The organism is Burkholderia sp. YIM B11467 (assembly GCF_052952715.1).
Window position 1 is genome coordinate 461,374 of record NZ_JBQVSQ010000004.1, and the last position, 114,960, is coordinate 576,333.

Annotated in this window: 101 protein-coding genes and 3 pseudogenes (2 of these 104 cut by a window edge); 58 read left to right on the top strand and 46 right to left on the bottom strand. The window is 65.9% G+C overall.

Annotated features, from left to right (window positions below):
- A protein-coding gene (locus tag ACTRWB_RS17230; RefSeq protein WP_446902618.1) for an ATP-grasp domain-containing protein crosses the window boundary here: on the top strand, positions 1-388 show its end. The gene continues 881 nt to the left of window position 1, outside the view; only the last 388 of its 1,269 coding nucleotides appear in the window; its start codon lies off the left edge, out of view; it ends in the stop codon at positions 386-388.
- Between the two features lie 27 nt (positions 389-415).
- Here ACTRWB_RS17230 and ACTRWB_RS17235 read toward each other — a convergent pair whose 3' ends face one another.
- Complete coding sequence (locus ACTRWB_RS17235; RefSeq protein ID WP_446902619.1) at positions 416-1,291, bottom strand: LysR family transcriptional regulator; 876 nt, start codon at positions 1,289-1,291, stop codon at positions 416-418.
- 167 nt (positions 1,292-1,458) lie between these two features.
- Here ACTRWB_RS17235 and ACTRWB_RS17240 point away from each other — a divergent pair, with 167 nt between their 5' ends.
- The 7 genes from ACTRWB_RS17240 (at position 1,459) to ACTRWB_RS17270 (ending at position 11,132) form a co-directional block, all read left to right on the top strand.
- Positions 1,459-2,403, top strand: a complete 945-nt coding sequence (locus ACTRWB_RS17240) for a hypothetical protein (protein ID WP_446902620.1) — start codon at positions 1,459-1,461, stop codon at positions 2,401-2,403.
- Between the two features lie 49 nt (positions 2,404-2,452).
- Positions 2,453-3,670, top strand: a complete 1,218-nt coding sequence (locus ACTRWB_RS17245) for an ATP-grasp domain-containing protein (protein ID WP_446902621.1) — start codon at positions 2,453-2,455, stop codon at positions 3,668-3,670.
- A gap of 78 nt (positions 3,671-3,748) precedes the next feature.
- Positions 3,749-5,452, top strand: coding sequence for a hypothetical protein (locus ACTRWB_RS17250; RefSeq protein WP_446902622.1), 1,704 nt, complete (start codon positions 3,749-3,751; stop codon positions 5,450-5,452).
- A 36-nt stretch (positions 5,453-5,488) separates the two neighbouring features.
- Complete coding sequence (locus ACTRWB_RS17255) at positions 5,489-6,697, top strand: aminotransferase class I/II-fold pyridoxal phosphate-dependent enzyme (protein WP_446902623.1); 1,209 nt, start codon at positions 5,489-5,491, stop codon at positions 6,695-6,697.
- Between the two features lie 12 nt (positions 6,698-6,709).
- A complete protein-coding gene (locus ACTRWB_RS17260) occupies positions 6,710-8,068 on the top strand; it encodes an NtaA/DmoA family FMN-dependent monooxygenase (protein ID WP_446902624.1) in 1,359 nt (452 codons plus the stop codon).
- A gap of 153 nt (positions 8,069-8,221) precedes the next feature.
- Positions 8,222-9,424: an AAA family ATPase gene (locus tag ACTRWB_RS17265; protein ID WP_446902625.1), complete on the top strand. Its 1,203-nt coding sequence runs from the start codon at positions 8,222-8,224 to the stop codon at positions 9,422-9,424.
- A 4-nt stretch (positions 9,425-9,428) separates the two neighbouring features.
- The gene (locus ACTRWB_RS17270; protein WP_446902626.1) at positions 9,429-11,132 is read left to right on the top strand and encodes a cobaltochelatase CobT-related protein; all 1,704 of its coding nucleotides are present in this window, start codon (positions 9,429-9,431) and stop codon (positions 11,130-11,132) included.
- A 10-nt stretch (positions 11,133-11,142) separates the two neighbouring features.
- On the opposite strand, the gene ACTRWB_RS17275 is transcribed toward ACTRWB_RS17270, so the two are convergent.
- From ACTRWB_RS17275 to ACTRWB_RS17295, 5 genes are all read right to left on the bottom strand, one after another.
- A complete protein-coding gene (locus tag ACTRWB_RS17275; RefSeq protein WP_446902627.1) occupies positions 11,143-12,912 on the bottom strand; it encodes a histidine kinase in 1,770 nt (589 codons plus the stop codon).
- A gap of 82 nt (positions 12,913-12,994) precedes the next feature.
- Positions 12,995-14,515: an HD domain-containing phosphohydrolase gene (locus ACTRWB_RS17280; RefSeq protein ID WP_446902628.1), complete on the bottom strand. Its 1,521-nt coding sequence runs from the start codon at positions 14,513-14,515 to the stop codon at positions 12,995-12,997.
- A 94-nt stretch (positions 14,516-14,609) separates the two neighbouring features.
- On the bottom strand, positions 14,610-15,047 hold the full coding sequence (locus tag ACTRWB_RS17285; protein WP_446902629.1) for a tetratricopeptide repeat protein: 438 nt from the start codon (positions 15,045-15,047) through the stop codon (positions 14,610-14,612).
- Positions 15,048-15,496: 449 nt separating this feature from the next.
- Positions 15,497-16,576, bottom strand: coding sequence for a methylamine utilization protein MauJ (gene mauJ, locus ACTRWB_RS17290; protein WP_446902630.1), 1,080 nt, complete (start codon positions 16,574-16,576; stop codon positions 15,497-15,499).
- A 363-nt stretch (positions 16,577-16,939) separates the two neighbouring features.
- Complete coding sequence (locus tag ACTRWB_RS17295; RefSeq protein WP_446902631.1) at positions 16,940-17,347, bottom strand: hypothetical protein; 408 nt, start codon at positions 17,345-17,347, stop codon at positions 16,940-16,942.
- A 341-nt stretch (positions 17,348-17,688) separates the two neighbouring features.
- Here ACTRWB_RS17295 and ACTRWB_RS17300 point away from each other — a divergent pair.
- A pseudogene (locus ACTRWB_RS17300) lies at positions 17,689-17,901 on the top strand (hypothetical protein); the annotation flags it as partial.
- On the opposite strand, the gene ACTRWB_RS17305 reads toward ACTRWB_RS17300, so the two are convergent.
- Entirely contained in the window at positions 17,841-19,175 is a 1,335-nt protein-coding gene (locus tag ACTRWB_RS17305; RefSeq protein WP_446902632.1) for a hypothetical protein, read from the bottom strand. The pseudogene ACTRWB_RS17300 and the gene ACTRWB_RS17305 sit on opposite strands and share 61 nt — an antisense overlap.
- Before the next feature lie 605 nt (positions 19,176-19,780).
- Here ACTRWB_RS17305 and ACTRWB_RS17310 point away from each other — a divergent pair.
- Positions 19,781-20,128: pseudogene (locus tag ACTRWB_RS17310) on the top strand (restriction endonuclease); the annotation flags it as partial.
- Positions 20,129-20,203: 75 nt separating this feature from the next.
- Positions 20,204-22,093 carry an ATP-dependent nuclease gene (locus ACTRWB_RS17315; protein WP_446902633.1) on the top strand — a complete coding sequence of 630 codons (1,890 nt, stop codon included), beginning with the start codon at positions 20,204-20,206 and terminating at the stop codon, positions 22,091-22,093.
- Positions 22,094-22,383: 290 nt separating this feature from the next.
- Here the strand turns inward: ACTRWB_RS17315 and ACTRWB_RS17320 are convergent, their stop codons facing one another.
- A complete protein-coding gene (locus ACTRWB_RS17320; protein ID WP_446902634.1) occupies positions 22,384-23,829 on the bottom strand; it encodes a DEAD/DEAH box helicase in 1,446 nt (481 codons plus the stop codon).
- Between the two features lie 186 nt (positions 23,830-24,015).
- Positions 24,016-24,987 carry a LysR family transcriptional regulator gene (locus ACTRWB_RS17325; protein WP_419690488.1) on the bottom strand — a complete coding sequence of 324 codons (972 nt, stop codon included), beginning with the start codon at positions 24,985-24,987 and terminating at the stop codon, positions 24,016-24,018.
- A 197-nt stretch (positions 24,988-25,184) separates the two neighbouring features.
- Here ACTRWB_RS17325 and ACTRWB_RS17330 point away from each other — a divergent pair, with 197 nt between their 5' ends.
- On the top strand, positions 25,185-26,036 hold the full coding sequence (locus tag ACTRWB_RS17330; RefSeq protein WP_446902765.1) for an aldo/keto reductase: 852 nt from the start codon (positions 25,185-25,187) through the stop codon (positions 26,034-26,036).
- Between the two features lie 92 nt (positions 26,037-26,128).
- Here ACTRWB_RS17330 and ACTRWB_RS17335 read toward each other — a convergent pair whose 3' ends face one another.
- Together ACTRWB_RS17335 and ACTRWB_RS17340 are read right to left on the bottom strand one after the other, a co-directional pair.
- A complete protein-coding gene (locus ACTRWB_RS17335) occupies positions 26,129-26,692 on the bottom strand; it encodes a cupin domain-containing protein (protein ID WP_446902635.1) in 564 nt (187 codons plus the stop codon).
- Between the two features lie 481 nt (positions 26,693-27,173).
- Positions 27,174-27,488: a hypothetical protein gene (locus ACTRWB_RS17340; RefSeq protein WP_129518262.1), complete on the bottom strand. Its 315-nt coding sequence runs from the start codon at positions 27,486-27,488 to the stop codon at positions 27,174-27,176.
- A gap of 201 nt (positions 27,489-27,689) precedes the next feature.
- On the opposite strand from ACTRWB_RS17340, the gene ACTRWB_RS17345 reads away from it, so the two are divergent.
- From ACTRWB_RS17345 to ACTRWB_RS17360, 4 genes are all read left to right on the top strand, one after another.
- Entirely contained in the window at positions 27,690-27,905 is a 216-nt protein-coding gene (locus ACTRWB_RS17345) for a hypothetical protein (protein ID WP_193102614.1), read from the top strand.
- Between the two features lie 368 nt (positions 27,906-28,273).
- Complete coding sequence (pstS, locus tag ACTRWB_RS17350; protein WP_446902636.1) at positions 28,274-29,299, top strand: phosphate ABC transporter substrate-binding protein PstS; 1,026 nt, start codon at positions 28,274-28,276, stop codon at positions 29,297-29,299.
- A 307-nt stretch (positions 29,300-29,606) separates the two neighbouring features.
- Positions 29,607-30,452, top strand: a complete 846-nt coding sequence (locus ACTRWB_RS17355; protein WP_446902637.1) for a GNAT family N-acetyltransferase — start codon at positions 29,607-29,609, stop codon at positions 30,450-30,452.
- 139 nt (positions 30,453-30,591) lie between these two features.
- Positions 30,592-30,948: a SpoIIAA family protein gene (locus ACTRWB_RS17360; protein WP_129518265.1), complete on the top strand. Its 357-nt coding sequence runs from the start codon at positions 30,592-30,594 to the stop codon at positions 30,946-30,948.
- 58 nt (positions 30,949-31,006) lie between these two features.
- Here ACTRWB_RS17360 and ACTRWB_RS17365 read toward each other — a convergent pair whose 3' ends face one another.
- Positions 31,007-31,705, bottom strand: coding sequence for a hypothetical protein (locus tag ACTRWB_RS17365; RefSeq protein WP_446902638.1), 699 nt, complete (start codon positions 31,703-31,705; stop codon positions 31,007-31,009).
- Between the two features lie 285 nt (positions 31,706-31,990).
- Between ACTRWB_RS17365 and ACTRWB_RS17370 the strand changes: the two are divergent.
- Positions 31,991-32,208, top strand: a pseudogene (locus tag ACTRWB_RS17370) (transposase); the annotation flags it as partial.
- A gap of 32 nt (positions 32,209-32,240) precedes the next feature.
- Here ACTRWB_RS17370 and ACTRWB_RS17375 read toward each other — a convergent pair.
- The gene (locus ACTRWB_RS17375; protein ID WP_446902639.1) at positions 32,241-33,695 is read right to left on the bottom strand and encodes an alginate lyase family protein; all 1,455 of its coding nucleotides are present in this window, start codon (positions 33,693-33,695) and stop codon (positions 32,241-32,243) included.
- A gap of 233 nt (positions 33,696-33,928) precedes the next feature.
- Between ACTRWB_RS17375 and ACTRWB_RS17380 the strand changes: the two genes are divergently transcribed.
- The 3 genes from ACTRWB_RS17380 to ACTRWB_RS17390 all read left to right on the top strand — a co-directional run bounded on the left by ACTRWB_RS17380 (position 33,929) and on the right by ACTRWB_RS17390 (position 35,950).
- On the top strand, positions 33,929-34,522 hold the full coding sequence (locus ACTRWB_RS17380) for a sigma-70 family RNA polymerase sigma factor (protein ID WP_446902640.1): 594 nt from the start codon (positions 33,929-33,931) through the stop codon (positions 34,520-34,522).
- Positions 34,519-35,241, top strand: coding sequence for an anti-sigma factor (locus tag ACTRWB_RS17385; RefSeq protein ID WP_446902641.1), 723 nt, complete (start codon positions 34,519-34,521; stop codon positions 35,239-35,241). The genes ACTRWB_RS17380 and ACTRWB_RS17385 overlap by 4 nt, the downstream gene beginning before the upstream one ends.
- Before the next feature lie 124 nt (positions 35,242-35,365).
- Positions 35,366-35,950, top strand: coding sequence for a fasciclin domain-containing protein (locus ACTRWB_RS17390; RefSeq protein ID WP_446902642.1), 585 nt, complete (start codon positions 35,366-35,368; stop codon positions 35,948-35,950).
- Positions 35,951-36,066: 116 nt separating this feature from the next.
- On the opposite strand, the gene ACTRWB_RS17395 is transcribed toward ACTRWB_RS17390, so the two are convergent.
- Together ACTRWB_RS17395 and ACTRWB_RS17400 are read right to left on the bottom strand one after the other, a co-directional pair.
- Positions 36,067-36,531, bottom strand: coding sequence for a GNAT family N-acetyltransferase (locus ACTRWB_RS17395; RefSeq protein WP_446902643.1), 465 nt, complete (start codon positions 36,529-36,531; stop codon positions 36,067-36,069).
- Between the two features lie 211 nt (positions 36,532-36,742).
- The gene (locus tag ACTRWB_RS17400) at positions 36,743-37,090 is read right to left on the bottom strand and encodes an energy transducer TonB (RefSeq protein ID WP_193102607.1); all 348 of its coding nucleotides are present in this window, start codon (positions 37,088-37,090) and stop codon (positions 36,743-36,745) included.
- Between the two features lie 499 nt (positions 37,091-37,589).
- Here ACTRWB_RS17400 and ACTRWB_RS17405 point away from each other — a divergent pair, with 499 nt between their 5' ends.
- Together ACTRWB_RS17405 and ACTRWB_RS17410 are read left to right on the top strand one after the other, a co-directional pair.
- Positions 37,590-38,012, top strand: a complete 423-nt coding sequence (locus ACTRWB_RS17405) for a GNAT family N-acetyltransferase (RefSeq protein WP_446902644.1) — start codon at positions 37,590-37,592, stop codon at positions 38,010-38,012.
- 35 nt (positions 38,013-38,047) lie between these two features.
- Positions 38,048-38,437 carry a hypothetical protein gene (locus tag ACTRWB_RS17410; protein ID WP_446902645.1) on the top strand — a complete coding sequence of 130 codons (390 nt, stop codon included), beginning with the start codon at positions 38,048-38,050 and terminating at the stop codon, positions 38,435-38,437.
- A 119-nt stretch (positions 38,438-38,556) separates the two neighbouring features.
- Here the strand turns inward: ACTRWB_RS17410 and ACTRWB_RS17415 are convergent, their stop codons facing one another.
- Positions 38,557-38,883: an EthD family reductase gene (locus ACTRWB_RS17415; protein WP_446902646.1), complete on the bottom strand. Its 327-nt coding sequence runs from the start codon at positions 38,881-38,883 to the stop codon at positions 38,557-38,559.
- 65 nt (positions 38,884-38,948) lie between these two features.
- Positions 38,949-39,752, bottom strand: coding sequence for a hypothetical protein (locus ACTRWB_RS17420; RefSeq protein WP_446902647.1), 804 nt, complete (start codon positions 39,750-39,752; stop codon positions 38,949-38,951).
- 263 nt (positions 39,753-40,015) lie between these two features.
- On the opposite strand from ACTRWB_RS17420, the gene ACTRWB_RS17425 reads away from it, so the two are divergent.
- The gene (locus ACTRWB_RS17425; RefSeq protein WP_446902648.1) at positions 40,016-40,165 is read left to right on the top strand and encodes a helix-turn-helix transcriptional regulator; all 150 of its coding nucleotides are present in this window, start codon (positions 40,016-40,018) and stop codon (positions 40,163-40,165) included.
- A 454-nt stretch (positions 40,166-40,619) separates the two neighbouring features.
- Here ACTRWB_RS17425 and ACTRWB_RS17430 read toward each other — a convergent pair whose 3' ends face one another.
- Complete coding sequence (locus ACTRWB_RS17430) at positions 40,620-40,979, bottom strand: aegerolysin family protein (protein ID WP_446902649.1); 360 nt, start codon at positions 40,977-40,979, stop codon at positions 40,620-40,622.
- A 715-nt stretch (positions 40,980-41,694) separates the two neighbouring features.
- Here ACTRWB_RS17430 and ACTRWB_RS17435 point away from each other — a divergent pair.
- Complete coding sequence (locus tag ACTRWB_RS17435; protein WP_446902650.1) at positions 41,695-42,429, top strand: ABC transporter substrate-binding protein; 735 nt, start codon at positions 41,695-41,697, stop codon at positions 42,427-42,429.
- 78 nt (positions 42,430-42,507) lie between these two features.
- Here ACTRWB_RS17435 and uvrA read toward each other — a convergent pair whose 3' ends face one another.
- Together uvrA and ACTRWB_RS17445 are read right to left on the bottom strand one after the other, a co-directional pair.
- Positions 42,508-48,411, bottom strand: coding sequence for an excinuclease ABC subunit UvrA (gene uvrA / locus ACTRWB_RS17440; protein ID WP_446902651.1), 5,904 nt, complete (start codon positions 48,409-48,411; stop codon positions 42,508-42,510).
- A 469-nt stretch (positions 48,412-48,880) separates the two neighbouring features.
- Positions 48,881-49,039 carry a hypothetical protein gene (locus ACTRWB_RS17445; protein ID WP_446902652.1) on the bottom strand — a complete coding sequence of 53 codons (159 nt, stop codon included), beginning with the start codon at positions 49,037-49,039 and terminating at the stop codon, positions 48,881-48,883.
- Positions 49,040-49,594: 555 nt separating this feature from the next.
- On the opposite strand from ACTRWB_RS17445, the gene ACTRWB_RS17450 reads away from it, so the two are divergent.
- Genes ACTRWB_RS17450 through ACTRWB_RS17460 form a run of 3 tightly spaced genes read left to right on the top strand, consistent with a single transcriptional unit; the run spans position 49,595 to position 50,741 of the window.
- Complete coding sequence (locus ACTRWB_RS17450) at positions 49,595-49,921, top strand: sulfur reduction protein DsrE (RefSeq protein WP_419690504.1); 327 nt, start codon at positions 49,595-49,597, stop codon at positions 49,919-49,921.
- Positions 49,922-49,936: 15 nt separating this feature from the next.
- Positions 49,937-50,350, top strand: coding sequence for a DsrE/DsrF/TusD sulfur relay family protein (locus ACTRWB_RS17455; RefSeq protein ID WP_193102591.1), 414 nt, complete (start codon positions 49,937-49,939; stop codon positions 50,348-50,350).
- A gap of 10 nt (positions 50,351-50,360) precedes the next feature.
- The gene (locus tag ACTRWB_RS17460) at positions 50,361-50,741 is read left to right on the top strand and encodes a DsrE family protein (RefSeq protein ID WP_193102590.1); all 381 of its coding nucleotides are present in this window, start codon (positions 50,361-50,363) and stop codon (positions 50,739-50,741) included.
- A 278-nt stretch (positions 50,742-51,019) separates the two neighbouring features.
- Here ACTRWB_RS17460 and ACTRWB_RS17465 read toward each other — a convergent pair whose 3' ends face one another.
- The 9 genes from ACTRWB_RS17465 to ACTRWB_RS17505 form a co-directional block, all read right to left on the bottom strand.
- Positions 51,020-51,340, bottom strand: coding sequence for a high-potential iron-sulfur protein (locus ACTRWB_RS17465; RefSeq protein WP_048248399.1), 321 nt, complete (start codon positions 51,338-51,340; stop codon positions 51,020-51,022).
- 286 nt (positions 51,341-51,626) lie between these two features.
- The gene (locus ACTRWB_RS17470; RefSeq protein WP_412026210.1) at positions 51,627-51,968 is read right to left on the bottom strand and encodes a cytochrome C oxidase subunit IV family protein; all 342 of its coding nucleotides are present in this window, start codon (positions 51,966-51,968) and stop codon (positions 51,627-51,629) included.
- Positions 51,969-51,976: 8 nt separating this feature from the next.
- On the bottom strand, positions 51,977-52,696 hold the full coding sequence (locus tag ACTRWB_RS17475; protein WP_446902653.1) for a heme-copper oxidase subunit III family protein: 720 nt from the start codon (positions 52,694-52,696) through the stop codon (positions 51,977-51,979).
- Positions 52,693-53,304, bottom strand: a complete 612-nt coding sequence (locus ACTRWB_RS17480) for a cytochrome c oxidase subunit 3 (protein ID WP_446902654.1) — start codon at positions 53,302-53,304, stop codon at positions 52,693-52,695. The genes ACTRWB_RS17475 and ACTRWB_RS17480 overlap by 4 nt, the downstream gene beginning before the upstream one ends.
- Positions 53,301-55,055, bottom strand: a complete 1,755-nt coding sequence (gene ctaD / locus ACTRWB_RS17485; protein WP_446902655.1) for a cytochrome c oxidase subunit I — start codon at positions 55,053-55,055, stop codon at positions 53,301-53,303. Before ctaD ends, ACTRWB_RS17480 begins: the two co-directional genes overlap by 4 nt.
- An 11-nt stretch (positions 55,056-55,066) precedes the next feature.
- The gene (locus ACTRWB_RS17490) at positions 55,067-56,215 is read right to left on the bottom strand and encodes a c-type cytochrome (RefSeq protein WP_446902656.1); all 1,149 of its coding nucleotides are present in this window, start codon (positions 56,213-56,215) and stop codon (positions 55,067-55,069) included.
- Between the two features lie 339 nt (positions 56,216-56,554).
- Positions 56,555-57,067, bottom strand: coding sequence for a hypothetical protein (locus tag ACTRWB_RS17495; RefSeq protein ID WP_446902657.1), 513 nt, complete (start codon positions 57,065-57,067; stop codon positions 56,555-56,557).
- A 331-nt stretch (positions 57,068-57,398) separates the two neighbouring features.
- A complete protein-coding gene (locus tag ACTRWB_RS17500; protein ID WP_193102585.1) occupies positions 57,399-57,908 on the bottom strand; it encodes a DUF1269 domain-containing protein in 510 nt (169 codons plus the stop codon).
- 266 nt (positions 57,909-58,174) lie between these two features.
- A complete protein-coding gene (locus ACTRWB_RS17505) occupies positions 58,175-58,390 on the bottom strand; it encodes a DUF3820 family protein (RefSeq protein ID WP_129518290.1) in 216 nt (71 codons plus the stop codon).
- A 215-nt stretch (positions 58,391-58,605) separates the two neighbouring features.
- Here ACTRWB_RS17505 and ACTRWB_RS17510 point away from each other — a divergent pair, with 215 nt between their 5' ends.
- Complete coding sequence (locus ACTRWB_RS17510) at positions 58,606-58,794, top strand: hypothetical protein (RefSeq protein WP_048248396.1); 189 nt, start codon at positions 58,606-58,608, stop codon at positions 58,792-58,794.
- A gap of 447 nt (positions 58,795-59,241) precedes the next feature.
- Here ACTRWB_RS17510 and ACTRWB_RS17515 read toward each other — a convergent pair whose 3' ends face one another.
- Together ACTRWB_RS17515 and ACTRWB_RS17520 are read right to left on the bottom strand one after the other, a co-directional pair.
- Positions 59,242-59,904: an OmpA family protein gene (locus tag ACTRWB_RS17515; RefSeq protein WP_446902766.1), complete on the bottom strand. Its 663-nt coding sequence runs from the start codon at positions 59,902-59,904 to the stop codon at positions 59,242-59,244.
- A gap of 90 nt (positions 59,905-59,994) precedes the next feature.
- Complete coding sequence (locus tag ACTRWB_RS17520) at positions 59,995-64,794, bottom strand: YadA-like family protein (protein WP_446902767.1); 4,800 nt, start codon at positions 64,792-64,794, stop codon at positions 59,995-59,997.
- On the opposite strand from ACTRWB_RS17520, the gene ACTRWB_RS17525 reads away from it, so the two are divergent.
- The 4 genes from ACTRWB_RS17525 (at position 64,682) to ACTRWB_RS17540 (ending at position 69,938) form a co-directional block, all read left to right on the top strand.
- On the top strand, positions 64,682-64,924 hold the full coding sequence (locus ACTRWB_RS17525) for a hypothetical protein (RefSeq protein WP_446902772.1): 243 nt from the start codon (positions 64,682-64,684) through the stop codon (positions 64,922-64,924). The two genes, ACTRWB_RS17520 and ACTRWB_RS17525, sit on opposite strands and share 113 nt — an antisense overlap.
- A gap of 1,378 nt (positions 64,925-66,302) precedes the next feature.
- Positions 66,303-67,136, top strand: coding sequence for a response regulator transcription factor (locus ACTRWB_RS17530; protein ID WP_193102583.1), 834 nt, complete (start codon positions 66,303-66,305; stop codon positions 67,134-67,136).
- Complete coding sequence (locus ACTRWB_RS17535) at positions 67,129-69,483, top strand: sensor histidine kinase (RefSeq protein WP_446902768.1); 2,355 nt, start codon at positions 67,129-67,131, stop codon at positions 69,481-69,483. Before ACTRWB_RS17530 ends, ACTRWB_RS17535 begins: the two co-directional genes overlap by 8 nt.
- A gap of 62 nt (positions 69,484-69,545) precedes the next feature.
- Positions 69,546-69,938, top strand: coding sequence for a cupin domain-containing protein (locus ACTRWB_RS17540; RefSeq protein ID WP_446902658.1), 393 nt, complete (start codon positions 69,546-69,548; stop codon positions 69,936-69,938).
- A gap of 24 nt (positions 69,939-69,962) precedes the next feature.
- On the opposite strand, the gene ACTRWB_RS17545 is transcribed toward ACTRWB_RS17540, so the two are convergent.
- The 3 genes from ACTRWB_RS17545 to ACTRWB_RS17555 all read right to left on the bottom strand — a co-directional run bounded on the left by ACTRWB_RS17545 (position 69,963) and on the right by ACTRWB_RS17555 (position 73,377).
- Complete coding sequence (locus ACTRWB_RS17545; protein ID WP_129518294.1) at positions 69,963-70,955, bottom strand: LysR substrate-binding domain-containing protein; 993 nt, start codon at positions 70,953-70,955, stop codon at positions 69,963-69,965.
- 582 nt (positions 70,956-71,537) lie between these two features.
- Positions 71,538-72,398 carry a ferritin-like domain-containing protein gene (locus ACTRWB_RS17550; protein ID WP_446902659.1) on the bottom strand — a complete coding sequence of 287 codons (861 nt, stop codon included), beginning with the start codon at positions 72,396-72,398 and terminating at the stop codon, positions 71,538-71,540.
- A gap of 31 nt (positions 72,399-72,429) precedes the next feature.
- Complete coding sequence (locus ACTRWB_RS17555; protein WP_446902660.1) at positions 72,430-73,377, bottom strand: fatty acid desaturase family protein; 948 nt, start codon at positions 73,375-73,377, stop codon at positions 72,430-72,432.
- Between the two features lie 671 nt (positions 73,378-74,048).
- Here ACTRWB_RS17555 and ACTRWB_RS17560 point away from each other — a divergent pair.
- Genes ACTRWB_RS17560 through ACTRWB_RS17670 form a run of 23 tightly spaced genes read left to right on the top strand, consistent with a single transcriptional unit; the run spans position 74,049 to position 97,746 of the window.
- Positions 74,049-75,809, top strand: a complete 1,761-nt coding sequence (locus tag ACTRWB_RS17560; protein WP_446902661.1) for a fatty acyl-AMP ligase — start codon at positions 74,049-74,051, stop codon at positions 75,807-75,809.
- Positions 75,806-76,516 carry an ABC transporter ATP-binding protein gene (locus tag ACTRWB_RS17565; protein ID WP_446902662.1) on the top strand — a complete coding sequence of 237 codons (711 nt, stop codon included), beginning with the start codon at positions 75,806-75,808 and terminating at the stop codon, positions 76,514-76,516. Before ACTRWB_RS17560 ends, ACTRWB_RS17565 begins: the two co-directional genes overlap by 4 nt.
- Positions 76,488-77,705: an ABC transporter permease gene (locus ACTRWB_RS17570; RefSeq protein ID WP_446902663.1), complete on the top strand. Its 1,218-nt coding sequence runs from the start codon at positions 76,488-76,490 to the stop codon at positions 77,703-77,705. The genes ACTRWB_RS17565 and ACTRWB_RS17570 overlap by 29 nt, the downstream gene beginning before the upstream one ends.
- Entirely contained in the window at positions 77,702-78,451 is a 750-nt protein-coding gene (locus ACTRWB_RS17575) for an outer membrane lipoprotein-sorting protein (protein ID WP_446902664.1), read from the top strand. The genes ACTRWB_RS17570 and ACTRWB_RS17575 overlap by 4 nt, the downstream gene beginning before the upstream one ends.
- On the top strand, positions 78,441-79,769 hold the full coding sequence (locus ACTRWB_RS17580; protein ID WP_446902665.1) for a hypothetical protein: 1,329 nt from the start codon (positions 78,441-78,443) through the stop codon (positions 79,767-79,769). The genes ACTRWB_RS17575 and ACTRWB_RS17580 overlap by 11 nt, the downstream gene beginning before the upstream one ends.
- Before the next feature lie 13 nt (positions 79,770-79,782).
- Complete coding sequence (locus tag ACTRWB_RS17585; protein WP_446902666.1) at positions 79,783-80,880, top strand: hypothetical protein; 1,098 nt, start codon at positions 79,783-79,785, stop codon at positions 80,878-80,880.
- 59 nt (positions 80,881-80,939) lie between these two features.
- On the top strand, positions 80,940-81,194 hold the full coding sequence (locus tag ACTRWB_RS17590; protein ID WP_048248936.1) for an acyl carrier protein: 255 nt from the start codon (positions 80,940-80,942) through the stop codon (positions 81,192-81,194).
- A 7-nt stretch (positions 81,195-81,201) separates the two neighbouring features.
- Positions 81,202-82,077: a hypothetical protein gene (locus ACTRWB_RS17595; protein WP_446902667.1), complete on the top strand. Its 876-nt coding sequence runs from the start codon at positions 81,202-81,204 to the stop codon at positions 82,075-82,077.
- Position 82,078: 1 nt separating this feature from the next.
- The gene (locus ACTRWB_RS17600; protein ID WP_446902668.1) at positions 82,079-82,699 is read left to right on the top strand and encodes a hypothetical protein; all 621 of its coding nucleotides are present in this window, start codon (positions 82,079-82,081) and stop codon (positions 82,697-82,699) included.
- 1 nt (position 82,700) lies between these two features.
- Positions 82,701-83,684, top strand: a complete 984-nt coding sequence (locus tag ACTRWB_RS17605) for a ferritin-like domain-containing protein (protein WP_164992170.1) — start codon at positions 82,701-82,703, stop codon at positions 83,682-83,684.
- Between the two features lies 1 nt (position 83,685).
- On the top strand, positions 83,686-84,675 hold the full coding sequence (locus ACTRWB_RS17610) for a 3-oxoacyl-ACP synthase (protein ID WP_446902669.1): 990 nt from the start codon (positions 83,686-83,688) through the stop codon (positions 84,673-84,675).
- A complete protein-coding gene (locus ACTRWB_RS17615; protein ID WP_446902670.1) occupies positions 84,665-85,840 on the top strand; it encodes a PLP-dependent decarboxylase in 1,176 nt (391 codons plus the stop codon). Before ACTRWB_RS17610 ends, ACTRWB_RS17615 begins: the two co-directional genes overlap by 11 nt.
- A gap of 20 nt (positions 85,841-85,860) precedes the next feature.
- The gene (locus tag ACTRWB_RS17620) at positions 85,861-87,435 is read left to right on the top strand and encodes an acyl-CoA ligase (AMP-forming), exosortase A system-associated (protein ID WP_446902671.1); all 1,575 of its coding nucleotides are present in this window, start codon (positions 85,861-85,863) and stop codon (positions 87,433-87,435) included.
- The gene (locus ACTRWB_RS17625; protein ID WP_446902672.1) at positions 87,432-88,523 is read left to right on the top strand and encodes a hypothetical protein; all 1,092 of its coding nucleotides are present in this window, start codon (positions 87,432-87,434) and stop codon (positions 88,521-88,523) included. Before ACTRWB_RS17620 ends, ACTRWB_RS17625 begins: the two co-directional genes overlap by 4 nt.
- Positions 88,523-90,370 (top strand): acyl-CoA dehydrogenase, encoded by a 1,848-nt coding sequence (locus ACTRWB_RS17630; protein WP_446902673.1) that lies wholly within the window; start codon positions 88,523-88,525, stop codon positions 90,368-90,370. The genes ACTRWB_RS17625 and ACTRWB_RS17630 overlap by 1 nt, the downstream gene beginning before the upstream one ends.
- A gap of 1 nt (position 90,371) precedes the next feature.
- Complete coding sequence (locus ACTRWB_RS17635; RefSeq protein ID WP_446902674.1) at positions 90,372-91,601, top strand: citrate/2-methylcitrate synthase; 1,230 nt, start codon at positions 90,372-90,374, stop codon at positions 91,599-91,601.
- A gap of 29 nt (positions 91,602-91,630) precedes the next feature.
- Positions 91,631-92,293, top strand: a complete 663-nt coding sequence (locus tag ACTRWB_RS17640) for a class I SAM-dependent methyltransferase (protein WP_048248947.1) — start codon at positions 91,631-91,633, stop codon at positions 92,291-92,293.
- A gap of 3 nt (positions 92,294-92,296) precedes the next feature.
- Positions 92,297-93,370, top strand: coding sequence for a TauD/TfdA family dioxygenase (locus ACTRWB_RS17645; RefSeq protein ID WP_048248948.1), 1,074 nt, complete (start codon positions 92,297-92,299; stop codon positions 93,368-93,370).
- Between the two features lie 13 nt (positions 93,371-93,383).
- Positions 93,384-94,397 (top strand): ATP-binding cassette domain-containing protein, encoded by a 1,014-nt coding sequence (locus tag ACTRWB_RS17650; protein WP_048248949.1) that lies wholly within the window; start codon positions 93,384-93,386, stop codon positions 94,395-94,397.
- On the top strand, positions 94,390-95,469 hold the full coding sequence (locus ACTRWB_RS17655; protein ID WP_129518313.1) for an ABC transporter permease: 1,080 nt from the start codon (positions 94,390-94,392) through the stop codon (positions 95,467-95,469). The genes ACTRWB_RS17650 and ACTRWB_RS17655 overlap by 8 nt, the downstream gene beginning before the upstream one ends.
- Before the next feature lie 37 nt (positions 95,470-95,506).
- Complete coding sequence (locus tag ACTRWB_RS17660; protein WP_446902675.1) at positions 95,507-96,049, top strand: permease; 543 nt, start codon at positions 95,507-95,509, stop codon at positions 96,047-96,049.
- A gap of 2 nt (positions 96,050-96,051) precedes the next feature.
- Complete coding sequence (locus ACTRWB_RS17665) at positions 96,052-97,461, top strand: FAD-binding oxidoreductase (protein ID WP_446902676.1); 1,410 nt, start codon at positions 96,052-96,054, stop codon at positions 97,459-97,461.
- Positions 97,462-97,491: 30 nt separating this feature from the next.
- Complete coding sequence (locus ACTRWB_RS17670; protein WP_446902677.1) at positions 97,492-97,746, top strand: hypothetical protein; 255 nt, start codon at positions 97,492-97,494, stop codon at positions 97,744-97,746.
- 58 nt (positions 97,747-97,804) lie between these two features.
- Here ACTRWB_RS17670 and ACTRWB_RS17675 read toward each other — a convergent pair whose 3' ends face one another.
- From ACTRWB_RS17675 to ACTRWB_RS17720, 10 genes are all read right to left on the bottom strand, one after another.
- Positions 97,805-98,260, bottom strand: a complete 456-nt coding sequence (locus tag ACTRWB_RS17675) for a helix-turn-helix domain-containing protein (RefSeq protein ID WP_446902678.1) — start codon at positions 98,258-98,260, stop codon at positions 97,805-97,807.
- A gap of 11 nt (positions 98,261-98,271) precedes the next feature.
- On the bottom strand, positions 98,272-99,426 hold the full coding sequence (locus ACTRWB_RS17680; RefSeq protein ID WP_446902679.1) for an NAD(P)/FAD-dependent oxidoreductase: 1,155 nt from the start codon (positions 99,424-99,426) through the stop codon (positions 98,272-98,274).
- Entirely contained in the window at positions 99,423-100,844 is a 1,422-nt protein-coding gene (locus ACTRWB_RS17685) for an FAD-dependent oxidoreductase (protein ID WP_446902680.1), read from the bottom strand. The genes ACTRWB_RS17680 and ACTRWB_RS17685 overlap by 4 nt, the downstream gene beginning before the upstream one ends.
- Positions 100,826-101,134: a (2Fe-2S)-binding protein gene (locus ACTRWB_RS17690; protein ID WP_343491760.1), complete on the bottom strand. Its 309-nt coding sequence runs from the start codon at positions 101,132-101,134 to the stop codon at positions 100,826-100,828. The genes ACTRWB_RS17685 and ACTRWB_RS17690 overlap by 19 nt, the downstream gene beginning before the upstream one ends.
- A 65-nt stretch (positions 101,135-101,199) precedes the next feature.
- Positions 101,200-102,477 carry an NAD(P)/FAD-dependent oxidoreductase gene (locus tag ACTRWB_RS17695; protein WP_446902681.1) on the bottom strand — a complete coding sequence of 426 codons (1,278 nt, stop codon included), beginning with the start codon at positions 102,475-102,477 and terminating at the stop codon, positions 101,200-101,202.
- Between the two features lie 168 nt (positions 102,478-102,645).
- On the bottom strand, positions 102,646-104,127 hold the full coding sequence (locus ACTRWB_RS17700) for an aldehyde dehydrogenase family protein (RefSeq protein ID WP_446902682.1): 1,482 nt from the start codon (positions 104,125-104,127) through the stop codon (positions 102,646-102,648).
- An 86-nt stretch (positions 104,128-104,213) separates the two neighbouring features.
- Complete coding sequence (locus ACTRWB_RS17705) at positions 104,214-106,088, bottom strand: ABC transporter ATP-binding protein (protein ID WP_446902683.1); 1,875 nt, start codon at positions 106,086-106,088, stop codon at positions 104,214-104,216.
- Complete coding sequence (locus ACTRWB_RS17710) at positions 106,088-107,044, bottom strand: ABC transporter permease (protein ID WP_446902684.1); 957 nt, start codon at positions 107,042-107,044, stop codon at positions 106,088-106,090. Before ACTRWB_RS17710 ends, ACTRWB_RS17705 begins: the two co-directional genes overlap by 1 nt.
- A gap of 30 nt (positions 107,045-107,074) precedes the next feature.
- Positions 107,075-108,028, bottom strand: coding sequence for an ABC transporter permease (locus tag ACTRWB_RS17715; RefSeq protein WP_419690536.1), 954 nt, complete (start codon positions 108,026-108,028; stop codon positions 107,075-107,077).
- A gap of 79 nt (positions 108,029-108,107) precedes the next feature.
- Complete coding sequence (locus tag ACTRWB_RS17720; RefSeq protein WP_343492882.1) at positions 108,108-109,694, bottom strand: ABC transporter substrate-binding protein; 1,587 nt, start codon at positions 109,692-109,694, stop codon at positions 108,108-108,110.
- Between the two features lie 483 nt (positions 109,695-110,177).
- Between ACTRWB_RS17720 and ACTRWB_RS17725 the strand changes: the two genes are divergently transcribed.
- Positions 110,178-110,522, top strand: coding sequence for a cupin domain-containing protein (locus tag ACTRWB_RS17725; protein ID WP_446902685.1), 345 nt, complete (start codon positions 110,178-110,180; stop codon positions 110,520-110,522).
- A gap of 50 nt (positions 110,523-110,572) precedes the next feature.
- Here the strand turns inward: ACTRWB_RS17725 and ACTRWB_RS17730 are convergent, their stop codons facing one another.
- Both ACTRWB_RS17730 and ACTRWB_RS17735 read right to left on the bottom strand, forming a co-directional pair.
- Positions 110,573-112,111 (bottom strand): methyl-accepting chemotaxis protein, encoded by a 1,539-nt coding sequence (locus ACTRWB_RS17730; RefSeq protein ID WP_446902769.1) that lies wholly within the window; start codon positions 112,109-112,111, stop codon positions 110,573-110,575.
- Positions 112,112-112,268: 157 nt separating this feature from the next.
- On the bottom strand, positions 112,269-112,937 hold the full coding sequence (locus ACTRWB_RS17735) for a haloacid dehalogenase type II (RefSeq protein WP_343492881.1): 669 nt from the start codon (positions 112,935-112,937) through the stop codon (positions 112,269-112,271).
- Positions 112,938-113,347: 410 nt separating this feature from the next.
- On the opposite strand from ACTRWB_RS17735, the gene ACTRWB_RS17740 reads away from it, so the two are divergent.
- Both ACTRWB_RS17740 and ACTRWB_RS17745 read left to right on the top strand, forming a co-directional pair.
- Positions 113,348-114,208 carry a GNAT family N-acetyltransferase gene (locus tag ACTRWB_RS17740; protein ID WP_412026169.1) on the top strand — a complete coding sequence of 287 codons (861 nt, stop codon included), beginning with the start codon at positions 113,348-113,350 and terminating at the stop codon, positions 114,206-114,208.
- A 12-nt stretch (positions 114,209-114,220) separates the two neighbouring features.
- Positions 114,221-114,960, top strand: partial view of a 2-hydroxyacid dehydrogenase gene (locus tag ACTRWB_RS17745; protein WP_446902686.1) — the 5' portion only. The gene runs 187 nt beyond the window's last position; 740 of the gene's 927 nt are visible here — the first part of the coding sequence; its start codon is at positions 114,221-114,223; its stop codon lies off the right edge, out of view.

Genomic DNA, 114,960 nt, shown 5'->3' on the forward strand with positions numbered 1-114,960 from the left:
TCCGCGGCTGACCAGCGCGGTCAGCGGCGAGAATCACGTGTCGGCCGCCGTCGAAGCCGTGCTGCATCCGGAGCGGCTGTTCGGCGAAACCGCCACGCCGACGGATTTTCGCGGCTACTGCGGGCACGTGCTGCTGCTGTCGTCGCGCAACGGCGTGCTCGCGCAGGACTTCACGTGGCAGGCGATCCAGGCGCTGCCGTCGTTCGTCGGGCTCAAGCAATGGATCAAGGTGGGCGACACGCTGCGCGTGACCACCGACCTGAAGACGGCGCTCGGCACGGTCGGCCTCTACAGCCCGACGTTCGAGCGGCTGCTCGAGGATTGCCGGCGCATCCGCGAAATCGAGGCCGATTTCTTCGCGGATGAACGCGCGGTCGCGCCGGCGTAGCGTAGCGGGCGTTGCCGGCGCGGTTGACTATCGCGCGAGCACCGCCCCCGCCTGCCGGCCCAGCACCGCGCGCAATGCGTCGAGTTCGGGCAGCGCGGGCGCTTCTTCGGGCGTGACGAGATAGGTCGTCACGCTGTCGAGATCGTCGAACGCGTGCGCGCGCAGCTCCTTGCGCGCCACGTGCTCGGTCGTGATCCGCTTCGGCAGGATCGCGACGCCCATGCCGGCCGCCACGCATCCGAGGATCGCGCCGAAGGTGCCGAACGACGCCACCGATTCGATCGCGAAACCGCGCGCCTTCAGCCAGTGCTCGGCGACCGCGCGATACGGGCAGCCGTCGTGAAACGCCAGCAGCCGCACCGTGTTGTCGGCCAGCACTTGCCGGCGCGTGACCGTGGCCGCGCTCACCAGCACCATCTCCTCGGCGAACGCGGGTTCGTAGCGCAGCCCGGGCCGGACGACCGCGCGCGCGGTGAGCGCCGCGTCGATCCGGCCGCGCAGCAGCGCATCGGCCAGTTCCGGCTCGCTGCCGATCTGCACCACGAGGCCGAGCGCCGGATCACGTTCCTTCAAAGCGGCGGCAAGCGCCGGCAACCGCGTGGCCGCCGTGCTTTCCATCGACCCGAGCCGGAAGCTGCGCGCGACCGGCGTCTCGCGCACCACCTGCGTCGCTTCGTCGACGAGACGCAGGATGCGGTCGCAATACGGGATCAGCCGGCGCCCGGCATCGTTCAGCACCAGCCGCTTGCCGTGCCGGTCGAACAGCGGCGCGTCGAGCGACTCTTCGAGCTGGCGCAGCCGCGCGGTCACGTTCGACTGCGTGCAGCCCAGCCGTTCGGCTGCGCGCAACGCGCTGCCTTCCTGCACGACGGCCCGGAAGGTTTCGAGCAGAGGTATGTTCATATCACTTTCTCTTGTTACCGATTCAGTTTATATCATTTTACTTCGCACATCATCAGGACTAGCCTAGGCAACATTCGATGCTGGCCGGCCCTATTCCGAGGAATCCGCATGCCATCCGTTGTCTGCACTGGTTTCACGTCCGCTTGCCGCCATCCCGAGGCTCGCCCGTGCGCGCGCTGATCGCCGCGACGGTGCGGCGCGGCCCGACCGTGCTCGCATGCGGCGTCGGCCTCGGGCTGCTGGTTCCACCGCTCGCGGCTCTCGCGCGGCCGCTGATGCCCGTCACCGTGTTCCTGTTCGTGCTCGGCACGCTGCTGCGCGTCGAGCCCAGCGCCGTGCGCGCGGTCGCGCGGCGGCCGGCCGTGTCGCTGCTGCTGCCCGCCGCGACGATGATCGCGTGCCCGGTCGCGCTCGGCATCGCCGCGCGGCTCGCCGGCCTGCCGTACGACTGGGTCGTCGCGCTGGTGATCGCGTATTGCGCGCCGCCGTCGAGCGGCACGTCGACGATCGCGCGGATGCTGTCGCTCGACGCGAGCGTCGCGCTCGTCGCGACCCTTGCGTCGATGGTGTTCGTCCCGCTCACCGCGCCGCTGCTGACGGCCTGGTTCAGCCACGATGCGGCCGTGGCGATCTCGCCTGTGAGCCTCGCATTGCGGCTCGCGCTGCTGATCGGCAGCGCCGAGGGCGTCGCGCTACTTGTACGGCGGTTTGCGGGTGCCCGGCTCGATCGTTATGCAACGCCCATCGACGCGATCGTCGTCGTCGCGCTGCTGGTGTTCGCGCTCGGCACGATGGCCGGCATGCAGCAATCGATCATCGATGCGCCGCACCGCGCATTGACCGCGATCGCGCTGGCGTTCACCGTCAACGCGGGTTTCCAGATCATCGCGTACGGGCTCACGCCCGGCGACGTCCGCACGCGGCTCAATGTCGCGCTGATCGTCGCCAATCGCAACGTCGGCCTGATGTGGGCCGCGCTCGGGCTCGCCGCGACACCGACCATGGCGCTCGTGTTCACGTGCGCGCAGTTGCCGATCTATACGCTGCCGCGCGTGGTGCAACACCTGCTGCCGCGCCTCGAAGCGCAACGCCTGCGCCGGCGTGCGCGTTAGCCGGCGCGTGAAGCGGCGCCATTCTTCCGTCCTCGATCAAGGATCCAGCATGAAGCGACTCATCGTGATCGGCGCCCGCGCCACCGGCAGCAGCGTAGCCCTCGTGCGCGCCGCGCTCGCGCGGCAGGTGGCCGTGACTGTCATCACCGCGCCCGGCCATCGTCTCGACGGCGTGTTTCCCGACGGCGTCGAGACCGTCAACCTCGCGCCCGACGCCGGCCAGCTTGCCGGCTGGCTGCGTACGCGCTTCGCCGGCGAGCTCGACACGCTGCGCGTGACGACCGCGCACGACACCTATGCGCGCACCGCCGCGTGGGTCGCCGACGCGCTCGGCCTGCCCGGCCCCGATGCGCGGCACGTCGCGCACGCCGTGTCGAAGTCGAACCAGAAAGCGTTGCTCGCCGCGCACGGCATCCCGGCCGCGCAATTCGTCTCGGGCACGCTGGCCGCGCCGGCGGCACTCGCGGCCGCGGCCGACCCGTTGCGCTTTCCGGTCGTCGTCAAGCCGTCGGAAGGCTCGGCGAGCGACGGCGTGCGGCGCTGCGAGGATATCGACGAAGTCCGCGCGCAACTCGACGCGCTCGCCGCCGCGCAAGCCGATACGCCGTCGCTCGCGACCGAGCGTGTCGTCATCGAGGAATTCCTGAGCGGCAGCGAATACTGCGTCGAGTTTTTCGACGGTCGTTATGTCGGTGCGCTGCGCAAGCTGAAGCGCCATGGCGCGGGCTTTCTCGAACGCGGTTATACGTCCGAACTCGATCTCGACGCCGACACGCTGCGCGCGCTGATCGACGTCGGCACGCGCGCGACCGCGGCCGCCGGGCTCACGTGGGGGCCCGTGCACCTGGACTGCATCGTGCACGACGGCGTGCCGCATGTGATCGAACTGAATCCGCGCATCGCGGGCAGCTTCATCTGCGACATCGTGCGCGACGGTTATGGCTTCAACGTGGTCGACGCGTTGCTCGACAAGCTCGCCGGCCACCCGGTGGCGATCCCCGATCTGTTCGAGCCGCACGCGTATGCCCGCGCCGAATTCCTGCTCGACAGCGATCCCGGCGCATGGCGTTTCGCGCAGTCCGGCGAGATCAACGACGGCGCGGTCACGATCAGCTACGGGCCGCAAGTGCTGCCCGATCGCGAACGGCGCGCATTTCTGTATGTGCGTGTCGCGCTGCCGGCCGCGCATCGTGTGCACGGGACACCCGCGCATCCTGGTGCGTCGACCCATGGCGACCCCGTCGCGCGGCCGACCGTTTCCGGCTGACGTCGCAACCCACCTTCGACACGACCGGCGCCGCCGCGCGCCGATCGATTTCCCGACCCGTCCCCGCCTTCCTTCACCATGACGACGCTTTTTACTGCCGTGTATCCGCGCACGCTGCGCACGTTGACCGACCGCTTCACGGCCGGCACCGCGACCCGCATCGAGGCCTGGCTGTTCGAAGACGAAGCAGCGCGCCGCGATGCCGAACGCACGCTCGCCGCGCGCGGCATCGACGCGGTGTTGCGCAGCGCGTACAAGCCGCTGCTGCATTTCTTCATCGAGGAATTCGCGCCGCCGCGCACCGGCCGGATCGTGGTCCGCACGCCCGCGGGCGCACACCAGCGGTTCCGGCTCGAAGCGTATCCGCTCGCGGGCTGGCTCGCGCCGCTCGAATTCGCGTTCGAGCCCGGCGACGATCCCGCGCACTATGTCGTCGAAACCGACGGGGCAACGCATCGCATCTTCGCGCCCAATGACACGACCGCGTCGCCGTGCGGCTGGTTGCGCGCGTGGCACGGCGACACGCTGATCGAGGACGCGCCGCTCGTCACCGAATTCGAGGCCGCCGCCACCGCGACGCTGGACGCGCTGCGCGCGCATCCGTGGCCGGACAACGCGCCGTTCTTCGACATCCTGCGGATCGCGATCGCCACGGCGGGTATCGAGCGTACGCTGCCGTATGGCGAGGAACTCGTCAGCACGCTCGAAGCCTGGACCGAGGACGCCTATTACGGCGCGGCCGAATTCTTCCACGCGCACGCGGGCCGCGACGCGTCCGACCGTACGCTGCAGTCCGGCCAGATCGTGCCCGAGATCGTTCGCACGCAAGGCGATACGACGCTGCGCATCACGCTTGAAACACATGTCCGCGCGGATACGGCGGAAACCGAAGCCGCCTCGCGCGACACGCTCGCGTCGCCAGCTGCACTCGCGGCAGTCGACCGGCCGCTGTCGCCACCCGACGTCGCCCGCGCGCTCGACGCGCTGCCGGGCGAGCGGTTCGCCGTCACCTCTCACCAGGGCCGCGGCGTAAACGGCATATACGTGCGGGGCGCAATGCCCGGGCTCGTCGTCACCGCCGGCCAGCATGCGAATGAACCGTCGGGCGTCGTCGGCGCGCTGCGGGCCGCCCACGCGCTCAACACACGCGCGGATGCGCACTACGCGCTCGTGCCGCTCGAGAATCCGGACGGCGCCGCGCTGCATCATCACCTGCGCGCCACGCATCCGACGCACCTGTCCCATGCCGCGCGTTTCACCGCGCTCGGCGACGACCTCGAAGCCCGCACGCAACCGCCGTTCGGCGAGAAAGCCGCCCGCCTCGACGCGATCGAACGCACCGGCGCGCGGCTGCACCTGAGCCTGCACGGCTACCCCGCGCACGAATGGACGCGGCCGCGCAGCGGCTACATCCCGCGCGGCAGCGAACTCTGGTCGATTCCGAAGGGTTTCTTCCTGATCCTGCGGCACCACGCGGGCCACGACGGGCGGCCGTTCCTCGATGCGCTGACCCACGCGCTGTCGCAATCGGACGAACTCGTGGCGTTCAACGAACGGCAACTCCATGCATGGCACGCGCACGCGGGCGACCTGCCGTTCCCGCGCATCAACGGCATTCCGTGTCACGTGCTCGAGGATCACCGCTCGACCGTGCCGTTCACGCTCATCACCGAGTTTCCCGACGAAACCATCGAGGGCGACGCGTTCCGGCTGGCCCATACGACGCAAACGCGCGCGGTCGAGCTGGCCGCCGGCCTGTACTGGGCCGGCCTGCTCGGCTGACGCGCACGCGCCCCTTCATCACACCGGAGACCCGGCATGGAACAGCGGAATCGCCACACCAATCTGCAGAAGGTCGTCGCGCGCTCGCACGGCGAATGGGACGATGCGCAGCGCATCGGTCTCGCCGGCATCAACGCGACCGTGTCCGGCCGCAATCGGTTGCACGACGCGCACGGCCGGCAGTTCGCGCATTTCTGCACGACCTCCTATCTGGGCCTCGACTACGACGAGCGCATCCTCGAAGGCGCGATGAGCGCGTTGCGCGCGACGCGCACGCTGCGGATCGCCAACTCGCGCAACCGCTGCAAGCTCGCGATCCTCGACCGTTACGAGCAGGCGCTCGGCGCGCACTTCGGCGCGACGGCCAGCGTGGCGCTGTCGTGCAGCGCCGCGAGCACCGGCATGCTGCCGCTGATGGCGGCCGGCCTGCTGAGCGACGGCGTGCGGCCGGTGATGGCCTTCGACCGTTTCGCGCATTACTCGATGAACCACGCGAAACCCGCGTGCGCCGACGAAACCGACGTGCTGACCATCGCGCACAACGACCTCGATCATCTGGAGTCGCTGTGCCGCCAGCACCGGCAGGTCGCCTACATCGCCGATTCGTTCTACAGCATGGGCGGCGTGTCGCCGGTCGCCGACGTGATCGCGTTGCAGCAGAAGTACGGGATGCTGGTGTATTACGACGATTCCCACGCGCTGAGTGCGATCGGCCCGCTCGGCCGCGGGCTGGTGCATGCAGTGCTGGGCGACTTGCCCGAACGCGTGTTCGTCGTCGCGTCGCTCGCCAAGGCATTCGGTGCGAGCGGCGGCGTGCTGCTGTATCGCGACGCCGGCACGCGCAACCTGATCGATCGTTACGGCGGCCCCGCCAACTGGTCGCAGAGCCTGAATGCGGCCGCGATCGGCGCCGGCCTCGCGTCGCTCGACATCCATCAGTCACCGGAGCTGCCCGCGTTGCAGGCGCGGCTGCAGCACAACCTGCGCCGCTTCGACGCCGCGCTCGCGACCGCTCAGCACGGCAGCGCGTCACCGATCCGGCTGCTCCGCTGCGGCGATGCCGAATTCGCGAACCGGATGGCCGCCACGCTGCTCGAGCGCGGTTTTCTCACGTCGCCGGTGTTCTTTCCCGTGGTGCCGCAGGACAGCCCGGCCGTACGCGTCACGCTCCGCGCGGACATGACCGACGACGAGCTCGACGCATTCTGCGCGAGCGTCGACGCGCTCACGCCGATCTGCGCGTGACGGACGGCACGGATGCGCAAGCCGATCCGCTTCAACGCGTTCCTGCTGAACAGCCCGACCCACCTCGCGCCCGGGATGTGGACGCATCGCGACGACCGCTCGCGCGACTATCTCGACATGGCGCACTGGCTCGCGCTCGGCCGCCTGCTGGAAGCTGCCCGCTTCGACGCGATTTTCTTCGCCGACGTGCTCGGCCCCCACGCGGCGCACGGCGACGGCCTCGCGCGATCGATCGAATCGGCCGCGCAACTGCCCGTCAACGATCCGCTCCCGGTGATCGCCGGCCTCTCCACCGTTACCGAGAACCTGTGCTTCGGCTTCACGTCGTCGGTGTTTGCCGAGCATCCGTACGTGTTCGCGCGCCGCATCTCGACGCTGGACCACCTGACGCGCGGCCGCGTGGCCTGGAACATCGTCACGTCCTACCTGCCCGGCGCGCTCGACAGCCTCGGCCGCCCCGAGCTGGCCGATCACGACCTGCGCTACGACTACGCCGACGAATACCTGTCGGTCTGCTACCAGTTATGGGAAGGCAGCTGGCGCGACGACGCGGTGCTGCGCGACGCGGCCGCCGGTCGTTATGCCGATGCCGCCCGCGTGCGGGCCGTCGCGCATGCGGGCCGGCACTTCAACGTGTCCGGCATCCACCTGAGCGAACCGTCGCCGCAACGCACGCCGCTGCTGTTCCAGGCCGGTGCGTCGCCGCGCGGCATCCGCTTTTGCGCGCAGCACGCCGAATGCGCGTTCGTGGTGGCCCATTCACCGGAACGGCTCGCGCAGCTCGTCGACGCGATCCGCGACCGCACCGAACAGGCGGGCCGGCCGCGCGATGCGGTCCGCATCTATGCGCAGGCGGCGATCGTCGTTGCCGAAACCGACGCGCTCGCCGCCGCGACGCTCGCCGATTACCGCCGGCACGTCGATCGCGACGCCGTGCGGGCGCTGCTGTCCGGCTGGCTCGGCATCGACTTCGCCGCACTCGATGGCGCGGCGCCGTTGACGACGTTCGACAACCGCGCGATCCAGTCGCTCGCGACCCAGTTCGCGCAGGCCGACGGGTCCGGCTGGACCGTCGATCGCGTGATCGACTGGGCCGGCCTCGGCGGTCTCGGCCCGGTGCTGTCCGGCAGTCCGCGCACGGTCGCCGATGCGCTCGAACACTGGTTCGACGCGACCGGCATCGACGGGCTCAATGTCCCGTACCTGACGCTGCCGGATTCCTACCGGCAGATCGCCAGCCTGCTCGTTCCCGAACTGACGCGCCGCCAGCGCTACCCGGCCGCCTATGCGCCGGGGTCGTTCCGGGAAAAGCTGTTCGGTGCCGCCGCGCGGGTGCCGGACAATCATGCTGCAGCGCGTTACAGATGGTGATCGCCTGATCCGGCGGGCTGGCTGGCCGCCCGTTCCGCGCTGAAGCGTAGCGAGCCAATACCGGCGCGAATGTCGCCTTGCGCGGCAAAAATATACAATCGACGCGATGCCTCGACGGCATACCGCGTCGGCCGCCCACTCTCGCTTGCCACCATGAACGCACCCGCTGACAACCACCCTTCCGCCCCATCGGTACTCGGCGTCTATCGGCAACTCGCGGATCCGTCCGCCGGGCAATGGATCGTCAGCCGCTCCGAACGCGCGCACATGTACCGCATCCAGCATCACCGGCCCGACGGCAGCACGTCGGTCGATACGGTCGTCGATGCGGACAACCTCGACGCGAAACTGCACAAGTGGCTTCAGGAAGGTTTCGTCCGGCGCGAAGCCAGCGAGCGCGCGGCCCCCGCCCATCGCGGCGGTTTCATGCAGGACCTGCGCCGTGCGCAGGTGGCGCGGCCGTCGGCCGCCGGCGAGACAACGCATACCGTGCTCGTGGGCGGCGTGCCGATGCCACGCGGCCCCGGCGGGCCGCTCGTGCCGCCGCCGAACCCGGCCTACCTGTTCACCGCGCGTGCGACGAGCGTGCTGGAAGACATCGTCGAGAACCGGCGCATCCTGCTGATCGGGCACACCGGAACCGGCAAGACGAGCCTCATCGAGCAGGCGGCCGCGCAGGCCGGCCACGGCGTGCTGCGCTCGAACATGAACGGGCAGACGACGGTCGGCGACTTCGTCGGCTTCTGGACCGTCAAGGGCGGCGAGACGATCTGGGTCGACGGCGTGCTGCCGACCGCGATGCGCGAAGGGCTGTGGCTCATCGTCGACGAGATCGACTTCGCGGAACCGGCCATCCTCGCGGTGCTGACCGCCGTGCTCGAACCGGCCGGGCGCCTGCTGCTGAAGGAAAAAGGCAACGAGATCGTCGTGCCGCATCCGTCGTTCCGGCTGTTCGCGACCGCCAATGCGGTGGGCGCGATGGGCCAGTTCCGCCACCTGTACCAGGGCGCGAACGTGATGAACGAGGCGTTCCTCGACCGCTGGCGCGTGTACCACCTCGACTATCTGCCGCCGCCCGACGAGGCGCGCGTGCTGCAGCGGACCTTCGGCGCGGCCATGTCCGACGCGATGGCCGACACGCTCGCGGCGATCGCGGCCGACTGCCGCGCCGCGTTCGTCCGCGAGGATCTGACCAGCGCGTTCTCGACGCGGCGCCTGCTCGACTGGGCCGAGCTGATGCTGCGCACCGGCGACCCCGAATCGGCCGCCGGCCCGACCATCTATGCGAAGGTCAGTGCGGAAGACGCCGACCTGATCCGCAACATCATTCGCCACTACATCGACGTCGTGGCCTAGCGCGATGGACCGGGACGACGATGCGCGCGCGCTTCGCCTGACGCGGCTGGCCCGCACGCTCACGCAACGGCACGACATCGAAGTGCGGTTCGCGAGCCACGGGCCGGTCGTGCAGCGCGACGTGCTGGTGCTGCCCGATACGCTGCTCGCCGGCGATGTCGACGACGACGCGATCACCGGCTTCGTCGACCTCCATGCGGCACGCACACGCTTCGGCGCAATCGACGACGTGGCCGCGCTGACGTCCCCCAGTGTGCGGGCCATCGCGCAGGCGATCGACGATCGGCGCGTGGCCACTCGCCTGGTCGCGATCTATCCCGGCGCGAACACGTTCCTGCGCCGGATGCGCGCTGCGTCGGCCACCGAAACCCTCGGCCGATGGCCCGGGATCGCGTGGCGCGACAAACTGCTGTGGCGCATCGAACGCGCGCTGTGGGACGAACAACCGTCCGCCATCGAGCGCGTGCCGTCGCTCGACGCGACGATGGCCGCATCCGACGATCTCGTCGACGACGCGCGCGCAGTGACATCGACGGCCGACAGCATCCGCGCGGCGCACCGAATTGTCGAACGCGTGCGCGCGCTCGCGTCGGCCGGCGCCAACAACATGATGTTCACGGCCGATCCGGGCAGCACGATCGACAGCGCGAGCATCGCCGCCGAATTCGAATCGGACGGACAAAGCGCATCGGACGACGCGCGCGCGCCGGTCAGCGCCGAGTCCGGCGCCGGTGCGATCGCCGATACCGAGTCGTCGACCGAAGCACCCACGCCGGGCGATGCGGCGCCGGGCTCGATCCGCCTGTCCGCGGACAACCGGCCGCTGTTCTCCGTCCCGCTGACCACCGCGTTCGATACGATCACCGACTTCACGGGAAAGGGCGAACCGGCTCGCTGGCATCGCCTCCGCGGCGCGGCCCGCGCGCAGACGGAGCCGCTCAAGAGTCGACTTGAACGCGCGTTGAAAGTGGACGAGCAAACGCGCTGGAAGCGCGAACAGGAGCGCGGCCAGCTCGACCGGACCTCGCTCGTGCGCCTGGCGACCACGCCCGGCTATCGCACGCCGTTTCGCGTCAAACGCGCGGCGCCGGGGCGCGATGCGGCGGTCAGCCTGCTGATCGATTGCAGCGGCTCGATGGCCGGCAAGAAGATCGAACTCGCGACCCTCTGCGCGGCCGCGCTATGCGACGCGCTGATGCAGCTCGGTTTCGCGTGCGAAGTACTCGGCTACAGCTCCGTCGAGGATGCCGCGATGCGCGCGCATTACCGGCGCTGGATCGACGACGGTAAAGAAACCTTCGGTTATAACCGCTTCGTCGAACGGCTCGACTTACGCGTCTACAAGCGCTTCGATTCCGACAACCCGAGCGGCCTCGCCTGCATCGAATGCGGCCACGAGAATCCCGACGGCGAGGCGTTGAGCTGGGCCGCCGGGCGGCTGCTGTCGAAACGCGCGCGCCGGCGCATCCTGATGGTGCTGTCGGACGGTTTTCCGGCAACCGGCGACGGCAACCCGGCGATCCTGCGCACCGACCTGCGCGCACGCGTCGATGCGCTGCGCGAGCAACGCGTCGAGCTGATCGGCGTCGGGATTCTCGACGATTCGGTCGAAGCGTTCTATCCGGTCAGCAGCGTGGTCGAACACTTGCAGGAGCTGCCGGGCGCTGCGTTCAGCGTGCTGAGCGATACGCTGCTGGATCGGCGGTAGTGGCCGGTTCTTACACCCGTTGCTCCAGCGCCGCCGCGTTCGCGTTGTCGCTGGCCCGCCGGACCGGCAGCCGAATGCAGAACGTCGTGCCGTGCCCGGGCTCGCTCGTCACGTCGATCGCGCCGCGATGGCGCTCGACGATGCCGTGCGAGACCGACAAGCCGAGCCCGGTTCCCTGCCCGACCGGCTTCGTCGTGAAGAACGGATCGAAGATCCGCCGGACCACGTCGGGCGTCATGCCCGTCCCGGTGTCGCTGATCGCGATCGACACCTGCTCGCCGTCGCTCGACGTGCGGATCGTGATCACGCCGCGCTCGGGAATCGCCTGCGCCGCGTTGACCAGCAGGTTCATGAATACCTGGTTCAACTGCGACGGCAGGCATTCGACCTGCGGCAGGTCGCCATAGTCGCGCACGATGTCGGCCTTGTACTTGAGTTCGTTATGCACGACGTTGAGCGTGCTCTCAATGCCTGCATGGAGATCGACCACGCTCCATTCATCGCTGACCGGGCGCGAGAAATCGCGCAGGTCCTGCACGATGCGCCGCACCCGTACCGCGCCGTCGATCGATTCGTCGATCAGCGTCACGATCTCGTCGCGGACATAGTCCAGATCCGCGGCGCGGCCCATCGCCGTCAGCGCGTCGCGGGCGGCGGGGTCGAGCTGCGGCAGCGCCGCTTCATGCGCCGCGACCACGTCGAGCAGACTGCGCACCCAGGTCTTCAACGTATTGAGGTTCGCGCTGACGAAGCCGATCGGATTGTTGATCTCGTGCGCAACGCCCGCCGCGAGCTGGCCGATCGACGCGAGTTTTTCCGACTGCAGCAACTGCACGTGAGATTCCTCCAGCGCATGCAGAAGTCTCCGCTGTTCATCCTTTTCCTGTTCGAGCCGTGCCTGCGCAGCCTTGCGTTCGTCGATCTCGATCGCCATGTTCTCGCGCGTACGCTGCAGCATCTCCGTCGTCTGTTCGTAGCGGCGCAACGCGCGTTCGAGTTCCGCGGTGCGCAGTTGCACGAGCCTCTCCAGCGTGTCGGCCATCCCGCGCAAAAAGGTTGTGCGCGCATCGAAGCGGCTGAGCAGCAGCGTGACGATCAGCGTCGCCATCGTAAACAGCGCGACGGTCGTCGCGAGCCACGGCGCGTCGATCCCGTTCGCGGCGCCGCATCGAGCGTCCGGCGCGAAATGCGCGGCCGCCATCCCCGTATAGTGCATGCCGGTAATCGCGATGCCCATGATGAAGGCCGCGCCGACCCGTTGCGCGGTCGCATGGCGCGCCTGCTGCACGCGCAGCGCCTGCGCAATCCATAGCGCGGCCGTCGACGCGATCACCGCGACGCCGATCGATGCGGCGAACAGCGCAGGATCGTAGCGAATGCCGGGCTGCATGTGCATCGCGGCCATCCCCGTGTAGTGCATGCCGGCAATCCCGCCGCCCATCAGCGCCCCGCCCGCGAGCAGCCGCCGCCAGCCCAGCCGCGCACGCGTAACGACGGTCAGCGCGAAATACGATACGAGCACCGCGAGCGCGAGCGATGCGCCCGTGTCCAGCAGCGCATAACCGAGCGGAATCGGCAGCGAAAACGCGAGCATGCCGACGAAATGCATCGACCAGATCCCGGTGCCCATCGCGGCCGCGCCGCCGCCCAGCCACGCATGCCTGAGCTTCGGGTTGTCGAGCAGCGAAATGAACGCGGCCAGGTCGAGCGTCGTATAGGACGCCAGCGTCGCAATGGCGAGCGACAGCAGGACGAGCAGGAGGTTGTAGGTGCCGTGCATGATCGAGCGCCCGAAGCGATGTGAATGCGTGGCCGCGGCACGTAGTCGAGCGCGCCGCGGCCAGCCCGCCGCGCGTCCTGTGTCAGCCGGGCGGCGCGCTCGCGTTGTGCGTCTGCTTCGAGGCGGCCGAGCCGGCCAGAACGAGGATATCGAACGGCGCCCCTTCCCGCGTCTCGAAGCGGCGTACGAGCTCGATCTGGTGCGCCGACATCACGCTGCCCTTCGTCATCAGCAGCACGCCGCGATGCGTGCGCAGGTCGTCCGCCAGTTGCATCCCTTCGCGCAGCTGCGCGGACTTGATCTCCGCGACGGACGCCGCGATGCCGAGACTCGCCGGGTCACGCATCAGCTCGATGCAACGCTCGACGATCTGCGGGTCGTAACGCACGCCGGCCTGCGACTGCAACGCGTCGAGCGCCTGCTCGAGCGAATGCGGCGCGCCGATTTCGCCATTGCGCAGCCCTTCGAAATCGCGTGCGATCGCAACGATCCGCGAGCCGAGCGGAATCGCGTCGCCGGCCAGCCCGTCCGGCGTGCCGCGCCCGTTGAAGCGCTCGTACTGGTGCAGCACGATCGATGCGACCTTGTGCAATTGCGCGACAGGCGTCAGCACCATCTGCGCGCGCAGCGGATGCTCCTGGAACAGGCGGTGTTCGTCCGTCGTCATCCGCGTGGTCGGTTTGTGCAGCAACTCGTCGGGCAACGACAGCTTGCCGATCCCGTGCAGCAGCCCCGCGTAATAGACGTCCTGCGCGTGCAGACTGCTCATCCCCGACGACAACGCGAGCCGGCGCGCGATCTCGCCGACCCGCATTGCGTGGCCGCTGGCGGTCCCGCACCGCATTTCGATCATGCTCGCGCACACCTGGACCATCGCCGTGAAGCTGCTTTTCAGGTCGCGTTGCGCGGCTTCGAGGAACATCACGGTCTGGCCGAGTTCCTCGGTGCGCGCGCGCACCTGCGTTTCGAGTTCCGTGTTGAAACGGCGCAGCGCTTCGTTCTGGGCCTCCGTCAGCGCGGCCAGCCGGGCGGCTTCGCGGCGCAAGCGCCGCTGCTCCAGCGCCTGGTCGATGGTCATCAGCAGATCGTGATCGTCCCACGGCTTGTTCAGATAGCGATACACGCCGCCTTCGTTGACGGCCTGCACGACCGACGCGATCTCCGCATAACCGGTCAACAGGATGCGCATCGTGTCCGGGTACATGGCCCGTGCGCGGGCCAGAAATTCCGCACCGCTCATGTGCGGCATCCGCATGTCGGACACGATCAGGTCGACTTCGGTCGACGCCAGTATTTCAAGCGCGGCTTCGCCGCTGTCGGCTGTCAGGATGTCGTAACCTGCGGGCCGGAACGCGCGCTTGAGCGCTGACAGCATGCTCGGCTCGTCGTCGACCAGCAGGATCGACGGTGCGCTGCATGCGTCGTCGGATGCCGCTGCCGCGTCGGCCGCCTCAGCCGTTTCAGCCGTTTCAGCCGTTTCAGCCGTTTCAGCCGTTTCAGCCGTTTCAGCCGTTTCAGCCGTTTCAGCCGTTTCAGCCGTTTCAGCCGTTTCAGCCGTTTCAGGCGATGCCGCATTTGGTCCGTTTGTTTCGGATGTCGTCATAATTGGCCTCGGATCAATTATTTACATCTTCTCTCTCTGCAACATCGGCGGCTGCGGCCGTTTCCGCATTGGGGGAAACGCTAATGCATTCGGGTCAGGGCGTCTTGATTCCTTCCGCCCGCGTGGCGAGGAATTGCAGGTACTTGCCGTGCTCGTCCTCGAACAGTTCGGGGCCGCCGCCCATGTAGGCGCGCATCAGTTCGTCAGCCGCGCGATCGAGATTGCCGAGTTCGAGTTGGCACTGCCCGAGCCGCAGGTGCAGAAACGGATTGCCGATCGCGTCGGGGAAATGCATCGCGTGGCCAAGATTATCGCGGCCCGCCGCGTAGTCGCCTTGATGGAAATTCGTGTCGCCGATCGCTGCCAGCAGCCAGGTTCCCGCCTCCCAATCGGTCCTGGGCTCGGGAAGCAGGTCGAATGCTTCCCAGTATTTCGCGAGCGCGCCTTCGTAGTTTTCGTCTTCCGCCAATGCATCGCCGGCTTCGCTCAGCGCTACGATTCGCTCGTGAAGCAGGTTGTCCAGTTCTGGCATGTGCGGCCTCCTTTCCGGGAGATGAATGCGGCGTGGTGCAGCGAATGGTTCGCGATGCGATCAAGCTGTTGCCCGCTCTGTCGGAGCCGCATGCGATTGGTTCGCCGGGCCGATTTTGACGCAGCATACCCGAGCGCAGTGAGGCATGCGCGTCGACTTCAAGAGAGACGGCCGTTCGCGCGCCGAATGATCGTCATGTCCTGTGACGGGTGGCACGTGAACGTGAATGAAGGGCGTCATTGGTGACGGATTTCAGGATCGTCCGTTACCGACCCGAATCTGCCGGTCGAGCCATCATCATCTCAAGGGCAGGAATCCGAGTGAATCTGTCGTTGCGTGCCGTCACTCGAGGACACGTAATCGGCCCTTGCTGACGGTGGGCGCCTCAAACAACCGAAAGGCCCACGGTCGCATTTTTGCGTGATCGTCGCCTTACAGGTTTCGCACACCTATCGGGAATCGTGTTCGTGCAGCTCAGCCACGAGTTTTTCGTGATTCTTGATCACCTCTCTGGCGCATAGCTCGGAAATAATGAGGATGCTGGAGTAGCTCTCAATGTGGGCAGGCGAACTCATATTCAGCACTGCGCCGTCGTCGGTTACGAAGTGCGCAACCGCGTTTCTGAATTCCGGTGTCATTACGGAATCAAAGAAGATCTTGACCGAATTTCCCACATATTCCTTGAATTTTTCAGGAATGTTGTTCGTCTCGGGGACTACGTCCTTGGTCTTCTGAAGCGTGATACCTCTGTCTTTCGCAGCCTTGAACGTGTCGGCGCGAAGGCGTCCAAGAATGCCCTCAAGGATCTTGTAGTAGCAGAGAAACTTGTAGAAGTCACTATGGGAATTCTGGGCTTCTCTGTACATGGCGTACACTGGAGCCATCTCGGGATGTATCGTGGCTGCGTGCGAATTGATATGCACGGTTCGATACGGAGAAATGTAGTCTAAGGTTGTACACTGATTCCCCCGATCTTCGATACGCGTTGCGGCCACGACCACGGGGCAGTTGGCAATGTACGCCAGCCTGTCAAGGAACGGCAGAGCAGCGAGCTGAAATATCCGGCGCGCATCTGAAACGCTGGTCGCCAGACAGACTAACTGCATGAATGAGAGCTCGCCCGAACGGTTCTTTTTCACTTCAAACGTACCGAACGATGTCTGAGCGCGCAGCCCGTCGGCCCCAACGGCCGGCAGAAAATACGACCCCCCATCATTCTCACTGAAGGCACCATCGATGCCGTCGGTTAACGGGGGCGTCTTCGAAAGACGGGCGCTGACAACAAATTCCCGTTCGACGTTATCCTGAAGCCGAGCCATGTCGAGTCGGTGGTCGCCTGGAAACTGCGCTACGACGTGTAATTCGCCTCTGGCGCCAGCTGGTCCAAGCTGCTCGAATGGAATATCTGCACGAGGGTTTTTGGTCACGATATTTGGAACTCGCTGATCCGCATGCTGGCTTTGGTGCTTCGGTTGAGCGGCGCGTTCCTTTCGCTTCTTGGACTGGCTCGAGCGATGCTTTTCCTTCATGGATCGGTTCCTCTTCACCACGACTATCCCCCTTGAATGACAACTCCCACGATCGCGACGGAGCCGCGTGACAACCTGTGCGACCGCAGTGCTGTCTCTGGCTAGCCCGCAATTCACCCCGGATAGTTTGCCACTGTCCGGCTGCCCGACGCCACGACCGCTAGCAAACCTTTAGGTTTCGGACGTAAAGTCCAAGCTGTCGCAATGTAGGCAGCGCCCGACGAAGGGGCATTCGTCGTTGATGGCCGATTGCGGGGGCAAAGCCGACGCCTAAACGGCCGACCGACTACGCATGTGACCGTCCGTAGATAGGCGTCTGCCGATCAAAACGGCAGTAGCCATTCCGAGGCGGCGGTAACCACCTTAATCCTCGTCTTCGACCCAGAGACACCCGGACTGCAAGACACCGATCACGAGGACCCCCGTGTCGAACGTCGCGTCTGTAACCGAATACCCGTTATGGGTGAAGTACCGAGGTTGAGCGCCGAACTGCTCAAGAAATTCTGCTGTCAACTGTTCCGCCTGAGCCACGGTCATTAACTCAGCGCGGTACGCTTGGTCGCGATGTAGCACCTCAGCGATAATCCAATGCGCCTCACTTTCATCGATTTCGCGGTAACAGGCGTCGTCGTCGCGCAACTCGAACGCTTTCGCTACAGCAGCGGGACTCGGCGCCGGAAACGGTAGAACTCCGCAGCGTACAACGCCGCAACCGCGCAAGTCCCAGATGTCTTCGCTTATTCCCAAGGCAAACCTCTTCGGTTCAAACAACTTGTCGATGATCTGCGCTGGCCAGTCGACTGACCGCAACTGGCCGAACGCGGCTGGCCGCCGCCCTACAACGCGCGACCGGCGCAGTTCGACCCGTTGCGGACAGTCGCGATATACCGCTAAAAGGCTGCAATGCAGCGAACAGCGGACATCGGCCCGTCCGCCAGCAGATCAAGGTCCGGTGTTCGCCAGGGCCTCGATCGCTCACGTGACCGTCAGCAGCCGCAGCAAGCGCTCGACGGGCCGGTATTCGAGGGCCGCGACCATGCGCTCCGGGTACCCGTCCCATCTCGGGAATTCGAGCATGATGTTAAACTTGCTGAGTTGGTGTGTAACCCTTTGCGAGAAAGCCGGCATGCGGCGACTGTCCGATTCTAGCGTCGGCGCGAACGGCTAAAGAGATGCTACGCTTCACGAAAAAGAGGACGACGCCAAGGTCGGCAGTTCCGGGCGACACTGAAACCAGACCGAGCAGTACGCCCTCTACGGACCGCTATTGCTGTGCGCCCTTGTTTGCAGGCTTCAGCCGTCGGAAAATCTCGCCAAAATCGTAATCCCGTGGTGCTTCACGCGCTGCGCGCAGAGCGTCGATTTCCTCCCCGTAGACTTCGCGGAACTCGGTCAACAGAATTGTCTGTCCCAAGACGCTCAACCCGTGCTCGACAAGGTCGGGACGGCTCGAAACCCGCCTCGCCAGATAATCCGGTGCCCTTTCTACATCGAACTGAGCTGCCCTATCTTCATCCATGGGTCGGGGCCCGAGGAACGACTCGAACTGTTCCGGATAGACGGTAGGCGAGCCCACCTGCAAGAGTCCGAACAGCGCCGAACGCTCGTCAAGGGTCAAGGCCGCCAAGTCCTTTCCCGATCTCGTCATAGAGACGGAACGCAGGCGTTCAAACGTGTCTTTCCGCAGCTCCGCGATTGGGGCGGGTGCTCCGATGAGATGAGACAACGCGCGCTTCTCCTGGAGCATGTCGCAGGCCCTCTGGAAATCGTTTGACGTCAGCTGGTAGCTGCCCATGATTTCCGCTTTTGCCTCCTTGAACGCAGGAGTGTTCCACAGGGAGCGCGGCGGCAGTCGTTTTGCAATTTCCACGAGCTGCTCACGATTCAGTTTGCTGGTGAAACTGCCCATCGAGTATTCGACTGTTAGTGCGTTCAGATGAAGCTCCAACTCTTCCAGCAGCTTGCACATTTCCGCGTAGTCGTCGGCGAAGTGCTGAAGGTTAATGTGCGAGGTATGGCGCAGATGGAGAGTTGCGTCGTCCGCGTTGGACGCATACCTGAAGGTCTGGCCGGAGCTGTCGATCTCATCGATGCCCTCGGCGAACGGCTCCAGGTCCTTGACAAGGATGCTAAGTCGGTCGTCACCCACCTTGCTGCAGATCGCATCGAGCAAGCTCCATACGTCGAGAACGCTGTGGGTGACTTCGTTCTTGCGCGGCTTCGATAGTCCCTGCGGGTTGTTCGGGGAGCGCATCGTGAAGATTGCCCACGCCTGTGGCAGTGCCCGCTTCAGCGCAAGCTCGACGTGATGTCTGGCGGAGTAGCAGATTGGATAGACGAGCGTATCAAGCAGGAGATCGGCTCCCCAGTTATCGTCGGTTGCTGTCGGCCGCGCAACACCAAGAATCTTGAGCATCAATTCGGCAGCAGTCCTGAACCCCTCAGCGTACCCGTACGAGTTGTCCGAAGACCCTGTATTGGTGCCCACGCAGGCATTCAGGAATGGATTGTCGCCCGGGTTCATGGACGCCCTGATGAACTTTTTACTTCCGGCGCTGTTACGCGCGTTCGCGGAGGAATTGACTGGACTGTTGGTCATCTGTTTATTTTTGAGATATGAAACGTCAGACAATCTAGCCCAGAAAACGCACCCTGTGAACGTAGACCGCATTAAAAACGTCACCGTTGCGACAATCAATTTGTCACAACGCGGCTGACGGCCGGCCTGTGCCGAAGGGCTCGCACCTGCAAGCAGAGACGGCACGGACATTCGCCAACGTCCGAAAGCTTCCGGTGTCGACCTGACTTGCCCGCGAATTGTTGGCGGGAATGACAGCTGTACTCGGTTTGTTGCCGTTGAGCGCACAGCGGGCCGACCGGCTGCTCTGGGTCGCACTGCGTCCGTCCGCGATTCGAACTCATCGCCCGAAAGTGGCCAGTGGAATTCAATCGCCCCCAAAGCGGCCGGTCGGCATTGCGTCCCCTCGCCCCGTTGCAGCCGGCCGACTCAGGGTGACATAGCGAACCGCTCTCATGGTGGAACGGACGTTCGTTTAGTCGCATGCGCTGCGGCAGCCGTGTCCAGAAAACGGGGGCTTTCTCGATATGTCAAAAATTCCTGTCCCGAGCCACCCGATTCCCTATTGTCACGTTAATATTTCCGTTGGTTTTCCAACGTTCTGGTTTGTTAGTGAATCAACGAAGACCCAGAAGTCGATGTATGAGCTCGTGGCATACGGCTCGACCACTGAGCGGGATTTTCCCGATAGGCTAGAGAAGAACGAAGCCATCAAGCTCTACGCCAAGCTGCCAGGCTGGTTTAAAGTGCCTACGCCGCTGGGCACCTACAATCCCGATTGGGTCGTGCTGATGGAAGAAGACGGCGCACAGCGCCTGTACTTTGTGGCGGAAACCAAGAGTAGTTCGTTCACTGACGACCTGCGCGACAAGGAAAGCGCCAAGATCGAATGTGGCAAGGCGTATTTCAGCGCCTTGGCGGTTGGTGAAAACACCCCCCGCTATGTGGTTGCGCGCTCGGTTGATGATCTTTGATCGAGGTGGAAAAGGGATAAGTTCTGTCGCTGTCACGGCGAGAAACGACATAGAACCAAATATCAGAGGCCCGAAATGAAGATCCAATCCGTTCGCATCCGAAACTTTCGCACGTTGAAAGACGTATTGATCCCGTTCGATTCCGTCACGACCTTCATTGGACCGAACGGTGCCGGCAAGTCAACGGTGCTTCGTGCGCTTGATTGGTTCTTCAACGGCAAACCCGGCTCGTTAACGGAGAAGGACTGCTCTTTTGGGGCAATCGACGAAGATATTGAAGTTCAGGTGACATTCGCAGAACTGACGGAAAAGGATCGCGAGGCGCTTGGAAAATATGCACCGGAAGGAGTTGCTACGTTTACCGCATGGAAGCGCCGATCCCATGATGGCGCTGACGTTCTCTCTGCCAATGCGAAGGGGTTTCCGGACTTCAATGCGATCAAGGAGGCAGGCGGTGCAACGGCGAAGAAAGAGCTGTATGCCAATCTCCGACGGGAGCGTCCGGAGCTTGAGCTGCCTGCGGCAAATACTGGCCCAGTTGTCGAACAAGCGATGACGGCGTGGGAGGCGGCTCACATCGATCAACTTATTGATGCGCCCGAAGCTCTGCAAACCAACTTCTTCGGCTTCAACAGCGGCGGCAAGATGAGCGGACTCTTCGACTTCGTCTTGGTCACGGCCGACCTTCGAGCAAGCGAGGAGTCCATCGACGGGAAAGCAAGCATCATTGGGCGAATCCTTGAACGATCGATTGACCGATCAGCTGCCGATGCAGCAATCGCTGAAATCGTTGCGGAGTCGCTGGCAAAGCAGCAAAAAGTGTATGAAGAGAAGTTCAAGGAGCAGCTTGGGACTATCACAACGCAGCTCAACGAAGTCGTCACAACCTATGCGCCTGGCCGGACAATCACGGTTTCTCCGGCTGAAGTAGAGCTCAAGCCCCCCCGCACGACATTTGATGTGGCCGTGCGCGATGGCACCACTGAGACTGCTGTGGAGCGGCAAGGGCACGGTTTTCAGCGCACGCTGCTGATCTCGGCTCTACAACTCTTGGCGCAGTCGGGCGCAGCCTCCACTGAAGGAGTCATCTGCTTGGCAATCGAGGAGCCTGAACTTTTCCAGCATCCGATTCAGGCGCAGACCTTTGCAAAGGTACTCAGATCGCTCGCCGAAGATGCCAGCAAGCGCATTCAGATAACCTATGCGACGCATAGCCCTTATTTCCTTGAGGCGCGCTATTTCCATCAAGTTAGACGATTGACTAGATCAACCGATGAAATCCCGGTGGTGACGGTGCATTTTTCCACGGTTGAGGATGTGAAGGCTCGGCTGATTGGGATAGTGGATGGTGATGTGGTCGACCGCAGACTCGACCATAACGTGGCGGACCAACTCGCCACAGCGCTTTTCGCGAATCGTGCGTTTCTTGTAGAGGGGCCCACCGAATCTGCGGTGTTTTACGGCATTGGGGATAGAACGTCTCCCGGCGCCCTTGAAGCAGCGGGAATTTCGATCGTTTCCGTGGGTAGCAAAACGTCAATCCCCCTTGCGCATGCGATTCTGCAATCTATTGGTGTGCCAGTCTACGCACTGTTCGATGCCGATGGCGGATTTGAAGCACGAGCCAAAGCCAAAAACAAAAAGCAAGACGACATAGACCGGGAACGTAACAATCACGCAGTGGAGAACCGGAAGTTAATGAGGTACTTCGGTTTGCCGGAAGAGGACTTCCCATCCGCAACCATTTCCGACGTGGTGGCTATATTTGATGACAACCTTGAAACATTCCTTTCAGTTAACTGGAGCGAATGGACGGCTGCTTGCGAGAGTGTTGAGACTGAGACGGGGATAAATCTGGCAAAGAACCAACTTGCATACCGGACGGCAACACTCCGATCGGAGGGGGTAGTGCCTGAAATGCTTGCTCAGATTCTCACTAGGGCGCGGGGGTTTGTGCTGGACTGAGCGCTCGTCCCTCACGATAGGATGGCCGGTTATCGCGGAGTAACCGACTATTGAGCGTCCGAACGCTGCCGCGTGCGAACGACCGCTTGTGGCCGAACCTCGCCGATCGGCTACCGATCGACGCTCGCCCCGCGGCCAGCGGCAGAGCGCGCCGCAGAACGGCGGGTCGACCGTAGGAACTCAGGTGATCGGTCGCCGAACTTTACCGGCCATCCTGTCAAGCTCAGAATCGTCGATACCCAATACGCAGGCTTCGGCTCACTGCGATGGCGTCACTCATCCCCCACGAATCAGGGCTGACGTTTGCCGCGCCCACCAGCGGGTTTTCCAGCCGGCTTGCGCGCACCCGCCGCTGTCTTGCCGGCGGGCTTGCTGCGCGGCTTCTGCGCACTGAACGGGTTCCCGCTGGACAAACTTGCGCCTTTGCCTGCGGCCACAGCACGCTGCGCCCCGGGTTTGCGTTTGCTTTCGCCGCCTTGCGGGCGCGGCTTCTTGCCGGTTGCCTGCTTCGCGCCCGGCACAGCCTGCGGCACTTTCGGTTTCTTGGGCTTTTTCGGTTTCTTGATGATCTCGCCCGTTGCACTGGTTTCCGGTACACGGTGATCAGCTTCAAAACCCGGCTCTTCTTCACGGGGCAGCGATTGCCGGATCAGCGCTTCGATCGCGGCCAGTTGCGGCGCTTCATCGGCACACACGAGGGACACCGCCACGCCGCTCGCGCCCGCGCGGCCGGTACGGCCAATACGGTGCACATAGTCTTGCGCGACGATCGGCAGATCAACGTTGATCACCAGCGGCAGGTCGTCGATATCCAGCCCGCGCGCAGCCACGTCGGTGGCGACCAGCATCTGTACTTCGCGTGTCTTGAAACGTTCCAGCGCACGCAGGCGCGCGGGTTGCGGCTTGTCGCCGTGGATGGTGTCGACCGCATAACCCGCTTCATCCAGCATGGCCGCCAGGTAGTCCACGCCTTTGCGGGTCTTGACGAACACCAGCGCGTGCTCCCATTTGTTCTCGGCCACCAGGTGCATGAAAAGGTCGGGCTTGTTCCTTTTGTCCACCGGCACCACCCACTGCTTGATCTTGCTGGCCGTGACATTGGGCGGGCCGACACTGATATTGACCGGGCTGCTCAGAATGCCCGCCGCCATCGCGCGGATATCGTCGGTAAACGTCGCCGAGAACAGCAGCGTCTGGCGCCGAGCGGGCAACGCGGCAAAGACGGCGTTGAGTTCACGCTCAAAGCCCAGATCCAGCATGCGGTCGGCTTCATCCAGCACCAGCGTCTGGACTTGATCGAACTGCACCGCGTTCTGGCGATTCAGATCCAGCAACCGGCCCGGCGTGGCAACGAGCACGTCCACGCCTTTGCGCAACTTCATCATCTGCGGGTTGATGCTCACACCGCCGTAGGCGGCCAGAAACCGCAAGTCGAGGCCTTTGCCGTAAGCGACAAAGCTTTGCAGCACTTGTTCAGCCAGTTCACGCGTGGGCACCAGTACCAGCACACGCGCGCGGTTGCTGGACACCGCCGGGCCGTGCTGCACCAGCCGTTGCAACAGCGGAAGCGCGAAACCCGCCGTTTTGCCGGTGCCGGTCTGTGCCGCAGCCATGACGTCCTTGCCACCGAGCACGGCAGGAATCGCCTTGGCCTGCACCGGCGTAGGTGTCTGGTAATTGAGGTCCTGCACATTACGCAGCAAGGGGTCGATCAGGCCGAGCGAGGCAAAAGACATGGACGTGTTCCGGGCTAAAACCGCAATTCTAGCGGTTACCGCGCCGATTGCAGCGCGTACATCGATGGATTGGCGGCCATGGGCGCGTTGGACGCCAGGGCGTTTCGTGGCCCGCTTTCGCGGCCGCTGTCGATCTCTGGCCGGTAATCGCCCGGAAAGAAAATCACACGTGATGAACCGGCCAACTTACCGCGCGCGGACAGATCGCTTCGACCGCACCTTGAACCGCTCGATCTCTTTATCCGTCAGCATGAAATCGTGGCAGTCATGCAGGCGCTCGAACGCGAGATCCAGAAACGCTCGCACGCGCTTCGGCAGAGCAGTTCGGCTTCCGTAGTAAAGGTGCAGACCGATGTGCGTGCTCATATGCTGCACGAGAACCGGCACCAGTCGTCCCGCCCGGATATGCGGCACGGCCGAGAACCCCGCGAGCTGCCCCATCACCTGCCCGGCGAGCACCGCGTGCACTTCAAGCTCCGAGTCGTTCGTCGCGAACGCAGGAGACATCTGCCGATGTTCGAGCTTGCCGTCGACGTTCAGGTACCAAGGTGCCACCTTGCCTGTGGCAGGATGCCGGAACACGCCACACCGGTGCGCCGCGAGGTCGTCCAGTGTCGATGGCGTGCCATGTGCTTCGAGATAGTCAGGCGCGGCGCACACGATCATCTGGATCGGGAAGAGCTGCCGACCGATTACGCCTTCGCTGGCCGATGCGCCGATCCTGAAACCGACATCGACGCGATCCAGCACCCAGTTGCCGATTCCGTCATCGAGCTGGACGTCCGGCTGTATGCCGGGGTGCGCGCGACAGAACGCGTCGAGCAGCGGCATCAGGACCGCGGCGAACGACGATTTCGGCCCGACGATACGCAAAGGCCCCGCGATCTCGTCCTTCGATTCCCGCGCCAGAACAAGCGCCCTGTCCAGCGCCTCCAGTGCGGGCTGCGTGTTCTCCAGAAACCGCTGCCCTTCCTCGGTCAGCGCGAGGCTGCGCGTGGTTCGATGCAATAGCCGGACGCCGAGGCGCTGCTCCAGCTGCGCGATGGTCTGACTCGCCGCCTGAGGCGTGACGCCTTGGGCCAGCGCAGCCTTCCGGATGCTGCCGAGTTCCACCGCTTTGGCGAAGGTCGCGATGGCCTTGAAGTCGTTGCTGGGCATGGTCGATGCTTGTGTTGAAGCGCGCATGGTCGAATGCGCATCGCACCAGTATCAATCTCAGCTTGATACTGGTGCAACCGGAATTCGACTATTCGATTGAAACCGCACCTTCTAAAGTAGCGCCTCAGGGCCATGAAATCCGGTTCGCTCCGAGCCAGCCTCATGCCGCCATCGACTTTCCGCACCAAGGACCGACCATGCAGGATGTGACACTGAACAACGGGATGACGATGCCGATCGTCGGCTACGGCGTCTTTCAGATTGCCGACGAGGCGGAATGCGAACGCTGCGTCGTCGACGCGGTACAGGCAGGCTATCGCCTGATCGACACCGCGGCGTCCTACAAGAACGAGGAAGCTGTCGGGCGCGGCCTCAAACGGTGCGGGGTGCCGCGCGACCAGCTTTTCGTCACGAGCAAGCTGTGGGTCGAGGATGTCGGATATGAACGGGCTCGGGTGGCCATCGACAAGTCGCTGAAGCGTCTGGGCCTCGACTACCTCGATCTGTTCCTGATCCATCAGCCGTTCTCCGACGTTCACGGCGCGTGGAGAGCGATGGAGGAAGCGCATCGTGCCGGTAAGCTGCGCGCGATCGGACTGAGCAACTTCCACCCGGATCGTCTGATGGATATCGCGTGTTTCAACGAGGTGACGCCGGCGGTCAACCAGATCGAAGTCAACCCCTTCCACCAGCAGGACGAAAGCGTCGATTTCATGCGCGGGCTTGGCATTCAGCCCGAGGCGTGGGCGCCCTTCGCCGAAGGGCGCAACAACCTGTTCGAGAACGCGCAGCTCGCGGCGATTGCGCAGCGCCACGGCAAGACCGTGGGACAGGTCGTGCTGCGATGGGTGGTTCAGCGCGGCATCGTCGCGCTGGCGAAGTCCGTGCGCAAGGAGCGGATGGCGGAAAACCTGGCCGTCTTCGACTTCGAACTGTCCGACGAAGACATGCAGGCCATCGCAACGCTGGAGACCGGCACGAGCAGTTTCTTCTCCCATCGCGATCCGGCGATCGTGAAGTGGATGAGCGAACGGAAACTCGGCCTCTGACGCGCATGCGGCGGGACTGCCGCCGCCGCACGCCAAAGTAACTTTCCGTTCCGCAGACCCAAGATTCGCGAACGCACGCAACGCCTACGCCTTCAATTTTCTGAAGCAGCTCCCGATGAGTTTGCGGCAGCGAGCAATGACTGCGCGAGGTCCAGCACTTTCGGCCGGGCCAATTCGCCATCCATATAGGGCGCCTCGGCCAGCCGGCCGACGGTTTTCAGGCTGCGGACCATGACCTTGCCGCTGTCCGGGTAGGTACAGACCTCGTGCGGATCGTTCATTCCGACCGCAAGGTACACAAGGTCCTCGTCGAACGGATTGGCCAGCTGGTGACCGACGCCGGTGCCCGCGGGGCACGAGATGCAGTCGCCCGTCCGGATTTCCTGCACGGTATCGCCGTAGCGGAAGACCCCTCGGCCGGACAGCACGAAGAACACCTCGTCCTCTCTTGCGTGCGTGTGGAAAGGAAAGGCCGTTCTGCCCGGTGGTATCCGCAACAGGTTCGCACCGAGACGGCCCGGCCTGGCATCAAGGGCCGGCGTCAGAGCCTTCCGTGCGCTTCCCCAATGATCGCCCCCGATGTGCTCGACTTCGTTGACGTCTCCAACGTTGACGACAAGCGATGGCATCGCCGCAGGCTGAGACTCTTGCTCCATTTCTTCTCCGTCGTTGATTATGTGTTTCGAAACGATGGGATCCACTATTTTTCCGTGACCGCGTTCGCTCGAATGACCGCAATCATCGCCCTCACTGAGGCTCGCACGATTTTCCGGGCTGTGTTGTGGGTGCGGGACACGACGGCATTCCTGCCGTGATGAAGGAGTACGTCCAGTGTAGGACGCTGCATGGCCAGATTCTGTCACCATTGAAGCGGAGCGCAATGGTGTCACCGACATGACTGCCCGCCCACGCGTTGCCGATCGGCACCGGGGGAGTCAACGAATTTGCCGGATCGCGGAAAGCGAAAGCCCATCGTCGCGGGCGGCTCGTTCCACGCGGGCAGCAACACTCGAAACGCGTGGCCGGGTCGCGAAAGTGATTGGCGATGCGGACAAGGATCGTGCCGTTATGCGCGAACGAACCGTCATCCTGCACGCGGTCTTCAAGCCGCGAGGCTCGTCGACCGCTCGACGGCACTCATCGTGTCACTGCCCGGGCATCGTGCCCGGCCCACGTCTTGCCCGTTCTGACGAAATCGGAAATCTTCAAGGGGACAGTATCGGCCTTGGCATTCGAACGCGTCTTCCGGGCGGCGCCCAGGATCGGAGTCAAGTGCTCATAAAAGCACTCGAGTTGTCGCGCATCGGTCGCCAACCGCTCGAGATCGAGCGCCTTCTCAAGCACCGTCCGCGCGATATGAAAGCGCTGAAGCCCGCGCCCCACGCGAACCTGAAAGACCACACCATCACTGTTATGCGGCACCCCTGCCCACACAAGCGAACCGCTTTCCATGATGCCTCCGAAAAATCACAATCGTCACATCAATATGCCAGTAAGCTCTCACGGTGCATATGGTGTTTCAAAATTATGACGCTCGGCGACTCGGTATTTTTACCGCAACTCGCATGTTGCGACGCAACAAAAATGCCCGTAGACTGAGTTCGCACCTTCGATGCAGTTGCCCGCAGTCGCCTGATGACGGGAGAGCACGCCATGACGACTTCTTCATCAGCACCGAGCCAGGCGCCCCCCGCCCTCCACGTATTCGAACAGGATGGAGGCTGGCATTGGGGCATCACGGTTCCTCGCTCAATGGGAAGTGGCTTCAAGCTGATCGCATTCAGCGAGCACGTCTTTACCGCCGAAGACACGGCCCAACGCGACGGCGATCGCGCGTTGGCCTCGATAGTGGCAAGCGACGGGAACTGATCCGGGCGGTTCGGGCAGTTGCACGTTCCTTGAGTTTTCGCATCCAGATGCAATACTCCTATCACCCTTCGACGCGGGACCGCTCGAAGGTCACTGTCCAGGTCGACCGACAGTCATTGCCGAACGACAGCCGGCACATCCAGCTCGACATATCAGACTTCCAGATCAGAACCAGCATGCGAGCGACGCATGGATCCTTGCGTGTTGCCTGAGCCGGCAATCCTGGGCGCCCATGTCGAACGGTCTGCCGGTTACGGCGTTGCAAGCGGTTGCAAGCGACTACAACGACATCGCCGCACGTCGTGAATTGGTCACAAGCCGACAGTAGCGTGTAGAACAGCATGCCGACCGAAGACAGGAGGTGTTACATGAACATCCGGATCCTGGTTCCCTGCACCCTGGCCCTCGTTGCCGTCACCACTCATGCTGCCGATATCACCGGCGCGGGCAGCACGTTTGCCGCGCCGATCTACACGAAATGGGCCGATGCGTACAAGAAATCGGGCGGCGGCAAGGTCAACTACCAAGGCATCGGTTCGTCGGGTGGTCTGAAACAGATCAACGCAAAGACGATCGATTTTGCCGGTTCGGACGCGCCGCTGAAGGATGACGAACTCGCGAAGCAAGGCCTGTTCCAGTTCCCGACGGTGGTCGGCGGCGTGGTGCCGGTCGTCAATGTGCCGGGCATGAAGGCCGGCACGCTGACGCTGTCGGGCCCGGTGCTCGGCGACATCTACCTCGGCAAGATCAAGAAGTGGAACGATCCGGCGATCGCCGCACTGAACCCGAAGGTCAAGCTGCCGGATACCGACATCGCGGTCGTTCGTCGTGCTGATGGCTCCGGAACGAGCTTCATCTGGACGAACTACCTGTCGAAGGTCAACGGCGAGTGGAAGTCGAAGATCGGCGAAGGCACGACGGTCAACTGGCCGACGGGCACCGGCGGCAAGGGCAACGACGGTGTCGCGGCGTTCGTGCAGCGCCTGCCGGGTGCGATTGGCTACGTCGAATGGGCATACGCGAAGAAGAACAACATGGTCTACACCGCGCTGAAAAACTCGACGGGCGCGGTGGTCGAACCGAAGACCGAAACGTTCAAGGCGGCAGCCGCAGGCGCGAACTGGTCGAAATCGTTCTACCAGATCCTGACGGACGAGCCGGGCAAGGACGCATGGCCCGTCGTCGGCGCAACCTTCGTGCTGCTGTACGCGAAGCAGGACAAGCCGGATCAGGGCAAGGAAACGCTGAAGTTCTTCGACTGGGCGTTCAAGAACGGCAACCAGGCCGCTACGGAACTCGACTACATCTCGCTTCCCGATCCGGTCGTGTCCGAAATCCGCAAGCAATGGAAGGCGAAAATCAAGGACGCCTCCGGTAAAGCGCTGGCGGACTGAGTGCGTCGGGCGGGACGCGATATCGACCGCATACGTCCGTTGGCGAAGCGGGAGCGTCCCTTCAAAAATCGTTCCAAAACGGCCGTTATGACCAGCAGCCGTCGGTCGTGATCGCCTGAAACCGACCGAAACGCGAACCGCCCGGTTGCGCGTCGAGATCCCTGCAAATTTCGTCCTGCAGCCGTAGCGTTGAGCATGCCTGCACGGTCTATTCTGTCAGTTGATAGGTGCCCGCTTGCCGGCGCCTGCTCGTTGCATTTTCCGTAACACGAAGCGGCAATATTTTGCGCCGCGACCGGGACGAACCATGGATCAAGGCGGAGACTTTGTCGTGCGCACGATGGCGGCCGACGAGGTGGCGATGTCGGTCGAATGGGCGGCTGCCGAAGGGTGGAACCCCGGCCTGCATGACCCGCACTGTTTCAGGGAAGCGGACCCGGCCGGGTTCTTCGTCGGCGTCTGGCGCGGCGAACCGGTCGCGTGCCTCGCCGCTGTCGCCTATGACGATCGCTTTGGCTTCATCGGTCTCTACATCGTGAAACCCGGGTTTCGCGGCAAAGGCTTCGGCATGCGAATCTGGCAGCACGGCATGCGCTACCTGGGAGATCGCAACATCGGTCTCGACGGCGTCGTCGCGCAACAGGCGAACTACAGGAAGTCCGGGTTCCGGCCCGCGTACCGCAACATCCGCTACCAGGGGCGCGTGGACGGCATCGGGTGCGCGCATGTGACGGCAGCGGCCGACGTGCCGTTCGCGCAGTTGCTTGCCTACGATCGCCCGTGTTTTCCGGCGGCACGCGAGCGTTTCGTCTCCGCGTGGATCGCGCAGCCGGATGCCGTTGCGCTCGCAACGGTCGACGCCGGCCGCGTCGCCGGATACGGTGTCGTGCGACGCTGCAAGGCGGGCTGCAAGATCGGTCCGCTCTTCGCGGATGACGCAGGCGTTGCCACCGGGCTGTTTCGCGCGCTGGCGGCGCGCATGCCCGGCGAGGTCATCGTGCTCGACGTGCCGGAAACGAACCCTGCGGCCGTCGCGCTGGCGGAACGGCACGGCATGACGAGCGTCTTCGAAACCGCGCGGATGTACACGCAAGACGCACCCGCGATCGCGATCGATCGCGTATTCGGGGTGACGTCGTTTGAGCTGGGGTGATGGCGCGAACACGTCGGCCTGCCCTGCCCCGTGCCAACCGGGCGATGGGGAAAGGGGTAGCATGAAGCAATCATCGAACGCCAGGCGCATCCACGCCACGCCTGATTGTGTAACGTCTCCCTAGTCAGGAGGTCTTGCCATGATCCTCTATCACACCGAGCCCGATTCCCCTGTCGTCGAAATTTCCGTCGAAGGCAAAATCACCGACCACGATCTGCGCGAAGCCATCGAGCGCATGCGTGGTGATCTCGAACAGAACGGCAAGACCCGCGTGCTCGAACGCATCGAGCATTTCACCGGCATCGAGCCGAAGGCGTTGTGGACCGATATCACGCTCGGCGTGCCGCTGGCGCGCAAGGTCACGCGCGCCGCCGTGGTGGCCGATGCAGGATGGATCCATGCGGCGATGCATCTGGCGCGGTTCTTTACGAAGGCCGAAGTCAAGGCGTTCCACGTCAACGAACTGGAGCAGGCGCGCGACTGGATCAAAGCCTGAGCACCGCGCCGGCGGGCGATCCCGCCGGCGGTCGACGGGTCATTCAAATTCGTAGAACTTATCTTCTGCTGAACATCTGCGACAGCAACCAGGTCATGACCATGTTGAACCATGTCACTGGACCATAGAACGGGAATCCCGCGGCGATCTGACCATTGATCGGGTTAAGCGGGCCCGTCATGGTGAACATACCGAATACGGCGCAGCAGTTCATTAAAACGGCAACCAGCGTGAGGATATTCAGCCAGCCGGGCAGCAGACCGGATTTGATCGAGATGTAAAAGCACGAAAGCCCGAATGGCGCCCAAAGCACCCCAAGCACCGACGCAACCGACCCGAAACCTGCCACGAGCGTATATGGAACCGTCTGAGGCGCGTACTCCTGCACGCCCATGGCGGCCAGGCCGAGTCCAATGGCAGCCCCCCATGCGCCGAGAAAGGCAATATCACTGATCAATGCGATCCAGCTCAACTGATGATATTGGCTGGTGTCCGCATGCCATAGACGGCCTGCCAGCATCCCCGAGATGACGATCATCGGCCCCAGCAGGAACGCGAGCAGGATGGTAGTCGCTTTGAACTGCAATGCATGCGCCGTATAAGCCGAAAGCATCGCGGGAATCGATGTTCCGTCGTGAAAGTTCGCCAGATAAAAATAAAGAACGACGTTCAACAAGACCGAGACGATTGCGCCCTGGATGTAGAAGAAAGCCCTGGGCACGTAAAACGTCGACTTTTCAGCATAAGAAGCGCTCACGATTCGTTCATCCTTGACTTGTCCTGACTGGCCGCGTGGCCCGGAATATCGGGGGGGCTGGCGTGGAACGCGGCAAGAAACCGAAATGACACGTTCTCGATACAACGATTACATTGACGACTGTAATGGTTGCGTTGGCCGAAAGTATTAGGGAAACCCCGCGGGTAGAGGTGAGTGCCGAATCGGGCCGTTGAAGTCAAACGTAAGCGATCCATGATCGGCGTCTACCCAACGGCGCTCTAAGCGACGCGCATAGGTGTCCACCTATTTGGGAGGTGGGCACCTATGGCTGACAAAAACTCAGCGTTGAGACGAGTTCGTCAAAACAGCGACGGCCGTCGCCGCTATGCCGAGAAAGGCAAACGCGCATTGGCCGAGGCTGCGTTACGCCCGGGCGTATCGGTGGCTCGCCTGGCGCAGGAGCACGGGATCAACGCCAACCTGCGACGCAAGGGATTTCAAAATATTTGATGGCGCGTGAGAAAGGCCTCGTGCCGGCGTCGCATCCCGGATAGTCTGCCTGAGTCGCTGGCCGTCATTTAAGGGTATAGGTCAACGTCCCATATCCCAGTTGATCGAAGCCACCGCTGTTGGGACCGTAGTCGCCACCGCCGCCTTCCGGCGCGACCTGGCGGGCATAGGCTTCGACGTCCGGCGCGGAGAGTCCTTTGAGCACGACGTAGTGGTTGTAGACGAGTGCCCAGATCGGACGCCCGTCACCGCGCGAATTCGACGAGATGACGGGCTGCGTGACGTCGCTGTTCGTGTATTGCGTGTAAGGCACGTCCTTCCCGAGGTTGTATCGGGCGGCGTATTCCGCTCCGCGCAGGAACCGGTTGTCGTCATATCCGTAAAGATCGTCCCCCTGGCTCCAGGCCATCTGGCAGAACGCCCCGAGCAGCGCGATATCGAGCATGGTATGCCCCTGGTCGCGCCCGCTTTCCTGCACCTGACCCAGCCCATCCGGATACAGCTTCCACACCACGTGTTCAATTGAACCGTTGCCGGCGCCATGCCTGAAATAGTCGACCGCTTCGGCATAGATGTCGTGACGGTCGGTCAGGACCCCGATTGCCAGCATGGATGCCATGTTTGCGAGATCCCAGTTGGCCCAGTAGTGGTCGATCTTTCCGCCGTTGTGCCGCGCCAGGAAGTCGTGGTTCATGGGATAGAACACGCCCAGCATCATCGACTGGAAGCGCCGGAAATCGTCGGCGCGCCACAGTGGGGACGTGCGCAGGATTTCGCCGGCGTTCGCCAGCTGGTAGCCGTAAATACCGGAAGCCAGGAACTTGTCGGAACTGCCACCGATCATCGTCAGCGTGCGCGACCACGCATTCAGGACTTCTATGGCGTGTTGCGCGTAGGCGTCGTCGCCGGTGATCTTCCACCGAAGTGCAAGCGCGTAGGCCGCAGCGGCATCATTGAAGAGCGTGGCGTAATTCTCCGCGTGATCGGGGTTGCGTCCGCGATAGACGGCCGGCTGCGGATTCGGTTTCCAGTCGAGCGACGCATGCCGGTTGGCAACCAGGCGTTGCCAACCGTCGAACCACGGCTGCCGCCGCGCGGCGACGTTCTCGTGCATGCGCGTGAAATCGCTCTCCGTATGCAGCAGGCCGGGGTGAACAAAAGGTGCGCTGGCCATGCGGGCGCCGGGTGCAGGCTTCGGCTGCGCGTCGGTGCGTGACTGATATGAACCGGTCACGTCGGTATGGTGCTGCGTCGCGGCGATGCACCCGCCAAGCATCACGATGCAAAGAACGGGGATCGTGGCGGCTGCTCGCAAGGACAGACGAAATGCCATATGGCTCCGATAATGGTTGCGCCGGTCTTGCCGAGAAAGAACCAGCATGGATTCGAACAGGAACCGGCATACGATGAACGGGCCGCCGGGAGAAAGCCGCGTTGCAACGTATGAACGGCCTTCGCGACGCTTCGGTTGACGGTAAGCATGCCGTAAAGAATCGTCCGTCGTCCCGGGAAGACTCATTCCGAGTCTGCGCATACCGATCTATCAGGCGTCGCTTACAGACCGCATACGGTCAAACGACCACACACGTGCATCCGGATGCTCGCCTGGAACGTAACTGAGTTGGCAGACTCGGAGATCGCGGGATCGGGGGTACGATGGCAGCTATCGACATTCGCTCTCGCGTCCCGCTTCGTCACGCGTCAGATGCCGCCCCAGATTCTTCAAACCACCCGGTGGAGAATTCAGTGCACATGAGAAGCAACCTGGCTTCCGATAGCGAGCGGTCGATCGGCGAATCCGAAAACCACCGGCGTGAAGAGCTCAACCAGCTTCTTCTCGACGCGGGCGCCGGCGATCAAGGCGCGTTCAGCACGCTCTACCGGCGCACCTCCGCGAAACTGTTCGGGGTGTGCGTGACGATGCTGCGAGATCGCGGTGAAGCCGAGGAGGTCTTGCAAGAGGTCTATGTCACGGTCTGGCATCGGGCCGCGACGTTCGATCCGACACTGGCCAGCGCGATCACCTGGCTTGGCGCCATTGCGCGCAATCGGGCGATCGACCGCCTTCGTCGTCACCGCGAAGTACACGTCGATGAGTCGACGATGGAAGAAGCGGTCGACGAACGGCCGTCGCCCGTCACCGCGGCTGAAAACAGCGAGGAACGGCGACGGCTGGAGCACTGCCTGGAAATACTGCCCGCCACGCAGCGTAGCGTGGTGCGAGAGGCATTCTTTGCGGGCGCAACGTATGCGGAGCTGGCGGAGCGCCTTCGTGTTCCGCTCGGTACGTTGAAAAGCTGGATTCGGCGCAGTTTGCTCCAACTCAAAGCGTGTCTCGAACGATGAACACCCCACTCTCCAGCCCGAACGACATCCGTTGTGCCGAATACGTTTTGGGCGTGCTCGACGGGTCGGAGCGCAGGCGGATCGAACAAGCGATGCAGCGCGATCCTCAACTCGCCGCCAGCGTGGCGCGTTGGCAAAACCACCTGCTGCCGCTGAACGACGATATCGTCGGGATCGAGCCGCCGCCGCACGTGTGGGTACGCATCCGGGCCGACCTCGGATTCGCGCCCGCCAATCCACCTCGCCCGCGCGCCGGGTTCTGGAACAACCTGCAGGGCTGGCGCTGGATCGGCATCGGTTCGAGCATCGCGGCGATCGCGCTCGCTGTCCTGTCGGTTCTGCCAATCCGCCCGTCTACCACCGCAGGGCCCACACATGACGTCTACAAGGTCGCAAGCCTCGTACGCGACGGCGGCACCGCCGGCTGGACCGTGACCGTCGATGTGGAGCGCGCGCGCATGGTGATTGTGCCGGCAAGCGATACGCCCGTCGCGGCCGATCGCTCCACCGAACTGTGGCTGATCGCGCCGGGCGGACGACCCGCTTCCCTCGGCCTGATCGCCGCGGATCGGCCAACTGTCGTGCCGATACCGCGCACGGTGCTCGCCTCGCTGAACGCCAGCGCGATACTGGCCGTGTCGCTTGAACCGCGCGGCGGATCGCCGACCGGGCAGCCGACCGGACCGGTGCTGGCGAAGGGTGCCGTCGGCGGCGCATGAACTTGCCTCACGGTTCGCTCATCGCCGCTTGAAATTCGGCAGTCCCGCATGCATCCGTTGCCGCGTTCGTCTCGTATCTTCGGTAGCTTCCAGCCGGAAGCATCGATCTTTCGGGAGAACCCAGATGGAATCCTGCAGAAAATTGAAAATGGTCGGCACGATGCTCACCCTCGCGATCGCGCTGGGCGTCACCACGCAGGCCTCGACGGCGGGTTCGATGTCCATGGACAAAACCGTGGAGGTGGGCGGCGCTGCAATGTATCCGTCGAAGAACATCGTCGAGAACGCGGTGAACTCCAACGACCACACGACGCTGGTCGCGGCCGTGAAGGCCGGCGGGCTGGTCGATACCTTGTCGAGCAAGGGGCCGTTCACGGTCTTCGCACCGACCAACGAGGCATTCGCCGCCTTGCCGCCCGGCACGGTGCAGACGTTATTGAAGCCGGAAAACAAGGCGACGCTGGTCAAGGTGCTCACGTATCACGTCGTACCCGGACGCCTCACCGCACATGACCTGGCCATGGCGGTCGATCAGGGCGGCGGCAAGGCGACGTTGAAGACGGTCGAGGGCGATCCGCTGATCGTCAGCCGCGATGCAAAGGGGTGGGCCATCACCGACGACAAGGGGGATGTCGCGCATGTGACGATCGGCGACGTCATGCAGTCGAATGGTGTGATTCATGTGGTCGACACGGTACTGTTGCCGTGACACTCAGGCTTGGTTCGGGGGCGGATGTGATACGCGGGAAATCTGTTCGTTATCCTGTGTAGTGCTCCGTTCCCGATATCAGTGGTCCTCGATAAGCGATCAATAAACGACGCCCATCAGACAGGTACCCGAAGGATTGGAAAGAGCCTTCCCGGAATGACGGTCGATTCTTTCTCGCCGATTTTTTCTGCACCGAGCGCCAGATAGAATGGCACCGCATTGGGATCAGCTTCGATCACGAAACTCCTGATTCCTCTGGCGGCCGCTTCTTTCCTGAGTTCCGACCATAACGCACGTGCGACACCCTGCCCCATATGATCAGGGTGAACGAATAGCCAGCCGCGAGTAGGTTCATCGGAATCCATCGAGGCCCTGACCCAGAACCCGATGATCCGCTCTTCAGTTTCGGCTACGAAGGCGATTGAATCTTCGATCATCTCGGGCCTAACCGTAAGGTCGGCTTCCCACAGTTCCAGCCATTCTTTGGGGTAGCCCCAGTGCGCCTTCGAAAGGAATGCGAGCTTCGTCAGTTGGTCTGCATCCGAAGGGCGGCCAGCTCGTATCACAAAGTTGCGGTGCATCTCGTCTCCTGTCCAGCGCGTTCCGGTGAGTCACATCCAGGTGAACCGCGATAAGACACCTGCTCACTACCGTTTGGCGCGGCTGGCCGGCAGCCGGCGGTCGTGATCATCGGCAACTGGCCGAACGACGAACTTCGCGCTGGCAGGTTCGGGCCGCTGGCAAAGTCAGGCTCGCTCCCCAAAACGCGCACGCTTCAGTGTAATTCCCCGATTACATCGAGAAATCGAACACTTGTTTCCCCTGTACGCCCCTGCCTCCCTTGGGTGGCTCACAAGTCATATTCTCGATCGACTTGACTGACACGCTGTCCAGATCTTCATACCCACTCGATGCAAATACGCTGGCATCGGCAATCTCACCGCTTGCCTTTACGGTAAAGCCAACCACAACCCGACCTTTGTGACCGCTCTGGCGAGCCGTCGCCGGGTACGAAGGAATGGGGATTTTGCAAGAAAGACCGTACGCCGATACAGTAAGACCGGCATCGTTAGCCTCGACGCCATATGCACCCAGCGTGAACACCATGCCAAACACCGTCAATGCCATCTTCAAATTCACGATCTCAAGCTCCTCAACGGTTTCTTCGAAGGTGCTTATGGTAAGCGGCAATCATTCAACGGACCAATGCTCGCCAAGAGTGTTGGTCACCTAGGGCCGGTCGTCTCCGGCAACTGGCCAAACGATGAACTTCGCACAGGCAGGTTCGGGCCACTGGTAAACTCGGGCAGCTAAAGCAACCTTCCGGGTCTCATGAGCACCCAACCCACCTCTGTACCTGCATGCAGCAGTACCTGCGGCTCTCCTGACAAGGCTTCAGGCTAGAAGCTACGCCGACTCATTCAACGAACACCTGTTTCCCGAACCGAACATGCACGGTACAAAACTAACGGTAGCGCCGCTGCCGCACCAGTTTTCTGAACCAGCGTTAGTTTTGCTTGATTCTGCGTTCAAGCAAGACCCTACACTTGCCTAGTGCCTGTTCGCCGAAAATCGGGGATTCGACGAACGCCGAACAAATTATCTGAGAAGCTATTTGAGGTATCACCACGATGTACTCATGCCTGCTTTGGGCGCGTGGCGAAACGACGACCTCGTCGCCGTGAGCTACGTTGCGCCGGCCTCTTGCGCCGAATCGCCCGGCAGGCTCGCCGAGCTAGGACACCAGATTGCGAGCGGTTGTGGTGAATTATCGTTGGGAAGAATCGATTTGCTTCGTGAGCGTCCCCCCTCGAAATCCCCTGATGCGAATTCAAGCCGGATCGAGTTCATCGGTGTATCCCCGATGCTGCAAGGCGAAGGGATCGGGTCGACACTCCTGAATGCAACGTTGGCACATCTTCGCGACACCGAACCGTCCGGGACGATTTCCCTGGAAACTGCGGAGCCGCGCAATATTCCGTTTTACGAACGTCATGGATTTGCGGTCAAGGAACGCATCGAACATCCGGGACTGACGCAATACCGCCTATCGACCAACTAGTCGCGCCCCCCGCCGGCTCGGTATGGAACCCCGCTATGCAATTGCTGGAGAACACGTTGACTGATCTCGTTACACTGCAAGCCCCCATCGACTACGAAATCGCGAATTCGTTGATCATTGCGACGCCGGAAACGTGGCGGGCAGCGGAGATGGTCGTCACGCGCACGGTAGAACACGACCGCCTCGAGATATCGATCACGAACCCCGACGGGATGAAAGACGTCGTCCTCCCGACGGAGGAGATCATTTCCGCTCTTTGGCGATTGGTTGGCTTGCATCACGGGCAGAGCCAGATCTGGGTGAAAGCCGTGTACTCCGTGGCTATGATCGAAGCCGATCAATGGCGCTACTCCGTGTCCTTCGAGTACGCAAAGCAAGCTGACCTGGCAGGTGACACCGGGGCAGAACATCAGGGACACTGGTAGACACTCCCGCCGTCACATGGGCACCCAACCCACCGACGTACCTGCAAACGTCACTCCCACGAATTTCTTCTCGCCCACGCCATACGCGGATGCGGTGCTAGGCGATATCCGAACCTTGGTCAGACTTCCGAACGCTCCACTACCACCTCACTGATTTGCAGCACGGGTTGTATATCCGTGTAATTAGCGATGTCGGCCATGATCTCCTGCGCGTGCGGGGCGCGGGCTGCTTGAAAAGCTTCGACAGAAGTGCAGACGAAGTCGCACTTGGCCACGTAGACAGGGTCAGTGCCCGGAGCACCGCCTGCGATGCCCTTGTCCACCGTGTAGTACAGACATGCGGCGCCGAGCAGCTGTTTCATCATTGGCATATGCCTCTCGCGGTAGTAAGCATGATCGAATCGCGCGCCTGCGGCGTACGGGTACATGACACTGACTTTGATCATCGGGTTCTCCTGTAGCTGCACGGTAATCGAGGCGGCGCCGACGATCTGCTTTCCGTCGACTTCGGTCAGGGCTTCACATCCCCTTGCCTGGAGCCCAGGGTCGCAGCAATGCGACCTTGTGCAGCGACAAGTTGGTCATCCGTGGTCGCCACCAGCCACAGACGTGTCTGCTCCTCGATCTGGCGGTTGTGGTCCTTCAACGGGCCCATCGTGGCAGCGGCCTTCCAGACCACTGGGGCGATTCGGCTTTTCCTGCCCGACGGCGCGCCGACCAGCAGGCAGTAAGGTCCCAGCGGAAGCGATACGAACGGCAGTGCCGGACTGGCGCGCACGCGCCAGTCGATGAAGGGCGTGTCGCCGATAAGCAGCGGCATGGGCAAGCCGTGGAGCACACTGAAGTCGTACAGCGCCAGTTGCTCCCGCATGCCGACGTAAATACGCCGGATATCGGCGACAACCGCTGCGCGGATCTCGTCATCGAACATCGGCTCCTGCGCGTAGCGAGCCAATGCCTCTCGAGCCTCCCGTTGATATGCGCTGCACAGGCCGATCTCCACGCAATCCTGGACTGCGCGCTGAACATCCGCTACAGAACCGGCTTCCTCTGGCTTACCCAACTGAGCTGCCCGCAAAAACCGGGCGAGTCCTGCGTCGTGGATCGCAGGACGATCCGCGGATGCATCGTCTTCAGCGCCGTTGCCAAGGGGCACATAGACATATTCCTCCGCTGCGAAATGCGATTTCTTGCCGTCATCGAACTTGATTTCGCCATCAACATAGTCCAGATAGCGAGTCCCGATTCGACCATGCTCCCAAACCCAATTTTTCAGGAGCGGACGGAGTGGATGCAGCCTGTCTTGATCGGTCATTGAATCCTCCAAGCTGCCCAGTATAGTTCCAAGTTGTCGATTGTTCCGTGGAGGACACGGCGATCGATCAAATCAATGGGGCGGCCCTTTTCAATCTGTGAAGCTGAGCCCTGCGAGCTCGGCTCGTTCTCTCGCCACAAAGCCACGCAGGATGCGCACACCTGGGCAGCAACCGCCGGCATCACGCTGGAAACTGGCTTGACGCAGCTCGTGCGCTCAATGCCTGCTGATCGAGAAGGAACATTCCGAGTATGACGGGAGCGATGAAACCAACCTACCTAGATATCAGGTCGGTTTCCGCCGCAATCTCACCGTCGCCCGCAATGATTCACAAGCTAGTGCGCGAGGAGCAATTCCCGAAACCACGCGCGCTTTCTGGTCGACGCGTTGGATGGCTCACGCGCGAAATCTAGCGTAGGCCGAAGCGAGAATCGTGTCGGAATTTTGCCCCTGCCAACTGCCAGACCGGCCGTCGAAGGGCAAGAATCGATGAGGGTCAGGAACTACTCAAGCACTGCAAGCATCTGCACCCAATTCCACCGGCACAGATGCTTCAGCGCAGGATGGCCGACTGAATAATCGAGATGCCGGACACTCAATTTTCGTTCATTATTCTGTTCAGATTGGAATTGAAATCTTCAACGGTTAAGCTCGCGTACATAAAATTATTGAACAAGACATCAAATGGATTTCGCACCTTATCACCGAGGACCGCGCTCATATCGATGGCCGCCTCCAATGTGTTAAACAAATTCTGCAATTCAGGAGTCAGGTCACTGTATTTTTGAGACATAATAATCCATCCTTTTAACAAGAATCACACGCTCGCATCCCGGCATCCGGATCAACGCAAGCAACTCGAACACATCAAGCCTCATTAATGTAGTAATCAACAGTGGCATTACGATCATTACTTCCGTCATGGCCAACTTTGAATCCATCCGCATCACATTCGATCGAATAATGACTTTCAGCAGAAAACGGATCCACCCAATTGACGTAGACGTTGGACGTCGATTGATCGAAAAATTGATACCGAAGATTGCCCTGCGTGCCAGTGTCGTAGCTATCCGACTCGCTCTCCCATTGCCCGACATCACCAGGGAGGATTTGATCGGGAGGTGAGGTCACCCACTGACCGATCTCCAACTGAACCGATGATTTATCCAGCGTCAATACAAATTTCGTGTTGTTGGTAAACTTCGCGGTCACGCTACGTGCAGCCATTTCAGTCACTCCTCGCTCAAAGTAGCACTACCAACCCACCACACCTTTACGCACTCAAATTGCATTGCAACAATACTATTTTAAAAAAATAGGACAAAAAATTGCGCCAAGAAAGCTGTCATTCTTGACAGCCCAAATAAGTCAGAAATGCGACCATGCCTTTCGCCGTAGCCCCCCAAGTGCGACCCATCGAGACATTGGCCCGCACTGGGGCACCGGGTGCGACAGCGACTCAACCGTTCGCGCAGCACCTTTAGCTCCCCAATGGGAACTGCTCTTGCGTACGTTCAAAAGCTGCTGCCAGCAAGACGCCGAGAGCGCGCCTGGCGCAAGGGATTGCGAGTCGAGTACCGCCAATTCTTCCAGCTTCGAACTCGGTTTTGCCAACCAATGCCGACGTTGGTTATCGCATCCGTGCCGGTTGTAAACGACTCCGACGCCGCGAAGCATATGCCCGAGAATTGCTTCACCGATTTCGAACGGACTGCACGGCGAAGGTCATGGGGTGACCAATGCGTAACGGGAAGGCGAGGCCGCGTGTGTGCACGCCTCATTTCACTGTAGGGCATATGATTGCAGCAGTACCTGCGTACCAGCCCTGACGAGAGCCAAAGCTCCTGCGCGATCATGCGTGCCCGGATAGCGTGGTGACGCACTATGGAGCAAGCACGCACCGCAACCCCTGACCGTCAATCTGCCACCCAACGAGCCCCCCATGCCCCTCGCCCCCACCATCCTCTCCGCCTTCACCCCCACCGGCAAGCTGCGTGCGTCGATCAATCTCGGCAACCCGATCCTCGCGAACCGCGACCCGGCAACGGGCGAACCGTTCGGCGTGTCGATCGACCTGGCGCGCGCGTTCGCGGAACGCCTGTCGGCCGAGCTGGAACTCGTCGTGTTCGACGGGGCCGCGAAATCGGTGCAGGCGCTGACCGAGGAGCGCGCCGATTTCGGCTTCTTCGCGGTCGACCCGCTGCGCGGCGAAACGGTCGCGTTCACCGCGCCATATGTGCTGATCGAGGGGTTCTATCTCGTGCGCGACGCGTCGCCGATCCGCACGAACGAGGACGTCGACCAGCCGCACAACCGCGTGACCGTCGGCAAGGGCAGCGCATACGACCTGTTCCTCACCCGCGAACTGAAAGCCGCGCAGATCGTGCGCGCACCGACATCGCAGGCCGTCGTGCAGACGTTCGTCGAACAGCAACTGGAAGTCGCGGCCGGCGTGAAGCAGCAGCTCGAAGCCGACGCCGCGAAGACGACCGGCCTGCGTCTGCTCGACGAGCGGTTCATGGTGATCAGGCAGGCGATGGGCGTGCCGAAGAGCCGTGGCGAGGCCGCTGCGGCGGTACTGACTGAATTCGTCGAGGAAATGAAAGCGTCCGGCTTCGTCGCGGATTCGCTTCGGCGGCATGGCATCACCGGCGCATCCGTCGCGCCGGCAACCTGACCACAAAACCGCATGACGCAATAAAAACGGCCCCGGCGTCTGACCAGACACCGGGGCCGCTCATTCGAAGCGCCGTATTCAACCGACTCGCGCTTCTCCCTCGCGTTCGGCCTCACCTTCATCCGCACCCGTGCGCGCCAGCACCGGCTTGAGCGCCTGCCCCGTGTGGCTCGCGCTCACCCGCACGAGCGCTTCCGGCGGCGCCGCCGCGACGATCGTGCCGCCGCCTACGCCACCCTCCGGCCCGAGATCGATGATCCAGTCGGCTTCCGCGATCACGTCGAGATCGTGTTCGATCACGACGACGCTATGCCCCGCATCGACGAGCCGGTGCAGCACGCGGATCAGCTTCGCGACGTCGGCCATGTGCAGGCCGACCGTCGGTTCGTCGAGCACGTACAGCGTGTGCGGCGCCTTCTGGCCTCGCCGCGTGATGTCGTCGCGCACCTTCGTCAGCTCGGTGACGAGCTTGATGCGCTGCGCCTCGCCGCCTGACAACGTCGGCGATGGCTGGCCGAGCGTCAGATAGCCAAGCCCGACATCCTTCATCAGCTGCAGCGGATGCGCGATGTTCGAGATCGGCGCGAAAAACTCCACCGCCTCGTCGATCTCCATCGTCAGCACGTCGCCGATGTTCCGGCCGCGCCACGTAACGGCGAGCGTCTCCGGGTTGAAGCGCTGCCCATGACACACGTCGCACGGCACCTTCACGTCGGGCAGGAAGCTCATGCCGATCGTGCGCACGCCTTGCCCTTCGCACGCGGGGCACCGCCCGTCGCCGGTATTGAACGAGAAACGCGACGCCGTATAACCGCGCGCACGCGCCTCCAGCGTGTCGGCGAACAGCTTGCGGATCGTGTCCCACAGCCCGATATAGGTGGCCGGGCACGAACGCGGGGTCTTGCCGATCGGCGTCTGATCGACTTCGAGCACGCGATCGATCTGCTCCCAGCCGCTCAACGACTCGCAGCCCTGCCATGCATGCGTGACGTTCAGCGACGGCCGCGGCGCACTGCGCGCGAGCACGCTCGAGCGGCGGTTCGCCGCCGGCGCGTCCTGCTGCACGGCCTTGCGTGCGCGCCGCGTGGCCGGTGACGACAGCACGGAGCGACCGACCGCGTCGAGCAGGTTCGTCATCAGCACGTCGCGCGCGAGCGTCGACTTGCCCGAGCCGCTGACACCCGTCACCGCGACGAGCCGCGCGAGCGGAATGCCGACCGTGACGTCGCGCAGGTTGTGCAGCCTTGCGCCGTGCACGGTCAGCCACGCGTCCGGCACCGCGGCGCCGCCCTTCTTGCCCGGCAGGCTCACGGCACGGCGCGGCTGCAGCGGATGCGTCATCGGCTGCGCGAGCAGGCGCCCCGTCACCGAATCGGACTGCGCGGCCAGATCCGCGACCGCGCCCTGCGCGACCAGCGCGCCGCCGCGCTTGCCTGCGCCCGGGCCGATGTCGATGATGTGATCGGCGCGGCGGATCGTGTCCTCGTCATGCTCGACGACGACGAGCGTATTGCCCTTGTCGCCGAGCTTGCGCAGCGCGTCCAGCAGGATCTGGTTGTCGCGCGGATGCAGGCCGATCGTCGGTTCGTCGAGCACGTAGCAGACACCCTGCAGGTTGCTGCCGAGCTGCGCGGCGAGCCGGATGCGCTGCGCTTCGCCGCCCGACAGGCTCGGCGCCGCGCGATCGAGGCTCAGGTAGCCGAGCCCAACCTCCTCGAGAAACGCGAGGCGGCTGCCGATCTCGCTGACGATGTCGCGCGCGATCTGCGCGTCGCGCCCGGTGAGTTCCAGCGCGTCGATCCAGCGGCGCGTGTCCGACACCGTCCACTGCGCGACCTCGACGATCGGATGCGCGTCGAACGTGACCGCGCGCGCGGACGGGTTCAGCCGCGTGCCGTTGCAATCCGGGCACGGCTCGTTGCCGACGCCTTCCGGCTCCTGCTCGTCCGACGGCAGCGTCTGTTCGCGGCCGCGGCCGTCCTCGGCGAGCAACGTGTCGTCGTACGCCGCGCGCTGTTCGCGCGTGAGCGTGACGCCGGTGCCGACGCAGGTCGTGCACCAGCCGTGCTTGCTGTTGTACGAGAACATCCGCGGGTCCAGCTCCGGGTAGCTCGTGCCGCACACCGGGCATGCGCGCTTGACCGACAGCACCTTGACCGCGCCGACACGCGCGGTCGAATGATCGTTCTGCATCGCATCGTGCAGCCCGTCGAGCGGCGCGAGCAGGTGCATCACGCCCTTGCCGAGTTCGAGCGTCTCGTCGAGCACGCGCCGCAACTCGGCCTCGTTGTCCGGCGACACGACGATATCGGCCACCGGCAGCTCGATCGTGTGCTCGCGGAAGCGGTCGAGCTTCGGCCACGGGTCGACCGTCACGAACTCGCCGTCGACGCGCAGATGCGTGCTGCCGCGCGCCTTCGCCCATTTCGCGAGATCCGTATACACGCCCTTACGGTTGACGACGAGCGGCGCGAGCAGCCCGACGTGTTCGCCGCGATGGTCGCGCAGCAACTGCGCGGCGATCGATTCGACCGATTGCGACGTGACCGGCGTGCCGTCGTGGATGCAATGCTGCAGGCCGAGCTTCACATACAGCAGCCGCAGGAAGTGCCAGACTTCGGACGTGGTCGCGACCGTGCTCTTGCGGCCGCCGCGCGACAGCCGCTGCTCGATCGCGACGGTCGGCGGAATGCCGTACACCGCGTCGACTTCGGGCCGCCCGGCCGGCTGCACGATCGAGCGCGCATACGCGTTCAGCGATTCGAGGTAGCGGCGCTGGCCTTCGTGGAACAGGATGTCGAACGCGAGCGTCGACTTGCCGGAACCCGACACGCCGGTGATCACGTTGAACTTGCCGTGCGGGATGTCGACGTCGAGCGCCTTCAGGTTGTGCTCGCGCGCGTTGACGATCCGCACGACGTCCTCGCCTTCGATCGCGCGCCGCTCGCGTGCGGCGTTCAGCACGGTCTGCAGCGGCACGCCTTCGTCGGCGAACGGGGCGTCGGCATCCATCGCGCGGTCGTACTGCAGCAGTGCGGCACCCGTATGCGATTCGGCGCAGGCCTTCACGTCGTCGGGCGTACCCGCGCACAGCACGAGGCCACCGCCGTCGCCGCCTTCCGGGCCGAGATCGATCAGCCAGTCGGCCGCGCGGATCACGTCGAGGTTGTGCTCGATCACGATCAGCGAATGGCCGGCCGCGAGCAGCTTGCCGAACGCCTGCATCAGCTTCGCGATGTCGTCGAAGTGCAGCCCGGTGGTCGGCTCGTCGAACATGAACAACTTCACACGCGCGACGCGCGCTTCTTCCGTGACGACCCGGCGCCCGTTGACGGCCGCCGCGGATTCGGCGAGGAAGCCGGCCAGCTTCAGGCGCTGCGCCTCGCCGCCCGACAGCGTCGGCACCGGCTGGCCGAGCTTCACGTATTCGAGTCCGACGTCGACGATCGGCTGCAGCACGCGCAGCACCTCGGCGTCGGTCGCGAAGAACGCGGCCGCTTCGCTGACGGTCAGGTCGAGCACGTCGGCGATGTTCAGCGCGCGGTCGTTGCGCTCGATGCGCACTTCGAGAATCTCGGCGCGGTAGCGGCTGCCGTCGCAGTCCGGGCAGCGCAGATAGACGTCGCTCAGGAACTGCATCTCGATGTGTTCGAAGCCCGAGCCGCCGCAGGTCGGGCAGCGGCCGTCGCCCGAGTTGAAGCTGAACGTGCCGGCGCCGTAGCCGCGTTGCAGCGCGAGCGGCGCCTTCGCGAACAGCTTGCGGATTTCGTCGAACGCGCCGACATAGCTTGCCGGGTTCGAACGCGTGGTCTTGCCGATCGGCGACTGGTCGACGAACACGACGTCGCCGACCTGGTCGGCGCCCGTGAGGTTGCGGTACGCGCCTGGCGATTCGGTCGCCTTGCCGTGGTGCCGCGCCATCGCCGGATAAAGCACGTCCTGCAACAGCGTGGATTTGCCGGAACCCGACACGCCGGTCACGCAGACGAGCCGCTGCAGCGGAATCTCGACCGTCACGTCGCGCAGGTTGTGTTCGCTCGCGCCGTCGAGCACGACGCGCGGCGTGTGCGCGTCGACCGGCCGGCGCGCCCAGTTCGACGCGTGCGCGACATGCTTGCGGCCGCCGAGATACTCGCCGGTCAGCGTATGCGCGGAACGGATGTCGCCCGGCGTGCCGTCGTAGACGATCGTGCCGCCGCGCTCGCCCGGGCCCGGCCCCATGTCGATCAGCCGGTCGGCCGCGAGCATCACCGACGGATCGTGCTCGACGACCACCAGCGTATTGCCCGCATCGCGCAGCCGCTGCATCGCCTCGACGATCCGTGTGAGATCGCGCGGATGCAGCCCGATGCTCGGTTCGTCGAGCACGAACAGGGTTTTGGTGAGCGACGTGCCAAGTGCCGTCGTCAGGTTGATCCGCTGCACCTCGCCGCCCGACAGCGTGCGGCTCTGCCGGTCGAGCGTCAGGTAGCCGAGCCCCACGTCGCACAGGTATTTCAGGCGCGTGCGCACTTCGGCGAGCAGCAGCTTCAGCGCATCGTCGAGCAGCGCGCTCGGCAGGCTGACTTCGTCGAAGAAGCGGCGGATGCGCTCGATCGGCAGCAGCATCAGGTCGTGCACGGTCAGGCCCGGCAGCGCTTCGAGCTGCGCGCGGCTCCAGTCGACGCCGCGCGGCATGAAGCGACCGGCCGGCGCGAGCACGCCGTCGGCGTTCGCCTTCGAGCCGAGCCGCCATTGCAGCGATTCCGTCTTCAGGCGCGCGCCGCCGCACACGTCGCACGGCGTGTAGCTGCGGTATTTCGACAGCAGCACGCGGATATGCATCTTGTACGCCTTCGATTCGAGATAACCGAAGAAGCGCTTCACGCCGTACCACTGGCTCTGCCACTTGCCGTTCCAGTCCGGCGAGCCGTTGACGACCCAGTCGCGCTCGGCGTCCGTCAGCTCGGCCCACGGCACGTCGCGCCGGATGTCGGCCTTCGCCGCGTAGCGCATCAGGTCGTCCTGGCACTCCTTCCATGCGGGCGTCTGCATCGGCTTGATCGCGCCGCCGCGCAGCGTCTTGCGCGCGTCGGGGATCACGAGGCCGAGATCGACGCCGATCACGCGGCCGAAGCCGCGGCACGTTTCGCACGCGCCGTAGGCCGAGTTGAACGAGAACATCGCCGCTTGCGGCTCCGCGTAGCGCAGGTCGCTGTCGGGATCATGGAGCCCGGTGGAGAAGCGCCACACCTGCGGCTCGGCGGCCGCGCCGCCGGCGGTTTCCGGCTCCGGCGCGAGCACGTACACGTTCGCGCGCCCGCCGCCGCGCTTCAGCGACGCCTCGATCGCCTCGACGACGCGCACCTTGTCGGCCTGCTGCACGCGGAAGCGGTCGGCCACCACGTCGAGCACCTTGCGCGGCCCGGTGGGCGACGCGACTTCGCGCCGCGCCTGCACGCGTGTGTAGCCGCTCGCCGACAGCCACTGCGTGATTTCGTCGTCGGACGCGGTTTCCGGCAGCTCGACCGGGAACGTGACGACGACGCGCGGATCGTCCGCCTGCGTGCGCGCGACGAGTTCCGCGTAGATCGTCTCCGGCGTGTCGTGGCGCACCTGCTGTGCGGTCTTGCGGTCGAACAGTTCGGCCGCGCGTGCGTACAGCAGCTTCAGGTGGTCGTTCAGCTCGGTCATCGTGCCGACCGTCGAGCGCGAGCTGCGGACCGGGTTGGTCTGGTCGATCGCGATCGCGGGCGGCACGCCGTCGACGCGCTCGACCTGCGGCCGGTCCATCCGGTCGAGGAACTGCCGCGCGTACGCGCTGAAGGTTTCGACATAGCGCCGCTGGCCTTCCGCGTACAGCGTGTCGAACACCAGACTCGACTTGCCGGAGCCCGACGGGCCGGTGACCACCGTCATTTCGCCGGTGCGCAGGTCGAGATCGATATTCTTGAGGTTGTGCTGACGTGCTCCGCGAATGCGGATCAGATTGCTGGATGACAATTTGCCTGCCCGTCTGAGTGAGTTAGCCAGAGTTCACGGTGCCGGAACGCTGCGGCGGATACCCGCAGGCGCGGCGCACGGGCCGCGGGGTTGCACCGGTGCGGCTCGATTTCGACGGACACTATACTGTATATTCATACAGTTTTCCATGACGACCCTGAAGCCGTCATGGGCAGGCGGCTGGCGTGTCGAGATTCGCGTAACGCCGAACTCGGCGCAGCGCCCACTGGCGGCCGAAAGTCATCAGGCGCAGGCGTTGCAACCAAAGCCATCGAGCACGGGGCTGGGCCTGCGACAGGAAGCGACGCGGACGTCAGGTCATCCGACTCGATCGACCCTCTCCAGCCATTCGCTCGCGCGCCGTGATGGGCATTCGAACGTCGGTTCGCCCCGGACACCGGACCAGCGCTGCGCCTGGTCCGCCGCTTTTGCCCCACTCGGGGGCGCTGACGCGCGCTCCGTACTTGGGTCAGGGCGGATTGCCGCCACCGTCCTGCGGATACCCACGGCCACCGCACGGCTCAGCATGAGCCGACCGTGCGGAGAGGATCGCATAGGTGCCGACGGTGCCGCCAACCACGGTCAGTAGGGCAACGGCAAGCAGGAAACCCTTCATCAGGTGTTTCATGGTTTCTCCCCGGGGAGGCAGGCATATTCGCCCTAAGTCTAGTTCGCCTGATGACCGGGACAAGTACCCTCTGCGACTGGCTGGTCTGAGGCGAAGAGCGAGCATACCGACGTTGCAGTGTGCATGACCACGCAGGCCGATAGTCTGTCCGTGGACTTTACCCGACGAAGGCCTGCTTCGCTTTTCGAAGCGCTATTCACGCTTCGGGATGCTAAAAGACCGTTCGGGGTCGGCTACGGCCGACCGCGTGGGTCAGAGGCCGGCCAGGAAGAGACGTTCGCGCCTGCCGGGGAATGTCCGCTCCGCGGCCCGCATCGGCCGTAACACTCCGGAGAAGCTGCCTGCTTGTGCCGTGCTTCAACAACGGCAGACCACACGCATAAGCGTTCCCGCGCCATGACACGCAGTTACTTGGACTATCTGTCCGTTCTGCTATACCCAATTCATGAGCTGTGCGCGGCCCACGCGCCGCACGGCGAGTCGGTGCCCGTTTCGACGGACGCGACACCGGGGCAACCCATCGGTGGGAACCGCTTTTTTGGGCCGGAGGCCAACATGGCAAATTACCTGTTCGTAGAATCGCGCGATCCATATGGTGCCGGGGATACTCAGCGTGTCGAGGAGCTTGTCAGGGGCATACGCCAGAGGGGCAACACGGTCACAGTGTTCCTGGTTCAGAACGGCGTCCTTTCCACTCGTCCGGGGGCAAAATTCAGCGAGCGATATGCGGATCTGACGCGCAGCGGCATCACCGTCCTTGCCGATGAATTCTCCCTGCGCGAACGGGCGATCGGACGGCTGGCGGAAGGTGTCCAGAAGGCGGACATCGGACAACTCGTGGATCTTCTCTTTGTGGCGGGAACCAAGGCCATTTGGCATTGAATTAAGGAGAACGTGATGGCTACCGGTATGAAATTGACCCTGGCACTGATGGATCCCCCGTATGAGAAGGCAGCGAGCACGACGGCGCTGCGCATTGTGGATGCGGCCCTGCAACGAGGGCACGACGTAACGGTGTTCGCCTACGAAGGTGCAGTCAATCTGACCATGAAGGCGCAAGCCCCACATGCCAATCCAGTCAAGGGCACATCCGTGGAGGAGGAGGATCACCCGACAACCAGGGACTGGGTGGCAGCCTTGTTTCAACTCGCTGCCCAGCAGGGTGCCAAGCTCGATTGGATCAACTGCGGCCTGTGTGTGGACGAACGCGGCGCAGGCGACTGGATTGAGGGTCCCCGCCGAGGCAGCCCGAAGGATTTTCTCGACGCCTCGATTCAAAGCAACGCTGTGCTGGTAATCCCGACGAAATAGGAGCCGCGCCATGAAAATCCTGAGCATTGTTGAGACAGCGTACCGGGCTACCCTGGAAGAACAGGATGACACCATCCTGTGGCTAAACCATGTGCTGAAAAACGCCGGTGCGGACATCAGCCTGCTGCTGTGCGGGAGCGCCGTGAACTATGCAGCGCGCGGGCAGGATGCCACCGGCCTCGCCTTCGGCGCGCGCCGACAGGTCCATCCGCCGGCGCTCGATAAGGATCTGGACAAAATGATCGGCGTCGGCGTTACCGTGTATGCGGTCACCGAGGACATGCACGACTGTGGACTGGCACAGGACGATGTCATCGGCGGCCTGACGCCGCTCGCGCGTGCCGAGATCCCCGCCCTGTTCGACCGCTTCGATCAGGTCTGGCACTGGTAACGGCTCAAGGCTGCACAGCATTCTGCTGACCCGACGGAATGCTTTCGTTTCGCTCGCAACCGTTGCGGCATGCCGTCAGCACGGCACTCCGGCCATACGCAACGGTCGCTGAGCGGAGAGTTGCAGTGATCCGTGAACAAGCTTCCGGAAACTCGTTGCGCTCCAACCTTCACCGCTTCAGCGTTGTCTGCGCATCGACAGCTGGCGACGCGCTGCACGCGCAAGACTTCCGCCCGCCGGGCATCACGAATCCCGGCGGTCAGGTCGCCCCTACCTTGCTACGCCTTTTTCGCATAAGCGCTGCACCAGCCTTTCGCATTGACCTGCTTGCCGCCGAAAATGGCGCACGGCGCCATCGCGGCACCGGTCTTGCCCTGAAAGAACTGGCAATTCGCGCAGGCCTCGCCCGCCTGAAATGTCGGGAACTTCGCATGGTCGACCCGGCTTCCATCCGTCTTGTAGCCAAGGGCCTGGGCGTTTGCATCGGTTTCCTGCACGGCACCGGCCCCGGCATCTGCCGCCGCAGCGCGGCGTCCAAAGGCCAGCGCGGATGCCAGAACGGTGGTGGCAGCAATAAAACGTCTGCGTGAAAACTTCATGGCGTCCTCCTCCATGTTTGTGTGACCGGATGTCCGCGAAGCGTCGCCCGATAGTTCGTCAGGCCCGAACCAGACGGGTTCGGGCACGTGAAGCATGTCCGCCATGGCGTGCACGACGCAGACCGGCAGCATCATCATGCCGGCCGTTGCAACACGCCCGTGTTCCGGTGATTTCAAACCTGGCCGCCTCCGATGCCATGACGCCACCCGGCCCGTAACCGCGGCACATCACCCTATCCATCGCGATGCGACACATTCGTCGCCCCCGAACCGCCCGGCGAAGCAATCATCTAAAGAACAGTTCCCGCATGCCGAGTGTGTGATGCGCTTCGGCAGCCATCAGCACCATGAGCACCAGCAGGCACAGCGGCGGCATCAGGATCGCGTACACCAGCGCCAGCCGCTCCCACATCATGTGCATGAAGATCGACACGATCAGCCCGGCCTTGGCGATCATGAGCACGACGATCAGCCCCCAGCGCGCCAGGCCCTGCACGCGGAAGTAATCGACCAGGTACGACATCGTGCTCAACACGAACAGCAGGCCCCAGATCTTCAGGTAGAGGCCGATCGGATGCTGCTGGCCGTGCGCGGCGTCGGGTCGATCGACGGGATCGGTGTGATCCATGGCTTGCCTCACCACAAATAGAACAGCGCGAAGATGAACACCCACACCAGGTCGACGAAGTGCCAGTACAGACCGGCAATCTCGACGATCTGGAAGTTGCCGTGCGCGTCGAACCCCGGCCGCCGGATCCTGCGTGCGACCAGCAGCAGGTAGATCACGCCGCAGGTCACGTGAAAACCGTGGAACCCGGTGATCGTGAAAAAGCACGCGCCGAACTGCGCCGCGCCCAGCGGGTTGCCCCAGGGCCGGATCCCTTCGTGGACGATCAGCTTGGTCCATTCGAGCGCCTGCATCGACACGAAGGACGCCCCCAGCAGCGCGGTCGCGAGCAACAGCGCGCTGGCGCGCCGGGCGTTGCGCCGGTAGCCGAAATTGACCGCCATCGCCATGGTGCCGCTGCTGGTGATCAGGATGAACGTCATGATGGCGATCAGCAGCAACGGCACATCCAGGCCGCCCACCGTGAGCCCGAACACCTTCGACGTGTCGGGCCACGGCGCCGTGGTCGAGATGCGCACCGTCATGTAGCCGATCAGGAAGCTGCTGAACACGAAGGTGTCCGACAGCAGGAAGATCCACATCATCGCCTTGCCCCACGGCACCTTGAAGGCTTCGCGATCGGCCGACCAGTCCGTGACGATGCCGCGCCAGCCGTCAGGCCCGGTGTCGGGCGGCGCGGGGGTAGCCGGTTCGCCCGCCGATTCGCCAGGAAGCGTGGGCGAGGTCATGGCGCGGCTCCATACAGCGGCCCGCAGATGGCGGCGACGAATCCGGGGGTGATCCACCACATCGCCGCCAGCAGCACGAGCCAGACCGCCAGCAGAAAATGCCAGTAGAGGGCGCAGAGCGCGATCGCGCGCTGAACCCGGAACGGATCCGTGCGCCGCAGCCGCGCGATCGTCATGACCCAGGCCACCAGCCCGCCCAGCACATGCAACCCGTGCAGGCCGGTCAGCAGGTACAGGAAGCTGTCGGAAGGATTGACGGTGACGGTCTGCCCGGCCGCGGACAGCATGCGCCACGCGGTCAGTTGCCCGATCACGAACAGGGCCGCCAGCACCCCGCCGGCGACCAGCCACGCCGCGCGGTGCGGGCTCATCCGTCGGGCACGCTGCATGGCGATGCCGGCCAGCGCCAGCGCGGCGGTGTTCCACCACAGCAGCGCCGGATGCGGGATCGGTTGCCAGTCGGGTTCACGCATGCGCATGCCATAGGCGAGCAGCAGCAGCGAAAACAAGGTCGTGGCCACCGCCATGAAGACGATCAGGCCCGTGCGACCCGCATTCGGCAACACCGGTCGCGGGTCGGGAACGAAGGGGCGCGGCAGCGTGGTCATTCGTGTGCCTCACCGGAGTGAAGCGTCGGCCGGGCCGGCTCGGGCGCCGTCGCGGGCGGCTGGTTTTGCGGGACGAAGTCCTGCTCCTGCCCCGGCGGACTGTATTCGTATGCCCAGCGGTAGACGACGGGCTGCTCGGTGCCCCAGTTGCCGTGCACCGGCGGCGTTTGCGGCGTCTGCCATTCGAGCGTGGTGGCCCGCCACGGATTGCCGTCGGCACGCTTGCCGCGCACGAGACTCCACGCCAGATTGAACAGGAACAGCAACTGCGCCGCCGCCACGATCAGTGCAACGACGGTGATGAAGGTGTTGAGCGTCTGCGCCGATTGCGGAATGAAGCTGTAGCCCTGATACGCGTAATACCGTCGCGGCATGCCGAGGATGCCGAGATAGTGCATCGGGAAGTAGATCGCATAGGTGCCGACGAAGGTGATCCAGAAGTGCGCGCGCCCGAGCGTGTCGTCGAGCATGCGGCCGGTCACCTTCGGATACCAGTGGTAGAGGCCGCCGAACACCACCAGGATCGGCGACACGGCCATCACCATATGGAAGTGCGCGACCACGAAGTACGTATTCGACAGCGGAATGTCCACGCTCACGTTGCCGAGGTAGAGCCCGGTCAGCCCGCCGAGCACGAAGGTGCTGATGAAGCCGATGGCGAACAGCATCGGCACGGTCAGGTGGATATCGCCGCGCCACAGCGTCAGCACCCAGTTGTAGACCTTGAGCGCGGTCGGGACGGCAATGATCAGCGTCGTGGTCGCGAAGAAAAAGCCGAAGTACGGATTCATGCCGGCGATGAACATGTGGTGCGCCCAGACCACGAAGCTCAGCGCGCCGATGATCACGATCGCCCACACCATCATCCGGTATCCGAAGATGCTCTTGCGCGCGTGCGTGCTGATGAGGTCCGACGCAATGCCGAACGCCGGCAGCGCGACGATGTAGACCTCCGGATGCCCGAAGAACCAGAACAGGTGCTGGAACAGCAGCGGGCTGCCGCCGGCATGCTTGAGCGTCTGCCCCATCGACACCACGGCCGGTATGAAGAAACTGGTGCCGAGCGTCCTGTCGAGCAGCATCATCACCGCCGACACGAACAGCGCCGGAAACGCCAGCAGCGCCAAGATGGTCGCGATGAAGATGCCCCACACGGTGAGCGGCATGCGCATCAGCGTCATGCCGCGCGTGCGTGCCTGCAGCGTGGTGGTGACGTAGTTCAGGCCGCCCATCGTCGCCGCGACGATGAAGATCGCCAGCGACACCAGCATCAGCACGATGCCCCACTCCACGCCCGGCGTGCCCGGCAGGATCGCCTGCGGCGGATACAGCGTCCAGCCCGCGCCGGTCGGCCCGCCCGGCACGAAGAAGCTCGCCACCAGCACCAGCACGGCCAGCAGATAGACCCAGTAGCTCAGCATGTTGAGAAACGGGAACACCATGTCGCGCGCGCCGAGCATCAGCGGGATCAGGTAGTTGCCGAAGCCGCCCAGAAACAGCGCCGTCAGCAGGTAGATCACCATGATCATCCCGTGCATGGTGACGAACTGGTAGTAGTGGCTGGCGTCGATGAAAGCGAACTTGCCCGGAAAACCGAGCTGCAACCGCATCAGGTCCGACAACACCAGGCCGACCAGGCCGATGGCGATGGCCGTCAGCGCGTACTGCACGGCGATGACCTTGTGGTCCTGGCTCCAGACATAGCGGGTCCAGAAACCGTGCTGGGCGTGGTCGGTGTGTGCGTACGGCATGGCTGGCTCCGCTACGGCTGGGCAGCGGTGCTGGCAGCCGGCCCGCCCTGCGCCTTGATATAGGCAACCAGCGCGGACAGTTCCTGCTCGCTCAGGTCGAAGTGCGGCATGATCGGCGAGTAGCCCTTCACGACGCGGGCCGTCGGGTCGCGGATGAACGCGCGCAGATAAGCGTCGTCCACCTTCGCGGTACTGCCGTCGGCCATCGTTTCGGTCTTGCCGTACAGGCCCTGCCAGGTGGGGCCCACGCGCGGGCTGCCGTCCACGGTATGGCAGGCGACGCAGCCCTTGGCCGCCGCGAGCGCCTTGCCCTGTTCGGCAAGCGCCTGCGCGCTGCCGCCGGCGGCGGCGGGGGCGGCCTCCACGCGGGCCTGCTGCCGCTGCTCGAACGTGCTTTGCCGCGCCAGCCAGCGCGAGAACGACGCTTCGTCTTCCACCACCACCACGCCGCGCATGTTCGAATGCCCGATGCCGCAGAGCTGCGCGCACAGGATGTCGTAACGCCCTGCCCGGGTCGGCGTGAACCAGAAGGTGGTGACCATGCCGGGCACCATGTTCATGCGCGCACGGAACGGCGGGACGTAGAAGTCGTGCAGCACGTCGCGCGAGCGCGTCAGGACCTGGATCGGCCGGTTGAGCGGCAGGTGCACCTCGGGCGCCTCGATCAGGTAGTTGTCCCGACCATTCGGGTCGGCAGGGTTGAGGCCGAAGGGGTTGTCGTTGCTGATGTAGCGCACGTCCGACGTGCCCAGCTTGCCGCCGGGGCCGGCAAAACGGAAGCGCCATTGCCATTGCTGGCCGAGCACCTCCATCTGCATCACCTTGGGCGGCGGCCGTACGTAGTCCGCGTAGACAAAGAGCCCCGGTGCCAGCAACGCTGCCACGCCGACCGAGGTCAGGCCGATCAGCCACCATTCCAGCCGCCGGTTGTGCGGCTCGTAAGCAGCACGATGCCCGCTGCGGTGGCGGTAGCGCACCAGTGCGACCACAATGAACAGGTTGATCGCGATGAAGAGCGCGCCGGTGATGACGAGCGTGATCGTCAGCATGTCGTCCATGCGCACCCAGTTCGACGCGATCGGCGTGATCCACCAGGGACTGGCAAAGTGAAACCCCACCGCCAATACGATGATCAGGGTCAGGGCAATCGCAAGCGCCATTCGCCGCCTCGCTGCGTGTCACTCGTCGGAGCCGCCAACAACGTTCCTGGCGTCGTTGTGCCGCCATGTCGTACGTCGTATTGATTTCGCCGGCAGTCTGCCAGGACCGATTCGCCAAGCGGTTCAAGCGGGCTCTAAAGCAAAGGTAGTCCTCTCCTCCGCATCGTGCAAGGCAGCGCAACGGGGACGCGCGCCCCATGGGCGCACCGCGCGAATGGAGGCGTCGCTTGCCGCGATGCCATGCAGAACGGCGCCTCCGGCATGGGTTGTCGAGGCGGCTGTCTCACGAGGGCGCCGGGTGTTCCGGGGTCTGTTCGCGCGGCGGGAAAACACGGCGTGTCAGCGCATCGCGTCCTGCTTGCGCCGCTCGAGCATGCCGTAGGTGACGGCGGTGACCACACCGAACAGCAGGTTTGCCAACAAGGGTCCGGAACCTCGCTCCGAGACGAACCATGGGAACACGGCTGTCATCACATAGAAGTTCCACACATACGCGACGATCCCGAAGGCCAGCCCGATGGCAGCCTCCATGCGCACACTCGAATCGAAGCGGAACGGCGCAATGATCACGGCGAGAATCATCCCCATGATGGCGCCGAGCACGTAGTGCAGTATCAGCGCCGTCCCCACGATGCCGACGCTGAAGACCGACATCTGTTCGAGCGCACTGCGACCCAACACCATCGCCGCGATCTTGTGGGTCGGTTGCCACGGGCTTTCGTCGAGCACCATGGTCGACCAGAAGAATTCGAGCACGATCACCAGGGCGCCACCCGCAAGACCGGCCACGGCAGCGGCGAGCCAGTCGGGCGTCCGCCGTTGCCAATGGTGTGATTGAATGTTCAGTTCCATACGACCTCCTTGCGGACAGTTCAGCTTCGGCATTCAGGTTAGGAGGGCGCCACGTGCGTCACAAGTACGTCCCTTCTGCGATTCAGAATGGCAGATATGGGTGCCAATGCAAGGTGCAAAAACCCTGCGCTCTGTATGGCTCCACGGCGTTCTGCATGCGTTCCGGCGAGGGGGCCGGCGGGTGTCGGTGCGACATGGAACGGCGGTGCCGGGGCAACGGGCGTCCCCGGCAATTCTCCTGCGCGGACGGATGCCGATTTCACTCCGGCCTGAATCCGGCATGCGCAATGCAGAGCCAGCCTCAGGTGTCGTGTATCGCGGTTTTCGAGTGTCAGGGGAAGATCGGTGTCGTAGGCTCGGCGCCTTCCAGATCCGCCTTCGGAAAATGCTGGGCGACCATCTCTTCGATTTCCTGCTCTCGCGATCCCGGTACGTCGGCCATGATCAGAATCTGGCCTTCCCGGATGGCTTCGCGAAATCGCTGGAGTCGCACGTTCGGCTCGGCGATGCCGATCATCGCGGCCGTCCATGCCCCGAAGCCCGCTCCGGCCAGCGTCAATGCGACGACGGCGCCGCCCGCGATCACGAGCTCGGCGGGCGGGAACACCAGCGCGACCAGGCCGATCAGCGCGCCCGTCGCACCGCCGAGCGCCACGCCGCGCTCGAGCGCGTGCACGACATCGCTGCTTTGCAGCAACGATGCTTCGGGCAACTGATCGAGTGTGACGCTGTGATCAGCGAGCACGTGGATATGGCGCCAGATGATGCGTGCGCGCAGCAAATCGTCGACGATCGCTTTCGCCATCTGCGTATCGGGGACGAGGAAATAAAGGCGTCTCATGTTGGCACCCCTTTTCTGCCATCAACTCACCCGCAAGGGAGTATTTTGTATTCTAGGTCAGCAACGGCGACGCGGTAATTGTGCAAATACGCGTGGTGGCGCCGTATGGCCGATTCGTTTCGTGCGGCAATGAGCGCTATGCGCGTCCCCGCGTGTCGGGCAGGTGCCAAGAACAACGTCGTGTGCGAATCTCCGGACCAAACGGCAACGACGACCGATGCGATGTGGGCGACGTAACGCGCAGCGTCAAGCGCCGCCGATATGCTCTATCCGCGTTTGCGGAGCGGCTCCAGCAAACCTCTCAGGCCGTTGTGATCGATTTCGTGCATCAGCGCGAGCTGTCGGCCGATTTCACCGCGCGGGAATCCCTCACGGGCCAGCCAGTTGAGGTAGTTCCCGGGCAGGTCGGCAATGAGTCGGCCCTTGTATTTTCCGAAGGGCATGGTGACGGTGACGAGGGTTTCGAGGTCTGGGGCTTGCATGCGCGTATTGTGCACGGCTTTCCGCCCCCACTACAGGCAGACAGATCGGGGCCGATCGAAGATCGTGAAACCGCGTCGTCACGCGATGCCGGATCGATGGACCGCTCCGGGTCGACGGCCATCCGTGACGTCCGGCGGATCGGACGCAGCGGATCGCCCGCCCCTCCTCCGGCCTGCTAGACTGAAACTTCCCCCTGCAAACCATGGAGGGAATCATGATGTCCATCTACGTCGTGAAGACCGGCGAGCAGTTCCTCTGTACCGCCGAGGACGGTGACATCGGTATGGCACCGGCGGTTGAAGATGCCACGTCCTTTTGTTCGTATGAAGAAGCGGAAGAAGCAGCCCACGCGCACGCCGACCCAGGGTATGAAATCGTGGCCGTCTGCGTGATCAGACACTGACGTGGCGTCCGCTGTCGGGCGCTCGACTTGTCCGCCCATGCGTGATGTCGGCCCCGTCGCGGCCAGTCGGTCATTGCAGTCCTGCCGATGCGGCCGCGCTGACACCCGCCTGGCGCGGCAATGCGATGGCGGGCGCCGATGGGCCCACGACGCATGAGTGTCGGGCAGGAACGATCCGCAAACGTGACGAGCGCCGTCGGAACATCGACGGCGCTCGTCCGTTCGGATTGCCGTTTCGCGGTTGAGGCGACGCGCGTGAACGCCACCCCGTCCAGTGACGGACCTTCACGGACTTCCCGCTGTCACGCATGATAACGAGCGGGCGTGCCACACGGGCCCGGCGCGTCCGGACCCGTTCCCTCCCGCGCCACGTTGTTTTGGTCTCCCCAACGCAGGGTCGTCGCATGCCGGCCGCCGTTGACGATGTCGCTGGCGGCCGCCTGTCCGTTAATTCTGAAGTAAAATCTCCACGCGTCGATTGCTCGCTCGCCCTTCCGCGGTATCGTTCGAGCCCACCGGATCGGCTTCTCCCCTGCCGGTCGCCGTGACGGAATCCGCCTTCAGGCCATGTTCGCGCAAGTACGACGCGACCGACTCGGCTCGGCGCCGCGACAGCACGAGATTGTGCGCCTCCGAACCGACGGCATCGGTATAACCCGTCACCGTGGCACGCGAGAAACGCCGGTCCGCCTGACGACTCAGCAATGCGTCGAGTGCCGCCTGAGCCTTGGGCGTCAACGTTGCGGAGTCGGTCGCAAAGTACGCATCGCCGGTCAAACTGATCTTTTCAACGGCGGCCGGCGCTGCCGCGGCGGGCTCCGGAGCCGGCGCGGGCGCCGCGCCGCACTGGAACTCGAGCGACCGCGGGTCGGCGCCTTCGCGCAATGGCGCCGCGGAATCGACGACGCGGACCGCCTCCTTGTCGCACACGCGTGTTGCCACCTTCATGCAGGTCTTTTCGCTCGACAGGATGCCGTGACAGTCGACGCGGAACGTCCGGATACCGTTTCTCGGTTGCAGCTCATACGCGTTGAAGGTCGGCCCGGACGCGCTCGAGCATGCGGCGAGGGACGCCACGGACACAAGCAAGGCAAGAGAGTATTTGTTCACTGGATAACTCCGGAAAATCGATTCGAAATCGCGCATGCGGCGCGGCAGCGCGGCCGCATGCGGATGCGTTCTCATTCGGTGCGCACGGAACTACTTCCACTGGTACAACATGCCGCCGCCAACGACGCGTTGACTGCCGCTGAAACCGCCATTCAGCGTCGCCTTCAGGTTCTCCGTAATGCGCGCCTGCACGCCGACCGCCATCGCTTTCTGACCGAGGAAGCTCGCCGTACCGACCCCCATCGCGAAATTCGAGTCGCGGTCCATGTGCGGAATCGACGCGATCGCGGCGGTTGCGGCGATCCCTTCGCGCGCCATCGAATCGGTCTGCTGGATCTGCTGCTGCATCTGCGTCAGCTGGTTGTTGACGGTGTTCAGCGACTGCGTGAACTGGTTCGATACCGCATTCAACTGGTTCACGTTGACCGCGTCGGTGCCCTGCGTGCCGGCCGCGACGTTGACGACCTGGCGCGCCGAATCCGCCGAGCCGACCGCAACGACGTTCGAGCGCCCGCCGTCGTTGCTGCCCGTGCCGATCGCGGTCGAATTGCCGCCCGACGCCGTCGACCCGACCCCGATCGCGGTCGACCCGTTGCCGGACGCCAGCGACCCGTTGCCGACCGCCGTGCTGTTCGAGCCCGATGCAACCGCGCCCGAGCCGCCCGCCGACGAGTTCGCACCGGTCGAGCCCGGCGTCACGTTCGTGCCGCTCGGATTCGTCGTGTACGAACCGAGGTTGGACGTGCGCTGGGTGATCAGCGTCGTCAGCTGGTTGGCAACCGAATCGAGCTGCGACACGTTCACCGCGTCGGAGCCGTTCTTCCCGGCGGCCAGCCCGGTGATCTGCCGGTTGCCGACGTTCACCTCGCCGGCCGACGACTGCGGGGTGCTCAGGCCGTACGCGATGTAGTTGGTCAGCGCGCCGACCGTGGTCAGCGAACCCGCGCCGAGCGCGACGCTGTTCGCCAGCGTCGCCGACGCGCCGGCGCCGAGTGCGAGCGCGTCGGTCGCATTGCTGTGCGCGCCCGATCCGAGCGCGACGCTGCCCACGCTGGCCGCGAGCGCGTTGGCGCCCTGCGCGACCGACTGCGCGCCGGTGGCCGTCGCGCCGCTGCCGAGCGCGATGGCATCGGCTTGCGCGGAACTGGCCGCCTGGCCGATCGCCACGCCGCCCGGCGCGGTCGCGTCGACGATCGCACCGTTGCCGATGCCCACGCCGTTGTCGCCGTTGACGACCGTCGTCGGGCCGACCGCGACCGATTCGGCGCCGACCGCGAGCGAATCCACCGCCGTCGAGTTCGCATGGAAATACTTCGTGGTCGTGACCGCGAACGACTGCAACGCGCCGGCCAGCTGCCGCACGGTCACCGCGTCCTGCTGGCCGGTGCCGTCCGCGACGTTGGTGATCTGGCGATACGTCTTGCTCGCCGCGTCGCCGACCGATACCGCGCCCAGCAACGTCTGGTCGGTCGTGTTGAACGGAATCGACGCGCTGCCGTTGCGGATGATGCCGGACGCCGGCACCGTCGCGCGATCGGACACCGAGCCGGCGCCGAGCGCGATGCTGCCGTCCACCTTCGCGATCGCGTTCGGGCCGATCGCGACGCTGTCGACGCCGAGCGCCTGGCTGTCCGGCGCGGTCGAGTTCGCGTGGAAATACTTGATGCCGTGCGCGTTGATGTTGTCGATCGCCGAGCCGACGTTGTTGTTGATCGTCGTCGAGCCGTCGCCGTTGTAGGTCACGTAGGACGGCGCCGAAATCGTCCCGGTCGTCGGGTTGTAGGTCGCGCCGCCGCCGAGCGCGCCGGCCGTGCTGTTGCCGAGATTGCCGTTGTTCGACGCGATCGAGCTGAGGCCCGTCGACAACGAACTGATGCCCGTCGACGTGGCGGTCGACAGCGACGTCAGGTTGCTGTTCGTGCTCGACAGGCCGGTGGACAACGAGCCGACGATCGTCGAGGTCGACGTCGACAGCGACGTGATCGAGCTCGTCGTCGAACTGAGCCCGGTGGACAGCGAACCGATGCTCGTCGACGTCGCGGTCGACAGTGACGTCACGTTGCTGTTCGTCGTGCTCAGGCCGGTCGACAGCGAACCGACGACCGTGGAGGTCGACGTGGACAGCGACGTCACCGCGCTGTTCGTGCTCGACAGGCCAGTGGACAGTGAGCTGATGCCCGTCGACGTCGATGTGGACAGCGACGTGACCGAACTGTTGGTCGAACTCAGGCCGGTCGACAGCGAGCTGATACCCGTCGACGTCGAAGTCGACAGCGACGTCACCGAGCTGTTCGTCGAACTCAGGCCGGTGGACAGCGAACCGACGACCGTCGAGGTCGACGTGGACAGCGACGTGACCGAGCTGTTCGTACTCGACAGGCCGGTGGACAGCGAGCTGATGCCCGTCGACGTGGACGTCGACAACGACGTCACCGAGCTGTTCGTCGAACTCAGGCCGGTCGACGTCGACGTGGACAGCGACGTGATCGCGCTAGTGGCCGACGACAAGCCCGTCGACGTGGACGTCGACAGCGACGTCACCGAACTGTTGGTCGAACTCAGGCCGGTCGACAGCGAGCTGATGCCAGTCGATGTCGACGTGGACAGCGACGTGATCGCACTAGTGGCCGATGACAAGCCCGTCGACGTGGAAGTCGACAGTGAAGTCACCGAACTGTTGGTCGAACTCAGGCCGGTCGACAGCGAGCTGATGCCAGTCGATGTCGACGTGGACAGCGACGTGATCGCGCTAGTGGCCGACGACAAGCCCGTCGACGTGGAAGTCGACAGTGAAGTCACCGAACTGTTGGTCGAACTCAACCCCGTCGACAGCGAGCTGATACCGGTCGACGTCGACGTGGACAACGACGTGATCGCGCTAGTAGCCGACGACAACCCCGTCGACGTGGAAGTCGACAGCGACGTCACCGAACTGTTGGTCGAACTCAACCCCGTCGATAACGAGCTGATGCCCGTCGACGTCGAAGTCGACAACGACGTGACGGCACTGTTCGTCGAACTCAACCCCGTCGACAGCGAGCTGATGCCCGTCGACGTCGACGTGGACAGCGACGTAATCGAGCTATTGGCCGACGACAACCCGGTCGACAACGACGACACGCCCGTCGACAACGAACTGACACTCGACGCCGTCGACGTCGACAATGAATTGACCGCCTGGTTCGTCGCAGCGAGCTGCGAACCGTTGATCGCATCCGTGCTCGCCGAACTGATGCGCCCGGCCGCGACGTTGGTGATCTGGCGTTCGGTGCCCGGTGCACCGACGCTGACGACGCTGGTCGGCGTCGTGCCCTGGAAGTTGTAAGTGACGCCGCCGATCACCGCGCTTGCCGTCGGATTCGGCGCGGCCGTCGTCGACCCCGAGCCGAGCGCGACATCGTTCGCATTGTTCGCCACGGCCGACGCGCCGAACGCCACCGCGCCCGCCGCCGCCGCGGTCGACGTGTTGCCGAGCGCGAGCGAGCCGGTGCCCTGCGCGTTGTTCGAATTGCCGATCGCCACCGCGCCGTTGCCGTTCGCGGTGTTGTTCGAACCGGCCGTGACCGCGCCGGTGCCGATCGCGGTGCTCGGGTCGCCGATCGCCACCGCGCCATTGCCGCTGACCGTCTGGCCTTCGCCGAGCGCGACGGCGCCGGTACCCGTCAGCACCTTCGAGTTGTGGCCGCCTGCGATCGAGCCGGTGCCTGCCGCTGCCGCCACCGTATTGCTGTCGCCGATGGCGACGGTCGATCCGGCAAGGGCTTGCGACTTGAAGCCGAGCGCCGTCGCATCGCTATTGCCGGCCACCGTCTGATTCCCCAACGCGATGGCGCTGGTGCCCGACGCCGTTGCGCTGGTGCCCATCGCGACGGCGTTGGTATTCGTTCCCGTCCCGGCCGAATCACCGATCGCGATGGACGACGTGCCGGCCGAACTGGAACCCGTGCCGATCGCGATCGCGCGAATGCCGGACGCTGCTGCGCCCGCCGCCGCCGCCGGCGTCGACGCCCCACCTTCCGCAACGGAATCCGCGCCGCCCAGCGCGATCGAATTGGCACCGCTGGCACTTGATCCGTTCATCATGCCGAGCGCGCTCACGCCAGTGGCGGCGGCCCCCGCGCCCAACGCCACAGCGTTCTGGGCAGTGGCGTGAGCCACCGTTCCCGCAGCCAGCGAAGACGGGCCGGATGACGTGACATCCGTGCCGATACCCACTGCGCCCGCCGCCGTCGCGCCGGTGCCCGCGGCGGTGCGCGCACCCAGATACACCGAGTTGAGACCGCTGGCGATCGACTGGTAACCGAACGCGATGGCGCTCGACCCGCTGGCGGTGCTCGACCACCCGCCCGCCAACGCGTAAGTCGCCAACGCGCTTGAACTGACGCCGAGGGCGGTGGAGTTTCCCCCCGTCGCGACGGCGAACGTACCCAGCGCGCTGGCGCCGGCCGCCGAAGCGCTGGAACTGACGCCCAGCGCAACTGAATTGATGCCGCTGGAGATCGAGCCCCCGCCCAGCGCCATTGCGCCGTCCGCGATTGCCTGGGAAAACTGGCTGAGTGCGACCGCGTAAAGTCCGCTTGCACTCGCGTGGTAACCCAGCGCCGTCGCCCCCGATCCCGTCGCGGTCGACTGGTAGCCCACGCACGTCGTGCCGCCGCTATAGAGGTTGTACGGCGGCGCCGTACAATCCACCTGTGCCTGCGCCTGCGTGCCCCACCCGCCCGCACCGATCAGCAGCAGCGCGATCAACCCTCGGGGAGACGGATTCCAACGCGCATTGACGCTGTTCGACTCGACAACCTCGGCGCTGCCCGGCGCATCGCTGCTCGACGACGCAACCCGCTTGCCACGCGCACGGTCAAGCTCCGACGCCGCAACCCAGGCTCCCAATGCTTCGTTCCAGATCGACTTGAACGACTTGTTCATCTTGTCTTCCCTCGGTTCTCATGTGCTGGATGACGCGACAACGCACGCTGCGGCCAGCGAAGACGCATCCCTGCGCGTTCCGCTTGCTTCGTGACGCTCCGCTCTTCACTTTGGATGACTAACTAAACGACTGAGCAACGCTGCACGACACTCGCGATCGCTATCGCGATCACGCGACCGCACCCCGCATGTGCGTGACAGCACGATGCGCGGCAACGATCGCCGGTTATCGAAACATGGAAGCCGATGTCGCCGTCCCGGCGGCGGCACGATGCGCGACGCATGGCCAATGCACGCGCGTGCGCCGTCGCGCCGAACCAGCGGCGACTTCGGATCTCATCGGAAAGCGCCGTTCAGACGCCGGATGGACGGATGCCGGCCCGCACCTCGGGGCGGCCCGTCCTGTTTCATTCGGGAGGAGGATGACGTCGCGTGACCCGCGGGACTGAAGCATGCGCCGCCGGATCGCTGACGCTGACGGCCGGCACCGGTTCGCTCGAACCGGTCCGTTGACCTGCCATGCCTGTCGTGTTCATATTTTTCGTGCCCGCCTGATTCGATAGCGCACCGTACGCGACTGCCCCCCGGACCTTCGAACCGCCAGGCTGCCAACGCGACGCCACTCACCCTTTCCGTTCGGCTTTCAAACGCGTTTCCGGATTTCCGGAAAAACATCGCCGCCGTGCCGAACGACCCCCGCATCGAATTAATCGATCGAATTTCCTTGACGATTTTTCTTTCTCGATGCTTCACACCCACACAAACCCAGTCATTCGCCAGCTCATCCTATATATCAACGGATCCGGCGAAATATGAAGTTTGTATTACCCTCGTGCCAGTTATTTTCCTGCTGCCCCATTCCCAGATTTTGAGAATGCCATCATGCGATGTCACGTTGAACATCGCATGCTGAAGATACGACAGCGATATGCAATCCGCGTGAAACCGACCCACCTCGGAAGAACCGATTCCAGCCGCGCCGGGGCTAGTGTGCAGGCGTTCGTCCAAACAAACCTTTTCCGGAGCGGAAAAACCCTTTTCCGGAGCGGACGGCATTTACATTCATACACACCGGCACGAAATCTGATTTACGGGCGAAAGAATTTTTGACCGGCTATCAACAAAATCTTAATCAGGCAAGCAGTGAATTGGCGGATTCAATTTACATCGAACACCACCGACTTTTCGATACGTGACGCACGAATACATCGCCCGGGCCAAATCAAGTCCAATAACATTGGAACGGAAATAAAGACCGATATCAATATAACCATTCCGGAATATTTTTCCACCTCTTTCGTGCCGGCCGAACGTCGCTGCCGAAAACGCGCCGTGCCCCCGCCGGATATGCCCACACAGGCCGCACGGAATCCTCACAATCCGGCTGTTGCCGACATATAATTTTTCGCAACAATCGTGCACATAACGATGCTTTCAGCCCGTCAGGCCTACTTCCCTACCCGTTCGCAACCATGTCATCCCGCTTGTCCAGTCCGGCGCCGCCTCGCTCCACGCCGGATCTCGCTGACGCACATATTCTTGTCGTCGACGATCGCCCGAACGACCTGCGGCTCCTGACCGAGATATTGCGTGTCGCGCGGTGCAGGATCAGCGTCGCGTTCGACGGGCTGCAGGCCTATCACCGTGCGCAGGCGATCGCACCCGACCTGATCCTGATGGACGTGCGCATGCCGCGCATGGACGGGTTCGCCGCGTGCCGGCTGCTCGCGTCGACGCCGTCGACGCAGTCCATCCCGGTCATCATCCTGACGGCCGCAGGCGATCTCGAGGATCGCATCGCGGGGCTCGAAACCGGCGCGATCGACTACATCGTCAAGCCGTTCGAACCGGCGGAAGTGATTGCCCGGATCCGCAATCACCTGAAGCGGACGCGGCGCAGCCAGCCGTTCGCGCACCTGCCCGAACTGCCCGACAACCCCGAAGCAGCGCTGGTGCGCGCGGCGAGCGAGGTGCTGCTGCGCGACCTGCGCCATCCGCCGGCGCTCGAGGATCTCGCCAGACAGGTCGGCACGCACGAAAAGCGCCTGTCCCGCGTGTTCCGCGACCATCTCGGCCAGACCGTGTTCGAGTATCTGCGCGACACACGCCTGCGCGCCGCGATGCATTTCCTCGCGGAGACGTCGATGGGGATCGGCGACATCGCCGAGGAAATCGGCTTTTCCACGCCCGGCAATTTCGCAACCGCCTTCCGCGAGCGCTTCGGCATCACGCCATCCGACTGGCGCCGCCAGCGTCATGCGGCCCATGCGCCGCCGACGCCTGGGGCGCACCATCACGATGCATAGGCGCCACGCCGCCTGGGCGGCGGGATGTCGCGCACTGCTGCTGCTCCTGATGGCGATGGCCGTCACCTGCGCGACGGCCCGCGCCGCATCGACGCCGAACCCCGCGCAACTGGAAGCCGTGTCGCTTTTCGAGGACACCGGCACGACGATGACCGTCGATCAAGTCGCCGCACGGCTCGCGGATCCATCACGCAGCGGATCCTCAGCGACCAAGCCGGCGTTCAACGTCGAGTTTTCCCGGTCCGCATGGTGGGTCCGCGCGACGCTCGGCAACCGCGGCAGCACGATGCGCCCGCTGGTCCTGGTGTTGCGCGACGCGCGCGTCGACCATGTCGACTTCTATCTCCAGCGGAACGGCCAGTGGACACACGCCAGCCGCTTCCCCGCCGCCGACGTCGAAACCGACGGCGACGCGAACCGGCAACCATCGCGGTACCCGACACTCGACGTCACGCTGCGCGCCGGCGAAAGCGTCCCCGTGCTGATCCGCGTCACGTCGCGCAAGGAAATACGGCTCGCGCCGGTCGCGTTCACCCGCGAAGCATGGTCCGCGCAAGAGTCGCGCGCCACGATGTGGGACTTCGGTTTCTTCGGCGGGTTGCTCGCGCTCGTGTGGTGCGCGCTGCTGATCGGGTTCTTCTCGCGCAGCAGCGTGTTCTACGTGCTGGCCGCGATGGCGCTGAGCACGACGCTGTTCGAAGCGGCGTACCGCGGATACACGGCGTTGGCTCTGTGGCCCGCCGCGCGCGAGTGGTCGGCGCGCGGCGAGGTGATCTTCGCGTACCTGGCGGTCTCGCTCTTCGTCGTGTTCATTCTGTTGGTCGCGCATCGCGAGAAGGCGCGGCTCCCGGTGCGTGCCGTCTACATGACGATCCTCGGCCTCGAATGCGCGGGAATGGCCGGCGCCGCCTTCGGCGACCTGCTGACCTTCACGTGGTTCTGCCTGCGGCTGAACACCGTGCTGGGGATCGCGAACGTCGGCATCGCGTTGACGCTCGCGATCCGCCGGACGCCGACCGGCCGTGTGATGCTGATCGCGGTTACGCTCGCCTGCTTCAACATCCTGCTGCGCACCCTCGACGGCTCGGACGTGCTGCCGCCATTCCTGTTCTGGCTCAAGTCCGATATCTATCCGAATCCCGTCATCGCGATCATCGGGCTCGCCACGCACCTGCTGGTGCTGGCCGCGTGGATTCACCACGTGGGCCGTCAGCGCACCGAGGCGAGAAAACGGCTCGAACAGTTCCAGCTCACCGAACAGGATCGCCTGCGCGACGAAGTCGCGAAACGGACGGTCGAGCTCAACGACGCGCTGCAGTTGGTGAAGACGCACATGCAGCAGAAGATCGAGACGCTCGGTTATGTCAGCCACGACCTGCGCGCGCCGCTGTCCACCATCAACGGCTACGCGAAGCTGCTGCTGCAAAGCGCGACGCGCGGCCAGGCGCGGCTGATCCGCTCGATCGACCGCAGCATCCGTTACCAGCTCGCGCTGATCGACGAATTGCTCGCGTTCACGAAGGCCGAACTGCAGCCGCTCGGCGTTGCGCCGGACACGACCGACCTGCCCGGCCTGCTCGACGACATCGGCCACTACGCGGTCGCGCTGTGCGGGCAGCAGGACAACCGGTTCGTCTACCGGCCGGCCACGCCGTTGCCGCGCACGGTGTCGATCGACGGGATGCGGCTGCAGCAGGTGCTGCTCAACCTGTTGTCGAACGCGTCGAAATTCACGCGCGACGGCACGGTTACGCTGTCGGTTCATGCGGCGCGCGACGGCGATGCGTGGCGCCTGCTGTTCGAGGTGGCCGATACGGGCATCGGCATCGACATCACCGGAACCCGCGACATCTTCCGCGCGTATCAGCAGGTGCAGGCCGTGAACGGCGGAACCGGGCTCGGCCTGTTCATCGCGCAACGCATCGTCGGCGCGATGGGCGGCGAGCTGGCCGTCGCCAGCCAGCCGGGCGTCGGCACGTCGTTCTCGTTCCCGGTCGTCGCGCCGGCCGTCGGGCATGCGCTCGTGCCGGTGTCGGAACTCGTCCGGCGGTTTCAGCCGGGCGACGATGCCGAGCCGGAAATCGCCGCGCCCGTGATGCACGGCCCGCCCGCCGATGCGCTCGACACGCTGATCCTGCTCGCCGGCGACGGGCGTCTCACCGATATCGAGGAATGGCTCGGTCAGGTTGCGGACGATCCGGATCAGGCCGGCTTCGTGCAGGACGTGCGCCATCACCTCGATATGCTCGATCTGCATGCGATCGAGAAACTGGCCCGCTCGCTGAAACGTGCGCACGTTGCCGATGCGTCGTTCGATGCCGAAACGGATTCGGCAGAACCGGCCTGACGGCGCAACCGCGGACAGTACGAGACTGGATCCGCATCCTTCATCCCTGCCTGGAGATTACCGTGCCCGTCAACGTGTTTGCCGAATCATTCGACCTCGAAGCCGCATTCGGCGACGTGTCGGAATACTGGTCGCCCAAAGTCGTCGCACAGGTCAATGATCAGTACGTCAAAGTTGCCAAAGTGCGTGGGCAGCTCGTCTGGCACGATCACGCGCACGAGGACGAACTGTTCTTCGTCCTGCGCGGTCACCTCAGGATCGAATACGAAGGCGGTCGCGTCGTCGATCTGCCGGCCGGTTCGATGCACGTGGTGCCGCGCGGCACGCTGCACAATCCGGTCGCCGACGACGAATGCTGGATCGTGCTGATCGAACCCGTGCAGACGAAGCACACCGGTGACGTCGCGTCACCGCTGACGCGGACGATCGACGAGCAGTTGCGCGCGTCGCGCTGAGTTCGTTCGTCACCGTAAGCGTGGCTAACCCACGCGATACATCGGCACGACATTGCTGTCGGTTTTCTCCGGCAGCGACGCGAGCGGATGGCACGCTTGTTCGAGCAGCCAGTTGGTCAGCACCGCGATATCGAACTCGTTGCAGGCATCCGGGTTCTGGATGAGCACGTAGCTCCCGGACGCAACCGTACAGTGCGGAAACAGCTCGACGAGCCGGCCCTGCTTCAGCAGCCCGTCGACCAGCGGACGCCGTCCGAGCGCGATGCCGTGCCCGTCGACGGCGGCCTGAACAAGCTGGTCGTACTGGCTGAAGTGCAGCGCGCCGGCCGGCCGCAGGCGCGGCACGCCGAGTTCCCTCAGCAGATGGCTCCACGCGTGCCATGGCCACTCGCCGCGCGGATCGTCGAGATGCAGCAGCACATGCTTGTCGAGGTCCGACGGCACCATCGACGCCGCGTCGCCCGCGGCGGACAACAGGCTCGGGCTGCAGACCGCAACAACGCGCTCGCGAAACAGCACTTCCGTATCGTCGGTCGATGTACACGGCCCTGCATATCGCACGGCCAAGTGCAAACGTTTGCGTTTAAGATCTTCAACTTCGCTCGTTGCGGATACGCGCACGTCGATATCCGGATAGCTTGCACGGAACGAACCGAGGCGCGGAATCAGCCACAGCGCCGCGAACGATACGGTCGTCGACAACGAGATCGAGCGCTGGCCCACGCTCGACGACAGCTTGCCGATCACCGATTCCAGGTCGGACAACGCGAACGCGATCGCGTCGTACAGTTCGCGTCCCTTGTCGGTCAGCGTCAGCGAACGGATGTGTCGGTGAAACAGCTCGATCCGGAGCTGTTCCTCGAGCGCCTTGACCTGGCGACTCACGGCGGACTGCGTGACGTTCAGTTCCTGCCCCGCACGCGTGAAGCTCAGATGACGCGCCGCGCATTCGAAGCCCCTCAGGAAATCCAGCGAAGGCAGACTTCTCAATCGTTTTGCCAATCTCACATTAGCCATACCGCCGCCTCAAAGTTGCACCATCACCAAACAAGTCTCTATTCGTCTCCCAGAGCCGTTTCCTTTCATTTGAATTCGGAAACGATTTTATATTGAAGCATACATGCATCTCATTCTTATTTTCAATCATGACATTTGTATTTATCTATCAATTTTCGCGACCCCTCCATTCTTACATAAGCGTTATGAAGTAACGATTTTGTAAATGAATATGTGCACGATATTGCGTCGTGATTGATGCGAAAAATACCGCTCCCACAGCGGATTTCGGGCAGATTTCGTCGTTACGTTGGCAGTTTTCACGCTACAACGGAGCAATCGCGACATGCCTACAAATCAATTTCAATTAGCTGTCTTTTCAATTGATTTACCGTATTACGAAAACATGCAAAACCCCGGCATGCATATCGAATGCATATAAATCATGAATTTCCTGTTTATTGCGAACGACTAAACAGGTGGAATTTCGCTTGATTTCAATGGCGCCAGGAAATTGACGCGCCGATCATTTCCGGAAATGAATATTCCGCCGATCGCGATTGGCGATCGGCGTTTTTTCACCGCGTTGCGGCCGGCTCCTGGCTACACGTCCGCCACCGCCGCATCCGCGCGCGCCGTCACCTCGCGGCGATAGCGGTTCAGTTCCTGCGCGGTCGCGAACGTGCGCTCGAACAGGATCGACAGGTTGTGCAGGATGCGCTCGACGACCTTCTTTTCCCACTCGCCGTCGAACCGGATCTGTTCGTCGAGCCAGCGCTCGAGCCAGTCCGGATCCGGCAGGCGCGACTGCACGGTGTCGCGCGGGAACAGCGCCTGGTTCACGTGCAGGTTGGTCGGGTGCAGCGGCTTCTCGGTGCGGCGCGCCGACGCCATCAGCACGCCGATCTTCGCGAACGCGGCACGCGCGACGTCGCCGCATTCGTTCAGCGCTTTCTTCATGTAGCGCAGGTACGCGCCGCCGTGGCGCGCTTCATCGCGTGAGATCGTTTCGTAGATCTGCTTGATGACGGGCTCGGTGTGCCAGTCGGCCGCGCAGCGGTACCAGTGGTTCAGGCGGATCTCGCCGCAGAAGTGCAGCATCAGCGTCTCGAGCGGCGGCGCCGGATCGAACGGGAAGCGCACCGCGTGCAGTTCCGCTTCGGTCGGCACCCTATCCGGCTTGAAGCGGCGCAGGTATTCCATCAGCACGAGCGAATGCTTCTGTTCCTCGAAGAACCACACGCTCATGAACGCGGAAAAATCGCTGTCGTGGTGGTTGTCGCGCAGGAACATCTCCGTCGCGGGCAGCGCCGACCATTCGGTAATCGCGTTCATCCTGATCGTCTCCGCCTGCTCGTCGGTGAGCAGCGAAGCGTCGAAGCGGTCCCACGGAATGTCCTTCTCCATGTCCCAGCGAACCGCTTCGAGCGACCTGAAAAGTTCGGGATAGAGCATCGTCGTCACCGTCGTCGAAAGGCGTTCGGGCCAGGTGCGGTCATGCCGACTGCGTGGATGCCGGCGCGCCGGCTTCGGCGTCGGGCGCGCGATCGTCCGCATCGTCGTCCACCGTGCGCGGCGACAGTCTGCCGCACAGCAACGCGGCGTAGAACTGCCGGTACGTGCGGTGGTAGTAGCGGATCTGCGGCGCGATCGCGCCATGCAGATCGTGCAGCCGCTCGATCGGCAGGCCCGGCATCATGTGGTGCTCGACGTGATAGTTGTTGCCGTTCGTGAACCACGTCATGAACGCATTGCTCTCGATCGTCCGCGTGTTGCGGAACGGGTCGGTACTCGTCAGGTCGCAGCGATAGTGCTCCGGCATCTCGACCAGCGCGTGCACGGGCGCCGCGACGAACACGAGCGGCACGACCCACACCCACACGAAAACCCAAGTGTGCAGCGCGAACGACACGCCGGCCAGCAGCGCGATCGTCGCGACCATCAGCAGGTGATCGCGGCGGATCGCGCGCGACACGAGCGGGTTGTCGCCGAAGCGCGCGCCCGGCACGACGAGTTTCGCGACGTTCTTCGCGAACTGGATATAGTGCGCGGCCATCGACAGCCGCCATGCCCAAAGCCCGAGGTTGACGACGGGGCTCGCGCCGTACTGGTCGCCGTAGTCGAAGAACTCCTTGTTCTCGGGCGTGCCGAGCAACCGGTGATGCCGCAAGTGACTGTCCTGGTATGCATGGAACGACACGAGCATCGGCATGCCGACCAGCACGCCGAACACCATGTTGAGCCGCTTGCTCCTGAACCCCTGGTAATGCAGCGCCTGATGCTGCAGTTCGACGCCGTGCGCATACATCGCACCGATCAGCACGATGCCGACGATCTTCAGGATCACCAGAGTCGACAGCGCGAACATCATGCCGTGCGCGAGTAGCGCGACGTAGACCGCCAGCTTCAGCGAGAAGACGACGCCGCTCGGGCGGCTTTTCATGTCTGCAACCGGTTTCGGGCGGGCAACAAGCGATGAGGTGACGGACAAAACGCTCTCCTTGGCCGGACCCTCGCCCGGCACCGTGGACATTGACGACGCTGGCGCGCTGCCGGGTTGCAATTCTTCTGTGAGTCGATGCTTCGGACAAACGAATTTTCCGAACGCATTGCATGACGCCCGCGCATGAGCGAACCACATCGTGAACTAGACGACTGGTCGAATGCGACCGACCGGTCACCTAGGGCCTGTTCCCGCTAATAACGGGCTTGCGCTGGCCCCCAGAAGGGCCGAGCGCGAGGAATGCGACGAAGCGAATACTCGACGTATTCGCGAGGAGCATGACGCGGCGATCGGCCCTTCTGGGGGCCAGCCCCACGAATGAATTTTTCCAAACAGGGGAACGTGCCTTGCCGGCCGTATTGCGGCGTCGATCGTCACTTGTTTGGCTCGGCCAAACGGCGCTCCTCACTCCTTGCACTACGACCGGCAAGGCACGTTCGCAAGCCCGTTATTAGCGGGAACAGGCCCTAGTGAATGCGCGCTGCTCATGCATAGCCTGCAAAGATTCCGTTTGTCGCGTTGCGCCGATCCGGCAAGAATCCGCCTCACTCGACGAACGGCGCCGCCGGCACCGTGGAACGAGCAGCCGTGTTCCTCAACGGGAGATCCTCGTGACGAAGTGCGCATCCACCATCCATCGCCTGATCGAATCGCTCGAGGACGTCGTGGGCGCCTCGCATCGCATGACGTTCGTCGACGATGCGGGCAATGAAGCGGACATCACGTACCGGCGCTTCGCGGAAGCGGTGTTTCGCCAGGCCGGTGCGCTGCGCGAGCTGGGTGTCCGCGAGAACGACCTGGTGATGCTCGCGCTGCCCGCATCGATCGAGCACGCCGCCGCGATGATGGCCTGCGTGATGACGGGCGCACTGCCCTGCACCGTGCCGGTTCCCGCGCGGCGTGCCGCCGCCGGGCGGCAGGTGGTCGATGTCGCCTGCGAGCTGTACCGGCCGCGCCTCGTCATCGCCGCGGATGCGCAGTCCGCCGCGTGGCGCGACGATGCGTTTCCCGCTGCATCCACCCGTGTCGTCGATCTCGCGACGCTGTCGATCGCCGCGGAAGCGGGCGCGCGTGCGCTGATCAGCGCGAAGCGCGGCCGCGATCCGCATCACGTCCAGCTCACGTCGGGCTCGACGTCGCATCCGAAGGCGGCCGTGCTCAGCCACGAGAACGTGGTCGCGAACGTGCTCGGCATCGGCGGATCGGTACGCTTCGACATCGCGGCCGGCGACGGCACCGCGTCGTGGCTGCCGCTCTATCACGACATGGGGCTGCTCACGCTGCTGTCGAACCTGCACTACCGCGCGCCGTTGCTGATGATGCAACCGAACAGCTTCATCCGGAATCCGCTCGGCTGGTTGAAGCGCATCGCGTCGGCACGCGCGACGACGACGTCGGTGCCGACCTTCGCGTTGCGCTACTGCGTGCGCCGTTTCAATGCCACTGCGATGGAAGGCGTCGACCTGTCCGCGTGCCGCAACATCTTCATCGGCGGCGAACGCGTGGACGACGCCACGTTGCGCGATTTCGCCGCGACGTTCGCGCCGTACGGCCTCGCGGCATCGGCGCTGCAGCCGTGCTACGGGATGGCCGAGTCGACGCTCGCGGTATCGATGCACCGTGCGTGGCATGAAGGCCCGGTCGACGGCGCCCCGTACGTGATCGCGGACACGCTCGACCGGCGCGCGCTGATCGAGCGCCGCGATGCGCAACCGGCCACCGCGAACGACCGCGGCGAGCCGGAAACCGAAACCGTGCTCGCGATGGGCACGCCGATCGAAGGCATGGCGTTTCGCATCCTCGACGACGGCGACCACCCGCTGCCGGGCCGTGCCGTCGGCGAAGTCGCGATCCGCGGCACGTCGGTGATGCTCGGCTACCTGAACCCCGACGACGGCACGATCGCCGCGCCGCTGACGGCCGACGGCTGGTTCCGCACCGGCGACATCGGCTACGTCGCGGACGGCCAGCTCCATATCCTCGGCCGCAAGAAGGAAGTCATCATCATTCGCGGCAGCAACTACTTCCCGCACGAGATCGAGGAAGCGCTTGCGTCGCACAGCGCGCTGCGCAAGAGCACCTGCATCGCGTTCGGGCTGCCCGATCCCGAGACGGGCACCGAGCGGCTGGTCGTCGCGATCGAAGCACGGCCGGTCGATGCGACGCCGCAGACGCGCATCGAATGCCAGCAACTGCTCGCGTCGCGCATCGGGTTCGCCGCGCAGGACCTCTGCTTCGTCGAACCGGGCTCGCTGCCGCGCACGACGAGCGGCAAGCTGCAGCGCCTGAAGTGCCGCGACCTCTACGCGAACGGTGCGCTGCCCGTGATCCATGCGCCGGCGGCCGAAGTCGCACAGGGAGCGTACGCATGACGGCCGCCTCGCTCTCGCCGGTGCTCGAACTGCGCGACGTTACGCGCGTGTACGAAGGGGCCGGCCGCGTCGTCGCGGTGCGCGGCGCGACGATTTCGATCGGTCAACGCGACGTGGTCGCGCTCGTCGGCCCCTCCGGCAGCGGCAAGAGCACGCTGCTCAACCTCGCCGGCTTTCTCGACGTGCCGAGCAGCGGCGAACGCTGGCTCGAAGGCCGCCGGATCGACGATGCGCCGGACACGCTCGAACGGATTCGCCGTGAGCGCATCGGCTTCGTGTTCCAGCAGTTCAACCTGATTCCGGTGATGTCGGCGCTCGAGAACGTCGAACTCGGCTGCTTCGCGTGGGGCACGCCGCGCACGCGCCGCGAGCGCGCCCGCGCGATGCTCGACGCGGTGGGGCTCGCCGCGCGCGAACGCCACCGCCCCGGCGAGTTGTCCGGCGGCGAGCAGCAGCGGGTCGCGCTGGCCCGCGCGCTCGCCAAGGAGCCGGCCATCGTGATCGCGGACGAGCCGACCGCGAGCCTCGACAGCACCAACGCGCAGGCGGTCGCCGAGCTGATCCTCGACACCAATCGCACGCTGGGAACCGCTTTTCTGATTGCGTCGCACGACGATCGTCTGTGCGCGCGCCTGCCTCGCCGCATCGAGATGCGCGACGGCGTACCGGGAGTGAACCGTGAACTGGTCGACGTTTGCGTGGCGTAACCTCTGGCGCAATCGGCGCCGCACCGTGCTCACAATGGCGATGATCGGCGTCGCCGCGTTCGCGTCGAGCCTCGCGCTCGGCTACGTGATCGCGACCTTCGACGCGGTGCGCGAAGGGTCGATCGACAGCGGCGTCGGCCATGTGCAGGTGCTGCATCACGGCTACCTCGACCTGATCGGCGAGCGGCCGCTGCAGTACGGGCTGACCGCCGACGAGCAGGCCGCCGCGGCACGTGCGGTGGCGACGCTGCACGGCGTCGCGACCACCGCGCGCGGCATCGACTTCGACGGGTTGATCTCGAACGGCGATCTCAGCTACGGCTTCGTTGGCGAAGGCATCGAGCCGAACCGCGAGCCGCCCGGCTTCTTCGACTATCACACGGTGCTGTCGGGCCGCTACCTGTCGCCGACGAACGCCGGCACCGAAGTCGTCGTCGGCGCCGAACTCGCGCGCAAGCTCGGCGTCCATGTGGGCTCGGTCGTGCAGCTGATGGCGTCGACCGCGCACGGCGGCATCAACGCGACCGACGCGCAGATCGTCGGCGTGATGAGCACCGGCAACAAAGACGTCGACGAGCGGATCGTCAACGTGACGTTCGCTGCCGCGCAGGCGCTGCTGCGCACCGACCGCGCGTCGCGCATCGCGGTGTTCCTGTCGGACACGTCCAACACACCGGCCGCCGCCGCAACGCTGCGCGCAGCGCTGCCGTCGCTCGACGTGAAGACGTGGGATCAGCTCGTGTCGCTGTATCACCAGGTCGTTGCGCTGTACAAGAACCAGTTCTCGGTGTTCGGCGCGATCCTGAGCCTGACGATCCTGCTGTCGATGAGCAACTGGATCCTGATGAGCATCGTCGAGCGCCGCCGCGAGATCTCGACGCTGCGCGCGCTCGGCGTGCCGGCCTCGACGGTGCGCGGCGTGCTGATCCAGGAGACCGCGCTGCTCGGCCTGCTCGGCGCGGCCGCCGGCATCGCGGTGGCGCTGCTCACGATGGTCGCGCTCAATCACGCGCAGATCCACCTGCCCGCGCCGCCGGGCCGCGTGAAGCCGATCCTGCTCGAATTCACGGTATCGCCGGCCGCCGTGGCCGCCGTCGAAGGCGCGTTCGTCGTGCTCGGCGTGGCCGCCGCGCTGCTCGCGACGCTCGGACTCGCCAAACGCAACATCCTCGAAGGACTCGCCCCATGATCCGCATTCGCAGCATGTACGCCGCTCTCGCCGCGCTCGTCGCGTGCGCGCCGGCCGCCCACGCGGCCGACGCACCGACGGCCCAGACCATGCTCGCCCGTGCCGACGCGTATCGCAGCACGGCCGCCGACACGCAGACGAACATCGAGATCACGAACCTGGTCGGCGGACAATCCGGCGACGCGACGCGTTATCTCGTCTATACGCGCGGCAACGGCGACACGCTCGCGCTGACCCGCAGCGGCGAGAACGACGGCCAGAAGTATCTCGCAACGACGCGCGGGCACTGGTTCTACGTGCCGAACACGCGCAGCGCGGTGCGCATCAACGGGATGCAGCGGCTGCAGGGCGAAGTCGTCATCAGCGACATCACGCGCACGCATTGGGCGGACAGCTACCGCGCCACAGCCGCGCCCGGCACGACGACGATCGCCGGCAAGCCGGCCACCGAGCTCGACCTGACCGCAACCGATCCCGACAACGTCTATCCGACGATCAAGCTGTGGGTCACGCCCGACAGCGACGTGCCGGTGCGCGCGCAGTTCTTCCTGGCGAGCGGCCTGCTGTTCCGCAGCGCCGATTTCTCCGCGCCGGTCGATGCGAACGGGCGCAAGGTGATCCGCAAGATCACGTACCGCAACGAGATCGAAAAGCAGCGCGCGAGCGTCGTCGACATGCTCGACGGCCAGCCGCGCAAGATTCCTTCGGGCTGGTTCAATCCCGACACGCTTGCCGATGGCCAGTGACAACGGGGCCCGCGCCGATGCCCATCGTGACCGCTTCCGTCCATCGCCCGACCGTGCAAACCGCGCGTGGCATCGCGCCGCGCTCGCCGTCCCGCTCGCGCTCGGCTGCACGCTCGCGCATGGAGAATCGCTGATGGACCAGTTGAGCACGCTGAACGGTATCGCGTACGCCCGCTCCGTCGACAGCATGGACGGCCATGCGCTGCTCGGCAACCTGATCGGCGACGAACCGCGCAACCAGCAGGAAGCCGGCCTGCTCGCGCGCATCGACGGCGAGAACCTGTTCATGAATGCGCGCGTCGTCGCGAGCAATCACTCGCTCGGCACACAGGCGAGCCGCTTCAACGAGGCCGGCGTGCGCTACGCGTTCGACAACGGCATCACGATCACGGCCGGCAAGCGGATCGACCCGCTCGACACGTCGCAGGCGTTCTTTCCGCTCGGCTTCTTCCAGAAGCGGGCCGCGACGGCGGACATCTACGATCGTTACGGCGACGTCGAAGGCACGCCGCTCGTCGAGGCGAAATGGGCTGGCGAACAGACCACGCTGCAGTTCATCGCCGGCGAGAACCGCACGCTGCGCAACGACGTCGACAACCGCGACGTACAGGGCGCAACGCAGCTCGTGCGCGGCGCGTACAACTGGTCGGGCGGCTCTGCCGCGTTGCTGGCCGGCCGTCACGCGGGCCGCGGCGGCGCCGGCGCGACGCTGTCGTTCGATGTCGCACGCTCGAACACCGTCTATGCGAGCGCGTGGCTCGAGCGCGGCACGACACGGCCGCTGCCGGCGTTCATCGCGAACGGCACGCCGCTCGATTCGCCGGGTGCCTACGACGCGGTCGATCGCCGCAACGACCGCCAATATATGTGGCGCAGCGCGGTCGGGATGCAGAGCGCACTGCCCGGCAACCTGTCGCTGATCGTCGAGTGGTCGCACGACGAGGCACGTTACGACGCGAACCAGTGGCGCCAGCTCGTCGGCGCGGTCCGCGTGAACAACGCGCTGCTGCCCGTCGCGCCCGGCGCCGCGCTGGCCGGCCTCGGCGGCACGGCCGATTTCGTGAGCGTCGACGGCAACCTGCGCGACTACCTGTTCGCGCGGCTCGGCAAGAAGATCGGCCGCGTCGAGTACTCGCTGCGCGGCGTCTATTCGCCGCAGGACAAGGGCCTGCTCGCGATCGCCCAGGTCGTCGCCGACGTGAACAAGCGTGTGAGCGTCGATGTCGCGCTCACGCACGCATTTTCAGACAGCAACGCCGAGTACCGGATGGTCGGTCTCGGCACCCGTATCGACGCCGCCGTGCGCGTGCGCTTCTGACAGGAACCCTGCCATGTCCACGCTTTCCGTTTCCGCCTCGTCCGCTGCCCCGCTGTCGCCGCCGCTGCTGTTGCGCGTGGCCGACCAGGCCGCGTATCCGGTCATGCGCCACCTCGACACGATCGGCACGCCGCCGCGCGCGGCGGCCCGGCTCGTCGAAGCCGCCGCCGTGCGGCTGCTCGACAGCGAGATGGTGATCACTCTGCGCGCCGCCACGCCCGACGTGCTGCCCGATTCGTCCGCATCGACGCCGCTGCGGCACGACGAGGCGCCGCTCACCGAAGCGCTGCTCGAACAGATCGGCCGCGAAGGCTTCCACCATCTGTTCAAGCCGTTCATGCGCGCGTTCATCCGCATCATGTTCGGGCTGTTCTTTTCCGACGACCAGAACCGTCGTGCGTGCGACTGCATCGACGCCGGTCACAACTTCGCGTTCCTGATGAGCGACGGCGGCGGGCCGACCCTTGCCGCGTGGCGCACGGTCGTGCGCAGCGACGACAGCGGCCTCGCGCTCACCGTCGACAAGGTGTGGGGCATCGAGGCGCACCGCGACTGCATGGCGGTCGTCGCGGCCCGCTTGCCGGGCGTGATGTTCCCGGCCGCGTACCTCGTGTGGCCCGACGAATATCGAAAGCTGAAGCGCGCGACCTGCGGCGCGCCGTTCCTCGCGGGCAACCTGCAGCTCGCGAACGTCGGCGGCCAGGTCCGCGTCAACGCCGAGGACCGCCTCCGGATCGGCGGCCCGACCGTGTTCAACAAATACCTGACCGTCGTGCGGCCGTACTTCGTCCGCGCGCTGATGGCACACGTCGACTGGCTCGCGCAGACCGGCCGCGTCGAACTCGATGCCGATGCGCGCGCCGTGCACCGTTTCATCGCCAGCGCCGCGCGCAGCCAGACCGACGACGCGCACTACAGCTTCGGCAAGGTGCAGCGCGTACTCGCGATCAAGCTGCTGTCGAACGAGTTCCTGACGGCACTCGTACGCGACGGCAAGGTGGCCACCTTCGACGACCAGCGCGACCTGCTGGCGTTTTCGAAGATGGAAGGCAGTTCGTACCGTTGTTATCACGAGCTTCGCAAGAGCCTGCGCTGCGAAGCCGGCAGTTGACCCACGCGACAGGCCGATCGATCCCGATCAATCCACTCAAAAACCCAGGAGCTCCTCTCATGACGACCCAGAACGTTCCGGCCGACGCGCTCGACATCCTGTCCCGCGAAGTCGCGAAGATCCTCAACATCGAGACCGTCGACACGGATGCCGGCATCGGCGAACTCGGCATCGATTCGCTGAACATCGTCGAGCTGATCGTGTTCTGCGAACAGCTGTACGGTTCGATCGATCCGGAAGCGCTGAACATCACGCAATACACGACGCTTCAGCAGCTCGACGCGCAGCTGCGCCGCCAGCAGCACGCCGCCTGACACGACGATGCTCGCGCCTCTTGCCACCGCGACGGCAGCCGCCGTCCAGCCGGCCCCGGCGACCGCGCTGACCGTGCAGGCGCTCGCGTACCGGCGCGTCGCGCCGGCGCGCGACGGCGCGGTCGTGCCGCTCGCCGACACGGCCATGGCGATCGGCGCGCTCGCCTGTGCCGAACGCGAGCGGTTGTGCGGCACGGTCTGCGCGGACGACTACGTGGTCAGCTCGACGATCCTGTCGATGCTGTTGATGAACGACTCGCCGGAGCACCGCGTGTTTGCGCAGGCGCTCGCCGGCGCGAACGACTACACGCCCGACTGGATGACCTGCTCGTACGAATGCGCGGGCTGGGGTTACGTGCTGCGCCGCGCGCTCGCGACGACCGCCGACACCGGGCCGCGCACGCTGCTGCTGCAGATCATCGACATCGACGTGCACGGCTACACGTACTGGCACGGCAATCCGGCATGGGGGCGCTCGGGTTTCGGCGTCTGCACGCTGCTCGTCGATGTCGGCCGCGAGCCGGCGCAGTCGGTGCTCACGGACGCCGCGCCGCCCGCCAGTGCAGTCGTGCGGCTGGGCCGCGACATCCGCACCTTCTGCGCGGCCCGCCCCGGCGTGCACGCGGCGCTGCCGTTCTTTCCGGCCACGTCGCGCCGCGCGCTGCTGGCTTCCGTCGGCAAAACGCCGCTGCTGCCGGACGGCCACGGGCTGTTCGGTCATGCGTTCGGCAGCGATCCGTGGCTGTCGGTGCTGCTCGCGCATCGCGACGGCGACACGCCGCGCCGCGCGGCCGTCTGCTCGCTCGCGCTGAACGGCTATTACGCGATCGCCGACATCGCGTTCGCGCCGGACGCGACGTTTTCTCTCCACGGCGAGGCGTGACATGGTGCGACCCGTTCACTTCACCTACCGGATCGAGCGCGACGCGCGGCAGCCGGTCGCGGTCGCGGCGAGCGCGTACCGGATGCCGCTCGACACGCCCGCCGACTACGCGCGCGCCGCGCTGGCCGAAGCGGCCGGCGACACGTACGACGCAGACGACGCACCCGTCGGCGAGCGCCGCGTGCTGCTCGACCACGTCCAGTATTTCGCGTTCCTCGCGGAAGCCACCGCGCGGATCCGCGACGCCGTGCATCCGAATGCACGCATCTTCATCGAAGTCTGCGCGCCGTACTTCGGCGCGCTGCCGGCCGAACTGCTCGCGCCGCACGTGCTGCTCGGCGTGCACCTGTACGACGAAGCGCTGCGCGATGCCGCGCGCGGCACGCCGATCGTGTGGATCGGCGACCGGATCCTGCGCGATGCGGAGTTCGCCGGCGACAACCGTGTGTGCTGCGCGATCTGGCCCGCCCGGCTCGCCGACACCTTCGACGCGCAACTGCGCGGCCCGTGGCCGTCGTATGCGATCCGCCTCGAGCCGCATCCGGGCGCGTCGCGCGCCGCCGCCACCTTGACCGATTCCGCCCATCATTCCGGCGCCGCCGCGCGGCCGGGGAGACCTTGACATGAATCAAACGCTCACCGTTATGCAGGACACGGCCGATATCCGCTGGTCGATGCCCGTCGATGCGCTGATGTCGAACGACTACGCGCTGCGCGAAGAGGCGCTGAACCGGCTGTATGAAAAAGCGAAGGCCGCGCAGTGGGACGTCGCGACCGACGTCGACTGGAGCCACGAGCTCGACCCGGCCAATCCGCTCGGCATGCCCGATCCGACGCTGCTGATCTACGGCACCGAACTGTGGGGCAAGCTGTCCGACACCGACAAGCGCGAGGTGCGCCATCACGCGCAGGGCTGGCTGCTGTCGCAGATCCTGCACGGCGAGCAGGCCGCGCTGATCTGTGCGTCGAAGCTCGCGTCGGCCGAGACCGGCCTGAGCGCACGCCTGTGCGCGGCGGCGCAGATGATGGACGAAGCGCGCCACGTCGAGGCCTACGCGAAGCTCGTCAACGAGAAGCTCGACGTCAGCTACCCGATGAGCCGCTCGCTGAAGGGGCTGCTGCACGACACGATCACGAGCAGCGCGCTCGACATGACGAACCTCGGGATGCAGGTGCTCGTCGAGGGCATCGCGCTGTCGATCTTCCAGAGTGTCGTCGCATACAGCACCGATCCGTTCATCAAGGATCTGTTCGTGCGAATCCAGCGCGACGAATCGCGCCACTTCGCGGTCGGCCGGATCACGCTGTGCCGCGTGTATGCGGAGATGAGCGCGACCGAGCTGCGCGAGCGCGAGCAGTTCGTCTGCGAAGGCGCGGCCGTGCTGTACGAGCACCTGTGCGCGGACGACATCTGGGAACCGATGGGGCTGTCGAAGCGCGAATGCAGCGCGATGGTGCGCGAGTCGCCGGTGTCGAGTTCGATCCGGCGCTCGATCTTCCGGCGCCTCGTGCCGACGATCCGCGAGATGGGCCTGCTCACGCCGACCGTGCAGGCGACCTTCGAAAAACTCGACGTCCTCGACTACGCGGCGATGCCGCTCAACTGACATGACGATGCCCTCTTCCCACGCATCCCGCGACCCCGGCTTCTGGATCGGCATCGACGCGGTGGCCTACGAGCTGCCGGGCCTGCCCGTCGATATCGAGGCCTGGGCCGCCGAGCGCGACTACCCGGCGCAGCGGGCGGCGGCGATCGCGCAGTCGGGCAGCCGCTATTTCCACATGGCGCTCGACACGAGCGAGACCGACCTCGCGATCGCCGCCGCCGGCCGCCTGCTCGACACGGCCCGCGTGCAGCCGTCCGACGTCGGCGCGATCGTGCACGTGCACACGCAGCAGTTCAGCGTGCCGCCCGCGCCGCGCAGCCTGCCGCACGAACTCGCCGCGCATTTCGGCATCGAGCCGTTGTGGCTCGGCTCCGTCGCGCAGCTGAACTGCGTGTCGGTGGCGGCCGGCATCGAGACGGTCCGCGCGCTGATGCGCCGCCATCCGCAGCTCGACGCGGCGCTCGTCGTGTCGTCCGACCGCGTGTACGGCGAGGATTACCGGATGCGGCAGATGACGGGCGTGCAGTGCGACGGCGCGGCTGCGATGCTGATCGCGCGCAACAGCACGGAAAACCGGCTCGGCGGCATCGCGATCGAGACGCACGCGAAATGGCATCGCGGCTCGGATACCGTCGCCGCGAACGAAGCCGACCTGATCATGATGGAGTGGCCGTACACGCGCAAGGCGATCGATGCGGCGGTCGCGCTCGAGCCGCACGCGCTCGATGCGTACGAACTCGTGCTGCCGCACAACGCCGACCTGCCCGGCTGGAACGCGCTGTGCCGCGCAATGCGCGTGCCGGCCGAGCGGCTGTATGCGGAGAATATCTTTGCGCGCGGCCATGCGTGCTGTTCGGATTTCCCGATCAACCTGGCCGACGTCGGGCTCGACGCGGTGGCGCGCGGCAAGCGCGTGCTCGGCGTGATGCAGTCGAACTGCGGCGCGTATGCGGCCGCCACGCTTCATCCGGTGGGCCGCCATGACGCCTGACCGCCCGCTTCCGGCCGCCGGCGATCACGCATGGATCGCCGACCTGCGCACGCCATGCTACGTGTACGAGCCGGAAGTCGCGATCGCGCGCTACCGGTCGTTGAAGGCGCATCTCGGCACGAAGTTGATCGTGTCGCTGAAGGCGAACCCGAACCAGGACATGCTCGCGCGCTGCGCGCATGCGTACGAGGACGGTGTCGAACTCGCGAGTCGCGGCGAACTCGACGCGGTGATCGGCCGGATCAAGACGCCGCGTTACCTGAACAATCCGTCGATGGACGAGATGTTCATGCGCGCGGGGCTCGCGTCACGCTGCCATTTCGTGCTCGACAACCCGGACGCGGTCGCGCGCTTCGTGCCGCTGGCGCGCGAGGCAGCGGCCGGCGGCAGCACGCCGGGCCCGGTGCTGCTGCGCCTGAATGCCGGTGCGCTGGCCGGTGAGCACGCACGCGCGCTGTGGCACGACCACTTCGGGATGACGCCGAACGAAGCGCACGACGCGGTACGGACGCTCGCGGCCGCCGGCTTGGCCGTAGCCGGGCTGCACGTGTTCTCCGGCCCGCATTCGTTCATCCGCCAGGACGCGACGCAGCCCGATACGCTCGCGCTGCCCGAATTGCTCGCGGCGCTTGCACGCGATCTCGCATCGGCCAACGGCGCGCCGCTCGGCTCGCTGAGCCTCGGCGGCGGTTTCGCCGACGATCATCCGGGCGATGCCGCGTTCGCGCGCTATGCGACCGCGCTGGCGCCGCTGGCCAGAAATTTTACGCTGGCCCACGAAGCCGGCCGCGCGATCTTTGCCGACGCGGGCGTGTTCGCGACGCGCGTCGTCGCGGTCAAGGCGTGGCAGGACCGCACGATTGCCGTCTGCGACGGCGGCCTGTCGCACGCGTTCCTGCTCGCGCAGACCGAATCGGTGATGCGCCGCCTGGCCGCGCCGTCGCTCGTGCGCCGCACACCCGCGCCGCCAGCACGCGGCGTGCCGACGATCTACGTCGGCAGCACCTGCAGCCGCGCGGACGTGATCGGCCGCGACGACACCGGCGCCCCGCCGCAGGTCGGCGACATCGCCGTGTTCGCGCGCTGCGGCGCCTATCACCGTACGTACTCGATGGCGCATTTCCTGTCCCACGACGCCGCGCACGTGTACGTGCGGCCCGCCTAAAACACCCAGAGGAGCCGATCATGAACGCACTGATCAGCGTCGCCGACCTGCTCGAGCACGGCGCACAGCGCTGGCCGCAGCATCTCGCGTATGCCGACGGCCGCGGCGCGATGACTTACGAACAGCTTGTGCGCGCGGTCCGGCGCGCGGCGGCCGCACTCGCGTCGCGCGGCGTGCTGCCCGGCGAGCGCGTCGCCATCTACGCGCCGAAGCGCATCGAGACCGTGGTCGCGATGCTCGCGGCCAACGCCCTCGGCGCGATCTTCGTGCCGGTCAATCCGCAGTTGAAGGAAGCGCAGATCGAACACATCGTCGCCGACAGCGGCGCGGCGCTGTTCGTGACCGGCGCGCAGCGGCTCAAGCGCCTGCCGGCACTCGCGTCGCTGGTCGGTACGCACGTGCTGCTGATCGAGGAACTGGCCGATGCGATCGCCGCACCCGGCGACGCACCGGCGCCGGCCATCGCCGGCCGGCCGGTCGACGACGATCCGGCCGCGCTGCTCTACACATCCGGTTCGACCGGCAAGCCGAAAGGCGTCGTCGTGTCGCATCGCAACCTGGTGTCGGGCGCGTTCAGCGTGGCCGCGTACCAGGGGCTGGCCGACGACGATGTCGTGCTCGGCGTGCTGCCGCTCAGCTTCGATGCGGGCCTGAGCCAGCTCACGACCGCGCTGGCGTCCGGCGCGTGTTATGCGCCGCTCGACTTCCTGCAGCCGGCCGAGGTGCCGCGTCATTGCGACGCGCTCGGCGTGACGTCGATCACCGGCGTGCCGCCGCTGTGGATGCAACTCGCGTCCGCCGACTGGAGCGACACCGCGCGCACGCGAATCCGCCGCTTCGCGAACACCGGCGGCCATCTCGCGACGCCGCTGCTGCACCGCCTGCAGGCGCTGTTCACGCATGCCGCGCCGTACCTGATGTACGGGCTGACCGAAGCGTTCCGCTCGACCTACCTGGCGCCGGCCGACGCGGCGCTGCGCCCGACGTCGATCGGCAAGGCCGTACCGAACGCGGAAATCCTCGTGCTGCGCGCGGACGGCAGCGAATGCGCGGCCGACGAGCCCGGCGAACTCGTGCATCGCGGCGCGTTCGTCACGCTCGGCTACTGGAACCGGCCCGAGCTGACCGCGCAGCGCTTTCGCGCGCTGCCGCGCCGGCACGCCGAGATCCCGCGCGGCGACGTCGCCGTGTGGTCCGGCGACATCGTGCGGCGCGACGCGGACGGCTACCTGTACTTCGTCGCGCGTGGCGACGACATGATCAAGACATCCGGCTATCGCGTGAGCCCGACCGAGATCGAGGACGTGCTGTTCGCGCTGCCGCACATCCGTGAAGCGGCGGTGTTCAGCGTCCCGCACCCGGCGCTCGGCGAGGCGATCGCCGCATGCGTCGTGTCGACGCTGGACGCCGACGCGTGCCGCGCCGACATCGCGCGCGCCTGCCGCGACGCACTGCCGACCTACATGAGCCCGCTCGTCGTCGAACCGCTGCCGGCGTTGCCGCGCAACCCCAACGGCAAGATCGACCGCCCGGCACTGAAAACCCAGTATCGCGACACGTTCGCGCGCACGAACCTCGAGGAGACCGCCGCATGACCCTGTCGACGCTCGATGAAACCTGCCTCGGCGCACGTCGCGTCGCCGCGCCCGGCACGCTCGCGCTGTCCGGCGGCGTCGTGGTGCTGCCGCCCGCCGTCATGTTCAGCGCGATCCAGGCGCAGGAGCGCCATCCCGGCTACCGCCACCTGCTGTTGCCGCAGGCGCGCTTTGCGCGACCGCGCGGGATGGGTGCGTTGACGCCGGAAGAAGGCACACGCCTCGCGCCGGGCGGCCGGCCCACGCTGCGGGTCGCGCCGCCCGGGCGCAGCCTCGCCGATCTCGCCGCCGACGCGGCGCTCGACCTGCGCGACCAGCTCGGCTCCGGGCAGCTCGCCCGCACGACCCACGTGATCGTCGCGAGCTGCGCGCTCAACGAAGGCATCGGCGATTCGGTGGTCGGCCGCATGCAGTACGAACTCGGCCTGCAACGCGTGACGCCGTTCGCGCTCGGCCAGAACGGCACGCTCGGCTGGTATTCGGCGCTGATGCTGCTCGACGGGCTGCTCGACGAAGGCGATCAGGCGCTCGTGATCCTGAGCGACAAGTGGCTCTATCCGTTCTTCCGCCAGTTCGGCGACCTGGTCGGCTACGGCGACGCGGCCGCCGCGCTGCTCGTGTCGCGCGCGGGCCCGGCGCCCGAGCCGGCCGTCTGGGGCGGCGTGCGGTCCGTCGCGGTCGAATACGGGCCGTCGATCGCCGATCCGTGGGCCGACGCGCCGGCCGCGCTGCGCGACACGCTCGCGCCGGTCGCCGCGCGCGCGATCCGCCGCGCACTCGACGGCGCGAAGCTGCGCGCGGGCCAGATCGACTGGTGCGTGCCGCCCGGCTTCGATCTCGGCTTCGCGGCACGCGTGGCCGATGCCGCGTCGATCCCGCTCGGCGCGCGGATCCAGCACGACGGCTCGGGCCACCTGTCGTCGGCCGAATCGGCCGCCGCACTGATCCGGCTCGCCGGCGCGCTCGACGAAGGCGAGCACCGCACGGTGCTCGTCTGGGACACGGCGCTGCATGGCGCGGCGGCTGCCGCCGTCGTCGACCTGGCCGGCGGCCTCGATGCCGCGCTCGATATCGAAGGAGACGCGTGATGAGTGCCTACAAGGTAAGCCTGCGCGAGCTGCGTTTTTTCCTGTGGGAACTGTTCGAGGCCGACCAGCGCTTTCTCGAACACGGGCCGTACAGCACGCACGATCGCGCGTCGATCGACGCGTTGCTCGAACGCGCGCGGGACTTCGCGCTCGACCTCGGCCGCAGCTACCAGCAGGCGGACGCCGAGGGCTGCACGCTGCTCGACGACGGCCAGGTGCGCATTCCGTCGCATTTCCATGCGCTTTGGGCACGTTTTCGCGACGAATGGTCGAACACGCTGTTCGGCACCACGCACGGGCTGCCGCCGATCGTCACGCAGATGATCTACGAGATGTTCATGGGCGCGAATCCGTCGTTCATGACCTACGGCGGCTTCACGCGCCCGGCGATCAAGCTGCTGCAGATGCACGGCACGCCGCATCAGAAGACGCTGATCGCGCCACTCGAGGCGTACCGCTGGGATGCATGCTTCTGCGCGACCGAACCGCAGGCCGGCACCGATCTCACCGCGGTCGCGCTGCGTGCGACGCCGCTCGAACGCGATATCTATGCGATCGACGGCGAGAAGGTCTACATCTCGGCCGGCATGCATGAGCTGACCGAGAACACGCTGTATTTCGTGCTCGGCCGCATCGATACCGCGTCGCCGGACTCGTTCTCGCTGTCGTGCCTCGTCGTGCCGCGCTTCTGGCCCGACGAGGAAACCGGCGAACTGCAGCCGAACCATGTCGACTGCATCGGCCTGCCGCGCAAGATGGGGCTCAAGGGCTGCGCGAACACGCACCTGGTGTTCGGCTCGAACGGCACGACCAGGGGCTGGCTGCTCGGCGGCCGCCGCAACGTCGGCCTGCTGCAATTGATGCCGCTGATGAACCAGGCGCGGATGAGCACCGGGATGTTCGGCGTCGGCGTCGCGTCGAGCGCGTACCTGCATGCGGTTGAATACGCGGGCCGCCGGCTGCAGGGCCGGCCGATCGAACGCGCGTCGAACACCAGCGCCGCACGCGTCGCGATCGTCGAGCACGCGGACGTGCAGCGCATGCTCGTCGACATGAAAAGCCGCGTCGACGGCTGCCGCGGCCTGCTCGGCAAGCTCGCGGCGACCGCGACGCGCGCGGCGATGCTCGAAGCGACGCCCGACGCCGACCCGGCCGAGATCGAGCGTCATCGCAAGCTGCAGTTGCTGCTGACGCCGATCTGCAAGGCGTTCATCTCCGACCAGGCGTGGCGGATCTGCGAAACCGCGATCCAGGTGCACGGCGGGCTCGGTTATACCGACGCGAGCCCGGTCGAGCAGAACGCGCGCGACGTGAAGATCCTGTCGATCTGGGAAGGCACGAACTACATCCAGGCGCAGGACCTCGTGCGCGACAAGCTCGGTTTCGGCCGCCATTCGCGGCTGATCCAGTATTACCGCGACGAACTCGACACCTTCCTGGCACGCCAGCATCACGCGGGCACGCACGCGGAACTGCGCCCGCTGTTCGACGCGCTGCGCGCGGGCGCCGACCGGATCGCCGCCGCGCTCGACGACATCGCGCGCGACGTGCAGGACGGCCACACGCATCGCAGCAGCCAGTTCTACACGCGTTTTCTCGAGATGTTCGGCGTCGTCACGTCGGCATGGGTGCTGCTCGAATCGGCGACGATCGCCGCGCGCCGGCTCGACGCACCCGACACGGCCGATACGCCCGCCGAACTCGCGTTCTATCGCGGCAAGCTGAAAAGCGCGCGCTACTACTTCGCGAACGTGCTGCCCGTCGTCGACCAGCATGCGGCGGTGATCGCCACGATGGCGCATGCGGCGATCAGCGTCAGTTGCGAAGAACTCGTGCAGGCGGACTGACATGGACACGACACTCGATTCCGGCGCGGCCGCCACGACCGGTGATGCACCGCGCAACCTGCTCGGCCGCCCGGCGACCCGCCACCGCGGCACCGACATCGACGGCGCGACGCTCGAGCCCGAAGCGCTGCGCGTGCGCGATCTCGACCTGAACGCGCTGATCGGCGCGACGACGTTCGAAGGCGCGCTCGCGCACCTGTGGTTCGACGTCGCGCCCGGCAGCGTTGAACACGGCGCACACGAAGCGGTGATCCGCGCGCGGCTGGCGGAATTCGCGGCGGCGCTGGCACCGGGATCGGCCGCGCAGTTCGTCGCCGCGAATCTCGGCGCGGCGGGCGTCGCGCCGGTGTTCGCGGCCGCGTCCGGCCTGTTGCGCGGCTTCGACGACGTGCTGGCACGCATGCACGGCAACGCGCCGGACGACGCCGATCTCGACGCGATGCTGCTGTGCGCGGCCGCCGCGCCGTTCCTGCTGCATGCGGCGATCGAGGGCCGGCCGTTCGCCGCCCTCGGCACCGTGGGGCTCGACGCCGCCGCGACGCAAGCGCACCGCATGCTCGTGCTGACCGGCGCGACGCGCACCGATGCGTCCGCGCAAGCCGCGATGGACATGCTGCTCGTCGCCTGGCACGCCGGCTTCGGCTACATCACGCCGACCGTGCTCGCGCCGCGTGTCGCGATCGGCACCGGTGTCACGCTGACGCAGGCGATCGCGGCCGGCTTCCTCGCGAGCGGACCGTCGCACGTCGGTGCCGCACTCGAAGCGATGCACTGGCTCGGCGCGCTCGCGCTGTCGGTCCCGGGCGGCACCGGCGCGCCGGCCGCCGCGCTCGACGCGGCCGGGCGCGCCGCGATCGATGCGGTGCTCGACGCGAAACGCACGCTGTACGGCTTCGGCCATCCGCTGTTCGTCGCCGATCCGCGGCCGCCGCACATGCGCCGCCTGTTCGCGGCGCACGGCTTCGACGGCGCGTACGTGACGCTGTTCGACGCCTGTTGCGCGCAAGCCGACGCGCGGCGCGCGCTGCGGCCGAACATCGATTTCCTGACCGCCGCGACGCTGCTCGAACTCGGTGTCGCCGCGCCATCCTGGGGCGTCGGCATCGGGCTCGGCGCACGCATCGCGGCAATGGCCGCGCATGCGGTCGAGCGCAGCCGCCGCCCCGCGTTCGGTGTCAACAGCGCGACCGCGCGACGGCTGCTGGCCGCCGTGCCGGTCGGCTGGCTCTGATCCTCTCACCCATTCGTAAAAGGAACGTCATGCTGCTCAAGAACCTGCGCCCGGCGAACGACTACGATCGTTTCGCCACCGAAACGCTCGAACCGTGGGACCTGCTGTTCATCAGCCGCATCCGCCAGCTGGCGCGCGGGATGACGCCCGGCGTGATCGCCGACATCGGCACGGCCACCGGCGTCGTGCCGGTGCGGCTCGCGACCGATCCGGCCATGCGCGGCTGGCGCTACGTCGGCATCGACCTCGATCCGGCGATGCTCGACGAAGGCCGGCCGCGCATCCACGAGCTGGGCCTCGACGACACGGTCGAGATGCGTGTCGGCGACGCGCTCGCACTGCCGTTCGACGACGGCACGCTGACGATGGCGGTCGGCCGCGCGACGCTGCACCACCTGCCCGACAAGGCGCTCAGCCTGACCGAGATGTATCGCGTGCTGGAACCGGGCGGCATCGCGCTCGTGCACGACATGCGCCGCGACGCGCCGCAGCACCTGCTCGACCGCTTCACCGAGATGCGCGCGGCCGCCGATTATCCGCCGACCCACGTCGAGGAAAAGATCACGCTCGACGAAGCGCATGCGCTCGTCGCCGAAGCCGGCCTCGCGGACGTCGCGTCGATCTACAGCCCGAGCGCCGGGCTCGGCGCGCTCGGCTTCGAAATCCTGCTGAAGAAACCGGCGCTGGCCTGAGCGATGACCGATCTCGCCTTCCTCGCCGCGCACGCCGCCGTGCGGCTCGGCGCCGACGACGTCCACTGCTCGGCGGTCGCGCCCGGCGCGACGCTGCCGCTGTGCGTGACGCCACGCAGCGCCGAACTCGCGACCTCGCCGGACATGTTCGTCGCGTGGTACCGCTCGCGGCTCGACACGATCGACACGCTGCTCGACGCGTGCGGCGCGCTGCTGTGGCGCGGCTTCGCGGTGCCGGACACCGCCGCGTTCGGCCGCCTCGGCGCGCTGTATCCGGCGCACGCGAACGGCTACACGGCGGGCGCCGCGCCGCGCCGGCAGATCGACGGCCAGGTCTACGAGTCGACCCGGATGCCGCCGCCGTTCAAGATCGGGCTGCACCAGGAGATGGCCTACATGCCCGCGTTCCCGCGCCTCGTCGCGTTCTATTGCCGGCAGCCGGCCGACGCGGGCGGCGAAACGCCGATCTGCGACATGCGGCGCGTCACGGCGCGCGTGCCGGCCGCGCTGCGCGAGCGATTCGCCGAACGCGGCGTGATGTACCTGCGCAATTTCGCGGCGCCCGGCGATCGCGCGGACGGGCTCGCCGCCAACCCGAACCTGCCGTTTGCCGCGTACCACCGGCCGTGGGACGACGCGTTCGGCACCGCCGAGCGCGACGAGGTCGAGCGGCTGTGTGCGGAGCGCGGCGTCGGCTGCCGCTGGCTCGACGACGGCAGCGTGACCGTGTCGCACGTCGGCAGCGCGCTGCGCGCGCATCCGCGCACCGGCGAAACCGTCTGGTTCAACCAGGCGAGCGCGCAGCACCCGAATCCGCGCTCGATGGGCGAGCTCAGCTACCGCTACCTGCAGCGCATGTACGGCGAGCGCGCCGCGTTCCCGTACGAGATCCGCTACGGCGACGGTTCGCCGATGCCGTACGACGATCTCGCCGCGATCTACGACGCGCTCGACGACGAGGAGCTGTCGTTCCCGTGGCAGGCCGGCGACGTGCTCGTGGTCGACAACATGCTGGTCGCGCACGGCCGCAACCCGTACCGGGGCGCGCGCGATACGCAGGTCATGCTGTTCGACTGACAGGATCCCGACCATGAGCGTCTCGTTTCTCGCTTCCGTGCGCGCGATGTTCGGCCCGCACACCGCATTCGACCGGCCGCAGCGCACGGGCACGCAACCGCTGCCCGATGCGCATGCGCCGGGCGCGGCGCTCGGCGCACGCGCGATCGACGTCGCGGCCGGCGATTTCCGCTTCTCCGCGCGGCATGTCCGGTTCCGGCTCGGCGCGATCACCGCGATCGTCGGGCCGAACGGCTCCGGCAAGACCACGCTGCTCGAAACGCTGCTCGGCTTCCGGCGCGGCGGCAGCGACGTGCGCGTGCTCGACGTGCCGGCCGAGCGCTTCATGCGCGATACGCCGTCGCTGCGGCGGCTCGGCGCGCAATTGCAGAAGGTCGAATACCCCGACCATCTGCGCATCTCGGAGATCGTCGCGCTGCACCGCGCGATGTACGTGCATGCGGATGCCGCGATCACCGACGCACTCGGCATCGCCGAACTGCTCGACAAGCCGTGCCGCGCGCTGTCGAAGGGGCAGCGCCAGCGCGTGGACCTCTACGTCGCGCTCGCGCACCGGCCCGAACTGGCCGTGCTCGACGAACCGTTCACCGGCCTCGACCGTCGTTATGCGGGCGTCGTGATCGACCTGCTGCGCGACCGCGCGCGCGGCACCAGCGTCGCGATGATCTGCCACGCCGAAGAAGAGCTGGCCGTCGTCGACGATCTCGTGTGGGTGCGCGACGGCGGCGTGCGCTACCAGGGCGACAAGGCGACGCTGCAGGCGGAACTCGTCGGCGCAGCGCGTGCGGTCCTGCATTGCCGCGACGAAGCCGACGCGCGTGCGCTGCGCAAGCGGCTCGCGGCGCTGCCCGGCGTGACCGGCGTGCGCGTGTCGGCGGCGCACGTCGTCGAAGTGTTCGGCGATGCGACGCTGCACCCGAACGTGCACCGGATCGTCGGCGAACGGGGCATCCAGCATCTCGCGCTCGCGCCCAGCACGCCGGGCGACCTGCTGCGTCTCTGCACCGAGGGCCCTGCCCATGACTAAGGTCTTCCTGATCCTCGTTCGCAACGAACTGCTCGGTTATCTGCGCAGCCGCTCGTCGCTGTTCTGGACGCTCGTGTTCCCGGTGTTCCTGCTGAGCGTGATGCTGTTCGCGTTCGGTGGGTCCGGCTCGCTCGGCACGGCCGACATCGCGTTCGACGTGCCCGGCGGCCCGACCGCTTACAGCCGTGCATGCGAAGCGCAGATCGTCGCAAGCCTGTCGCACAGCGATACGGTCAAGGCGACCTTCGGCGGCAGCGGCGCGGCGGCCGATCGCGTCACCGTCGTGCTGGGTGCGGACGAACGCACGCCGGCGACGATCCGCTACGACTTCAACGGCTCGCTCGCGGTCAAGGCCGCATCGCGGGTCGTCGAGATCGCACTCGCGCGCTGCGACGCGCAGCGGCTCGGGCTGCCCGCCGCGCAGGCGCGCTTCGAGAACGCCGCACCGGCGCGCCGCCCGTTTGACTATGGCGCGTTCTTCGCGACCGGCATTCTCGTGATGGCGTTCATGGCGATCGGCCTCAACTCGACGACGACCGCGATCGCCGCGCTGCGCGAACGCAATACGTTCAAGCTGTACGTGTGCTTCCCGGTTTCGCGCGGCGTGTTCCTGGCCGCGCTGATCGTCGCGCGGATGGTGATGATGGCGTTGTCGGCGCTCGTGCTGCTGACGGTCGCGCGCGTCGCGTTCGGCATCGCGCTGCCGATCGCGACGCCCGACGGGCTGCGTGCGTTGCCGATCGTGCTGCTCGGCGCGGCGATGGTGCTGAGCATCGGCGTGCTGCTCGCGAGCCGGACCCGCTCGCTGGCGGCCGCCGAACTCGCGTGCAACGTCACCTACTACCCGCTGCTGTTCTTCAGCGACCTGACGATTCCGATGCACGACGCACCGGCATGGCTCAAGGCCGTGCTCGCGTTCTTGCCGACCAACCAGTTCGCCGTTGCGCTGCGCGGCGCGCTGGTCGATGGCGCGCCGTATGCGCAACTCGCGCCGCAACTGCTCGGCATGACCGCGAGCACGGCGCTGTTCCTGTTCGCCGCCGCGCGGCTGTTCCGCTGGCACGACGCATGACGCGTCGCCCGCTGTTTCGACGATGGAGAAAATCCCGATGAAATCGACCAATCCCATAACCGACTACCTTCTGCACGCCAGCAACTTCCTGCCCGCGATCGTGTTCCTGTTCTACGGCCGGCTGGGGCCCGGGCAGCCTGACGTGCGCTGGACGCACGCGTTCCTGATCGGCGGCGTGCTCGCGCTCGTGCACGGCGCGTGGCTGATCCGCCGCGCGGACCGCAACAGCATCGCGCTTGGTGTCGACCTGTTTCTCGTGATCGGCGCCGTGCTCACGATCGTGTCGCCGACGGGTAGCCGCCTGTGGGGCGAGGAACTCGGGCCGGCCGCGATGCTCGTGTGCGTGCTGGTCGTCGGTATCGTGCACACCGCGTGGTCGGACGGCGGTTTCGTCGACGGCGCGTTCGTCGACCACGCACGCGCGCGTTCGCTGTCGCTCGTGTTGCTCGCCGTCACCGCCGTCGCGCTCGCGGTATCGATCACGATGCGGCACAGCCCGCTGTGGGGCGGCGTCGTGCCGCTGCTCGCGCTGGTCGTCGTGCGCGGCCGGCTGCGCAAGCAACTGGTGCGGGCGAACTGACGATGAACGCGCTGCCCGAACGCATTGCGCAGCAGCGCGCGCTCGCCGCGACGCTCGGCGACGGCTGGCTCGAAGGCCCATCGTGCGAGCCCTACGCGACCGACGCGGCGCTGATCGGCGGCGTGGCGTTGGGCGTCGCGCGACCGGCATCGACCGCCGACACGAGCGCGCTCGCGCGCGTCGCCGTCGCGCACCGGGTCGCACTCGTCGCGCAGGGCGCACGCACCGGGCTCGTCGGCGCCGCCGTGCCCGATCGCAGCGGCACGCAGTGCGTGGTGTCGTTCGACCGGATGCGCGCCATTCGCGCGTTCGATCCGGCGAATCGCAGCATCACGGTCGAGGCCGGCGTGCGCCTGTCCGATCTCAATCGTGTGGCGGCCGAAGCCGGCCTGTGCCTGCCGATCGATCTCGGCAGCGATCCGGCGGCCGGTGGCCTCGTCGGTGCCAACGCGGGCGGCAGCCGTCTCATCAAGTACGGCGACGTGCGCCGCAACGTGCTCGGCATCGAAGTCGTGCTTGCCGACGCGGCGGGCACCGTGATCGACGCGCTCGCGCCGCTGCGCAAGCGCAACGCGGGCTTCGACGTCACGCAGTGCTTCATTGGCGCGAACGGCGCCAACGGGCTCGTGACGGCCGTATCGTTCGCGCTCGCGCCGCTGGAACGCTCGTCCTGTGCGGCGTTCGTCGCGTTCGCGTCGTACGAGGCGGCGCTCGCCGGCCTGCTCGCGTTCGAGCGTGCGTTCGGCGAGATGCTGTCGGCGTTCGAATTCATGTCGGCTGCCGCGGTCGGTTGTGTCGCCGCCGCGTTTCCGGCGTTGCGCGTCCCGTTCGCGGTCGGCGATGCCGCGTGCTACGCGCTCGTCGAGATCGCGACCGGCATGCCGGGGCTCGATGCGTTGCTCGAGGAGCGCGCCCTTGCCACGCTCGACGCGCTCGCGAACGAACGCGTGGTGCTCGACGCGGCCTGCGCGCCGGCGGAACGCTTCTGGCGGATCCGCGATGCACTGCCGGCCGCGGTCGCGCAAGGCGGCATCCCGTTGTCGTTCGACGTGTCGTTTCCGCGCGGTGCGCTTGCCGAATTCATCACCGGCGCCGAGCAGTGGATCGCGGCCGCGCATCCGTCGCTGCGCTGTCATGCGTTCGGCCATTTCGGCGACGGCGGCTGCCATCTCGTCGTGTCGATCCCGCACGCCATTGCGCAACGGTACGGACCGCTGCAACAGGTTGCGCTGCGCGGCGCGCTGTATGACCGCGTCGTGCGCGCGGGCGGGTGCTTCAGCGCGGAACATGGCGTCGGCCCGGTCAATGTCGCGTACTACCGGAAGCTTGTCCCGGCCGAACCGCGGCAGCTCGCCGCTGCCGTCCAGCACGCGATCGACCCGCTGGGTTTGATCGGGCGTGTCCGATACTGACGCGCCGTCAAGGCGCCACGGAGAATTCGCATGATGTTTCAACGCCCGTCCAGCGCAGGCACGCCCGCCGAACCGGATGCGGATCAACCGCTTTCCGGCATTCCGACGACCCTGCCCGACTCCGGCGTGGTGGTCAACGTGGATGGCATCGCGTACCTGATCAATCTGCCGCGACGCGACCATGCACGCCCGGCGCTGTGGCGCGACCTCGAACAATGGCGGGACGGCAATTCGAACCACCTCGCGCCATACCGTGTTCAGAAACCGGACACGCGGAAAGACTGATCGTTCGTACGCAGGTGCGAGATGAATCGGCGCGGGCTCGGTGTCATCGTGTCCGGGCTCACCGAAGGGCTAGCGTTTCCGTCTCGCGCGGTCCGGGACACGATCCCGACGTCGTCGAATTCGGTCGCGCCGCGTTCGGCCCGTCGACGTAATCGCGTGGCGTGCGCCCAAGCACCCGACGGAAATGGCGGCACAGATGGCTCTGGTCGAAAAAACCGACCTCGGTCGCGACGACCGACGGCGGCAGCCCCGCGCGCAGCAGATCCTGCGCACGCCGGACCCGCACGAGACACAGATAACGATGCGGCGAAACGCCCAGCTCGCTGCGGAAACGCGCGGCAAACCGCGACACGCTCAGCCCGGCGACCGTCGCGAGCGCCTCGATGCTCAACGGCTGCGCGTACGACGTCTCGATGATGCGCAGCGCACCGCCGACGGCATGCGACACGGACTGCGCGACACCGAACGGGCGGATCGACGCGGGCTCACCAGCAGAATGAAAAACGTCGGCCATGCGAGGCTCCATCAGGTCGTCGCGTGCGTCGCGTCGGCCGGCGCCGCGAAACGCGCGATCGCGAACGGATCGATCGGCGTGCTCGTCGCCCCCGTGTCGATCAGCTCCGCCATCGTGTCGCCGACGCCCGGCCCGAGCTGGAAACCGTGCCCGCAGAAACCGAACGCGTAATACAGCCCGTCGACCTTCGCGCTGCGTCCCATGATCGGCCGATCGTCCGGCATGTAGCCCTCGACGCCGCTCCATACGCGAATGATGTTCAGCCGCGTCAGCGCCGGTGCGACGCGCGCGAGCTGCGTGAACTGCAGCAGCGTGCTCTCGGGCAGCACCTTCGCGCGCCGTTCGTCGAGATAGGCCGGCGCACGCGCGCAGCCGCCGATGACGATGTTGCCGCGCTCGACCTGCCGGAAGTACACGACTTCCTCGATATGCGGCGACGAGACGCCGACGGACGGCAGGATCGAATACGGCACGGGCTCCGTCACGCACATCTGCGGCCCGTTGACCGCGATCGGCACCGGCTCGCCGAACTGCGTGCTGAGCTGGTTGCCCCACGCGCCGGCCGTCACGAGCAGATTCGGCGCGCAGAACACGCGCCCGTCTTCGCTCGTCGCGCGGAATGTATCGCCGTCCTTCTCGACGGTCGCGATCGCGGTGTTCTCCTCGATCCGCGCACCCGCGCGCGCCGCCGCGCGGCCGAACGCCGGCGCGGCGAGGCGCGGGTTCGCATGGCCGTCCAGCGCCGAATGGGACGCGCTCAGCACCTCCGGGCCGAGGAACGGAAACTTCGCGCGCATCGACGCGCCGCGATACAGGTCGAGCTTCAGCCCGACCTGCGCGGCCTCGCGCGCATAAACGTCGAACGAGTCGTCCTGCTCCTGTCGATAACACACGCGAACGTGCCCGGTCTGCAGGAATTCGGCGCTGTGCCCGATCAGTTCGGGCATTCGCCCCCAGATCTCGCGCGAGCGGTTCGCCAGCGGCAATTGCGGCAGGAACCGGCCCTGGCGTCGCACATTGCCGAAGTTGGTGCCGCTCGCCTGCTGCCCGATCAGCCCGCGTTCGAGCAGAATCACCGAGCGGCCGCGCCGGCGCAGGAAAAACGCCGCCGCGGCCCCCATGAAGCCGCCGCCCACGATCACGACATCCGCATCGGCCCGCATCATTCGTCCCCCGTCATCGTCGCGGCTTCGGCCCGCGGCGCGGGCGGCCCGCCCGCCGCACGCAGCGCGACCGGCAGCGGCTTCACGGGCGCCTGCCCGCGCAGGCGGCCGACCGCTTCGAGCGGCACGCCGGCCGCGGCGGCGATCACCTCGGCGCCCGCGTGGCCACAGTAGCGGCCCTGGCAGCGCCCCATTCCGACGCGGCTGAACGCCTTCGCGCGATTCGCTTCGCACGCGCCTTCGTCGCGGATCACGCGGCGCAGCTCGCCGACACTCACGCCCTCGCAACGGCACAGGATCGTGTCGTCGGACAGCGTCGCGGCCTGTTGCGCGGGCCACGGAAACGCCTGCGCGAGTCCCGCGCTGAAACGGCCCATCTTCGCGCGTTCGCGCTGCAGCGCGGCGACCGCGCGTGCGTCGACCGGCCGCCCGAGATCCGTCAGCACCGCGAGCGCCGCGAGGCGGCCCGCCGCTTCCGCGCCGTCCGCGCCGAGCACGCGCGCGCCGTCGCCGGCCAGATAGACGCCCGCGACCGAGCCGCGTCCCAGGTCGTCGAGCTGCGGCAGCCATTGCCGCGTGTCGCCGTCGAAGCGGAACGCGCAGCCGGCCAGGTCCGCGAGCTGCGTCTCCGCGCGCAGGTGGTAGCCCAGTGCGAGCGCGTCGCAATCGATGACCGCGGCGGTGCCGTCGGCCGTGCGAAAACTGACGCCCGACACGCCCTGCGCGGGATCGCCGTGAATCTCGAGCGGCTCGATCCCGTGCTCGATGCGCACGCCGGCGCGCTTCAGCGCACGGGTGAGCGCGATGCCCTTCACGAGCACGTCGGGCCGCGCGAGCAGTTTCGGCAGCGCGCGCAGCCGGTTCGCGGCGGGCGACGTGTCGAGCACGGCCGCGACGTTCGCGCCGGCCTGCACGTACTGGTGCGCGACGAGATACAGCAGCGGGCCCGAGCCCATGAACACGACGTTCGCGCCGATCGCGCAGGCCTGCGCCTTCAGCGCGATCTGCGACGCGCCCAGGCTGTACGTGCCCGCGTACTGCCAGCCCTTGACGGGCATCAGCCGGTCGGTTGCGCCCGGGCACAGCACCAGCGCGTCGTACGGGCGGCGCTCGGACACGCCGTCGTGCGCGGTGTAGAGCGCGCCGCCGGACACGTTCCACGCGAGCGTATCGGGCGCGTAGTCCAGCGACGCGCGCAGGCGCTCGAACGTGTCGTGCAGGTCTTGCGCACGCACGGCCTCGGTGCCGTACAGCTTTTCGTAGGGGCGCGAGAACGTGTCGGGCTGACGCCGGTAGATCTGGCCGCCGTCGCGCCGCCCTTCGTCGATCACGAGCGGCCGCACGCCGGCTGCCACCAGCGTCTGCGCGCAGCGCACGCCGGCCGGCCCGGCGCCGACGACGATTACGCGAGGCTCGACCATTGCGCCTCCGGTTGGCGGGTGACGATGTCGAGGCCCGGCTGCACGACGGTCGTGCACGCGCGCAGGCGCTCGCCGTCGGCGGTCCAGACCCAGCAGTCCTGGCACGCGCCCATCAGGCAGAAACCGGCCCGCGCCTCGGGGCCGAACTCGGACTGCCGCACGTGGCCGGTCTGCGTCAGCATCGCGACGAGCAGCGTATCGCCCTCGAGCCCGGTCACCGCGCGGCCGTCGACGCTGAATGCAACCGGACGGCGCCCGGTTTCGGCGAGACGAACGAATCGCCCTGTCATCTGCAACCCTCCTGTCGCGCGAGCGGCCCGCACACCGGCCGGCCCGCCGCGTCGCTGTTCATCATTCAGTGCAGGATGTCCTGCAGCCGGTAGTACGCGCCGACGAACGGCAGGAACCACGCGTGTCCGAAATGGCCCGGCATCGCCGGCCAGTCGAGCTCGCGCCACGGATTCGATGCGGCCGCGCCGTACAGTACGTCCGCCATCACGCGGCCCATGTGCACCGACATCTGCACGCCATGGCCGCTGTATCCCATCGAGTAATACACACCCTCGTGCTGGCCCGCGCGCGGCAGGCGGTCGGCGGTGATGTCGACGAGGCCGCCCCAACAGTAGTCGAGCCGCACGTTCGCGAGTGCCGGGAAATAACCGGCCATCCCGGCGCGCAGGATGTCGCCGCTTTTCGCATCCGAACGCGGGCTCGACATCGCGAAGCGCGCGCGGCCGCCGAACAGCAGCCGGTTGTCGGGCGTCACGCGGAAGTAGTTGCCGATCTGGCGCGACGTCACGTACGCGCGGCGATGCGGCAGCAGCCGGTTCAGTTGCGCGTCGGGCAGCGGCTCGGTCACCACGATGAAACTGCCGACCGGCGCGATGCGCCGCCGGAACCACGCGAACGGCCCGTGCTGCGATGCGCCGGTCGCGACCAGTACGTGATCGGCCACGATCGTGCCGCGCGTGCAGGTAATCGCGTGGCGCTCGCCGTCGAGCCGCTCGAGTTGCGTGACGGCCGCATGCTCGTAGATGCGTGCGCCGGCCCGCGCGGCGGCCTGCGCGAGTCCGACACCGAACTTGCCCATGTGCATCTGCGCGCCGTTGCGCTGCAACAGGCCGCCGTGGAAGCCGTCGGAGCCGACCTCGTCGCGGATCCGCGACGGTTCGATCAGTTCGATGTCCGGATCGACGTCGCGCCGCAATGCGTCGAAGGTCTTCGCGAGCCCCGCGAAATGCTGCGGCTTCGCTGCCAGCTTCAGCTTGCCGGCGCGCCGGAAATCGCAGTCGATCGCATGGTCGGCAACGATCGTCTCGACACTCTTCACCGCGCTTTCGTACGCGCGGTAGAACTGCTTCGCCTGCTCGGCGCCGATTCGGCCGGCAAGCGACGCGTAGTCCTGCGCGACGCCCGTGTTGCATTGACCGCCGTTGCGGCCGGACGCCTCCGCCGCGACCTGGGCGGCTTCGAGCACCACGACCGACACGCCGCGCTGCGCGAGCGCCAGCGCCGCCGACAATCCGGTAAAGCCGCCGCCGATCACGACCACGTCAGCACGCCCTTCGACGCGCCCTTCGCTACCGGCGCCAAAGGCGGGTCGGGTATCCAGCCAGTACGATTCGAATTTCATCGGATCCTTCGTGAGCATTCCGCGCTCGGACGATCGCCGCCCGGTGAAAACCATTTAATCATCGCCAAAAAGCGCAATTGCCGCGTATTGGCGCGCGGCGCGCGCATCAAACGCTGTTTTGCACGGCCGCGGCAGCACACCCTGCTCGGCATGCGCCGACGCCATCCGTCACGCCTCCACCGACATGTCGATCAGCACGCTCTTGAAGCGCAGGTTCGACTCGTAAGCGTAACGACCGAGATCCTTGCCGATGCCCGACTGCTTGTAGCCGCCGGTCGGGATCACGAAATCCGACGTGCGGCCATAACGGTTGATCCACACGGTGCCGGCCTCGAGGCCGCGCATCATCCGCAGCGCGCGCCCGAGATCGGCCGTATGCACGCCGGCCGCGAGCCCGTACTTGTCGTGCGCGGCGAGCGCGAGCGCCTCGTCCTCGTCGTCGAACGTCTGCACGGTCAACACCGGCCCGAAGATCTCGTCGCGCACGGCCGGCGATTGCGTCGTCACGCCGGTCAGGATCGTCGGTGCGTAAAACGCCCCGTCGCCGGCGAGCGCGATGCGCGCGCCGCCCGCGACCGCCTGCGCGCCGCCTTCGAGCGTGCGCTGCACGATCGCGTCGATCCGCTGCAGCTGCGGCTGCGACACGATCGGCGCGAGCGTCGTGCCGGCCGCCCAGGTCATGCCCGGCGTCAACTCGGCGAACGCGGCCGCAACCCGGTCGACGAGGCGCGCTTCGACCCCGCGCTGCACGAGCAGCCGCGAACCGGCGACACACACCTGCCCCGCGTTGCCGGCGATCGCGGCGGCGACGCGCCGCGCGACCGTATCGAGGTTCGGCGCATCGGCGAACACGAGCTGCGGGCTCTTGCCGCCGAGTTCGAGCGTGACGGGTTTCGTGCCGGATTGCGCGCACGCCGCCATGATCGCCGCGCCGGTCTGCGTCGAGCCGGTGAACGTCACCTTCCCGATTCGCGGATGCCGGCACAGTGCGTCGCCGGTCGTCCGGCCGTCGCCTTGCACGACGTTGAAGATGCCGGGCGGAATCCCCGCCTCGATCGCGAGTTCGGCGAGCCGCAGCGCCGAGAACGGCGTCATCTCGGACGGCTTCAGCACGACCGCGTTGCCGGCCGCGATCGCCGGCGCGATCTTCCACGACGCCATCACCAGCGGGAAATTCCACGGCGCGATCGCCGCGATCACGCCGTACGGTTCCGCGATCGTCATCCCGAGATGATCGCTGCGCGTGGCGGCGACTTCGCCGCCGATTCGGTCCGCCCACTCGCCGTAGAAACGAATGCCTTCGGCGGTGAACGGCACGTCCCAGCGCGCCGCGTCGGCGATCGGCCGGGTCGAGCCGACCGCTTCCAGCGGCGCGAGCGTCGCGACATCCGCCTCGATCAGGTCGGCCCAGCGCCGCATCGCGCGCGCCCGCTCGCGCGGCGCGCGGCGTGCCCAGTCGCTGGTCTTGAACGCGTGCCATGCGTTCTCGACCGCGTGGTCGACGAGCGTCGCGTCGGCGATCGGCAGCGTCGCGTACACGTGGCCGTCGGACGGCCTGCGGACGTCGAGCGCCGCCGCGCCGTCGATGAATGCGCCGCCGATGAAGTGCGCGCTGCGCACCGCGACGACGGCCGGATCGAAACTGTTCATCAGGAGGACTCCGGGGTGCGTCGCGCCCGGCGCCGACGGAACGGCCAGCGGCAAACGGGCGCGATGAGTGAATGGCGTGGCATGGGCTACAGACGCACCGGTTGCGACGGCACGGCGGCCGCAACGGGCGGCTCCGCCTGGAAGCGCGTCAGGTCGTCCTCGCTGCGATGGCACAGCACCTGCGCGCCGTTGTCGAGGGTGCGCAGCACGGGCGCCGTCCGGTTGCATACGCCGTCCACCCGCATCGCGCAGCGCGACAGGAACGGGCACAGCGCGGCGTTGTCCGCGCTCGCGCCGATCGGCACCAGCGGCTGGTGGCAGCGCTCGGCCGCATCGTCGAGCCAGCCCGCGCGCAGTTCCGGCGCCGACGACACGAGCAGGTGCGAGTACGGGTGATAAGGCGGCGCGCACAGCGCGTCGCGGCTGCCCGTCTCGACCCGGCGGCCCGCGTACAGCACGACGATGTCGTCGCTGATCGCGCGCACCTTGGCGATGTCGTGCGTGATGAACACGTACGACACGCCGAGCTTCGCCTGCAGTTCGCGCAGCAAGTCCATGATCGCGGCGCCGACCACGGTATCGAGCGCCGACGTCACCTCGTCGCACAGGATCAGGTCGGGCTCCGCCGCGAGGGCGCGCGCGAGGTTCACGCGCTGCTTCTGCCCGCCGGACAGCTCGCCGGTGCGCCGCCCGGCGACGGCCTGCGGCAGCCGCACGAGCTCGAGCAGTTCCGCGACACGCCGCCGGGCGCGCGCGCCCTTGATCCCGTGATAGAACGCGAGCGGTCGCGCGAGCGTACGCTCGACGGTATGCACCGGGTTGAGCGCGGTATCCGCGTTCTGGAATACGATCTGCACGCGCCGGTGCTGCTCCTTCGTGCGTTTGCCGATGTCGAGCGCGAGCGGCTCGCCGTCGAGCAGGATCTGCCCGCCCGTGGCCGGCACCAGGCCCGCGATCACCTTCGCGAGCGTGGTCTTGCCGGAGCCCGATTCGCCGATCACGCCGACGGTCTGCCCGCGCCCGATGCGCAGGTCCACTTCGTGCAGGATCACCTTGGCCGGCCAGCCTTTCGCGGTGCGGCCGCCGTAGCCGGCGATCGCGCCGCGCACGTCGAGCAGCGGCGCAGGCGCGGCGGGGGCGAGGCTCGCCGCCCGTTCGGCATCGCCCGGCGCGACCGCCGCGATCAGGCTCTGCGTGTACGGATGCACGGGCGCATGCAGGATCTGCTCGGTCGCACCCGACTCGCGGATCACGCCGTCGCTCAGCACGATGATCCGGTCGGCCATCTGCGCGACGACGGCCAGGTCGTGCGACACGTACACCGCACTCATCCCGTAGCGCCGGATCACGCTCTTGAACGCCAGCAGCACGTCGATCTGCGTGGTCACGTCGAGCGCCGTCGTCGGCTCGTCGAGGATCACCAGTTCCGGATCGGTGATCAGCGCCATCGCCGCCATCAGGCGCTGCAACTGGCCGCCCGACACCTGGTGCGGATAACGCTTGCCGATCGTCTCCGGCTCCGGCAGCGCGAGCGCGCGGAACAGCTCGACAGCCTTCGCCTGCGCGTCGCGCTTCGACAGCGTCCGGTGGATCAGCGCGCTCTCGATCACCTGGTCGAGGATCGTGCGCGACGGGTTGAACGCGGCGGCCGCGCTCTGCGCGATGTATGCGACCCGGCGGCCGCGCAGCGCGGTCAGCGCCTGCTCGGACAGCGTGCAGACGTCCGCACCGTCGAGCTTGACCGAGCCGCCGGCGATCCGGCAGCCGGCGCGCGCATGGCCCATCAGCGACAGCGCGATCGTCGTCTTGCCCGAGCCGGATTCGCCGATCAGCGCGAGCACCTCGCCGCGCCGGACGTCGAAGTCGACGCCGTCGACGATCGTCGTTTCCGTACCGCCCGGCCGGCCGCCGACCACGCGCAGCCCGCGCACCTCGACGAGCGGGTTCGATTCGTGTCGCATCAGTGTGCTCCCGCGGCGGCGGCCGCACCCTTGCGGCGGCCGCGATGCGGCAAGCCGTCGATCAACAGGTTGACGCCCACCGTCAGGATCGCGATCGCGACCGCGGGCATGATCGCGACGGCCGAGCCGTCGCCGAGGCTGGCGATGTTCTCGCGCACGAGCGAGCCGAGATCCGCGTACGGCGGCTGCACGCCGAGCCCGAGAAAGCTCAGGCCGCTCAGCAGCAGCACGACGAACGTGAAGCGCAAGCCCGTGTCGGCGAGCATCGGGTGAATCATGTTCGGCAGCATCTCGACGCACGCGATGTACAGCGCGCTCTCGCCGCGCGCCCGTGCGACCTGCACGAATTCGAGCGTGCTGATGTTGACCGCCAGCGCGCGCGCGATCCGGTACGAGCCCGGCATGTAGCTGATCGCGGCCGTCAGGATCAGCAGCGGCAGCGACGAGCCGAACGCAGCGACGATCATCAGCGCGAACATCTTCGACGGGATCGACGTGAGCGCATCGAGCACGCGGCTCATCGTCTCGTCGACCACGCGGCCCGACACCGTCGCGAGCAGCCCGAGCGTCGTGCCGGTCAGCGCGGCGAGCAGCACCGCCGCAAGCGCGAGCAGCACGGTCAGCCGCGTGCCGTACAGGATCCGGCTCAGCATGTCGCGGCCGAGGAAGTCCGAGCCGAACGGCAGCTTCGCGCTGAACGGCGCGAATACGTCGGGCGTCACGATCGTGCCGACGTCGTGCGGCGCGAGGAGCGGCGCGAACACCGCGATGAACAGCATCAGGCTCGCCATCGACAGGCCGATCCAGCCGCCGGTCGTCAATGCGGGGCGCATCGCGCGGCGCTTGCGCGGCGGCTCGGGGGAAGGCGCGGCAGGCGGCGTGTCGCCCCACGACGGGCGCGGATCGCCGGGCGGTGGCAGCGCGCTGCTGCGTTGTACGGGTTCGGTCGGGTGCATGTTCGGCATCTCGGGAGAAGGACGGGACGGTCAGGTCCGCAGTCTCGGGTTCGACACGATCGAGCACAGGTCGGCGAACAGCACGAGCGTCAGATAGGCCACGCAGAAGATCAGCGTGCACGCCTGCACGAGCGGAAAATCGCGGTTGCCGACCGCATCGACCATCAGGCTGGCGAGGCCCGGATAGTTGAAGATCGTCTCGACGACGATCACGCCGCCGAGCAGATACGACAGGCTCAGGGCGATCGCATTGGCGATCGGCCCGATCGCGTTCGGCAGCGCATGGCGCAGCACGACGCGCGCGGGGCTCGCGCCCTTGAGCACGGCCATCTCGACATACGATGCGCTCAGTTGCTCGATGACCGCGGCGCGCGTCATCCGTGCCATCTGCGCGATCACGACCGCGCACAGCGTCAGCACCGGCATCGCATACGCGCGCAGGAAATCGTGGACGCTTTCGATCGGGCCGCTGTACGACAGCGCGGAAAGCCAGTGCAGCTTCACCGCCAGCACGAGCACGGCAACCGTCGCGATCAGGAACTCCGGCGTCGCGACGAGCGACAGCGTGCCGAGGCTGATCACGCGGTCGATCACCGATTCGCGCTTGACCGCCGCGAGAATGCCGAGCACCAGCGCGATCGGCACCGATACGCAGGTCGTGATCGCCGCGAGCGTGAGCGATTTCGGCAGGCGTCCGCCGATCATGTCGGACACCGGCATGTCGCTCGACAGGGAACGGCCGAAATCGCCGTGCAGCAGGCCCGCGAGCCAGTGCACGTAGCGCACGTGGGCCGGCATGTCGAGGCCGAACTGCTGACGCAGCGCGGCTACCGTTTCCGGCGTCGCGGACTGGCCGAGCGCGGCCTGTGCGGCGTCGCCCGGCAACAGGTTCGTGATCGCGAAGATGATCACGGACACGAGCAGCAGCGTCAGCGCGGTGACCGCGATGCGGCGGCCGATCAATCCGAGCAGAATGCGGTTCATTGCACGGCACTCCGGGAAAGTGAGGCCGTTGCCGGCGCGGGCATCCGCACCGGCAACGCGACCGTGGCGGGCAGCGGCGTCAAGCGTTCCACCACACGTGCTCGGCGAACATGAAGCCCATCATCCCGCCGGTCGGGATCGAGCCGAGGCCGCCGAGCCGCTTGTCGTAGCCGTCGAGAAAGCTGATGAAGGCCGGAATGCCGATCCTGCCCTGCTGCGCGACGATCACCTGCATCTCGCCATACATCTGCTTGCGCTTCGCATCGTCGGTCTCGGAACGCGCGGCGAGCAGCAACTGATCGAACTTCGTGTTCTTCCAGCCCGACTCGTTCCACGGCGCATCCGACTTGAAGAATTGCGTGAACAGCACGTCGGCGCTCGAGCGCGGATTGATGTTGCCGAAGCCGAGCGGATGCTTCATCCAGTGGTTCGACCAGTAGCCGTCGGCCGACACGCGGTTCACCTGCAGGTTCAGTCCGATCTTCTGGCCGGCCTGCTGCAGCAGCACGGCCATCTCGATCGAGCCGTTCGCGTCCGACGTCGCGTAGATCGGCGGCAGCGCGGCACCCAGCGCACCGGCCTTCTGCAACAGGAATTTCGCCTTGTCCGGATCGTGCGGTCGTTGCGGCAGCGACGCGTTGAAGTAACGATGGCCCGGCGGAATCGGCTGATCGTTGCCGATCACCGCGTAACCACGGAACACCGCCGAGCGGATCTGCTCGCGGTCGAACAGGTACTTGATGCCTTCGACGAAATCCGGGTTGGCGGTCAGCGGGTTTTCGCTGCGCATGATCAGGTCGGTGTACAGGCCCGACTTGGTTTCCTTGAGCGCATAACCGGGCGTCGACGCGACACGCTGCGTCGAGCGCGGGTCGACCGCATTCACGAGATGCACGTCGCCCGACAGCAGCGCGTTCAGGCGCGCGGCGCTGTCGCTGATGCCGATCAGCTCGATCTCGTCGAGATACGGCATCCCCGGCTTGAAATAACTGTCGTTGCGCACGCCGACCGTCGTCACGCCCGGCTTGAACGTCTTCAGCTTGTACGGGCCGCAGCCGATGCCGGTCGTGAAGTCGGTCGTGCCGTCCTTGACGATCACGAGCTGCGGCGTCGCGAGGATCACCGGCAGGTCCGCGTTCGCGCTGGCGAGCGTCAGCGTGACTTCGTCGGGGCCGGTCGCCTTCGCGTCGGTGAACTGGTCGGCGATCGTCTTGACCTTCGATGCCGTGGCCGCATTCTTGTGGCGCAGCAGCGAGAACACGACGTCGGCCGGGCCGACCGTCTTGCCGTCGTGGAACGTGACGCCCTTGCGCAGCTTGATGACCCAGGTCTTCGCGTCGGACGTGCGCAGCGACTCGGCCAGGTTCATCTGCGGCGTCAGGCTGGCATCCAGCTGCGTGAGGCCGCTGTAGAACATGAAGAAGCGGATGTAGTCGGCGCCCGTCGAGCCCTTGGCCGGGTCGAGCGTATCGGCCGTCGAGCTGGATTCGTTCGCCACGCGGATCTTGCCGCCGCGCTTCGGCGCGGGCGCGGCGAACGCCGGGTGCGCGCCCATCAGCAGCCCGCCGGCCCCGGTGGCCATCATGCCGCCCGCCGCCATGATCCGCATCATGTCGCGGCGCGTGAAGCCGCGGTGATCTCCGCCGTTGTCGATATCGTCGCTCATCCGAACTGCTCCTGACTGTGGAAAGTGGGTCCTGGGGTCCAGCGTGGTTCGAGATTCCCGCCGCGCCCGCCTGCTGGTGGCGAGCACGACGTCGTACGCATTGAGTTCATTTAAGCACCGCCAAAATGCGGGTTGTCGCGATTCGGGGCGCCTGCACGACACGATTCGACCGTTTTGGGCCGTCCGCGCAGCATGATCCGCTGCGCGTTCGCGTGGGCTGCCGCCGCTTCCCGATCGACTCGCGACACATGCGTGACACAGGGAATCGTAAAGCGGCGGCCGCCGCAGATTGCACCGACAAAATTGCCCGTTCGGCATCCGAAACGCGTTCGACGGCCTCAAACCGCATGTTGTGCGTCGATGGCGCGCGCGGGTCGAAACGAGCGAAACGTCCTAGTCGCCGGCCTCGCGCGCGTGCGACAGTGAACCGCCCTCGCAGCCGCTGCGCGGGGGCAATTCCTCCAACCGCAAGGACACCCACGCATGAAAGTTCAGAAGATTGCCCGCTCCGTCGACACCGACTTGCCCGAAGACTGGGGCACGGCCGGATTGCCCGGCACCGAGCCCGCCCGCGTGTCGGGCCGCCAGGTCGTGATCCCCGGCAGCGAGGCGTTCGACACCGGCGTGTTCGAATGCACGCCGGGCACTTATCGACGCGGCGTGAAGGAAGCGGAGGTGATGCATTTCCTCGCGGGCGCCGGCACGTTTGCGCCGGATGGCGAGGAAGCGATCGCGTTCGGCGCGGGCGACACGCTGTTCTTCGCCGCGAACACCGAAGGGCTGTGGGACGTGCGCGAGACGATGCGCAAGGTGTATGTGATTTTCTGACGCGGGTGCATCCGCACCCGCGGGCGTTCCCGAGACGGCGGGCCGGCCGCTCAGTTGGCCAGCCGGAACACCGCGACCGCGGACCTCAAGCGTGCCGCCTGTTCATCCAGCGACGACGCGGCAGCGGCAGCCTGCTCCACGAGCGCGGCGTTCTGCTGCGTGACTTCATCCATTTGCGTCACCGCCTTGCCGACCTGTTCGATGCCGGTACTTTGCTCGGCGGAGGCCGTGGAGATCTCGCCCATGATGTCGGCCACGCGGTCGATCGACCGGACGATCTCCGTCATGCGCGCGCCCGCCGCCTCGACGAGCCGACTGCCGCTGCCGACCTTCTCGGCCGACACCTCGATCAGCCCCTTGATGTCCTTCGCCGCCGCGGCGCTGCGCTGGGCCAGCGAGCGGACCTCCGCGGCCACGACAGCGAACCCGCGCCCTTCCTCGCCGGCTCGCGCCGCTTCGACGGCTGCGTTGAGCGCAAGAATGTTCGTCTGGAACGCGATGCTTTCGATCACGGCGGTAATGTCGGCGATCCGCACCGACTCGTCCGAAATCTGCCGCATCGTTTCGACGACTTCCTGCACGGCGGCACCGCCGAGTTGGGTCGCCTCCTTGGCCGTGGTGACGAGCACATTGGCCTGACGCGCATGCTCGGCGTTCTGTCTGACCGTCGACGTGATCTGTTCCATGCTCGCGGCCGTTTCCTGCAGCGACGCGGCCTGTTCCTCCGTGCGCTGCGACAGGTCCAGGTTGCCTTGCGCGATCTCGCCGGTGCCGACGGCGATCGAGTGGGTCGTGGTCTGGATTTCGGCGATCGTCTCGGTCAGCCGCGCCTTCATTTCGCCGAGCGCCGCGAGCAGGCTGCCCGGCGCGGCCTTTGCCGCATCGAACTCGACATCCAGTTCGCCGGCGGCGATGCGCGCCGCGATATGCGCCGCGTGCGCCGGCTCGCCGCCCAGCGTGCGCCTGACGCTGCGCAGCACGCCCCATGCGATGGCCGCCAGCGTCGCGGCGATCACGAGCGCGAGCGCGCCCAGCACCATCGCGAGCCGGGTGAACGCCGCGTTGATATCGTCGTAAAAGAATCCCGTGCCGATCCACCAGTCCCAGTCCGGAATGGCGACCACGCCCTGGAGTTTCGGCTCCGGCTCCGCGTCGGGGCTGCGCTTGACCAGCACGTCGACGAGCGCGAAATGCGCCTGCGCCATGCCGGCGCGGTAAGCCTCGCTATCGGTCAGGCCAGCGGTCGTGCGGTTGCCCTTGGCCCGGGTGCCGATGAACTTCGCGTTCGGATGAACCAGGTTGACGCCGTCGGCCGTCGTGACCCAGTAGTAGCTTTTCGTATCCGCGTTGAGTGCCGACAGCGCGGCCTTTGCCTGCTGCTGCGCCTGATCCGCCGTGAGCGTGCCGCTCGCCTGCAACGCGCGGTACGAATTGACCAGATGTTCGGCCTTCGTCAACAGAATGACGATCTCTTCGCGACGGCTGTCGATCAGCGCGCCGCGCAGCGTGTGCAGCGACATGGCCGCAAGCAACGTGACACCGAGCAGCGCGGCGGCGACGAGCATCAGCAGTTTCGTGGACAACTTCATGCGGGAGCCTCGATATATTAACCATTCGGTACATATATCGGCGCTGGCGGCTCCAGCTTGAACGGCACCGCATCGGTAATTACCCTCGATCCGTGCGCTGATCGCACGCACACGGCGGCGCGCCGCACGACAGGTGCGCGCGCAGCCGGCGTGCCGCTTACAGGCCCAGTTGCGTCGCGAGATCGCCGATGTCGGACACCTCGTGGTAGTTGTAGAACGGCGTGCCCGGCTCGTGGCCGCGATTGACGAACGCCTTGTGCCTGATCCCGAGATCCTCGGCCGTCATCAGGTCGTAGCGCAGGCTCGACGACACGTGCAGCACGTCCTGCGGTTCGCAGCCGAGCTTGCCGAACATGTACTCGAACCCCTGCATGCGCGGCTTGTACGACTGCGCCTGCTGCGCGGTGAACACCGCGTGGAACGGCGCGCCGAGCTTGTCGACGTTGCTCATGATCTGGTCGTCCGATGCGTTCGACAGGATCACCAGCTTGTACTTCTTCGCGAGCCGCGACAGGCCGGCCGGCACGTCCGGATGCGGGCCCCAGGTCGGGACCGCGAGATAGAAGCGTTCGGCTTCGGCTTCGTCGAACTTCACGCCGAGCTTGCTGCAGGTACGCCGGATCGCATTGACGACGACGTCGCGGTACGGCTTCCACGCGCCGAGCACCTCGTCGAGGCGATAGCCGGCAAACACGCGCACGAACTCCTCGAGCGCGGCCGGCGACAGGCGGTCGGCGTAAATCTCGCGCGCCATGTCGCCCATCCGGAAGCGGGTCAGCGTGCCATAGCAGTCGAACGTGATGAATTTCGGTTCAAATTGGATCATGGTGACGTCCTGTCGGTGTGAAGCCCCGGCAGGGCCGGGGACGGGCTGGGTTGAATGCAATTGAATCAAGGCAATAAATCCTTCGCGCATCGTTCGGCGCCGCGCGAAACGCACGATCACCGCGTATTGCCGGGGCTGCACGGCACGATCTGCGGCCTGCTCCCGGCGGGCGACGGGCGCCAAACGCGCTGCGCTGCCTGCTTGAATCGTACTGGCGTTCGCGCAGCAGAAGCTGCCGGAATGACCGCCCGCGCCGGCACGCAGCACGCGTTGCGTCGCGCCGTTCGAACCGGTTTGCATCGATTTCGCGCGACCGGCCGCGATCGCCGAAAAACAGGCGAATCGTCCTATCCGCACCGTGGCGCCGCTGGCAGAGTGGATGCGTCATTCCTACCGATCCGGAGTCCGGCGTGGCCGACCTCAACCTTTCCCGCCCGCTTATCTATCGTCCGTTCGCCGAAAGCGACCTTCCCGCCGCGCATCGGCTGTCGGAAGCATTCAACTGGCCGCATCGGGTCGACGACTGGCGTTTCGTGCTGCAACTCGGCAGCGGCTTCGTCGCCGAAGACGAGACCGGCGTCGTCGGCACCGCGCTCGGCTGGCGCTTCGGCGAATCGCACGCGTCGCTCGGCATGGTCATCGTGTCGCCCGAACGCCAGGGCCGCGGCATCGGCCGCGAACTGCTCGCGCGGATCGTCGACAGCTTCGGCACGCGGACCATCTTCCTGCATGCGACGCCGGCGGGCGAACCGTTGTACGTGAAATTCGGCTTCGACGTGATCGACACGATCGATCAGCACCAGGGCGCCGCGTTCCAGCCGCCGCTGATCTCGCTGCCGCCCGGCGAACGACTGCGGCCGATCGGCGCGAACGACGGCCCGCGACTCGCCGCGCTCGCGTCGCGGGCGGCCGGTTATCCGCGAGACGGCGTGATCGACGCACTGCTCGGTATCGCCAACGGCATCGCGATCGATCGCGACGGCGAGTTGCTCGGCTTCGCGCTGTTCCGCCGGTTCGGCCGCGGCCACGCGATCGGACCGGTCATCGCACCGGACACGCTTCGCGCGCAGGCGCTCATCAGCCACTGGCTCGCGCTGCACGAGGGCATGTTCGTGCGGCTCGACGTGCCGGGCGACAGCGGCCTGTCCGACTGGTTGCAGGGGCTCGGGTTGCCGCGGGTCGACACGGTCGTCGCGATGGTGCGCGGCGCGGCGCCCGCGCGCGATCCGGCGCTGCGCGCGTTCGCGATCGTCAACCAGGCGCTCGGCTGAGCGATACGTCCGATGAGCTTCGTCTACAAGGCCGATCCGGTGCGCGGCGCGCAATGGGCACGCCGTTTCGCCGAGCAGGCCCCCGATCTCGCGTTCCGGATATGGCCCGACATCGGCGATCCGGACGCGGTCCGCTACCTCGCCGCCTGGCAACCGCCCGACGATCCGGTCGCGCTGCTGCCGAATCTCGAGATCGTGTTCTCCGTCGGCGCCGGCATCGACCAGTTCGACCTGTCGCGCGTGCCGGCGCACATCCCGGTCGTGCGGATGATCGAACCCGGCATCGTCGACGGCATGGTCGAGTATGTGACGCAGGCCGTCCTGACAATCCACCGCGACCTGTTCGACTATGCGGCGCAGCAACGTGCCGGGGTGTGGCACGAGCGGCCGGTGCGCGCGGCCGCATCGCGGCGTATCGGCGTGCTCGGGCTCGGCACGCTGGGGCAGGCCGTGCTCGACATGCTGCGGCGCTTCGGCTTCCCGTGCGCCGGCTGGAGCCGCACGCCGCGCACGCTCGACGGCGTCGAGTGCCATGCGGGCGATGCGGCGCTGGACGCGTTTCTCGCCCGCACCGACATCCTGATCTGCCTGCTGCCGCTGACGGACGGCACGCGCGGGCTGCTCGGCGCGCGCGTGTTCGACGCGCTGCCGGCCGGCGCATCGCTCGTGCAGGTCGGTCGCGGCCCGCAGCTCGACGCGGCCGCGCTGCTCGCGGCGCTCGACAGCGGCCGGCTCGACAGTGCGATCCTCGA

Excerpts from the sequence above, each read along its gene's own strand:
- ACTRWB_RS17435 (WP_446902650.1), top strand. The coding sequence starts at position 41,695 with ATGCCCCTCGCCCCCACCATCCTCTCCGCCTTCACCCCCACCGGCAAG.
- ACTRWB_RS17270 (WP_446902626.1), top strand. The coding sequence starts at position 9,429 with ATGGACCGGGACGACGATGCGCGCGCGCTTCGCCTGACGCGGCTGGCC.
- ACTRWB_RS17615 (WP_446902670.1), top strand. The coding sequence starts at position 84,665 with ATGACGCCTGACCGCCCGCTTCCGGCCGCCGGCGATCACGCATGGATC.
- ACTRWB_RS17625 (WP_446902672.1), top strand. The coding sequence starts at position 87,432 with ATGACCCTGTCGACGCTCGATGAAACCTGCCTCGGCGCACGTCGCGTC.
- ACTRWB_RS17320 (WP_446902634.1), bottom strand. The coding sequence starts at position 23,829 with ATGTCTTTTGCCTCGCTCGGCCTGATCGACCCCTTGCTGCGTAATGTG.
- ACTRWB_RS17575 (WP_446902664.1), top strand. The coding sequence starts at position 77,702 with ATGATCCGCATTCGCAGCATGTACGCCGCTCTCGCCGCGCTCGTCGCG.
- ACTRWB_RS17465 (WP_048248399.1), bottom strand. The coding sequence starts at position 51,340 with ATGAAGTTTTCACGCAGACGTTTTATTGCTGCCACCACCGTTCTGGCA.
- ACTRWB_RS17405 (WP_446902644.1), top strand. The coding sequence starts at position 37,590 with ATGCCTGCTTTGGGCGCGTGGCGAAACGACGACCTCGTCGCCGTGAGC.
- pstS (WP_446902636.1), top strand. The coding sequence starts at position 28,274 with ATGAACATCCGGATCCTGGTTCCCTGCACCCTGGCCCTCGTTGCCGTC.
- ACTRWB_RS17735 (WP_343492881.1), bottom strand. The coding sequence starts at position 112,937 with ATGATCCAATTTGAACCGAAATTCATCACGTTCGACTGCTATGGCACG.
- ACTRWB_RS17305 (WP_446902632.1), bottom strand. The coding sequence starts at position 19,175 with ATGACCAACAGTCCAGTCAATTCCTCCGCGAACGCGCGTAACAGCGCC.
- ACTRWB_RS17555 (WP_446902660.1), bottom strand. The coding sequence starts at position 73,377 with ATGAAAAGCCGCCCGAGCGGCGTCGTCTTCTCGCTGAAGCTGGCGGTC.
- ACTRWB_RS17510 (WP_048248396.1), top strand. The coding sequence starts at position 58,606 with ATGATGTCCATCTACGTCGTGAAGACCGGCGAGCAGTTCCTCTGTACC.
- ACTRWB_RS17545 (WP_129518294.1), bottom strand. The coding sequence starts at position 70,955 with ATGGCTAATGTGAGATTGGCAAAACGATTGAGAAGTCTGCCTTCGCTG.
- ACTRWB_RS17695 (WP_446902681.1), bottom strand. The coding sequence starts at position 102,477 with ATGAAATTCGAATCGTACTGGCTGGATACCCGACCCGCCTTTGGCGCC.
- ACTRWB_RS17640 (WP_048248947.1), top strand. The coding sequence starts at position 91,631 with ATGCTGCTCAAGAACCTGCGCCCGGCGAACGACTACGATCGTTTCGCC.
- ACTRWB_RS17670 (WP_446902677.1), top strand. The coding sequence starts at position 97,492 with ATGATGTTTCAACGCCCGTCCAGCGCAGGCACGCCCGCCGAACCGGAT.
- ACTRWB_RS17675 (WP_446902678.1), bottom strand. The coding sequence starts at position 98,260 with ATGGCCGACGTTTTTCATTCTGCTGGTGAGCCCGCGTCGATCCGCCCG.
- ctaD (WP_446902655.1), bottom strand. The coding sequence starts at position 55,055 with ATGCCGTACGCACACACCGACCACGCCCAGCACGGTTTCTGGACCCGC.
- ACTRWB_RS17595 (WP_446902667.1), top strand. The coding sequence starts at position 81,202 with ATGCTCGCGCCTCTTGCCACCGCGACGGCAGCCGCCGTCCAGCCGGCC.
- ACTRWB_RS17285 (WP_446902629.1), bottom strand. The coding sequence starts at position 15,047 with ATGCCAGAACTGGACAACCTGCTTCACGAGCGAATCGTAGCGCTGAGC.
- ACTRWB_RS17580 (WP_446902665.1), top strand. The coding sequence starts at position 78,441 with ATGGCCAGTGACAACGGGGCCCGCGCCGATGCCCATCGTGACCGCTTC.
- ACTRWB_RS17390 (WP_446902642.1), top strand. The coding sequence starts at position 35,366 with ATGGAATCCTGCAGAAAATTGAAAATGGTCGGCACGATGCTCACCCTC.
- ACTRWB_RS17620 (WP_446902671.1), top strand. The coding sequence starts at position 85,861 with ATGAACGCACTGATCAGCGTCGCCGACCTGCTCGAGCACGGCGCACAG.
- ACTRWB_RS17455 (WP_193102591.1), top strand. The coding sequence starts at position 49,937 with ATGGCTACCGGTATGAAATTGACCCTGGCACTGATGGATCCCCCGTAT.
- ACTRWB_RS17235 (WP_446902619.1), bottom strand. The coding sequence starts at position 1,291 with ATGAACATACCTCTGCTCGAAACCTTCCGGGCCGTCGTGCAGGAAGGC.
- ACTRWB_RS17725 (WP_446902685.1), top strand. The coding sequence starts at position 110,178 with ATGAAAGTTCAGAAGATTGCCCGCTCCGTCGACACCGACTTGCCCGAA.
- ACTRWB_RS17705 (WP_446902683.1), bottom strand. The coding sequence starts at position 106,088 with ATGCGACACGAATCGAACCCGCTCGTCGAGGTGCGCGGGCTGCGCGTG.
- ACTRWB_RS17585 (WP_446902666.1), top strand. The coding sequence starts at position 79,783 with ATGTCCACGCTTTCCGTTTCCGCCTCGTCCGCTGCCCCGCTGTCGCCG.
- ACTRWB_RS17315 (WP_446902633.1), top strand. The coding sequence starts at position 20,204 with ATGAAGATCCAATCCGTTCGCATCCGAAACTTTCGCACGTTGAAAGAC.
- ACTRWB_RS17720 (WP_343492882.1), bottom strand. The coding sequence starts at position 109,694 with ATGAGCGACGATATCGACAACGGCGGAGATCACCGCGGCTTCACGCGC.
- ACTRWB_RS17500 (WP_193102585.1), bottom strand. The coding sequence starts at position 57,908 with ATGAGACGCCTTTATTTCCTCGTCCCCGATACGCAGATGGCGAAAGCG.
- ACTRWB_RS17450 (WP_419690504.1), top strand. The coding sequence starts at position 49,595 with ATGGCAAATTACCTGTTCGTAGAATCGCGCGATCCATATGGTGCCGGG.
- ACTRWB_RS17495 (WP_446902657.1), bottom strand. The coding sequence starts at position 57,067 with ATGGAACTGAACATTCAATCACACCATTGGCAACGGCGGACGCCCGAC.
- ACTRWB_RS17685 (WP_446902680.1), bottom strand. The coding sequence starts at position 100,844 with ATGGTCGAGCCTCGCGTAATCGTCGTCGGCGCCGGGCCGGCCGGCGTG.
- ACTRWB_RS17250 (WP_446902622.1), top strand. The coding sequence starts at position 3,749 with ATGACGACGCTTTTTACTGCCGTGTATCCGCGCACGCTGCGCACGTTG.
- ACTRWB_RS17505 (WP_129518290.1), bottom strand. The coding sequence starts at position 58,390 with ATGCAAGCCCCAGACCTCGAAACCCTCGTCACCGTCACCATGCCCTTC.
- ACTRWB_RS17340 (WP_129518262.1), bottom strand. The coding sequence starts at position 27,488 with ATGGAAAGCGGTTCGCTTGTGTGGGCAGGGGTGCCGCATAACAGTGAT.
- ACTRWB_RS17630 (WP_446902673.1), top strand. The coding sequence starts at position 88,523 with ATGAGTGCCTACAAGGTAAGCCTGCGCGAGCTGCGTTTTTTCCTGTGG.
- ACTRWB_RS17490 (WP_446902656.1), bottom strand. The coding sequence starts at position 56,215 with ATGGCGCTTGCGATTGCCCTGACCCTGATCATCGTATTGGCGGTGGGG.
- ACTRWB_RS17260 (WP_446902624.1), top strand. The coding sequence starts at position 6,710 with ATGCGCAAGCCGATCCGCTTCAACGCGTTCCTGCTGAACAGCCCGACC.
- ACTRWB_RS17445 (WP_446902652.1), bottom strand. The coding sequence starts at position 49,039 with ATGAAACACCTGATGAAGGGTTTCCTGCTTGCCGTTGCCCTACTGACC.
- ACTRWB_RS17410 (WP_446902645.1), top strand. The coding sequence starts at position 38,048 with ATGCAATTGCTGGAGAACACGTTGACTGATCTCGTTACACTGCAAGCC.
- ACTRWB_RS17330 (WP_446902765.1), top strand. The coding sequence starts at position 25,185 with ATGCAGGATGTGACACTGAACAACGGGATGACGATGCCGATCGTCGGC.
- ACTRWB_RS17730 (WP_446902769.1), bottom strand. The coding sequence starts at position 112,111 with ATGAAGTTGTCCACGAAACTGCTGATGCTCGTCGCCGCCGCGCTGCTC.
- ACTRWB_RS17375 (WP_446902639.1), bottom strand. The coding sequence starts at position 33,695 with ATGAGTCTTCCCGGGACGACGGACGATTCTTTACGGCATGCTTACCGT.
- ACTRWB_RS17530 (WP_193102583.1), top strand. The coding sequence starts at position 66,303 with ATGTCATCCCGCTTGTCCAGTCCGGCGCCGCCTCGCTCCACGCCGGAT.
- ACTRWB_RS17245 (WP_446902621.1), top strand. The coding sequence starts at position 2,453 with ATGAAGCGACTCATCGTGATCGGCGCCCGCGCCACCGGCAGCAGCGTA.
- ACTRWB_RS17255 (WP_446902623.1), top strand. The coding sequence starts at position 5,489 with ATGGAACAGCGGAATCGCCACACCAATCTGCAGAAGGTCGTCGCGCGC.
- ACTRWB_RS17470 (WP_412026210.1), bottom strand. The coding sequence starts at position 51,968 with ATGGATCACACCGATCCCGTCGATCGACCCGACGCCGCGCACGGCCAG.
- ACTRWB_RS17460 (WP_193102590.1), top strand. The coding sequence starts at position 50,361 with ATGAAAATCCTGAGCATTGTTGAGACAGCGTACCGGGCTACCCTGGAA.
- ACTRWB_RS17360 (WP_129518265.1), top strand. The coding sequence starts at position 30,592 with ATGATCCTCTATCACACCGAGCCCGATTCCCCTGTCGTCGAAATTTCC.
- ACTRWB_RS17380 (WP_446902640.1), top strand. The coding sequence starts at position 33,929 with ATGAGAAGCAACCTGGCTTCCGATAGCGAGCGGTCGATCGGCGAATCC.
- ACTRWB_RS17325 (WP_419690488.1), bottom strand. The coding sequence starts at position 24,987 with ATGCCCAGCAACGACTTCAAGGCCATCGCGACCTTCGCCAAAGCGGTG.
- ACTRWB_RS17430 (WP_446902649.1), bottom strand. The coding sequence starts at position 40,979 with ATGGCTGCACGTAGCGTGACCGCGAAGTTTACCAACAACACGAAATTT.
- ACTRWB_RS17660 (WP_446902675.1), top strand. The coding sequence starts at position 95,507 with ATGAAATCGACCAATCCCATAACCGACTACCTTCTGCACGCCAGCAAC.
- ACTRWB_RS17690 (WP_343491760.1), bottom strand. The coding sequence starts at position 101,134 with ATGACAGGGCGATTCGTTCGTCTCGCCGAAACCGGGCGCCGTCCGGTT.
- ACTRWB_RS17265 (WP_446902625.1), top strand. The coding sequence starts at position 8,222 with ATGAACGCACCCGCTGACAACCACCCTTCCGCCCCATCGGTACTCGGC.
- ACTRWB_RS17655 (WP_129518313.1), top strand. The coding sequence starts at position 94,390 with ATGACTAAGGTCTTCCTGATCCTCGTTCGCAACGAACTGCTCGGTTAT.
- ACTRWB_RS17565 (WP_446902662.1), top strand. The coding sequence starts at position 75,806 with ATGACGGCCGCCTCGCTCTCGCCGGTGCTCGAACTGCGCGACGTTACG.
- ACTRWB_RS17385 (WP_446902641.1), top strand. The coding sequence starts at position 34,519 with ATGAACACCCCACTCTCCAGCCCGAACGACATCCGTTGTGCCGAATAC.
- ACTRWB_RS17610 (WP_446902669.1), top strand. The coding sequence starts at position 83,686 with ATGACGATGCCCTCTTCCCACGCATCCCGCGACCCCGGCTTCTGGATC.
- ACTRWB_RS17645 (WP_048248948.1), top strand. The coding sequence starts at position 92,297 with ATGACCGATCTCGCCTTCCTCGCCGCGCACGCCGCCGTGCGGCTCGGC.
- ACTRWB_RS17600 (WP_446902668.1), top strand. The coding sequence starts at position 82,079 with ATGGTGCGACCCGTTCACTTCACCTACCGGATCGAGCGCGACGCGCGG.
- ACTRWB_RS17425 (WP_446902648.1), top strand. The coding sequence starts at position 40,016 with ATGAAACCAACCTACCTAGATATCAGGTCGGTTTCCGCCGCAATCTCA.
- mauJ (WP_446902630.1), bottom strand. The coding sequence starts at position 16,576 with ATGAAGGAAAAGCATCGCTCGAGCCAGTCCAAGAAGCGAAAGGAACGC.
- ACTRWB_RS17480 (WP_446902654.1), bottom strand. The coding sequence starts at position 53,304 with ATGACCACGCTGCCGCGCCCCTTCGTTCCCGACCCGCGACCGGTGTTG.
- ACTRWB_RS17605 (WP_164992170.1), top strand. The coding sequence starts at position 82,701 with ATGAATCAAACGCTCACCGTTATGCAGGACACGGCCGATATCCGCTGG.
- ACTRWB_RS17275 (WP_446902627.1), bottom strand. The coding sequence starts at position 12,912 with ATGCACGGCACCTACAACCTCCTGCTCGTCCTGCTGTCGCTCGCCATT.
- ACTRWB_RS17700 (WP_446902682.1), bottom strand. The coding sequence starts at position 104,127 with ATGAACAGTTTCGATCCGGCCGTCGTCGCGGTGCGCAGCGCGCACTTC.
- ACTRWB_RS17665 (WP_446902676.1), top strand. The coding sequence starts at position 96,052 with ATGAACGCGCTGCCCGAACGCATTGCGCAGCAGCGCGCGCTCGCCGCG.
- ACTRWB_RS17420 (WP_446902647.1), bottom strand. The coding sequence starts at position 39,752 with ATGACCGATCAAGACAGGCTGCATCCACTCCGTCCGCTCCTGAAAAAT.
- ACTRWB_RS17590 (WP_048248936.1), top strand. The coding sequence starts at position 80,940 with ATGACGACCCAGAACGTTCCGGCCGACGCGCTCGACATCCTGTCCCGC.
- ACTRWB_RS17335 (WP_446902635.1), bottom strand. The coding sequence starts at position 26,692 with ATGGAGCAAGAGTCTCAGCCTGCGGCGATGCCATCGCTTGTCGTCAAC.
- ACTRWB_RS17535 (WP_446902768.1), top strand. The coding sequence starts at position 67,129 with ATGCATAGGCGCCACGCCGCCTGGGCGGCGGGATGTCGCGCACTGCTG.
- ACTRWB_RS17280 (WP_446902628.1), bottom strand. The coding sequence starts at position 14,515 with ATGACGACATCCGAAACAAACGGACCAAATGCGGCATCGCCTGAAACG.
- ACTRWB_RS17710 (WP_446902684.1), bottom strand. The coding sequence starts at position 107,044 with ATGCACCCGACCGAACCCGTACAACGCAGCAGCGCGCTGCCACCGCCC.
- ACTRWB_RS17475 (WP_446902653.1), bottom strand. The coding sequence starts at position 52,696 with ATGACCTCGCCCACGCTTCCTGGCGAATCGGCGGGCGAACCGGCTACC.
- ACTRWB_RS17715 (WP_419690536.1), bottom strand. The coding sequence starts at position 108,028 with ATGAACCGCATTCTGCTCGGATTGATCGGCCGCCGCATCGCGGTCACC.
- ACTRWB_RS17650 (WP_048248949.1), top strand. The coding sequence starts at position 93,384 with ATGAGCGTCTCGTTTCTCGCTTCCGTGCGCGCGATGTTCGGCCCGCAC.
- ACTRWB_RS17355 (WP_446902637.1), top strand. The coding sequence starts at position 29,607 with ATGGATCAAGGCGGAGACTTTGTCGTGCGCACGATGGCGGCCGACGAG.
- ACTRWB_RS17345 (WP_193102614.1), top strand. The coding sequence starts at position 27,690 with ATGACGACTTCTTCATCAGCACCGAGCCAGGCGCCCCCCGCCCTCCAC.
- ACTRWB_RS17635 (WP_446902674.1), top strand. The coding sequence starts at position 90,372 with ATGGACACGACACTCGATTCCGGCGCGGCCGCCACGACCGGTGATGCA.
- ACTRWB_RS17395 (WP_446902643.1), bottom strand. The coding sequence starts at position 36,531 with ATGCACCGCAACTTTGTGATACGAGCTGGCCGCCCTTCGGATGCAGAC.
- ACTRWB_RS17415 (WP_446902646.1), bottom strand. The coding sequence starts at position 38,883 with ATGATCAAAGTCAGTGTCATGTACCCGTACGCCGCAGGCGCGCGATTC.
- ACTRWB_RS17680 (WP_446902679.1), bottom strand. The coding sequence starts at position 99,426 with ATGATGCGGGCCGATGCGGATGTCGTGATCGTGGGCGGCGGCTTCATG.